Annotated in this window: 101 protein-coding genes, 1 tRNA gene and 1 other RNA gene (2 of these 103 running past the window's edge); 46 read left to right on the plus strand and 57 right to left on the minus strand. The window is 43.8% G+C overall.

The annotated features are described in order from the left end of the window. Both hscA and fdx read left to right on the plus strand, forming a co-directional pair. A protein-coding gene (hscA, locus tag AC3IT7_RS07855; RefSeq protein ID WP_489248056.1) for a Fe-S protein assembly chaperone HscA crosses the window boundary here: on the plus strand, window positions 1-698 show its 3' end. Its footprint begins 1,162 nt before the window's first position; the window shows 698 of its 1,860 coding nt (coding positions 1,163-1,860); the start codon falls outside the window, past its left edge; its stop codon occupies window positions 696-698. A gap of 15 nt (window positions 699-713) precedes the next feature. After that, window positions 714-1,052, plus strand: coding sequence for an ISC system 2Fe-2S type ferredoxin (fdx, locus tag AC3IT7_RS07860; RefSeq protein ID WP_475654931.1), 339 nt, complete (start codon window positions 714-716; stop codon window positions 1,050-1,052). Between the two features lie 66 nt (window positions 1,053-1,118). Here the strand turns inward: fdx and AC3IT7_RS07865 are convergent, their stop codons facing one another. The 5 genes from AC3IT7_RS07865 to AC3IT7_RS07885 all read right to left on the minus strand — a co-directional run bounded on the left by AC3IT7_RS07865 (window position 1,119) and on the right by AC3IT7_RS07885 (window position 8,847). Then, window positions 1,119-2,609, minus strand: a complete 1,491-nt coding sequence (locus AC3IT7_RS07865) for an adenylate/guanylate cyclase domain-containing protein (protein ID WP_489248057.1) — start codon at window positions 2,607-2,609, stop codon at window positions 1,119-1,121. 57 nt (window positions 2,610-2,666) lie between these two features. Continuing rightward, a complete protein-coding gene (locus AC3IT7_RS07870; RefSeq protein ID WP_004646760.1) occupies window positions 2,667-3,101 on the minus strand; it encodes an HIT domain-containing protein in 435 nt (144 codons plus the stop codon). A 227-nt stretch (window positions 3,102-3,328) separates the two neighbouring features. Further along, complete coding sequence (mfd, locus tag AC3IT7_RS07875) at window positions 3,329-6,787, minus strand: transcription-repair coupling factor (protein ID WP_489248058.1); 3,459 nt, start codon at window positions 6,785-6,787, stop codon at window positions 3,329-3,331. Between the two features lie 123 nt (window positions 6,788-6,910). Next, complete coding sequence (locus tag AC3IT7_RS07880; protein ID WP_489248059.1) at window positions 6,911-7,276, minus strand: hypothetical protein; 366 nt, start codon at window positions 7,274-7,276, stop codon at window positions 6,911-6,913. A gap of 128 nt (window positions 7,277-7,404) precedes the next feature. Beyond that, window positions 7,405-8,847 (minus strand): aspartate ammonia-lyase, encoded by a 1,443-nt coding sequence (locus AC3IT7_RS07885; protein WP_489248060.1) that lies wholly within the window; start codon window positions 8,845-8,847, stop codon window positions 7,405-7,407. A gap of 419 nt (window positions 8,848-9,266) precedes the next feature. On the opposite strand from AC3IT7_RS07885, the gene putP reads away from it, so the two are divergent. Beyond that, complete coding sequence (putP, locus tag AC3IT7_RS07890) at window positions 9,267-10,775, plus strand: sodium/proline symporter PutP (protein ID WP_489248061.1); 1,509 nt, start codon at window positions 9,267-9,269, stop codon at window positions 10,773-10,775. 76 nt (window positions 10,776-10,851) lie between these two features. Here putP and AC3IT7_RS07895 read toward each other — a convergent pair whose 3' ends face one another. Next, window positions 10,852-11,346 carry an Lrp/AsnC ligand binding domain-containing protein gene (locus AC3IT7_RS07895; RefSeq protein ID WP_475654936.1) on the minus strand — a complete coding sequence of 165 codons (495 nt, stop codon included), beginning with the start codon at window positions 11,344-11,346 and terminating at the stop codon, window positions 10,852-10,854. A gap of 119 nt (window positions 11,347-11,465) precedes the next feature. Between AC3IT7_RS07895 and putA the strand changes: the two genes are divergently transcribed. The 4 genes from putA to AC3IT7_RS07915 all read left to right on the plus strand — a co-directional run bounded on the left by putA (window position 11,466) and on the right by AC3IT7_RS07915 (window position 17,928). Then, entirely contained in the window at window positions 11,466-15,218 is a 3,753-nt protein-coding gene (gene putA / locus AC3IT7_RS07900; protein ID WP_489248062.1) for a trifunctional transcriptional regulator/proline dehydrogenase/L-glutamate gamma-semialdehyde dehydrogenase, read from the plus strand. 184 nt (window positions 15,219-15,402) lie between these two features. Beyond that, window positions 15,403-16,485 (plus strand): tRNA (uridine(54)-C5)-methyltransferase TrmA, encoded by a 1,083-nt coding sequence (trmA, locus tag AC3IT7_RS07905; protein ID WP_489248063.1) that lies wholly within the window; start codon window positions 15,403-15,405, stop codon window positions 16,483-16,485. A 243-nt stretch (window positions 16,486-16,728) separates the two neighbouring features. Then, window positions 16,729-16,953, plus strand: coding sequence for a hypothetical protein (locus tag AC3IT7_RS07910; protein WP_475654939.1), 225 nt, complete (start codon window positions 16,729-16,731; stop codon window positions 16,951-16,953). Window positions 16,954-17,367: 414 nt separating this feature from the next. After that, window positions 17,368-17,928 (plus strand): lecithin retinol acyltransferase family protein, encoded by a 561-nt coding sequence (locus tag AC3IT7_RS07915; RefSeq protein WP_475654940.1) that lies wholly within the window; start codon window positions 17,368-17,370, stop codon window positions 17,926-17,928. Window positions 17,929-18,010: 82 nt separating this feature from the next. On the opposite strand, the gene AC3IT7_RS07920 is transcribed toward AC3IT7_RS07915, so the two are convergent. Together AC3IT7_RS07920 and AC3IT7_RS07925 are read right to left on the minus strand one after the other, a co-directional pair. Beyond that, window positions 18,011-18,922, minus strand: coding sequence for a bestrophin family protein (locus AC3IT7_RS07920; RefSeq protein ID WP_489248064.1), 912 nt, complete (start codon window positions 18,920-18,922; stop codon window positions 18,011-18,013). Window positions 18,923-18,991: 69 nt separating this feature from the next. Then, entirely contained in the window at window positions 18,992-20,719 is a 1,728-nt protein-coding gene (locus tag AC3IT7_RS07925; RefSeq protein WP_489248065.1) for a glutamine--tRNA ligase/YqeY domain fusion protein, read from the minus strand. A 423-nt stretch (window positions 20,720-21,142) separates the two neighbouring features. Between AC3IT7_RS07925 and AC3IT7_RS07930 the strand changes: the two genes are divergently transcribed. After that, entirely contained in the window at window positions 21,143-21,652 is a 510-nt protein-coding gene (locus AC3IT7_RS07930) for a peptidylprolyl isomerase (protein ID WP_475653760.1), read from the plus strand. 87 nt (window positions 21,653-21,739) lie between these two features. Then, window positions 21,740-22,459 (plus strand): UDP-2,3-diacylglucosamine diphosphatase, encoded by a 720-nt coding sequence (locus AC3IT7_RS07935; RefSeq protein WP_489248066.1) that lies wholly within the window; start codon window positions 21,740-21,742, stop codon window positions 22,457-22,459. 29 nt (window positions 22,460-22,488) lie between these two features. Here the strand turns inward: AC3IT7_RS07935 and AC3IT7_RS07940 are convergent, their stop codons facing one another. Both AC3IT7_RS07940 and hpaI read right to left on the minus strand, forming a co-directional pair. Further along, on the minus strand, window positions 22,489-22,713 hold the full coding sequence (locus tag AC3IT7_RS07940; RefSeq protein WP_180075114.1) for a transposase: 225 nt from the start codon (window positions 22,711-22,713) through the stop codon (window positions 22,489-22,491). A gap of 524 nt (window positions 22,714-23,237) precedes the next feature. Then, window positions 23,238-24,032, minus strand: a complete 795-nt coding sequence (gene hpaI / locus AC3IT7_RS07945; protein ID WP_489248067.1) for a 4-hydroxy-2-oxoheptanedioate aldolase — start codon at window positions 24,030-24,032, stop codon at window positions 23,238-23,240. Between the two features lie 243 nt (window positions 24,033-24,275). Here hpaI and nfsB point away from each other — a divergent pair, with 243 nt between their 5' ends. Next, window positions 24,276-24,929, plus strand: a complete 654-nt coding sequence (gene nfsB, locus AC3IT7_RS07950) for an oxygen-insensitive NAD(P)H nitroreductase (RefSeq protein ID WP_180085303.1) — start codon at window positions 24,276-24,278, stop codon at window positions 24,927-24,929. 105 nt (window positions 24,930-25,034) lie between these two features. After that, window positions 25,035-25,262, plus strand: coding sequence for a hypothetical protein (locus AC3IT7_RS07955; protein ID WP_489248068.1), 228 nt, complete (start codon window positions 25,035-25,037; stop codon window positions 25,260-25,262). On the opposite strand, the gene AC3IT7_RS07960 is transcribed toward AC3IT7_RS07955, so the two are convergent. From AC3IT7_RS07960 to AC3IT7_RS07975, 4 genes are all read right to left on the minus strand, one after another. Continuing rightward, complete coding sequence (locus AC3IT7_RS07960) at window positions 25,225-26,079, minus strand: EamA family transporter (protein ID WP_489248069.1); 855 nt, start codon at window positions 26,077-26,079, stop codon at window positions 25,225-25,227. The two genes, AC3IT7_RS07955 and AC3IT7_RS07960, sit on opposite strands and share 38 nt — an antisense overlap. A gap of 86 nt (window positions 26,080-26,165) precedes the next feature. Further along, window positions 26,166-27,203: a class II fructose-bisphosphate aldolase gene (gene fba, locus AC3IT7_RS07965; RefSeq protein ID WP_225552626.1), complete on the minus strand. Its 1,038-nt coding sequence runs from the start codon at window positions 27,201-27,203 to the stop codon at window positions 26,166-26,168. A gap of 119 nt (window positions 27,204-27,322) precedes the next feature. Further along, window positions 27,323-27,601, minus strand: coding sequence for a hypothetical protein (locus tag AC3IT7_RS07970; RefSeq protein ID WP_475653764.1), 279 nt, complete (start codon window positions 27,599-27,601; stop codon window positions 27,323-27,325). A gap of 154 nt (window positions 27,602-27,755) precedes the next feature. Continuing rightward, window positions 27,756-28,943: a phosphoglycerate kinase gene (locus AC3IT7_RS07975; protein ID WP_489248070.1), complete on the minus strand. Its 1,188-nt coding sequence runs from the start codon at window positions 28,941-28,943 to the stop codon at window positions 27,756-27,758. Between the two features lie 139 nt (window positions 28,944-29,082). Between AC3IT7_RS07975 and AC3IT7_RS07980 the strand changes: the two genes are divergently transcribed. The 3 genes from AC3IT7_RS07980 to AC3IT7_RS07990 are packed head-to-tail and all read left to right on the plus strand — an operon-like array spanning window position 29,083 to window position 31,252. Beyond that, window positions 29,083-29,466 carry a DUF2237 family protein gene (locus AC3IT7_RS07980; RefSeq protein ID WP_180085297.1) on the plus strand — a complete coding sequence of 128 codons (384 nt, stop codon included), beginning with the start codon at window positions 29,083-29,085 and terminating at the stop codon, window positions 29,464-29,466. Then, complete coding sequence (locus AC3IT7_RS07985; RefSeq protein WP_489248071.1) at window positions 29,466-30,059, plus strand: Maf family protein; 594 nt, start codon at window positions 29,466-29,468, stop codon at window positions 30,057-30,059. Before AC3IT7_RS07980 ends, AC3IT7_RS07985 begins: the two co-directional genes overlap by 1 nt. 26 nt (window positions 30,060-30,085) lie before the next feature. After that, entirely contained in the window at window positions 30,086-31,252 is a 1,167-nt protein-coding gene (locus AC3IT7_RS07990) for a ribosomal protein uL16 3-hydroxylase (RefSeq protein ID WP_489248072.1), read from the plus strand. 77 nt (window positions 31,253-31,329) lie between these two features. Here the strand turns inward: AC3IT7_RS07990 and AC3IT7_RS07995 are convergent, their stop codons facing one another. The 5 genes from AC3IT7_RS07995 to AC3IT7_RS08015 all read right to left on the minus strand — a co-directional run bounded on the left by AC3IT7_RS07995 (window position 31,330) and on the right by AC3IT7_RS08015 (window position 36,225). Further along, window positions 31,330-33,252 carry a sensor histidine kinase gene (locus AC3IT7_RS07995; RefSeq protein WP_489249991.1) on the minus strand — a complete coding sequence of 641 codons (1,923 nt, stop codon included), beginning with the start codon at window positions 33,250-33,252 and terminating at the stop codon, window positions 31,330-31,332. Next, a complete protein-coding gene (locus tag AC3IT7_RS08000; RefSeq protein WP_489248073.1) occupies window positions 33,252-33,929 on the minus strand; it encodes a response regulator in 678 nt (225 codons plus the stop codon). Before AC3IT7_RS08000 ends, AC3IT7_RS07995 begins: the two co-directional genes overlap by 1 nt. A gap of 220 nt (window positions 33,930-34,149) precedes the next feature. Continuing rightward, a complete protein-coding gene (locus AC3IT7_RS08005) occupies window positions 34,150-34,932 on the minus strand; it encodes a glutathione S-transferase N-terminal domain-containing protein (protein ID WP_489248074.1) in 783 nt (260 codons plus the stop codon). Window positions 34,933-35,038: 106 nt separating this feature from the next. Next, the gene (rraA, locus tag AC3IT7_RS08010) at window positions 35,039-35,548 is read right to left on the minus strand and encodes a ribonuclease E activity regulator RraA (protein ID WP_489248075.1); all 510 of its coding nucleotides are present in this window, start codon (window positions 35,546-35,548) and stop codon (window positions 35,039-35,041) included. 11 nt (window positions 35,549-35,559) lie between these two features. Then, entirely contained in the window at window positions 35,560-36,225 is a 666-nt protein-coding gene (locus AC3IT7_RS08015) for an NAD(P)H-binding protein (protein ID WP_489248076.1), read from the minus strand. Window positions 36,226-36,439: 214 nt separating this feature from the next. On the opposite strand from AC3IT7_RS08015, the gene rpsT reads away from it, so the two are divergent. Next, window positions 36,440-36,706 carry a 30S ribosomal protein S20 gene (rpsT, locus tag AC3IT7_RS08020; RefSeq protein ID WP_489248077.1) on the plus strand — a complete coding sequence of 89 codons (267 nt, stop codon included), beginning with the start codon at window positions 36,440-36,442 and terminating at the stop codon, window positions 36,704-36,706. 191 nt (window positions 36,707-36,897) lie between these two features. Continuing rightward, a complete protein-coding gene (locus AC3IT7_RS08025; RefSeq protein WP_489248078.1) occupies window positions 36,898-37,491 on the plus strand; it encodes a hypothetical protein in 594 nt (197 codons plus the stop codon). Between the two features lie 150 nt (window positions 37,492-37,641). On the opposite strand, the gene AC3IT7_RS08030 is transcribed toward AC3IT7_RS08025, so the two are convergent. Together AC3IT7_RS08030 and AC3IT7_RS08035 are read right to left on the minus strand one after the other, a co-directional pair. Continuing rightward, the gene (locus AC3IT7_RS08030; RefSeq protein ID WP_489248079.1) at window positions 37,642-38,382 is read right to left on the minus strand and encodes a histidine phosphatase family protein; all 741 of its coding nucleotides are present in this window, start codon (window positions 38,380-38,382) and stop codon (window positions 37,642-37,644) included. A 59-nt stretch (window positions 38,383-38,441) separates the two neighbouring features. Beyond that, on the minus strand, window positions 38,442-39,293 hold the full coding sequence (locus AC3IT7_RS08035) for a 3'(2'),5'-bisphosphate nucleotidase CysQ family protein (RefSeq protein ID WP_489248080.1): 852 nt from the start codon (window positions 39,291-39,293) through the stop codon (window positions 38,442-38,444). A 12-nt stretch (window positions 39,294-39,305) separates the two neighbouring features. On the opposite strand from AC3IT7_RS08035, the gene AC3IT7_RS08040 reads away from it, so the two are divergent. The 4 genes from AC3IT7_RS08040 to AC3IT7_RS08055 all read left to right on the plus strand — a co-directional run bounded on the left by AC3IT7_RS08040 (window position 39,306) and on the right by AC3IT7_RS08055 (window position 42,313). After that, window positions 39,306-39,992, plus strand: a complete 687-nt coding sequence (locus AC3IT7_RS08040) for an HAD-IA family hydrolase (protein WP_489248081.1) — start codon at window positions 39,306-39,308, stop codon at window positions 39,990-39,992. Next, window positions 39,985-40,425, plus strand: coding sequence for an RNA-binding S4 domain-containing protein (locus AC3IT7_RS08045; protein WP_005096718.1), 441 nt, complete (start codon window positions 39,985-39,987; stop codon window positions 40,423-40,425). Before AC3IT7_RS08040 ends, AC3IT7_RS08045 begins: the two co-directional genes overlap by 8 nt. Before the next feature lie 145 nt (window positions 40,426-40,570). Then, the gene (gene recA / locus AC3IT7_RS08050) at window positions 40,571-41,611 is read left to right on the plus strand and encodes a recombinase RecA (protein WP_489248082.1); all 1,041 of its coding nucleotides are present in this window, start codon (window positions 40,571-40,573) and stop codon (window positions 41,609-41,611) included. 90 nt (window positions 41,612-41,701) lie between these two features. Then, entirely contained in the window at window positions 41,702-42,313 is a 612-nt protein-coding gene (locus AC3IT7_RS08055) for a regulatory protein RecX (protein WP_489248083.1), read from the plus strand. Between the two features lie 193 nt (window positions 42,314-42,506). On the opposite strand, the gene ffs is transcribed toward AC3IT7_RS08055, so the two are convergent. Beyond that, window positions 42,507-42,603: signal recognition particle sRNA small type (gene ffs / locus AC3IT7_RS08060), an RNA gene on the minus strand. Between the two features lie 293 nt (window positions 42,604-42,896). Between ffs and AC3IT7_RS08065 the strand changes: the two genes are divergently transcribed. Next, complete coding sequence (locus AC3IT7_RS08065; protein ID WP_489248084.1) at window positions 42,897-43,694, plus strand: tol-pal system YbgF family protein; 798 nt, start codon at window positions 42,897-42,899, stop codon at window positions 43,692-43,694. Between the two features lie 75 nt (window positions 43,695-43,769). On the opposite strand, the gene lpxA is transcribed toward AC3IT7_RS08065, so the two are convergent. The 12 genes from lpxA to rimO all read right to left on the minus strand — a co-directional run bounded on the left by lpxA (window position 43,770) and on the right by rimO (window position 56,143). Then, entirely contained in the window at window positions 43,770-44,558 is a 789-nt protein-coding gene (lpxA, locus tag AC3IT7_RS08070) for an acyl-ACP--UDP-N-acetylglucosamine O-acyltransferase (RefSeq protein ID WP_489248085.1), read from the minus strand. Continuing rightward, window positions 44,555-45,040, minus strand: coding sequence for a 3-hydroxyacyl-ACP dehydratase FabZ (gene fabZ, locus AC3IT7_RS08075; RefSeq protein ID WP_489248086.1), 486 nt, complete (start codon window positions 45,038-45,040; stop codon window positions 44,555-44,557). Before fabZ ends, lpxA begins: the two co-directional genes overlap by 4 nt. 5 nt (window positions 45,041-45,045) lie before the next feature. After that, window positions 45,046-46,116: a UDP-3-O-(3-hydroxymyristoyl)glucosamine N-acyltransferase gene (gene lpxD, locus AC3IT7_RS08080; protein WP_489248087.1), complete on the minus strand. Its 1,071-nt coding sequence runs from the start codon at window positions 46,114-46,116 to the stop codon at window positions 45,046-45,048. A gap of 3 nt (window positions 46,117-46,119) precedes the next feature. Further along, entirely contained in the window at window positions 46,120-46,617 is a 498-nt protein-coding gene (locus tag AC3IT7_RS08085) for an OmpH/Skp family outer membrane protein (RefSeq protein WP_489248088.1), read from the minus strand. A gap of 82 nt (window positions 46,618-46,699) precedes the next feature. Then, entirely contained in the window at window positions 46,700-49,207 is a 2,508-nt protein-coding gene (gene bamA / locus AC3IT7_RS08090) for an outer membrane protein assembly factor BamA (RefSeq protein ID WP_489248089.1), read from the minus strand. A gap of 39 nt (window positions 49,208-49,246) precedes the next feature. Then, the gene (rseP, locus tag AC3IT7_RS08095; protein WP_475653515.1) at window positions 49,247-50,602 is read right to left on the minus strand and encodes an RIP metalloprotease RseP; all 1,356 of its coding nucleotides are present in this window, start codon (window positions 50,600-50,602) and stop codon (window positions 49,247-49,249) included. Window positions 50,603-50,605: 3 nt separating this feature from the next. Beyond that, window positions 50,606-51,802, minus strand: coding sequence for a 1-deoxy-D-xylulose-5-phosphate reductoisomerase (ispC, locus tag AC3IT7_RS08100; RefSeq protein WP_489248090.1), 1,197 nt, complete (start codon window positions 51,800-51,802; stop codon window positions 50,606-50,608). Beyond that, a complete protein-coding gene (locus AC3IT7_RS08105; protein WP_489248091.1) occupies window positions 51,803-52,627 on the minus strand; it encodes a phosphatidate cytidylyltransferase in 825 nt (274 codons plus the stop codon). It lies immediately after the preceding gene. 3 nt (window positions 52,628-52,630) lie between these two features. Continuing rightward, the gene (gene uppS, locus AC3IT7_RS08110; RefSeq protein WP_225552647.1) at window positions 52,631-53,383 is read right to left on the minus strand and encodes a polyprenyl diphosphate synthase; all 753 of its coding nucleotides are present in this window, start codon (window positions 53,381-53,383) and stop codon (window positions 52,631-52,633) included. Window positions 53,384-53,390: 7 nt separating this feature from the next. Further along, a complete protein-coding gene (frr, locus tag AC3IT7_RS08115) occupies window positions 53,391-53,945 on the minus strand; it encodes a ribosome recycling factor (RefSeq protein ID WP_225552649.1) in 555 nt (184 codons plus the stop codon). Between the two features lie 80 nt (window positions 53,946-54,025). Further along, complete coding sequence (gene pyrH, locus AC3IT7_RS08120; RefSeq protein WP_004279886.1) at window positions 54,026-54,754, minus strand: UMP kinase; 729 nt, start codon at window positions 54,752-54,754, stop codon at window positions 54,026-54,028. Window positions 54,755-54,799: 45 nt separating this feature from the next. Further along, complete coding sequence (gene rimO / locus AC3IT7_RS08125) at window positions 54,800-56,143, minus strand: 30S ribosomal protein S12 methylthiotransferase RimO (RefSeq protein WP_475653517.1); 1,344 nt, start codon at window positions 56,141-56,143, stop codon at window positions 54,800-54,802. A 342-nt stretch (window positions 56,144-56,485) separates the two neighbouring features. On the opposite strand from rimO, the gene glnL reads away from it, so the two are divergent. Continuing rightward, a complete protein-coding gene (gene glnL, locus AC3IT7_RS08130; RefSeq protein WP_489248092.1) occupies window positions 56,486-57,595 on the plus strand; it encodes a nitrogen regulation protein NR(II) in 1,110 nt (369 codons plus the stop codon). Then, window positions 57,582-59,057 carry a nitrogen regulation protein NR(I) gene (gene glnG / locus AC3IT7_RS08135; protein ID WP_489248093.1) on the plus strand — a complete coding sequence of 492 codons (1,476 nt, stop codon included), beginning with the start codon at window positions 57,582-57,584 and terminating at the stop codon, window positions 59,055-59,057. Before glnL ends, glnG begins: the two co-directional genes overlap by 14 nt. A gap of 50 nt (window positions 59,058-59,107) precedes the next feature. Here glnG and AC3IT7_RS08140 read toward each other — a convergent pair whose 3' ends face one another. The 3 genes from AC3IT7_RS08140 to mnmG form a co-directional block, all read right to left on the minus strand. Then, window positions 59,108-59,434, minus strand: a complete 327-nt coding sequence (locus AC3IT7_RS08140; RefSeq protein WP_489248094.1) for a hypothetical protein — start codon at window positions 59,432-59,434, stop codon at window positions 59,108-59,110. A 130-nt stretch (window positions 59,435-59,564) separates the two neighbouring features. Then, complete coding sequence (gene mhpT, locus AC3IT7_RS08145; protein WP_489248095.1) at window positions 59,565-60,770, minus strand: 3-(3-hydroxy-phenyl)propionate transporter MhpT; 1,206 nt, start codon at window positions 60,768-60,770, stop codon at window positions 59,565-59,567. A 314-nt stretch (window positions 60,771-61,084) separates the two neighbouring features. Continuing rightward, complete coding sequence (mnmG, locus tag AC3IT7_RS08150) at window positions 61,085-62,965, minus strand: tRNA uridine-5-carboxymethylaminomethyl(34) synthesis enzyme MnmG (RefSeq protein ID WP_489248096.1); 1,881 nt, start codon at window positions 62,963-62,965, stop codon at window positions 61,085-61,087. Between the two features lie 254 nt (window positions 62,966-63,219). On the opposite strand from mnmG, the gene AC3IT7_RS08155 reads away from it, so the two are divergent. From AC3IT7_RS08155 to AC3IT7_RS08240, 18 genes are all read left to right on the plus strand, one after another. Further along, window positions 63,220-63,702 (plus strand): hypothetical protein, encoded by a 483-nt coding sequence (locus tag AC3IT7_RS08155; protein ID WP_180050269.1) that lies wholly within the window; start codon window positions 63,220-63,222, stop codon window positions 63,700-63,702. A 145-nt stretch (window positions 63,703-63,847) separates the two neighbouring features. After that, window positions 63,848-64,735 carry a bile acid:sodium symporter family protein gene (locus tag AC3IT7_RS08160; protein WP_489248097.1) on the plus strand — a complete coding sequence of 296 codons (888 nt, stop codon included), beginning with the start codon at window positions 63,848-63,850 and terminating at the stop codon, window positions 64,733-64,735. 87 nt (window positions 64,736-64,822) lie between these two features. After that, on the plus strand, window positions 64,823-65,710 hold the full coding sequence (locus AC3IT7_RS08165; protein WP_475653530.1) for a bile acid:sodium symporter family protein: 888 nt from the start codon (window positions 64,823-64,825) through the stop codon (window positions 65,708-65,710). 129 nt (window positions 65,711-65,839) lie between these two features. Beyond that, window positions 65,840-66,745, plus strand: a complete 906-nt coding sequence (prmA, locus tag AC3IT7_RS08170) for a 50S ribosomal protein L11 methyltransferase (protein ID WP_489248098.1) — start codon at window positions 65,840-65,842, stop codon at window positions 66,743-66,745. Between the two features lie 15 nt (window positions 66,746-66,760). Further along, complete coding sequence (locus AC3IT7_RS08175) at window positions 66,761-67,615, plus strand: MJ0042-type zinc finger domain-containing protein (RefSeq protein WP_489248099.1); 855 nt, start codon at window positions 66,761-66,763, stop codon at window positions 67,613-67,615. A gap of 399 nt (window positions 67,616-68,014) precedes the next feature. Then, complete coding sequence (gene fis, locus AC3IT7_RS08180) at window positions 68,015-68,284, plus strand: DNA-binding transcriptional regulator Fis (protein WP_001086304.1); 270 nt, start codon at window positions 68,015-68,017, stop codon at window positions 68,282-68,284. Window positions 68,285-68,378: 94 nt separating this feature from the next. After that, window positions 68,379-69,953 carry a bifunctional phosphoribosylaminoimidazolecarboxamide formyltransferase/IMP cyclohydrolase gene (purH, locus tag AC3IT7_RS08185; RefSeq protein WP_489248100.1) on the plus strand — a complete coding sequence of 525 codons (1,575 nt, stop codon included), beginning with the start codon at window positions 68,379-68,381 and terminating at the stop codon, window positions 69,951-69,953. A gap of 151 nt (window positions 69,954-70,104) precedes the next feature. Further along, the gene (gene purD / locus AC3IT7_RS08190; RefSeq protein ID WP_489248101.1) at window positions 70,105-71,388 is read left to right on the plus strand and encodes a phosphoribosylamine--glycine ligase; all 1,284 of its coding nucleotides are present in this window, start codon (window positions 70,105-70,107) and stop codon (window positions 71,386-71,388) included. 111 nt (window positions 71,389-71,499) lie between these two features. Next, window positions 71,500-72,837, plus strand: coding sequence for an anti-phage deoxyguanosine triphosphatase (locus tag AC3IT7_RS08195; protein WP_489248102.1), 1,338 nt, complete (start codon window positions 71,500-71,502; stop codon window positions 72,835-72,837). 98 nt (window positions 72,838-72,935) lie between these two features. After that, a complete protein-coding gene (locus AC3IT7_RS08200) occupies window positions 72,936-73,490 on the plus strand; it encodes a GNAT family N-acetyltransferase (RefSeq protein ID WP_489248103.1) in 555 nt (184 codons plus the stop codon). A 557-nt stretch (window positions 73,491-74,047) separates the two neighbouring features. Further along, on the plus strand, window positions 74,048-74,923 hold the full coding sequence (locus tag AC3IT7_RS08205) for a MetQ/NlpA family ABC transporter substrate-binding protein (RefSeq protein WP_475654773.1): 876 nt from the start codon (window positions 74,048-74,050) through the stop codon (window positions 74,921-74,923). 76 nt (window positions 74,924-74,999) lie between these two features. Continuing rightward, entirely contained in the window at window positions 75,000-76,025 is a 1,026-nt protein-coding gene (locus tag AC3IT7_RS08210; RefSeq protein ID WP_489248104.1) for a methionine ABC transporter ATP-binding protein, read from the plus strand. Further along, window positions 76,022-76,717, plus strand: a complete 696-nt coding sequence (locus AC3IT7_RS08215) for a methionine ABC transporter permease (RefSeq protein WP_489248105.1) — start codon at window positions 76,022-76,024, stop codon at window positions 76,715-76,717. Before AC3IT7_RS08210 ends, AC3IT7_RS08215 begins: the two co-directional genes overlap by 4 nt. Window positions 76,718-77,368: 651 nt before the next feature. Further along, window positions 77,369-80,941, plus strand: a complete 3,573-nt coding sequence (dnaE, locus tag AC3IT7_RS08220; RefSeq protein WP_489248106.1) for a DNA polymerase III subunit alpha — start codon at window positions 77,369-77,371, stop codon at window positions 80,939-80,941. A gap of 36 nt (window positions 80,942-80,977) precedes the next feature. Continuing rightward, a complete protein-coding gene (locus AC3IT7_RS08225) occupies window positions 80,978-81,826 on the plus strand; it encodes an RNA methyltransferase (protein WP_489248107.1) in 849 nt (282 codons plus the stop codon). Then, window positions 81,826-82,635 carry a serine O-acetyltransferase gene (gene cysE, locus AC3IT7_RS08230; RefSeq protein WP_475653336.1) on the plus strand — a complete coding sequence of 270 codons (810 nt, stop codon included), beginning with the start codon at window positions 81,826-81,828 and terminating at the stop codon, window positions 82,633-82,635. Before AC3IT7_RS08225 ends, cysE begins: the two co-directional genes overlap by 1 nt. 120 nt (window positions 82,636-82,755) lie before the next feature. Further along, window positions 82,756-83,688, plus strand: a complete 933-nt coding sequence (locus AC3IT7_RS08235) for an ABUW_2363 family tetratricopeptide repeat lipoprotein (RefSeq protein WP_489248108.1) — start codon at window positions 82,756-82,758, stop codon at window positions 83,686-83,688. Window positions 83,689-83,810: 122 nt separating this feature from the next. Further along, window positions 83,811-85,817 carry an esterase/lipase family protein gene (locus AC3IT7_RS08240; protein ID WP_489248109.1) on the plus strand — a complete coding sequence of 669 codons (2,007 nt, stop codon included), beginning with the start codon at window positions 83,811-83,813 and terminating at the stop codon, window positions 85,815-85,817. A gap of 609 nt (window positions 85,818-86,426) precedes the next feature. On the opposite strand, the gene AC3IT7_RS08245 is transcribed toward AC3IT7_RS08240, so the two are convergent. The 5 genes from AC3IT7_RS08245 to AC3IT7_RS08265 all read right to left on the minus strand — a co-directional run bounded on the left by AC3IT7_RS08245 (window position 86,427) and on the right by AC3IT7_RS08265 (window position 91,524). After that, entirely contained in the window at window positions 86,427-87,782 is a 1,356-nt protein-coding gene (locus tag AC3IT7_RS08245; protein WP_489248110.1) for an MFS transporter, read from the minus strand. Window positions 87,783-87,875: 93 nt separating this feature from the next. Next, a complete protein-coding gene (locus AC3IT7_RS08250) occupies window positions 87,876-88,580 on the minus strand; it encodes a fumarylacetoacetate hydrolase family protein (protein WP_489248111.1) in 705 nt (234 codons plus the stop codon). Window positions 88,581-88,614: 34 nt separating this feature from the next. Next, window positions 88,615-89,253, minus strand: a complete 639-nt coding sequence (gene maiA, locus AC3IT7_RS08255) for a maleylacetoacetate isomerase (protein WP_475653341.1) — start codon at window positions 89,251-89,253, stop codon at window positions 88,615-88,617. Next, window positions 89,250-90,467, minus strand: coding sequence for a 3-hydroxybenzoate 6-monooxygenase (locus tag AC3IT7_RS08260; protein ID WP_489248112.1), 1,218 nt, complete (start codon window positions 90,465-90,467; stop codon window positions 89,250-89,252). The genes maiA and AC3IT7_RS08260 overlap by 4 nt, the downstream gene beginning before the upstream one ends. Before the next feature lie 19 nt (window positions 90,468-90,486). Then, complete coding sequence (locus AC3IT7_RS08265) at window positions 90,487-91,524, minus strand: cupin domain-containing protein (protein WP_489248113.1); 1,038 nt, start codon at window positions 91,522-91,524, stop codon at window positions 90,487-90,489. Between the two features lie 148 nt (window positions 91,525-91,672). On the opposite strand from AC3IT7_RS08265, the gene AC3IT7_RS08270 reads away from it, so the two are divergent. The 5 genes from AC3IT7_RS08270 (at window position 91,673) to AC3IT7_RS08290 (ending at window position 98,107) form a co-directional block, all read left to right on the plus strand. Beyond that, complete coding sequence (locus AC3IT7_RS08270; protein ID WP_489248114.1) at window positions 91,673-92,566, plus strand: LysR family transcriptional regulator; 894 nt, start codon at window positions 91,673-91,675, stop codon at window positions 92,564-92,566. A gap of 735 nt (window positions 92,567-93,301) precedes the next feature. After that, a complete protein-coding gene (gene mutS / locus AC3IT7_RS08275; RefSeq protein ID WP_489248115.1) occupies window positions 93,302-95,935 on the plus strand; it encodes a DNA mismatch repair protein MutS in 2,634 nt (877 codons plus the stop codon). Between the two features lie 197 nt (window positions 95,936-96,132). Beyond that, a complete protein-coding gene (gene fdxA, locus AC3IT7_RS08280; protein ID WP_004279936.1) occupies window positions 96,133-96,456 on the plus strand; it encodes a ferredoxin FdxA in 324 nt (107 codons plus the stop codon). A gap of 136 nt (window positions 96,457-96,592) precedes the next feature. Next, window positions 96,593-97,309 (plus strand): D-Ala-D-Ala carboxypeptidase family metallohydrolase, encoded by a 717-nt coding sequence (locus AC3IT7_RS08285; protein ID WP_475653346.1) that lies wholly within the window; start codon window positions 96,593-96,595, stop codon window positions 97,307-97,309. A gap of 132 nt (window positions 97,310-97,441) precedes the next feature. After that, window positions 97,442-98,107: an O-methyltransferase gene (locus tag AC3IT7_RS08290; RefSeq protein WP_489248116.1), complete on the plus strand. Its 666-nt coding sequence runs from the start codon at window positions 97,442-97,444 to the stop codon at window positions 98,105-98,107. Window positions 98,108-98,277: 170 nt separating this feature from the next. On the opposite strand, the gene AC3IT7_RS08295 is transcribed toward AC3IT7_RS08290, so the two are convergent. The 15 genes from AC3IT7_RS08295 to AC3IT7_RS08365 all read right to left on the minus strand — a co-directional run. Next, on the minus strand, window positions 98,278-99,120 hold the full coding sequence (locus tag AC3IT7_RS08295) for a universal stress protein (protein WP_489248117.1): 843 nt from the start codon (window positions 99,118-99,120) through the stop codon (window positions 98,278-98,280). A gap of 307 nt (window positions 99,121-99,427) precedes the next feature. After that, on the minus strand, window positions 99,428-100,045 hold the full coding sequence (locus AC3IT7_RS08300; RefSeq protein WP_489248118.1) for an acyltransferase: 618 nt from the start codon (window positions 100,043-100,045) through the stop codon (window positions 99,428-99,430). Next, window positions 100,038-100,637 (minus strand): IMPACT family protein, encoded by a 600-nt coding sequence (locus AC3IT7_RS08305; RefSeq protein WP_489248119.1) that lies wholly within the window; start codon window positions 100,635-100,637, stop codon window positions 100,038-100,040. The genes AC3IT7_RS08300 and AC3IT7_RS08305 overlap by 8 nt, the downstream gene beginning before the upstream one ends. Window positions 100,638-100,755: 118 nt before the next feature. Continuing rightward, the gene (locus AC3IT7_RS08310) at window positions 100,756-101,943 is read right to left on the minus strand and encodes a beta-barrel domain-containing protein (RefSeq protein WP_475653351.1); all 1,188 of its coding nucleotides are present in this window, start codon (window positions 101,941-101,943) and stop codon (window positions 100,756-100,758) included. Next, window positions 101,940-104,078: a type I secretion system permease/ATPase gene (locus AC3IT7_RS08315; RefSeq protein ID WP_489248120.1), complete on the minus strand. Its 2,139-nt coding sequence runs from the start codon at window positions 104,076-104,078 to the stop codon at window positions 101,940-101,942. The genes AC3IT7_RS08310 and AC3IT7_RS08315 overlap by 4 nt, the downstream gene beginning before the upstream one ends. Further along, window positions 104,075-105,574, minus strand: a complete 1,500-nt coding sequence (locus AC3IT7_RS08320) for a TolC family outer membrane protein (RefSeq protein WP_489248121.1) — start codon at window positions 105,572-105,574, stop codon at window positions 104,075-104,077. The genes AC3IT7_RS08315 and AC3IT7_RS08320 overlap by 4 nt, the downstream gene beginning before the upstream one ends. A 184-nt stretch (window positions 105,575-105,758) precedes the next feature. Next, entirely contained in the window at window positions 105,759-106,502 is a 744-nt protein-coding gene (gene lptB / locus AC3IT7_RS08325) for an LPS export ABC transporter ATP-binding protein (protein ID WP_475653354.1), read from the minus strand. After that, window positions 106,502-107,068, minus strand: coding sequence for a lipopolysaccharide transport periplasmic protein LptA (gene lptA, locus AC3IT7_RS08330; RefSeq protein WP_475653355.1), 567 nt, complete (start codon window positions 107,066-107,068; stop codon window positions 106,502-106,504). Before lptA ends, lptB begins: the two co-directional genes overlap by 1 nt. Continuing rightward, entirely contained in the window at window positions 107,052-107,600 is a 549-nt protein-coding gene (lptC, locus tag AC3IT7_RS08335) for an LPS export ABC transporter periplasmic protein LptC (protein ID WP_475653356.1), read from the minus strand. Before lptC ends, lptA begins: the two co-directional genes overlap by 17 nt. 33 nt (window positions 107,601-107,633) lie before the next feature. Next, window positions 107,634-108,173, minus strand: coding sequence for a KdsC family phosphatase (locus AC3IT7_RS08340; protein ID WP_100534975.1), 540 nt, complete (start codon window positions 108,171-108,173; stop codon window positions 107,634-107,636). A gap of 3 nt (window positions 108,174-108,176) precedes the next feature. Further along, window positions 108,177-109,151 (minus strand): KpsF/GutQ family sugar-phosphate isomerase, encoded by a 975-nt coding sequence (locus tag AC3IT7_RS08345; protein WP_489249992.1) that lies wholly within the window; start codon window positions 109,149-109,151, stop codon window positions 108,177-108,179. Between the two features lie 260 nt (window positions 109,152-109,411). Further along, window positions 109,412-109,487: transfer RNA gene (locus AC3IT7_RS08350), tRNA-Gly, on the minus strand. A gap of 62 nt (window positions 109,488-109,549) precedes the next feature. Continuing rightward, window positions 109,550-110,971 (minus strand): cysteine--tRNA ligase, encoded by a 1,422-nt coding sequence (cysS, locus tag AC3IT7_RS08355; RefSeq protein WP_489248122.1) that lies wholly within the window; start codon window positions 110,969-110,971, stop codon window positions 109,550-109,552. A 169-nt stretch (window positions 110,972-111,140) separates the two neighbouring features. Next, window positions 111,141-111,554, minus strand: coding sequence for a hypothetical protein (locus tag AC3IT7_RS08360; RefSeq protein WP_489248123.1), 414 nt, complete (start codon window positions 111,552-111,554; stop codon window positions 111,141-111,143). Window positions 111,555-111,622: 68 nt separating this feature from the next. Beyond that, window positions 111,623-115,343: the 3' end of an Ig-like domain-containing protein gene (locus tag AC3IT7_RS08365; protein WP_489249993.1), read on the minus strand. The gene runs 9,176 nt beyond the window's last position; only the last 3,721 of its 12,897 coding nucleotides appear in the window; its start codon lies beyond the right edge, outside the window — the gene reads right to left on this strand; its stop codon occupies window positions 111,623-111,625.

Below are 115,343 nucleotides of genomic sequence, written 5' to 3' on the forward strand. Positions count from 1 at the left end.
TGGATGTCACCCCACTGTCTTTAGGTTTAGAAACCATGGGCGGACTGGTCGAACGTCTGATTTCACGCAACACCGCCATTCCCGTAGCGCGTCGTCAGGAATTTACCACCTATCAAGATGGTCAGACTGCCATGCTGATCCATGTGGTTCAGGGTGAACGTGATCTGGTTGAGCATTGTCGTAGCCTAGGTCGTTTTGTGCTGCACGGTATTCCCCCAATGACTGCCGGTCAGGCACGTATTGAAGTCACTTTCCAGGTCGATGCCGATGGTTTGTTGACCGTTGCTGCCAAAGAAACCACATCTGGTGTGACTGCTCAAATTGATATCAAGCCGTCTTATGGCTTATCGGGTGAAGATACCGAACGTCTGTTGCTTGACGGTTATAAATTTGCTGAAGAAGATAAAAATCTTCGTCATTTAAATGAAACCAAAGTTGAAGCGCAGCGTGAGCTGGAAGCACTGGTTCAGGCACTAAAAGCCGATGCCAATCTTTTGACTGAAGACCAGCTTGCAGCATTGCAAACTGCACAGGCGCATCTTGAAACTGAACTTCAGGGCTCAGACATCAAGGCGATTGAATCTGCGGTGGAACAGCTTAAAATACATAGTGATGCTTTTGCAGCAGCACGTATGAATCAACATATTGATGCCGCTCTGAAAGGCACCAAACTCGACGACTGGTCAAACTCAAACTAATTTAAGGTAAAGACTATGCCACGTATTAAAGTTCTTCCACATGCGCAGATTTGCCCAGAAGGTGCAGAGTTTGAAGTCGAACAAAATGCCAACCTGTGCGAAAGCTTGCTCAAAAATGGCATTAAAATTGAACATGCCTGCGATATGTCGGCGGCATGTACCACCTGTCACGTGATTGTTCGTCAAGGTTTTGACAGTCTGGAAGAAATGGATGATGTAGAAGCCGATTTACTGGATCGCGCTTGGGGTCTGGAACCTGATTCGCGTCTTTCTTGTCAGGTTAAACTGGTCGATGAAGATCTGGAAGTTGAAATTCCAAAATACACCATCAACCACGCTTCAGAAAATCATTAAGATTTTTCTGGAAAGACCATATAAAAAACCACGTTTAGACGTGGTTTTTTATATTTATGAGAATGATTAAATTACTTTGGACTCTTTCAGTGAGTCAAATTCATCTTGTGGCTGAACATGTTCAATCACTTCATCTTCAAGTTTAAGCTTGACGATGCCCTGTGAGTTGGTCAACTTCTGCTGAGTTTCAATACGTTTAATCATTTTTTCCAGCACATGAATCAATTCTGGATATTCAAAGTTTTGTACTTCATCCAGATTCAGCAATAAATGAAAACCTTTATATTCATAATCGAACCAGCGTTGATACTCAACTTTCTGTGATGCGTATTTTTCCATGAGCTGCCAGGTTCTTACCGGTGCCTTGATGCCTTTCAAGAAAATTGGTTTTTTCGGCGCACATAGATAATCATTTTTGATCAGATTATGAGTATCTTCCGAAATCAGGATTTCATCCACTTCAGCTGCACTCTGTAAGCGTGCTGCCAGGTTGGCATCCCGTCCTACAATGGTATAAGCCATCCGGTGCGTCGCACCATAATTCCCGACGTGGCAATAACCGGTCGAAATCCCCATGCGGATATGCAATGGCGGATAGCCCATTTTGATCCAGCGCTCACGCAGCAATTTCATTTGTTGACGCATGGCAATTGCCATTTCCATACAGTTCTTGGCATCCTGTTCAACCCCTTCCGAGGTCGGATCACCAAAGAAAATCAGGATGGCATCACCCATGAATTTATCCACTGTCGCTTCATAATTTTTGGCAATTTCGGTCATATGCCGCAAATAATCATTCAGCAGAAATGCCAGATCATCTGGAATCAGGGTTTCAGATAACTCAGTGAAGCCTTGAATATCCGAGAAAAAAACTGTCAGTTTTTTACGTTTATATTCTATTTTGGCTTCGGATTCCCCTTTCATGATGGACTGCCATAGCTGCACAGGCGCATAGCGGCTCAGCTGATTGGCAAATTCCATATAACGGTTCATCTGGTCAAAATAGTGGTCTTTCTTTTGGGTCATGTATTGCACACGACCACTCTGATAGAAACTTCCAACGCCAAAATAGGTAATCAGGCAGATGAAGCCTAAAACCGTCAGCTCACTACTGGTCGGTTCGAAATAATTACCGAACCCGAAGACCAGAATATTGGCCAGATAAAAAATGGTAATCCCGATCAAGCTGGCCAGAGAGGCCATCATAAATGAGATTTTATTGCTGATTGCGGTATAGAGTATTGCAACCAAACCCAGCAGGGAGAGCACCAGATCCAGTTGTACGGCCGCTAAAACAACTGAAATGACAACCACATCAATCAGAAAAAGTACATTGCGCCGGATGCGGTAATCATGCCGGTAAATCAGCCAGCGTGAAAGTTTTGAGCTAATCAGCAAGATCAGAAACAAAAAGAAAGGCACAAAGAGCTGATACTGGGTATCTGGTTCGGTATAATGAAAGACGACCAGAACCAGAGACAGCATGATATAGCCCATCAAACGATGGAAATATTCAAACTGTTGTGGTTCTTTTTGAATCCAGTCGTCTAATTGCATTCAATCACTCCCTGAAAGCCGCAATTGTTCATAGATCTTGGAATACCTTTGGGCTGATTAGTCCATACGCCAGTCAAATGGCATATCGCCCTGACCACGTAAAGCCAACATCAAGGTTTGGCGCATATGTGCCAGTACTTCGCTGCTATAAGGCACAGCAGGTGTACCCCAAACAGGCTTCGGCCATGCCACATCGTTCTGATAACGAACCACATGATGAAAATGCAATTGCGGAACCATATTGCCCAGCGCTGCCACGTTCATTTTGTCGGCACGGAAAACACGTGCCAGCTGGCTTGATAACCAGCTTGATTCACGTAAAAACTGCTCTTGGTCAGCTTGGCTCAATTCATATAATTCAGAGACACCCGGCACACGTGGAATCAGGATCAGCCAGGGAAATTGCATATCATTCATCAAACGACATGTTGACAAAGGAAAGTCGCCTACAAAAAAAGTATCTTGAGCAAGTTGTGGATGCAAACTAAACATATCTTTATAAATGATGCAAAATTAGAATGATGGCTAATACTACCATATCCAACCGAAGCTGAATATTGAAAGCAATATGTTTAAAGACAAATTCTCATGATTTATTGCGAGACGCCTCACAAGAACTTGCTCTAACATTTTATTCAAAAATCCGGTCGATTGTTTATGAAAATTCCAATGAAAATGAAATATCCCGTGAACTTTCCAACTGATTGAGTCTCATCAAATTAATGAACTTCTTTCAATAGACTGTCCAGCAAATCCTGAATAAACTGAATCCGTTTTTGATGATCTTCCAGCATGACCATCACCTTCAGGCGTTGCCCACCATTCATGCGGAAATAGGTCGGATGTTTCTGCATCATCTGGATAATGGTCATGGCCTGAACCGGCGTATCCGGTGCAAATTCCACATGCCCGCCCTGAGCACTAATATCAATTTTCGTGATACCGAGCTGTTCGGCTTTAAGACGGATCTGATGGACTGCAAATAGCTGTTTGACCGGCTGTGGCGGTATCCCAAAACGGTCTATTAGCTCCATGCAGATATTGTCCAGTTTTTCCTGAGTATCGGTATTACTGATACGTTTATAGAACAACAAACGCTGATGTACATCCCCGAGATAATCATCCGGAATGAGTGCTGGCATATGCAGGGTAATTTCTGCGGTCAGTGACAAGGGCGCATCGAAGTTTGGAGTCTTGCCTTTTTGAATGGCTTTGGTGGCTTTTTCCAGCATTTCCATATACAGGCTATAACCAATCGCCTGCATTGAACCGCTCTGCTGTTCACCAAGCAACTCACCTGCTCCACGAATTTCCAGATCTTCGGTGGCCAGCATAAATCCGGCACCCAAGGTCGATGCACGCTGAATGGCATCCAGACGTTTTTCGGCATCGCCTTTTAAGGCTTTTAAAGACGGCACCATTAAATAGGCATAAGCCTGATGGTGCGAACGCCCGACACGTCCGCGCAGCTGATGCAATTGCGCCAGTCCGAGCTTGTCGGCACGTTCAATCAGAATGGTATTGGCATTTGGAACATCAATCCCGGTTTCAATAATGGTTGAGCAGACCAGAACATTGTATTCCTTGTGATAGAACTGTTGCATCACCTGTTCCAGTTCACGTTCACGCATCTGGCCATGTGCCACAATCACCCGGGCTTCCGGCACCAGACTACGAATATGCTCGGCAGCACGATCAATCGTATCGACTTCATTGTGCAGGAAATAGACCTGACCACCGCGCAGCAGTTCACGCAGAATCGCTTCTTTAATGGTGTCATCGGTATGCTCTTGTACAAAGGTTTTTACCGCAAGACGGCGTGCCGGCGGTGTGGCAATGATAGAAAGATCACGCATGCCACTAAAAGCCATATTCAGCGTCCGCGGAATTGGCGTCGCCGTCAGGGTCAGCATGTCCACATCGGCGCGCATGGCCTTGATCCGTTCCTTGTCACGTACTCCGAAACGATGCTCTTCGTCGACAATCATCAGACCGAGATTTTTAAACTGGACATTTTCCTGCAAGATTTTATGCGTGCCAATCACAATATCGACTTTACCTTCAATCAGGTCGTCAATGGTCTTGCTATGTGCTTTGGAAGAACCGAAACGTGACAGTACTTCAATCCGAACTGGCCAATCGGCGAAGCGGTCTTTGAAGGAATCATAATGCTGCTGTGCCAGCAAGGTAGTTGGCACCAGAATCGCCACCTGCCGGTTGTTCTGCACTGCGACAAATGCAGCACGCATCGCCACTTCCGTTTTACCAAAGCCAACATCACCACAGACCAGACGATCCATCGGTTTGGCCAGTTGCATATCATGCAGCGTCGCTTCAATGGCATTGGCCTGATCCAGGGTTTCTTCATAGGCAAAACCACTGGCAAACTGCATATACAGACTTTGATCGATTTCAAAACTGATCCCGGGCTTGGAAGAACGACGGGCCTGAATATGCAGCAACTCGGCAGCAACATCGTGAATCTGTTCCAGCGCCTTACGTTTGGCTTTGTTCCATGCATCTGTACCCAGTTTATGCAAAGGTGCCAGATCCGGATCACCTCCACTATATCGGCTGATTAAATGCAGATTGGTGACTGGTACATAGACTTTGGCGGCATCGGCATAATCCAGCTGCAGGAATTCATGATCCTGATCATCGATACTTAAGGTGACCAGACCGGCATAACGCCCGACCCCATAATCGATATGCACCACAGGTGCACCCATGGTCAGTTCAGTCAGACTGCGAATCAGAAACTCTTCTGAAACTTCCTGTTGACGTTTGCGACGGCGCTGTACCACCCGGTGTTCATAGAGCTGATTTTCAGAAATCACGCTGATACGATCGCTCAGTACCAGACCGCGCTCTAAAGGCGCATTGGTAATCGCAATCGCATACAGCGATTTAATAAAGCTCTCGAAATTATCAACTGTTGGAATATCACCCAGACTTGGTCGCAAAGCATCTTTGAGGCTTTCCCTGCGGCCGGCACTCTCGGCCACCAGCAATACCGGATGATTGGCCTGATCGATATATTTTTTGACTTCATGAAACGGTTTTTCACGTTTCGGATCGACGGGCAGACGCGGTGGCAGCTGGGTATCAAGATTCAATACGCCGGCTTTTTGCTCAAAAGGCGTTTGTGCCGCAATCACACGTGCAAACTGATTCAGCTGTTCCAGAACCTGATTGGTCTGAAAAAACAGACTTTCTGGCGGCATGATCGGCTGATCGACATTGTGACGGCGATCTTCATAACGGCGCACCACATCTTGCCAAAACTGGCTCAAACTTTCTTCCAAGGCCCGATCTGTAATGACAATGCCATTCTTTGGTAAGTACGAAACCAGTGAACTTTGGTTTTGCATGACCTCGGCACTGAAAAACAACGGTAAATAAAACTCAATACCCGGCGAGTCAATACCATCCATGACATCCTGATAGATCGGATTTTTCTTTGGATTGGCAGTCGGAAAAAACTCGGCATAACGGTCACGGAATGTCGCACGGCCTTCCTTGAGCGGGAATTCTTGTGCCGGTAATACCGTAAACTGTTGCAGACTTTGTGTGGTGCGCTGGGTTTCGGAGTCAAAAAATTTCAGGGTTTCAATTTCATCATCAAACAGGTCGATCCGGATCGGCGCTTCCTGCCCCGAGGCATAAATGTCCATGATACTGCCGCGAACTGCAAATTCACCTGGATCATAAACAGTATCGACCAGATGATAACCGGCTTGAATCAGCTTTTTCTTTTGTTGTTCCAGATCAAATTTCTGTCCGACATGAATATCAAAATGCTCGCCCAAAATCCATGAAGTCGGTGCGACACGCTGTGCCAAAGTTGAAGCTGAAAGTAACAGCACCCCTGTTTTTGGCATATTGGATAAAATCGCAAGACGTTCCGAGACAATATCCTGATGCGGAGACAGACGATCATAAGGCAAAATTTCCCAGTCTGGAAAAATCGTGGGTTTAATCCCGTAAAATTCCAGCTCACTTTCCAATTGACCCAAATGCTGATTGTTGCGTGCAATCACGATAAACAAGCGCGATTGCTGTGCGACGATTTCTTTGAGCAGCAATGCTGTCGAGGAACCTTGCAGATTGCCTAACCAGCGTTTCTCGCCTGCTTTGAGTTGGGGTAAATTGAGTTGGGAAATTTCTTGTTGGAACATGGATATAGCTTTAAAGTCTAAATAACCTGAGGCTTATACTAGCACGATGATCTGCGGATATTTTGTTATTTTTATGCAGTCTTGCCCCATGTATATACCTCGATTGCAAACCACTTTTAACGCTTATTTTTTCTCGCGTAGGAAGTTGCGATAATAATCATTTAACTTCTTGAGAATCATTTTAAATTGCAGCAGGTTCTCTTCAGTATTTCCTAAAGTCGTATTAAAACGCTGATGGGCAATTTCCAGATCAATTTTTTCATTGATCAGCATCGCGGTATCATATAAAGCCTTTAAATCATCAAACTGTTTTAAACGGCGATTGGACAAATATTCCAGTCGAGCACCCAGCGCCTGATTTAAATCAATGCCATCGACCATATAACCTGTCCCTTCTATATACTGGATATTCTGCTCATCTAGATATAGCTGTGCAGCAGTCGGTTTATTACTTTTAAATAAAGCACTAATTTTATCAAACATCGCCATTTATCCAAGCTTATCAATTCAGAGCCTAGTCTAGAGGAAAATGCCTCAATTCCACATCCTGAACTTGAGGCAAATTGTCAAAATCATAGCGATCAGTTGTGCTTGGCTATTTAAAGGCTCACTTTCTCTCAAGAAACCTGTTCCAGTTGACTCACGGCAGTCGGTACCTCAGAAACCAGATTTTCAAATGCAAAGATTTCTTCCAGCTGCTCTGCATTTAACAAACCCAGTTCCATTACCACTTGTGGCACGGTTTTATTTTCCCGCATACACTGTTTGCCAATTTCATCACATGTGGCATGTCCCAGAATCGGCTCCAGCAAAGTCACAATCCCGACACTACGCATCACCGAACTTAAACAGATTTCTTCATTGGCCTGAATCCCTGCGATACATTTCTGGTTCAGGGTTTGCATACCCTGGGTAAGAAGTTGAATCGATTCATTCATGCTGAGCGCAATTACGGGCTCCATGACATTCAGCTGTAACTGTCCTGCTTCCGCAGCCATGGTAATGGTCAAGTCATTGCCGATCACCCGAAATGCAATCTGGTTGACCACTTCCGGAATTACCGGATTAATTTTTGCCGGCATGATGGATGAGCCGGCCTGTAATTCCGGCAAGCGAATTTCAGCCAATCCGGTACGCGGTCCTGAACTGAGTAAACGCAAGTCATTACAAATTTTGGACAGTTTTACCGCCAGTCGTTTTAAACTGCTCGACAAGATAATAAAGACCCCACAATCACTGGTGGCCTCGACATAATCTTCTGCACCTTTTAAATGCAGTCCTGTGAGTTGGGCCAGCGTTTCTACAACGCGCTTGGCATAACCCGGCGGCGTGTTTACCCCAGTCCCGATCGCGGTAGCACCCAAGTTAACTTCCAGCAATAACTGGCGCATCTGCTCAATCAGTTTTAAATCTTCTTTTAATAAAGTCGCAAAAGCTCGAAATTCCTGTTCCATGGTCATAGGTACTGCATCTTGCAACTGGGTACGACCCATCTTGATCACATACTGAAATTCAGCCGCCTTAGTATATAAACAGTCAATCAATGCTTTGAGTACGGCCAATAAGTCATTCAGACTGCTATAAGTTGACAAACGCAAAGCCGTCGGATAAACATCATTGGTCGATTGCGAAGTATTGACGTGATCATTTGGATGCAGGATGTGATACTCACCTTTATGGTGACCTAAAATCTCTAAGGCAATATTGGCAATGACTTCATTGGCATTCATATTGATTGATGTTCCGGCACCCCCCTGATAAGGATCGAGCGGAAATGCAGCTTGCCAGTTTTCAGGATGCTGAATCAATTGATCACAGGCTTTTTGAATGGCCTCACTGGTCTGCTCGGATATTTTTTGAAAATGCAGGTTGGTTTTGGCAGAGGCTTTTTTAACTTGCGCCAATGCACGAATAAAATGTAATTGTTGACCGACGGCCAGTCCTGAAATCTGAAAATTTTCGATGGCACGTAAAGTGTGAATCCCGTAATAACTCTGTAGAGGAATCTTTTTTTCCCCCAATAAATCCCGTTCAATGCGGGTTGGTTCGATTTGCAACATATTGTCCACTAAAAATACTCTTGGCGATGCACCGTATTTGGCGTGATCTCAATATGAACAAACAAATACAGAGCGAATAGGAAGACTTTAACCTAGATTTGCTACGATTTATTACCAATACAGCAAAGCTGTGAGTTTTGTAAGATTGTGTAAATAAAAAGCTAAAACTCACATATTCCAATCCGTTAGCCTGAATTTTAGCTTTTTGGCTCAATCTGGCGCTTTATTATTCTTTGCCAAGTCCTTAATCTTTTGTTTATTTCTTTATAAACAATTCTTAACTTACAATAAACACACATAAAAGCTGTGTAATTGTTACAGAGTGTAATTTTTAAATCATGATTGAATCACTGCCTTGTGATCTCAGTACAAAAATTCATCTGGAATGATGATGTCCATATTTACAGGATGCCCTGCCTATGACTTATTTAAATCCAACCCTGATTACTTTCATGTTTTATATTGTCGCCATGATTGCAATCGGTTTATATGCTTACCGTGCAACCTCCAACTTTGACGAATATATTTTAGGTGGACGCAGTCTGGGCAGTATGGTAACCGCCCTTTCTGCCGGTGCATCGGACATGAGTGGCTGGCTGCTGATGGGCCTGCCCGGCGCGATTTACCTGTCTGGCCTGTCTGAAGCCTGGATTGCAATCGGTCTGATTATCGGCGCATGGTTAAACTGGTTACTGGTCGCGGGACGTTTGCGGGCGCATACCGAATACCAGAACAATGCCCTGACCCTGCCAGATTATTTCACCAGTCGTTTTTCTGACCGCAAACGCATTTTACGGGTTTTGTCTGCCTTGGTGATTCTGGTGTTCTTTGCGATTTATTGTGCTTCCGGCATGGTCGCAGGTGCACGTCTGTTTGAAAGCCTGTTCGGCTGGGATTACACCACAGCGCTTGTGATCGGTGCGATGGCAACAATTTTATATGTGTGTATTGGCGGCTTTTTGGCAATCAGCTGGACGGATACGTTTCAGGCTGGCTTGATGATTTTCGCGTTATTGCTGACCCCGATCATCACTTTCCTGGCCTTGGGCGACAATAGCCAGCACGTCAGTGTCATTCTTGAATCTGCACGTCCGCATGCATCGAGCATGCTTGAAGGCTTAAGCCTAGTAGCCATTATTTCCAGTATGGCCTGGGGCCTGGGTTATTTTGGTCAACCCCATATTCTGGTGCGCTTCATGGCTGCCGATTCCGTCAAAACCATTCCGGCTGCCCGCCGTATTGGCATGACCTGGATGATTCTGTGTCTGGGCGGTGCCGTAGCAGCCGGTTATATCGGGATTGCCTACTTTGCTACCAATCCGGAACTGGCTTCGGTGGTGAACCAGAACCCTGAAACCGTGTTTATGGAACTGACTAAAATCCTGTTTAATCCGTGGATTGCCGGGATCGTACTTGCAGCCATTCTGGCCGCGATTATGAGTACCTTGAGCTGTCAGCTTCTGGTCTGCTCAACCACCCTGACGGAAGATTTATACAAGAGCTTCCTGCGCAAAAACGCTTCTCAAAAAGAGTTGATCTGGGTTGGCCGCGCCATGGTTTTAGTAATTGCCCTGATTGCCATTTCACTGGCAATCAATCCGAACAGTAAAGTATTGGGATTGGTGGCTTATGCCTGGGCTGGTTTTGGTGCTGCCTTTGGTCCACTGATTATCTTGTCGTTGTTCTGGAAGCGCATGACTCTCAACGGCGCGATTGTCGGCATGCTGGTCGGTGCGGTAACCGTGATTATCTGGAAAAACTATATGGGTGATACCGGTCTGTACGAGATTATTCCCGGTTTTATTCTGGCTACCCTGAGTATCGTAATCGTAAGCTTACTGGATAAAGCACCAAGTGATGATGTGGTACACCGTTTCGAAATGGCCAAAGCTGAATATCAAAAAGAAATGGCTGAAATGAAGAAATAATCTGTTGAACCATCATCAAAAAAGGGACTTTAGGGTCCCTTTTTTGTTTTTAGATGAGCATTTGATGTGCTGCAAATTACTTGGCTTTTCCGGGCATTTTCAGATTGATCTGCTGACTTTCCTTAATTACTTCCATCACCGGATAACTGCGCGTCTCCTTGATTCCAGGCAATTGCCACAAGATCTGACCGGAAATTTTGCGAAATTCATCCATATTGGCACAGCGGATCTTTACCACAAAATCGAAACCACCACTGATCATATGGCATTCGATAATTTCCGGAATTTGTCGTACTGCATGGGAAAATTCTTCTAAAACATTCGGCGTGGTTTTATCAAGTAAAATTTCCACAAAAACCACAAAGGCGTTATTGAGCAGGCCTGGATTCAGGCGGGCTTCATAACCCAGAATATAACCTTCCTTAGTCAGTTTTTGTACACGCGCAAGTGCCGCGGTCGGTGACAAATTCACCAGTTCAGCCAGTTTTATATTGGATAATTTGGCATCAGATTGTAATAAACTCAGGATACGGATATCTATACGGTCTAGGCTCAAAGAAGGACGCTGCATTAGAATTATTCTCTAAAAAATATAAAAACTATAGTGAGATATTCGTCAAATATTCTGTGATTATAGATTAAAACTCGTTAGCCCCGCTAGATCTGATTGCAGCAGTACAGGATGTCACTATGCCGACCACACTAAGCCCAACCTATGGTTCAGATGCCATGAAGCAGCCAAATTACATCACTGAATTTGAAGACAAAAATAAATACGAACAACGCATCAATACTGCATGGCGCCGTGCAGAGACCGAATGTGTCGAAGAACTTTTGCAGCATAGTGAAATTTCCTCCGAACTCAGCGACAAGATTCAGGCGCTCGCCTTTGATCTGGCACATTCACTGCGTGAACGTAAAAGCTCAGGCGGCAAGGCCGGCATCGTACAAGGATTATTGCAGGAATTTTCTTTATCCTCCCAGGAAGGCATTGCTCTGATGTGTCTGGCCGAAGCCTTGCTGCGGATTCCGGACAAAGCCACGCGTGACCTGTTGATCCGCGACAAGATCAATCAGGGCAACTGGAAAGAACATCTCGGCCAAAGCCAGCTGATGTTTGTCAATGCCGCAGCTTGGGGCTTGATGCTGACCGGCAAACTGATGGAAACCCCACAGCAAAAAAGCCTGTCCAGTCTGTTAACCGGAATTTTGGCGCGCAGTGGTCGCGGGATTATTCGCAAAGCCGTCGATGTTGCCATGCGCATGATGGGCGAGCAGTTTGTCACAGGTGAAACCATCGATGAAGCACTAAAAAATGCAGAACGTCTGGAAGAAAAAGGCTTTCGCTATTCTTATGACATGCTTGGTGAAGCAGCACTGACCGACCCGGATGCGGAACGCTATTATCAGGATTACCAGAATGCCATTCACGCCATTGGTCAGGCCTCGCAGGATAAGGATGTTTATGATGGTCCCGGTATTTCCATCAAACTCTCGGCCCTGCACCCACGTTATCAGCGCGCGCAGATGGATCGGGTACAGGATGAATTGTACGGGAAAATGCTTAAACTTGCGGTCTTAGCGAAACAGTACAATATCGGTTTAAACATCGATGCCGAAGAAACAGATCGCCTGGAAATTTCCTTGCAACTGCTTGAACGCCTGTGTTTTGAGCCACAACTACAGGACTGGAAAGGCATAGGCTTTGTGATTCAGGCCTATCAAAAGCGCTGTTTCTATGTGGTGGATTATATTGTTGATCTGGCCAAACGCAGCCAAAAACGCCTGATGATTCGTCTGGTCAAAGGTGCTTATTGGGACAGCGAGATCAAGAAAGCGCAAATTGATGGTATGTCAGATTATCCGGTGTTTACCCGCAAAGTACACACCGATCTGTCTTATATTGCCTGTGCGCGTAAATTGCTGGCTGAACCGGACTATATCTATCCGCAATTTGCCACCCATAATGCGCAAACGGTGGCCACGATTTATCAACTGGCACAACCTGAGCAATATTATCCCGGTCAATATGAATTCCAGTGTCTGCATGGCATGGGTGAACCACTGTATGAAAATGTGGTGGGCGACAAGTCAGCGAATAAGCTCGGTGTGCCATGCCGCATTTATGCCCCGGTCGGCAATCATGAAACCTTGCTGGCTTATCTGGTACGCCGTTTACTGGAAAATGGCGCGAATACGTCTTTCGTCAACCGGATTGCCGACAAAACTTTAAAAATTGAAGATCTGATTGAAAATCCGCAGCAAACGATTTTAAAAGCAGCACAACAGGAAGTCGTGATCGGTGCCAAACATCCGCATATTCCTTATCCGCAAGATCTGTATGGCACACGTATTAATTCATCGGGTCTGGATCTGGCCAATGATGCAGAGCTGGGCGCCTTAAATGAAGTCGCTGCCAGTCTGACCCATACACAATTCCAGGCAGCAGCCATGGGAACGGCGTTTACAGTGAGCGATAGCAGCAATGCAGTGCAGATTATTAATCCGGCACAACATCAGGATGTAGTCGGTACAGTCTATGAAGCGACTCAGGAACAGGCTGAAATTGCCTTGACCCAGGCCGTCAATGCACAAGCTTTCTGGGCCAATCTGCCGAAAAATGAGCGCGCAGCCTGCCTGAATAAAGCCGCGGATCTGATGGAACAGCGCTTGCTTAGACTCATGGTGATTCTGTCCCGTGAAGCTGGCAAAACCTATGCCAATGCCATTGCCGAAGTCCGGGAAGCGGTAGACTTCTTGCGCTACTATGCCGGCCAGATGCTGGATTTAGCTAAAAATACACAGATTCAACCTTTGGGCACTGTGCTGTGTATCAGTCCATGGAATTTCCCACTGGCAATTTTTACCGGCCAGATTTCAGCAGCGCTGGTTGCGGGCAATACCGTGATTGCCAAACCGGCAGAACAGACCCCGCTGATTGCTGCACAAGCGGTGCAGATTTTATGGGAAGCGGGCATTCCGCAAGATGTCTTACAGCTTTTGCCGGGTCGAGGTGAAACAATCGGTGCGCAATTAAGTGCGGATTCACGCATTCAAGGCATCATGTTTACCGGCTCGACTGAAGTGGCACATATTCTGCAAAAAACCGTAGCAGAACGGCTAAACCAGTTTGGCGAAAGTGTGACCCTGATTGCTGAAACCGGCGGTCAAAATGCCATGATTGTCGATTCATCTGCCTTAACTGAGCAGGTGGTGCTTGATGTCGTCAATTCTGCCTATGACAGTGCCGGTCAGCGCTGTTCTGCCCTGCGTGTCCTTTGTGTGCAAGAGGATAATCTGGAGGCGGTTCGCAACATGCTCAAAGGTGCCATGCAACAATTGAGAGTCGGCAATCCGGTCTTATTAAAAACCGATATTGGCCCGGTGATTGATGCAGAAGCCCAGCAAAATATTCAGAAGCATATTCATCAGATGCGCAGCAAAGGTCACAAAGTCCATCAACTGATGTTTAACCAAGATCAGACTGAATTAACCCAAGGCACCTTTATTCCGCCGACATTGATTGAACTTCCAAACCTGAATGATCTGGAGCGTGAAGTGTTTGGCCCGGTGCTGCATCTGATCAGCTATAAATATGGCGAACTGGAACAGTTATTAGACCAGATCAACAGCAAGGGCTATGGTCTGACCATGGGCTTACACACTCGTATTGATGAAACCATGCAAACTGTAATTTCACGAGCAGAAGTAGGCAACCTGTATATCAACCGCAATATTGTCGGTGCAGTTGTGGGTGTACAGCCATTTGGTGGTGAAGGTCTGTCCGGCACTGGCCCTAAAGCTGGTGGGCCGCTCTATATTTACCGTCTAATGCATCAGGTTTCCGAAAAGAAACTGGCACAGCCTTATGCTATGCAGTCTGATCAAGCCCCTATTGAAAATAAAGCTGTACAGGAATTTAAGGCCTGGGTTTCTAAAAATTTCCCTACAATCCCCTTAAAAGTGCCTGGCCAGATTGCGACTGGTCAAAGCTTTAGCTTGCAAGGTCCGACCGGTGAAGAAAACCAGTACATGATCTTGCCACGTAAAAGTGTGCTGTCTTTGGCACATACCCCCCAAGATCAGATTCAGCAAATTCTGGCCATTCTATCGGTTGGCAGTCGCCCTGCGGTATTGGCTGAAAATGCCTTTGTGCTGAAATACCTGCAGACGATGCCAAAATCTGTGGCAGCACAATTCAAAGTCATTCAGGATATTGAAAAGGATGAATTTGAGGCGGTACTGCATCATGGCGATGCTGAGGAACTGATTGATGTACAGAAACGTATTGCAGCTCGCAAAGGTCCGATTGTGGGAATTACCCATCTCAGCCCGGGCAATAATGATATTGCGCTAGAGCGATTGGTGATTGAACGCGCCATCAGCATCAATACCGCAGCAGCGGGCGGAAATGCCAGTCTGATGACGATGAGTAATCTCTAGATTAGTCGAATCGTCCTGGCATTTTTCTGTTAATGATTTCCTCTTTACGGCCAAATTTTTCTCCTCAGAGGGTTTGGTCTTTTTTATGCAGTTTTTAAAGCCGCTCAACCACAATAGGCTTAGGCAGATCAGCAATTATTTGCTACCATTTGCGCTTTAAAATATTTGCGACGTCTTACTGCATATGACTTCATCTTATCAGCAACAACTGGATGCCAAAATTGAACGCATCAGCGCTCAGTTTGCCGAATATCAACCACCTGCCCTCGAAGTATTCCAGTCTCCTGAAAAATATTTCCGCATGCGTGCTGAATTTCGGATCTGGCATACTGATGATGACATGTTCTATGCCATGTTTGAACGCAATGAAGATCAGCAGAAAAAAGTCATCCGTATTGATGAATTTCCGATTGCAGATCTGAATATCAATCAGTTGATGCCTAAACTACTACAAGCGCTTAAAGCCGATCCAGTATTATCGACACGCCTGTTTGAAGTACATTTTCTGGCGACCTTGAGTGGTCAGGTGCTGGTTTCACTGATTTATCATCGCAAACTGGATGAAAGCTGGGAACCGGCAGCCAAGGTGCTGGCAGAACAGTTAAATATCAAGTTAATCGGCCGCAGCCGTGGCCAGAAATTCGTCCTGTCTGATGAATATGTGGTAGAAGAACTGTCGGTTTTTGATCGTAGCTACAAATATAAACAGATTGAAAGCAGCTTTACCCAGCCAAATGCTCAAGTCTGCCAAAAAATGCTGGAATGGGCATGTGATGCAGCAGAACAATCAGACAAAGATTTGCTGGAATTGTACTGTGGTAATGGCAACTTCACCCTGCCACTTGCCACCAAGTTCCGCCGTGTCCTGGCAACCGAGTTGGCCAAATCTTCAGTCTATGCGGCTGAGTGGAATATTGAGCAGAATCAGATCGAGAATATTCAGGTCGCGCGCCTGTCTGCAGAAGAGTTCACTCAGGCTTATAATGGTGAGCGTGTGTTCCGTCGTTTGCAGGAAGCCAATATCGATCTTTCTACTTATGACTTTGATACAGTCTTTGTCGATCCGCCTCGTGCCGGTATTGATGATGAGACCTTAAAACTGCTACAGCGCTTCCAACGTATCATCTACATTTCTTGCAATCCGGATACATTGCATGACAATCTGAAACAGTTATCGCAAACCCATAAAATCAGCAAATTCGCCATGTTTGATCAGTTCCCGTATACGCACCATGTAGAAACAGGTGTATTGCTGGAAAAAGTATAAAGAATTTGTTTCAATTTATTTTCTTGTTACAATAAGGGAGTTTTTCGAAGCTCCTTTTTTTATCTTTTAAATTAGCCACTTAATATTAAATTATCATTTGTACAGCTAGAAATATCGTTAGAACTTCCAGCTTCAATCGGAAATTTTAAAGCTTAACTGCTGCTTTTATCACATAGGTCCTATTGCTTTATTTATTTAATTGGCTATATTTCACTCTATGTTAGGTTGTTGTATGAAGGCTCTATGAGTTTTTGGCAAAAGTTGTTTTCTGTTGAACAACACAATGAACACAAGAATCAAATTGCTTGTGTTGAAAATGATTGCTCTTGCAAGACAAATGAACAGCTTCTTGAAGCATTGTCTAAAGCGACTGATGAAGAGATCATTATCGGAATCAAAAAGGTTCTTGTATCACGCGGCTACAGCCGTAAAGAACTGAATGAACTTCAGCACTTGCCGTTGCAGTAATCGGCCAAGGTCTAGCCTGATCAATAAAAAAAGCACTTGCCTCGTCAAGTGCTTTTTTTATGCCGGTACCTTAATGGATTTAAAATTTATGGATTTGAAATTTAAAGCACCTTGCTCATTCAATTTTAGCGCTAGCACTCAACATCCTGATAAGCTCTGGAATTGAAGCTGGTTAAAATCTGCGGTCAATTTTCGGTTATCGAAGTCGCTCAGCACTTCTATATAAGCTTAGGCTATTTATAGCGATAATAAGCAGATTCCATACTGGCTCGCCCTTTCTGGCTGAACCCATCACATTTGACTCAATTGCCTATGGTTTAACAGTTTAAACGCCAGCAAAGCGTCGATTAATTTGCTAAAACGCAGTACACTTCTTATTGAAGTACACTGGTTTTTAAATGGCTCAATCCTGATATGCAACAGACTAAACGGCTTTCCATAGGTGCACACCTCATGGTTAAACATTTCGGTTATACCCATCATGGGATATATGCTGGACGCGGTCGTGTCATTCATTATTCTGGCTTTGCACATTTATTTAAGAAACGCCCCATTGAAATCACTTCAATTGAAAAGTTCAGTCATGGCAAAGCAATTCATGTGCAACAGTATGACTCGGCAAAATACAAAGGCCGTAAAGTCGTACGCCGCATGCGCTCCAGAATGCATGAAAATAACTATCATCTGATTATCAATAATTGCGAGCATCTGTGTACCTGGGCGATTACCGGTGTGGAAAGTAGCCCGCAGGTGATTTACATGATGAATCGTCTGACCACGATTGGTTATATAAGCTCGATGATGAGTTTTATGAACAGTATGTTCCTGACCCTGACCACCACCAGTTTTGCCTTGGCCTTGTACATCAAGAAAAAATTAAGAGATAAAGCCAAGCAGCGCTACCTGCAATATTGTGAATTGCAGGATCAGGCTAAAAGTAAAGTATCAGACCTGAGTAACCTTAAACATCGCTAATTTAAAGCCCGGTATAAGGATAATTTGCTCTTATTCGGACAGCTTGGAGCTGTGTTTAAATTTCAATGCTGTAAACACGAAATCAGGTTAAATAGCCTTTTTTGGCTTGAATGGCCTCAGGCGGCACTTTACCTAAAGAGCTTAAGGTTTCCCGTTCTACCAGTCGTACCATTGAATCAAGTGGCAGATCATTGTCCTGTAGCCCAAAAGGCTCTTCTAGTTCAGCACTGAGCTCATCCAGTCCGAGCAGCATATAAGCAATCAGCCCGACCAGAATCGGTGTCCAGAGCCCCAGATTGGCCTGCAAACTAAACGGCAAGATAAAACAGAAAGAATAAACTGCTCGATGTAACAGTACTGAATAAGAAAATGGCAATGGCGTTGACAAAATCCGGTCACATCCGGCCTGAATATCCCCCAAGGCCACAGTATGCTGGTTCAGATTGTTATAGATAATATCGCTGATGTTGCCCTGCCAATATTGTTGCACCAAATCCTTTTGCATCTGTTCCAGCACCCATTGAGCAGGATTGATGTGCGCAGGCAATTGATCGAATGCCGTCTTTTCAAAATGCGTGCTTGTTTGATAATGCTGAATACTTTGTACCTGCTGTCTGAGCCGGTCACGCAACAGATGGGTAAACAGCATCATGCGATATAACAGGATCTCACGGGTCTGATCATGCAGTACATGGCTGTCCCGGCATAAGTGACGTGTGGTGGCGATCAATGCACCCCAGAGCTTGCGTCCTTCCCACCAGCGCTCATAACATGCCGTATTTCTAAAGCTCAGGAAGATTGAGAGGATGACACCAAATATGGTAAAACCAATTGCAGGCACCGCAGGAAGACTGACTAAATGTGCCTGGCTCAAATAGACCAGCAGACCGGAAATAAACACCACCAGGACCAAAGCCGGCAACACCTTAGGCAATATTGTGCCCTGCCAGGCAAACAACAAACCGATACTATTATTCTTGTTACGCACAATCATGGCATTTTCCCTGCTGTATTGAAAAAGCCCAACCGGAGTTGGGCTTTTAATCTGCTGATTTAAACCTGATTATTTTCCTGGTTTAAAGCTGTCTTTCAGATCTAGAATCCGGTTAAATACTGGCTTCTCGCTGTTATGATCATATTGATCAGCAACGAAATAACCTTCACGTTCAAACTGGAAGCGATGTTCCGGTTGAGCTTGCGCTAAAGCTGGCTCAATCACAGCTTGAACCACTTTTAATGATTCAGGGTTCAGGTTGGCCAGGAAGTCATCACCCACTTCAGGGTCAGATTCAGTGAACAAACGGTCATAAATACGCACTTCAGCAGGCACACCTTTGCTCGCAGATACCCAATGCACCACACCCTTGACCTTACGGCCTTCCGGGTTTTTACCTAGAGTTTCAGGATCAATCGAACATTTCAGTTCAACCACTTCACCATGTTCATCTTTAATGACTTCATCGCACTTAATCACATAAGCATGACGTAAACGTACTTCACCGCCCGGAATCAGACGTTTAAAGCCTTTTGGTGGCTCTTCTTCGAAGTCTTTACGGTCAATATACAGTTCGGTCGTTAAAGGAATCACGCGTTCGCCCATGTCCACATTTGGATGACGTGAATGGGTCAGATCCATATCGGCTGGCAAGTTGGTTAAAGTCACTTTCAGTGGGTTTAATACCGCCATACCGCGCGCTGCAGTATTTTCCAGAGATTGGCGAATGCAATATTCCAGCATGGCCACATCGACAATACTGCCATCAACCTTCGATACACCTACACGCTGACAGAAATCACGCAAGCCTTCAGGCGTAAAACCACGGCGACGCATCCCGACCACGGTTGGCATACGTGGATCATCCCAACCATTGACATATCCACCTTCAACCAGCTTACGCAATTTGCGTTTTGAGGTGATGGTATAATCTACATTCAAACGGCTCGATTCATACTGACGTGGGACAGCTGGTGACTGCACTTTTGCCACCACCCAGTCATAGAACGGACGGTGATCCTGGAATTCCAGGGTACAAAGTGAATGGGTAATGCCTTCAATCGCATCAGACAATGGATGAGCATAATCATACATTGGATAAATTTTCCAGGTATCCCCGGTCTGATGATGTGCTGAATGCAAGATACGGTACAAGATTGGATCACGCATATGCACGTTTGGAGAGGTCATATCAATTTTAGCGCGTAAAACCGCCTGACCTTCAGCATACTCACCGCTGCGCATTTTCTCAAAACGTTCCAGGTTTTCTGCAACCGTTGCATCACGTTGTGGCGAGTTCTTGCCCGGCTCGACAAAGTTACCGCGGTTTAAACGGATTTCTTCAGGGGTTTGCAGATCCACATAAGCATCGCCCTGTTCAATCAGCTGAACCGCCCATGTATAAAGTTGATCGAAATAGCTGGATGCGTAGCGCGGCTCACCATTCCAGTTAAAGCCCAACCATTTCACGTCATTGGCAATACCATCGACATATTCCTGCTCTTCAGCATCCGGATTGGTATCGTCAAAACGAAGATTACATACACCGTTAAATTCTTCAGCGATCCCAAAGTTCAAGCAAATTGCTTTCACATGGCCAATATGTAAATAACCATTTGGCTCAGGCGGAAAACGCGTGACCACCTGTTGGGTGCGACCAGCAGCTAAATCATCCGTAATGACCTGACGTACAAAGTCCAAGCCTGGTTGTTGTTCTTGCTGCTGCACTGAATCGACTGCATTGTTCTTTTGGGTCGGGTTCTCGGGCAGAGATGTAACAACATCATTTGGCTTCATGATCAATCATTCACTTCTAAAGTTAAAAAGGGATTAACAAATATTTAATCGTACAAGTTGTACGTATATTCATTATCAAAGTTCCTTAGTTTAACTATAGGCGAATAATCTCTCAACCGCTAACTATAGTATTTGATTTCAATTCACTCATTTTAAAAAGTCAAAATATGTCGCCCTGCCTGAAAGTGAAATACTGACATTCCCCGGAATCATAAAATCCTTGAATTTGCATCAATCCGGCATATGACGTCTTGCCGGGCAATATCTGAAATGCCTTGATAAATCAACGTATAAATAAGGTACTATTTTTATGCTTTTAACAAAGAAAATAATGTTTTTACTTGCCTAGTCGATTGTAGTTTGCTTATGCTTCACTCATTCAGAAAAAACCATGGCACTCGTCCATGATTAGGAGATTACATAATGAGTTTTCCTCAAGTCGAATTAAACACCAATAAAGGTCGTATTGTTCTTGAACTCAATGCTGAAAAAGCACCTAAAACAGTGGCTAACTTTTTAGAATACGTGCGTGACGGTTTTTATGATGGCGTAATTTTCCACCGTGTGATTGATGGTTTCATGATCCAGGGCGGCGGCATGGATGAAAACTTCAAAGAAAAAGCAACACGTGATGCGATCGAAAACGAAGCAGACAATGGCTTAAGCAATGACGAAGGTACGATTGCAATGGCACGTACCCAAGCACCGCATTCGGCTTCTGCTCAGTTCTTCATTAACGTGAAAAACAATGCTTTCCTAAACCATACTGGCAAAACAGCTCAAGGTTGGGGCTATGCAGTATTTGGTAAAGTTGTTGAAGGCCTAGACGTAGTGAACGAAATCAAAAACGTGCGCACTGGCAACCGTGGCTACCATGCTGACGTTCCACTAGAAAATGTGGTAATTGAATCTGCAAAAATCATTTCTGAATAAGTAATCTCCCTAAATCCCTCTTTATAAAAGAGGGACTTTCCTCCCTTTTGTAAAGGGAGGTTAGGAGGGATTAAAAAGGAAAAATTCGTGACCTATCTGTTTATCTCGGATTTACATTTGTCACCTGATCACCCTCGGCTTGTCCGGGGGTTTTTAGATTTACTTGCCGAATATCAAGATCAAGATACCCAGCTTTATATTTTGGGTGACTGGTTCAATGCCTGGATTGGTGATGACTATACTGCACCCTGGCTGGATGAGATTGTTACCGTCTTAAAGCAGTTTACCCAAGCAGGTAATCAGGTCTATTTTCAGGCGGGTAACCGGGATTTTGTCCTTGGCAGCAAGTTTTTAGCTCGCTTTGACGGTCAGCTTCTACCTGATATAGATCAGCTGCGCATCGCCGGAACACTGTATCGCCTGGAACATGGTGATGCTCTTTGCACCGATGATATTTCTTATCAACGTTTTAAAAAGATTATCCGACATCCATGGCTCTTGGGTTTTTTAAGAAAAACTCCGCTTTCATTTCGAAGCCGGCTTGCCAATCATTTCCGTCAGCAAAGTCATCAGGCGCAGCAGTTTAAAAGCTATGAGGTGATGGATGTCAATCTGCAGGCTGTTGAACTGGCATTAACAGATGTAGATGTTCTGATTCATGGACATACACATCGTGCAGCTATTCACCAGCTAGGACAGAAAAAAAGAATCGTACTCGGGGACTGGAAAGAAGATCGTGCAGAGATTCTAGAAATTCAGGAAAATCAAAGTTTTGACACCCTAAAACTAAAAAAGTGGCGATATTAATCGGCCACTTTTTTAAGACATCTATGTGTTTAACACAGGCGATAAAGCTGGTTTACACCGGTATAGAAACTTTTACCATCAAGATTAAACAGGATTTCTTCACCAGTTTGCAGCTGGATCATTTTTCCAACTTCGACCCAGATAAAACCATCCTGAGTGTTTTGTTTACGCTTTAACGGAACCAGTTTAACATTAATTTCGCCACCATTTACGGCAGTGGCGGTATGCCATTCATTTAAAATATTCAAAATAATTACTCATAAAATGAGCTTTTTGTGACTGTACAAAGAGATTAATAAAACCAAATTTGTATAATAATTCTGTAGTTACTAGATGTTATCCAAGCTCAGAGGCTTGAACCAAAAGTGAATCACAATTAGCTAGAAATAATAAAAGCGAGAACTATACTCGCTCGAAGTGTTATCACTATACACCTTATCTTTCATGAAAGCAAACATACATTGTCATTACAAATAATGCCGGCCTGATTTTTAAAACAATGATTGTGCAGAAATTTTATGGAGGTAATTGTCTTTGATAGATATCACTTTTATAAAATAATTCGCAGCTACTACAAGGCCATTAAAACAGATAGCAGACAGCAAAAGTCCAGTTCTGCTCTTCTCATCATTCAGGAAAGAAGCACATTACGCCTTATGTTAGGCCAAAAACAGATGATCATCTTGTTAGAATTGAATGAATAGATCATCGCAGACAAGTTTTGCTTAAAAAGCATTCAAAATCTTATCTGATCCATTCATTCAGATCTGGTAAATGATTAATATCCCGTATTTGTTTTAATTATATTTACATCGGTTTTATATTTTCCCAACAAATCCCGCAATGAATTCATCAGAACGCTGGTATCAACGCCTACTGCAACAAATTCAGTACCGAGTTCCAGATACTTTTGCGTCACCTCATGCTGAGTTGACAAAATACCAGCGGCTTTACCTGCAGCACGAATCCGCTGAATTGCATCCACAACCGCGGCTTGCACCTCTGGATGATTTGGATCTCCCTGATAGCCCATGGTAGCAGACAGGTCTACGGCGCCAATAAATACCCCGTCAATTCCATCAATCTGAAGAATAGCATCCAGATTTTTCAATCCAGTAACCGACTCAATCTGGATCAGCAAACAGATTTCTTCATGCGCAGTCTGATAATAATTCGGAATGCTGTTCCAGCGCGTGGCACGTGCCAGCGCAGCACCAACGCCACGAATCCCTTCCGGTGGATAACGCACTGCCTTAACCATCAGTTCCGCCTGTTCCACAGTTTCGACCATCGGAATCAATAAAGTCTGCGCACCGATATCGAGCAGCTGCTTGATCAACTGTACACTGCCAACCGGAGGTCTTACCACCGCTTGCGACGGATAAGCGGCAATACTTTGCAGTTGCGACAATGTGATTCTCAAATCGCTGGGAGCATGCTCACCATCAATCAGTAACCAGTCATAGCCGGCATTTGCTGCAATCTCGGTACCATAGGCATCTGCCAGCCCAATCCACAACCCGATTTGCTGCTGGGTTTTAAGTTTGTGTTTAAAATAATTGGTAAATTGCATTTACGGACCTATTTGCATGTTACTGGCGATACTGCTTATTAAACGCTTCTTGTCCAAAAGTGCCAATAGACAAAAACTGGATTGTTATCTAATTTAACGCTAAGTTTTACTTGCATTTATATCAAGATCATTCAACAACAGACTTTGCTGGAGGTATTTTTATTGTAATAATCAGGAGATCTCAAAATCTTATACCTGTAAAACATCTATCCTCCGTTTATTTAAAAAGATTGGAGTCCATTAATGGATTTACTCAAAATCACACAGACCCGCTATGCCACTAAAGCCTATGATCCGAGCAAGAAAATTCCGGCAGACCAGTTTGAACGCCTATTAGAAATTTTGCGTTTTGCCCCGTCTTCAATCAATATTCAGCCATGGCATTTTTTCATTGCCGATCATGAGGCAGCCAAACAGCGCATTGCCAAAGCGTTGGTCGGCACCTATGCTTATAATGCACCCAAAGTTCTGGATTCTTCGCATACCATTTTATTTTGTACCAAAGCCGATATTAATGAGCTGCATCTGGAAAACTTGCTGAATCGCGATGATCTCAGTGGTCGCTTTAAAGATGAGTCGGCTAAAGAAGGCCAGAAAAACACCCGTGCAGGCTATATTCATTATTATCGCAATGAAAAAGGTGACATTCAGCGCTGGGCTGAAAATCAAACCTTTATTGCACTCGGTCAGATGCTGTTGGCTGCCGGAATTGAAGGCGTAGATGCCACACCGATTGGCGGCTTTGATGAAGAAATTATCAGTGAGGAATTACAACTTGCAGAACAGGGACTAATCCCCTCAGTGCTGCTGACTCTGGGTTATCGCAGTGAAAATGACTTTAATGCCAAGCTGCCTAAATCGCGCCTGCCCGCTGAAGATATTTTCACCAAACTGTAAAATTTTTATGTTATAAAAGGGGCCAAGCGCCCCTTTTTGTGTCAATTCGGGCCTATTTTTGCTTTATCTAGTTCACAGTCAATAGAATAACAATAGAGGTCATCTATGTCGCTGCTTAGATCCAAATCCCTGAAATTTGAATGCCATCATTGCGATAAAATTTATCTCCAGCACTACAAAGATCAATCCCACCGTTATCCGCGCTGTCCTGACTGCCAACAGGCGGGTTTACTGCTTGGACTGGCCGAGGCCGGTGACCTGCTACGACATCCTCTTGAATTTGCATCTTCTTATATCAAACAGACATGGCATAAGCTAGGCAAATCACACTAGTTAAACCCAGCAATAATCCCGCAGCACTTGCAGGTTTGAGTCGTTCTTTAAAGAACAGCACACCTGCAATCACACCAAAAACCACCACTAGAATATTCATGCCGGCAAAGACAATTGCCGGTGAATCCTTAAGCAGCATATGGGCTTTCACATAAAAAGCGATATTGGCAAAATTCAGGACACCCAATAACAAACCAGACCCTATCGTCTGGATTGAGCCCAGGCTTTTATACTTAAGCAGCAGATAGCCCATGGAGATGATCAGCGCAAAGACAAACATCAGATTGAGGGCAACGGCGAACTGTAAACCCAGACTGGTGGTGTATTTTAACAAGACATCAATCAGTGCATAACCGACCCAGACCAGTCCCAGGTACAGTATGCCCTGATTACCCTGTCCTGCTCCCTGTCGATGCGAAAACAGGATGCACAGCACTGCGCCAATCCCTAAGACGATCCCGAGTATTTTCAGCTGATTAAACTGTTCCTGAAAAATAAAATAAGCCGCAGCCAGTGACAAAACCACAGACAGTCGCTGGGCAATTTCTGTTTTTAAAATTCCAGCGCTTTCCAGAGCCTTGGCCAGAAACAGGAAGACGCTCGGCAGTAAAATGCCCAATGCCAGAATAAGCAGCCAGGGCGTCTGGGTCATTGAAATATGCTGAATATCAGGCTTGAACCAGAAAAAGCACAACACGCTGGCGGTGGCATAATTCCAGCTAATCATGTGGATCGGACTCAATCCCCTGCTTTTGGCGACTTTTAATAATATTGAGACCACAACGCTACACAGCGCTGCTGCGAAAATCAGTTCCATATGCTGCTCTTATTCTTGATCTTTATTTGTCTACAAAAAAGCCCACATTTGCAGTGGGCTTTTATTTATAAATGATTCACCGGGAATTATTTATAATGTGACACCATTTTCTCTAAAGAAATTGGGCGAATCTTGTCTGCATTACCTGCAGTACCAAATGCTTCATAACGGTCAACACAAATTTGCTTCATGGCATCAACCGTTGCGCTGAAGAATTTACGTGGATCGAATTCGCTTGGTTTTTCAGCCATCATACGACGCATTGCACCGGTAGATGCTAAACGCAAGTCAGTATCGATGTTGATTTTGCGTACACCGTGCTTGATCGCTTCAACCAGTTGCTCAACCGGAACACCATAAGTTTCCTTGATGTCGCCGCCATACTGGTTAATCACAGCCAGCCATTCTTGTGGCACAGAGCTTGAACCGTGCATCACAAGATGCGTATTTGGCAGTGCCGCATGAATTTCTTTAATGCGGTCAATCGCCAGAATATCACCTGTAGGTGGACGTGTGAACTTGTAAGCACCGTGAGATGTACCGACTGCAATCGCCAGCGCATCTACATTGGTATCAGCAACAAAACTGCGTGCTTCTTCAACTGAAGTTAAAAGTTGCGAATGATCCAGTACGCCTTCTGCGCCTACACCATCTTCTTCACCGGCCATACCTGTTTCCAGGCTACCTAAACAACCGATTTCACCTTCTACAGAAACGCCACATGCATGTGCCATTTGAACTGTACGGCGAGTTACATCAACGTTATATTCGTATGAAGTTGGGGTTTTGCCATCTTCACCAAGCGAGCCGTCCATCATGACTGATGAAAAACCAAGCTGAATTGAACGCTGGCAAATGTCAGGGCTGGTTCCGTGATCTTGGTGCATTACCACTGGAATATGTGGCCATTCTTCAATTGCAGCCAGAATAAGGTGACGCAAGAACGGAGCGCCTGCATATTTACGCGCACCCGCAGATGCTTGTACGATTACAGGTGAATTGGTTGCATCTGCTGCAAGCATAATTGCACGCATTTGTTCTAAGTTGTTTACGTTAAATGCTGGTACGCCGTAAGCATGTTCGCCGGCGTGATCCAAGAGCTGGCGCAATGAAATAAGAGCCATAATATCCTCCCAGTGAATGCCACATATTCTACATGTTCAAAGGTTTCAATTCAGCAACAAATAACACTATTTAAAAAAAATCCCTGCTTTTGCAGGGATTTTGTGTCACATGGACTGGATTAAGGTGCTACAGGCTCGGAAGTCGCTGCAACTGACGCATCTGCAGTGGCTGCATCTGCTGGTGCATTGGCAATTTCAGCTGGAATATCGGTATTCTTTTCATCTAAAACTGGCTGGTCAATGGCATCAATTGCCGCTTGCTGTTCTGGCGTTACAGTCTCAGTCGCTACTGCTGCCGAGCCTTCTGCTTCAGCAACCGGTGCACTTTCCTGTTTCGCACATGCCGTCAGTGCCAATGATGCCGCCAATAATGCCGCCAAAGTTAACTGTTTTTTCATCACGTAATCTCATCATTTGGTGATTTAATGTCTGCATCTTATGACAGATTTATTGCATTTTGATGACCAAGCCATGAAGCAGTATTTATCTTTGTCAAAAAATTGACATAAAAAAAGCCGGCATGTGCCAGCTTTTTTGTTCTCAGAAATGCAATCAAGCACGTTCTAGGAGTACTGCCACTGCAGGAAGGGTTTTACCTTCAACAAATTCAAGGAATGCACCACCACCAGTCGAGATATAACCGATTTTGTCCGCCACTTCATATTTATCAATCGCAGCAAGCGTGTCACCTCCACCCGCAATCGAGAAACCTTCCGATTCAGCAATCGCCAAAGATAAAGTTTTGGTACCTTCACCGAATTGATCAACTTCGAATACACCCACCGGGCCATTCCAGAGAATGGTTTTAGAGGTTTTCAGGATTTCCGCAAATGCTTTTGCAGTTTCCGGGCCTACATCCAGAATCATGTCGTTGTCAGCAACATCGGCAACGTTTTTCACTGTTGCTTTTGCAGCAGCCAATGAACCCAGGAAATCTTCAAAATTGATTTCAGAAGCATCCGCAACCACCACGTCAGTTGGAAGTGGCACAGATACTTTGGCAGCAATGGCTTTTGCAGTGTCGATCAGATCTTTTTCACACAGTGATTTCCCCACGTTATAACCTGCCGCAGCAAGGAAGGTATTGGCAATACCACCACCCACGATCAATTGATCGCAGATGTCGGACAGTGAAGTCAACACATCAAGCTTGGTTGATACCTTAGAACCGGCAACAATTGCCACCATTGGTTTTTCAGGGGTTTTGAGCGCACGGCCCAAAGCATCCAGTTCTGCTGCCAATAAAGGACCTGCCGCCGCAACTTTCGCTAAACGCGCCACACCCTCAGTTGATGCTTCTGCACGGTGCGCTGTACCGAATGCATCCATCACGAATACATCACAAAGTGCTGCATATTTTGCGGCAAGTTCAGGATTGTTTTTCTTTTCACCGACATTAAAACGACAGTTTTCAAGTAAAACAACTTGACCTGGTTGAACCTCAACACCATCTAAATAGTCAGTAAACAGTTTAACCTCTTGACCCAGAGCTTCAGTCAAGTAAGCCGCTACAGGAGCCAGCGATTGTTCAGCTTTAGGCTCACCTTCAACCGGACGACCAAGGTGAGAATACACCATTACTGCAGCGCCTTTTTCAACTGCTGCTTGAATGGTTGGCAATGCGGCACGAAGACGCGCATCGCTGGTGATCACACCATTTTTAACAGGAACGTTTAAATCTTCACGGATCAGAACACGTTTACCTGCTAAATCGAGGTCAGTCATACGCTGAAAGTTCATGTAGAGCTCACTTTATAGATATTAAAACCAGCCGATTTTAAATGATTATGCAGAAAAAGGTTAGCATCTTTTGCAGAAAACATTCTGAATGCCAAAGTTTTGTTATGATAGAAAAAAGCTTCTTTTAGATTCAGTGCCTATGTCGATACATCCTGATCCAAATCTTAACCGCTTGAACGTGTTAGGTGAGCCTTTGTCAAGCTGCTGCTTCGATCCGATTACCGGTTATTTCCGCAATGGCTTTTGCCATACTGCGACCACCGATCTGGGTCAGCATACGGTATGTGCGCAGATGACGTCGGAATTTCTCAATTTTTCGCAAAAAGTAGGTAATGACCTGATTACCCCTTTGCCAGAACTGGACTTCCCCGGCCTGCAACCTGGCGATTTCTGGTGTCTGTGCGTGACGCGTTGGGTAGAAGCCTATGAAGCAGGTCAGGCACCGCCCGTCAAGCTGCAAGCCTGTCACAAAGCGGTACTGTCTTATGTGCCTTTAAATATTCTTGAGGAATATGCTGTCTAATGAATGCTGTACCGATTATTTTGGCCTCCTCTAGCCAAACCCGTAAAGAGTTGATGGATCGCCTGCATATTGACTACATCTCTATGGTGCCGAATATTGATGAATCTCCTCGCGGTGAAAATCATGCAGATGACCTAGCCAAGCGTCTGGCTTTTGAGAAAGCCAGCTATATTGCCGGGCAAAACCCGGATGCGATTGTAATTGGTTCGGATCAGGTGGCATGGCGCGAAGGTGCACCGGATATTTTCATTGGCAAGCCGATCACGGCTGATAAAGCCATCCGCCAGTTACAGGCCAACTCGGACAAGATTGTCTATTTTAGTACGGCACTCAGCGTGCAACAGCAGGCTACTGGTTTCGAGCAAACGCTGGTCGAGCACTATAAAGTCAAGTTTCGCAAACTGTCCAAGGCCGAAATCGAACGCTATGTCGAAATTGAACAGCCTTTACATTGTGCTGGCAGTTTCAAATGCGAAAGCTTAGGGATTAGCCTGTTTGAAGAAATGATCGGGCAAGACCAGACCACACTGATGGGTATGCCGATGATCAAGCTGTGCAATATTCTTCGTGAATTGAAAATTTTAGTTCCTTAATCTCCCCTTAATTCAGGCTGTAATCTATGTCTCAATCTTTAGATGTTTTAGGCGGCATCACTGCTGAACAATTCCTTAGTGAATACTGGCAAAAAAAACCGTTACTGGTGCGTAATGCGATGCCTGAAATCGCCAATCTGCTTGAACCTGATGACGTGATGGAACTTGCACTTGAGGAACATGTCACTGCGCGTTTAATCAAGCAAAAAGATCGCGACCCCAATCAATGGAGTGTGAAATCTTCACCGCTTTTAAAAGCTGATTTCCAGAAAATGCCCAAGCTGTGGACGCTTTTAGTACAAGCAGTAGACCACTATTCATTTGATCTGGCAGAAATGTGGAAAAAATTCCCGTTTATTCCGCAGTGGCGTCGTGATGACATCATGGTGTCGTATGCACCACAAGGCGGTTCAGTCGGCAAACATTTCGATTTCTATGATGTGTTTCTGGTACAGGGCTACGGTCATCGTCGCTGGCAGCTCGGGCAAATGTGTGATGCCGAAACTGCGTTTGTTCCAGGTCAACCACTGAAACTGCTGCCTGAGATTGAAGTCAACTTTGATGAAGTGCTGGCGCCTGGCGACTTGCTCTATGTGCCGCCCGGCCTGGCACATTACGGCGTAGCAGAAGATGACTGTCTGACTTATTCATTCGGTTTCCGCATGCCAAATGTGAGTGACATGATGGATCGGGTTGGCGACAAGTTCTCTGAAAATGAAAGTTTACGCAATCCATTGACCGATATTATTCGCGACCAGATCTCTAAAGCGGGTGAAGTCACAGGCAATGAACTTGAGTTTCTAAAAGAAAAAATCATGCAGCAACTGCACAATTCCAATGTGCTTGAAGATGCGATCATGAGCTTGATGTCAGAACCAAAATATCCGGAAAACCTGCCTGAAGCAGAAGAAATCGGCACTGGTGACCTGGAAGAAGCCTTAGATCAGGGTTATAGCCTGATGCTCGAACCTGCTTCACGCCTGCTCTACACTGAAGCAGATGGCGATGTTCTGTTCTGGGCCAATGGTGAAGGCATTGAAATCTCGGATAGCTTTACTGCAAAACTCAAACAGCTTGCAGATGGTGAAGCCATCTTACTCGATGAAGACTTTGCTGACGAAGATATGCTGGAAGATGTCGCGGCATTGTTAAATGAGGCGGTACTGATGCTGGTTCCACCAGCTGAAGAATAATTTTAAATTAAACTCTAAGTAAAAGAGGATCAGATGATCCTCTTTTTTCATTTTAAAGATACTGGAATTCTATCCAATTATGGCTGATAAAGTTCCAGCACCACACGAATCAGTGTATTTCCTTGCTCAGATTCAATCTGGAACACTCCACCCATACGCTCAACCCGCATTTTCATACTACGCATGCCAATACTCAGGCCATTTTTTTGCACCATTTCAGTATCGAAACCAATGCCATTATCCTGAATCGTCAAGGTGAGCTGATGGGGCAAAGAATATTCCAGACTGACTTTGACCTGACTGGCCTGACTGTGCTTAATGATATTGGTCAGACTTTCTTCAACTACCCGAATCAGGGTCAAACATTGTAGTGCTGTCGGCTCACGCTGCCAGACCTTTGGAAAGAACCATTCCACCTCAATATTCATTTCTTCCATCAGCTGGGTAAAGCGATAGCGCACCGGTGCAATCCAGAGTATCGGGGTTTCCGGCACTTTATTGTCAATAGATGAACCACTATCAATGATTTGCCTGAGATCATCTCTGAGCAGCTTCAACATAGAAAGAAACTGCCGGTTGGGAATAGTATCCGTGCTCTGATCGACCAGAATCATCGAGCGCACAATAGAGCCACCCAGTCCATCATGCAGTTCATGGGATAAGTTAATCCGCTCCTGTAAGCGGACATTATCCAGCTCCAGTTTATGCCGATCACTCAGGCTTCTGTTCAGGTCAGCACTGACCTGCTGGACTTTACGCTCTAGCTGGGTATTAAATTTTTCGATTTTTCTGATATTCCGATTTAAGCGTGCCGCCATAATCAGCACAACAAACAGGATAATCATTGGTGAGGTATAGGGTGATAAAGGTGAAAAATCATCAATCGCCGTTTGCATCAAAATAATCAGATCGACAATCCCACACAACAAAATCCCCCAGAGACACAGCATCAGGAAAAGATATTCTCCATTACGGGTGGTGATGGCCTGATAGCTGACATAAACAATGCAGCTTATAAATAACACTACATAGCCAATAAATGCTGTGCTCAGCACCTGACCCAGATAATTTAAGGGACTCATCACAATCAGCATACTGAATAACAGCGTGGTCAGAATAAGACCCCGCTCTACATACTTAAATTTCTGTTTTAAAAAGCGGATCAGATACAGACTGAAGCAATGGATATAGGCAATAAAAAAAAGCATGTTGGCTTTGCTGGCCGCAATGCTGGAGTGAAATGGAAAGCTTTCCGTGGTCAGTACATTGGAAATAAACAGGACCCACAAGAATGAACTGAGTGCCAGCCAGCCAAAGGCGGTTTCTGAACGGCGTAATTGCCAGACAATAAAACAGATGATACCGATCATTACCGAGAAAATCATATTCATCTGAAACAGTGTCCGGCGATCCCAGATTTTGCCTAAATGCTTTTGGCTATTGACCAGAACATTATTAAATTCAACTTGTCCCAGTCCGGCATTCTGGAAACTGTAACCCTGTACATAAATCAGAATTTCATTACTGTCCGTGTTTAAGCCACGCGTTGGCAAAATCCAGTACCGCGGCATATTCCAGCTTTTCGACAACGGTTCTTGCAGATTCTGATCTGACCAGAGTAGATCTCCATTCAGGAATACTGCTCCAGCCGAATTAATATAATCAATTGAAAAGGCTATTGGCTCTGCAAGACGAATATTGTCCTGGCATGACCAGTTCCACATCAGTTTATACCAGGCGCCACCATGATAGTTGTTCCAGTTACGTTGCCAATTATCCGGCAAACTGACACTTTGCCAGCCTGTGGCAGGTATCTGGGTATGACTCTGAGCCTTGACCTTCTGAACATATTCAACCTTTACCTGACACAGATCATTAATCTTAAAATGGGTGTTTGCGTGACTCATACTGCTTAACAGGCATAGCCAACTGCAACAGACCAGAATAACAATCCATTGCCACTTTTGCTGTAGCCTGCGTTCAGGATCCGCAGGATGCATCATAGAATTCCCAAATGCCGTGCGGTACTGACCGCTTTGGTACGCCTGCTGACAGAGAGTTTTCGGTAAATATGCTTGATATGACTTTCAACGGTATAACGTGATACACAGAGCTGCTCGGCAATCTCGCGATTACTTAAGCCTTGTGCAACCAGTGACAGGATTTCCTTTTCCCGCTGAGTCAGTGTTTCCTGTTCAGTATCCGGAGGGCTGCGTTCGACGGGTGGTGATGATATCGAAATCTGCTTGAGTATTTCACGCGCAATAAAAGGGTCAATCGGTGCACCACCGCGTAAAATACTGCGAATTGCCAAGGTCACTTCCACATCATCGCGTTCTTTTAATACATAACCGGTGGCACCTGCCTGAATCGCGGTAAATAAGCTGTTCTGTGTACTCCAGGCCGATACCACCAAGATCAGGGTTTGCGTGTCATTCTCGCGAATTTTCTCAATAATCGAAATTCCACTGCCATCTGGCAGCCCCAAATCGACTAATGCCAGTGAAACTGGTTGTTGCTGTAAAATAAAATAGGCTTCTTTAAGATTATTGGCAAAGAGCAGAACGTCTTCGCTATAGCCCAAATTGGTCAGTATCATTTTTAAACGTCGCTGAATGACATACTCGTCTTCAACGATTAATACAGGTACTGGCAAAACTGCCTCTGGTGCTGTCATAAGCACACCTCTTATATTTATTGTTATATCCCCTTGAAAGATTAAAATATAACCAAAAAAAACCTAAAAATCATGATTTATTTCATTTTTATGCTATTTCTTTTTAGCCTTATAGTAGCTATATAACTACGAACTGCTTGAAACCGGCATAAAAAATGCCATCTGCTGAATGGATGGCATTTTTGGAAAAAAATTTTAGAACTTTAGCCGGATGGATGCTTTAAGCCGGACCATACTGCTGTTTTAAGTATTTTACAATCTCAGCTGATTCAAACATCTTGGTACCTGTATTTGGATCGACCAGATAAGGAACCTGAATATTATTTCCCATCATTTCAAATAAATGTTCACGCTTACCGCCTGCTAAAGGTTCATAATTTCCCGGTTTTAAACGCAATTTAGCTGGTCCATAATCTTGCCAGCGCTCTTTGGCGACATTATGAAAAATAAACGGAACTTCCAGCTCACTCAAAACAGCGCGTACAATTCGGGTATAAGGACTGGCTTCAAAGCCCCATAATTCTAATAACTGTTCAGGCGTTGGCCGATCTTTAATCTTGGGATTCACCATTCCGCCCCGTAAACCGTTAAGCAAAGTACCGGCAATTGCAGCCACGGGAATTTTTGGATAGTGAGAATATTTTTTTGGGGTTTTGCCTGTTTTACCATAGTGCTTGAACAGATGATGAATAATGTCCTGGGACTCATAGAGCCGATCACCGGTATTTTCATCGACTAAAAAAGGAAACTGGAGTTTTCCGCCTAATTGCTGTACTTCAGGACGAAAATGAGTACCACCACGTGGACATGGATAGACCTCATAATCCAGATTCAGCAAGGTCATGACTTCACGCACCCGGCGACAAAATGGCGAACCCTCATATTCATAGAGCTTCAAGGCTTTTTCAGGCTGATTTGGAAACGGCGTACCGACCATACCGCGTCCACCTTCGGCCACTGCCGAGACTAAAGCCTGTGCAACTTTGATTTGATGACCCAACATAATATTTTCCTGTTTTTGTTTTATTCAACTGAAAGACAGAATGTAAGCATCCTGTCTTTCGCGGTATAGATCAGTTTTGTTATTCTTTAATGTGGTGCCCGGCCGATTAAGCAATCAAGGCTGTTTTAGAGACCACAATGCCATTATTGTCTGCATAGACATAATCGCCAGAGTTAAATGTGACCCCACCAAAACATAGGCGAACATCGACTTCACCCACGCCCTTACGATTACTTTTTTGCGGAATGGCAGCCAGAGCATATACACCCAGGTCTAATTCAGCAATCGCATCTACATCACGCACACAACCATAAATAATCACCCCATTCCAGTGATTCTTAACCGCAGATGCTGCAATCAGGTCACCCATCAGCGCACAGCGCATCGATGCACCACCATCAACCACCAGCACCTTCCCCGTTCCATCAGTTGCCAGTAACTCTTTGACCCGCGAGTTATCTTCAAAACATTTTACCGTCACGATCTGACCTGCAAAGCTTTTACGGGCGCCATAGCTTTTAAAAAATTTCCCGTCCAGGCAAGGTGTCACCACTTGAAGCTCTAATTCCGGATGATCATCCAATAAGTCACAGGTGACAAATGCTGCTGTAGACACGGTGTTTCCCCTCATTTCATTTTTTGTATGCGTAAATTATCATAAATTTCAAATTTTACCGTCTGCGCCAGCGCGGCCTCGACCATAGTATGAGCCACCTGCTCGGCTGTCACTGGCTTATAAGCAAAACGATCCGGAATAAAACGCGAGATCTTATGATAGACCTGTTGTGCGGCATCCTCCAAGAAACGCTGTTCGGGACGTTCGCCAATTAATAACGAAGGCCGAATCAGGCTGATTTTATCCAGCATCAAGGTCTGTATGTATTCTTCTAACTGACCTTTAACCTGATTATAATAAAAATGCGACTGGGAATTGGCGCCCATCGCACTTAACAGCAAGTAATGCGCTGAAGTCTGTTGCAGCAATTCAGCAAAATGGGCGTTAATCGTGTAATCAATATTATAAAAGGCCTGCTTGGATCCGGCTTGTTTCATGGTACTGCCCAAACAGCTAAAACCGTGACTGTGCTCGCTGACATCCTGATCATTGAGCATCAGGAAATCTTCAAGTACCAATTGCTGAACTTTATCCAGAGCCTCCAGGTCATTTTGATATTTTCTGACCACTGCGGTAATCTGCTCGCAGGTTGGCTCGTCTTGCAGACGTTTTAAGAGTTGTTTTCCCACCAAACCGGTAGCACCTATCACGATGGGATGAGTCAGTGATTTAGTCATTTTTTATACGATCTCCTAGCTAGAATACTAATCTAACGTTTTCTTTGGAATTTTTCTGCATCTAAAATGTTGTCAAAGCATGTCAAGACTTGACTTCGGTGCTCAGTTTAATCAAAATATGGCACTTGTTTACGGGCTGGTGATAATTCCTCTGATGATGGTTTTCAGTTGAGTTTCAGCCCGCCCAGACCAATCTATTTCAAGGAGTGCACGAGTGGCAAACTCTGCTCAAGCTAAAAAACGTGCTCGTCAAAACGTTAAAGCACGCAAACACAACGCAAGCTTGCGTTCTATGGTTCGTACCTATCTTAAACGTACATTAGCTGCTATCAGCACTAATGACTATGCTGTTGCTACTGAAGCGTACAAAACGCTTGTTCCAGTAATCGATCGCATGGCTGACAAAGGCATCATCCATAAAAACAAAGCAGCTCGTCACAAGAGCCGCTTGAACGCACAAGTTAAAGCACTAGCTAACTAATTTGTTGCAATGAAAGAAGCCCTTTTTAGGGCTTTTTTTGTGCCTGAAGTTTAAATTATTTGTTAAAGAATTAACATTGTCGTTGTCTTTACTATTTTTCAGAATATTAAAGTAAAATTTAAGAAAATTAATATAAGTATTTTAAATATCAAAAGACCAATATCTTGTTGATTCATGCTTAGGGGGAAAATTTGAAGAATATTAAGCCAATTGCTTTTAGCTTTATTGTTAGCCTATCTATTTCATTTATTTTTCTAATGGCTACCTTTGGGATATTGGCATATAGTGGTCCGAACTCATTGAGCAGCGCTCTAAGTACTACGGGTAGTTATTTTGGAGGAGTGGCAACATTGGGCGCAGCTATTATAGCGGCTCATCTATTTAATGATTGGACAAAAAATGCGGCATATAACAGGAATGAGAAAATAATAAATGACTTTTGGGATAACTACATAGATGCAAAGACTGATCTAGTAGCCTTGAAAGACCTTTTAGCTCGACCTAACTCACCCATTAACGATATTCTCGATGCAATGTGTGCCACAATGGCAAAGCTGTATTTTTACCAGCAGAAATTAGAGGTAATGTTAGTTATTTCTCCTGATGATAAAATATTTAGTGAATTGGAAGATATTGTTAAAAAGTATATGCAGATATTAGATATTCATACTTTTAATCAAAACTATTTTTTTAAACGTGATCAAGAGCTCATTGAGAATTTAAATGCTTTACAACCAAAACTATTAAAATATTTAAAGGATCTAAATGAGTATTCACTCAAATAGTATTTTCAACTTATTTTTGATAAAGAATAGATATTAAACAAGGTGAATCCTCAGCGCTTAAAAGCCAAAATTTAGAAAAACATATCTATATGTAAAAAAGCCCAATGGCATCTGCGATTGGGCTTTCCGTAGGATGAAGGATGTATTGAATTAGAATTGCTGGGAGCGCTTAAAATCAGCAATATCCAGTTCATGCAGCTGACCACGCCAGATCCATTTCAGTTTTGATTCCAGAAAAACATCGCCCTCGAACCAGACAAACAGGCCTTCCATCATTTTAGGCCAGTCTTCCCGGCTGATATCCTGACGCCCGGACATTACGGCAATCATTGCCGCCAGAATCGTGTCATGACTGACTGCCAGACTCAGTCCATATTTATTTTGTGGATGAGTGTTGTAAATCAGTTCCAGCACATCGACTACGCCATGAATCGGCTGTTTCATCCCCGGTAAAGCATTATTGACAAAACTATTCACAAAACCGAGAGCCCCCTGCTTGGCAAAATAAGGCCCGGCTTTTTGGATATCCAGTACAAAGCTGCCCGGCTCGACCAGCAAGCCCTGTTCGATAATTTCAATGCGATGGGTATTTTGTTCAGGAGTGACCGCATCTGCACCCTCAATCATCAGAGCGGCAGTATCAATACAGCGCTGGATCGGACTCGAAATACAGTGATGAATCACACGATCTGTCTGATCAGCCAGATAAGCGCCCCACTCCTGTGCCAGATCCCGCCCTTGACCGGTCAGTTGCAGGTCATAACCTGCCAGACCTTGACCCGGGACATCTTCACGAATCGAATGTCGTGTGAACAAGGTGACAGGCGTTTTTACATCAGGCAATAAATCAATTGCACTTAACATACTCGGTGGAAGCAGTTTCAGGGACACGTTACAGCCAACTGGATTGGTAATAGGTTAACCCCACTATACCATGCTCAGAATTTTGCTCAATGCTCGGCCTGCATGTCAGCCACCGCCTGTAATGCGATATTTTTCATATTATTATCTTTATAGGCAATAAATCCGCCATTGAGCAAGGTATCACGATGATTATAGATAAATGGACGGCCTTGCAGATCGACCAGACCACCCCCTATGCGTTCGAGCATACATTGGCCAGCACTGGTATCCCATTCAGAAGTAGGATGAAAACGCGGATAGATATCCACCTGATCTTCCAGCATCATACAAAACTTGTAGGCGCTGCCAGCTTTGAATTCTGTATATTCGGTAAATTTGGCCAGGCTGTGTAAATACTCGACATATTTGGGTTTCTGCTGGCTACTTTGACTCAGTCCAATAGCAATTTTTTTATCTATTGGCGCTGCTTTATAAGCAAACCACTCATTTTTTTCAATGTTGTATTTATAAGGCAGGCCTTGCTCTGCACAGAAATAGATCAGTTGCTGCTCCGGAACTGCCAGTATGGCAAAAGTCGTCAAACTTCCGCGCACCAAACTCAAATTAATGGTGAATTCAGGCCGTTGATGCAAGAACTCCTTTGTGCCATCGAGCGGATCTAATAACCAGAATTCTGGCCATGAGCGGCGCTCATGTTCTTGGCCCTCTTCTGACAATAAAGGCAGGTCGGAAATCTCTGCCAAGGCCTGAGTCAAAAAAGTATTGACCTTCAAGTCTGCTTGAGTCACTGGAGAATTATCATTTTTTTTGATGACATCAAAAGCGGCACCCGAGCAATAACGCTGATATTCTTCTCGCAAAATTTCGCAGGCTTGTGTCAAAATGGGCACAAACTGCAAAATCATCGGATCTTGTGGTGTTATTGTCGCTTTAAACATAGAAAACCTTATATGTCGAATTGCCCAGAAAAACCGACCATCATTTTCGATATGGACGGTACTTTACTTGATCTTGCCTACGATGATTTCATCTGGAATGAGTTATTGCCTGTGCGCTATGCCCAGACACATGGCTGTAGCCTGGAACACAGTCAGTCAACGCTATCTGCATTCTATCAGGAACATAATCATACCTTAAACTGGTATTCCTCACGCTTCTGGACGGCTAAAGTCGAAGTCGATGTTCTGGCGATGCAAATCGAACATAAAGATAAAGTCGCCTTACGCCCTCATTGTCTCGAATTACTGGATTATCTTAAAACGAATGGCTACCCGATCTGGCTGGCCACCAATGCCGATTGTGCCGGCCTGGCTTTTAAACTGGAACACTTAAATTTAAAAAATTATTTTGATGTAATTGTCAGCTCGGAAAGCATTGGGCATGCCAAAGAATGTGTTGAATTCTGGCAAGGTCTGAACGCCACGCATCCCTTTGACCCGCAACATGCTTATTTTATTGATGATACCGAAAAAGTCCTGAATGGTGCCAAAGCTTACGGTATTCAGAACCTGTTCAGTATTCAGCAGCCCTCTTCAGCCAAAGTCGCACGTCAGACTTGCAATTACCCGATGCTGCACCAATTAACAGATTTAATCACTCATTTAAATCAGGCTGAGGTAGAAAAAAAATATGCGTAAATCGTCTTTACCCGAAGATGCGGTAGGCATGCGTATAGACAAATGGCTCTGGGCCGCACGGTTTTTCAAGACCCGTTCCATTGCCAAACATGCAATTGAAGGTGGTAAAGTCCACCACAATGGTGAACGTGTCAAAGTATCACGCGAAGTCCGTGTCGGTATGGAACTGACGATTCAGCAAGGCATCGACAAGAAAACCGTACTGGTCAAGGAACTTTCCGATGTTCGCGGACCTGCACCCGTGGCACAAAAACTGTATGAAGAAACCGAAGTCAGTATTGCACGTCGGGAATTGATTACGTCACAAAGAAAGTTGCATAATCTAGCTCGTCCCGATCATCGTCCAAGCAAGAAAGATCGTCGGGATATCAGTAAATTTAAAAATGAAAATAGTCAGAGTTTTGATCAGTCATGGTCGTATAATGACGATTAAATTCAAGCGTCAGAATGTGTCGTACATGCGCTGACATTTATAGAACACTAGGGAAAATTCTGTCACTATACACCTGTGGAACGAAGCTCTAATTTAAGACATCCACTTGAGTATGAATTCAGTGACATCGTATTGAGGTTGTAAGATGGATGAGAATAAAAACAAGGCGCTCAATGCTGCCTTAAGCCAGATTGAAAAACAGTTTGGTAAAAACACAGTAATGCGTCTTGGTGACAATACCGTTCAGGCAGTTGAAGCAGTATCTACAGGTTCTTTAACCCTGGATATCGCACTCGGTATTGGTGGTCTGCCTAAGGGTCGTATCGTCGAGATCTATGGCCCTGAATCGTCAGGTAAAACTACGATGACCCTGCAAGCGATTGCAGAATGTCAAAAAGCCGGTGGTACGTGTGCATTTATCGATGCCGAGCACGCACTTGATCCGCAATATGCACGTAAACTTGGTGTAGATATCGATAACCTGCTGGTATCGCAGCCCGACCACGGTGAACAGGCGCTTGAAATTGCCGACATGCTGGTGCGTTCTGGTGCAATCGATATGATCGTTGTCGATTCCGTGGCTGCCTTGACACCACGTGCCGAAATTGAAGGTGAAATGGGCGACTCGCATATGGGTCTGCAAGCCCGTTTGATGAGCCAGGCACTGCGTAAAATTACCGGTAATGCCAAGCGTTCAAACTGTATGGTAATCTTCATTAACCAGATTCGTATGAAGATTGGTGTAATGTTCGGTAGCCCGGAAACCACGACTGGTGGTAACGCACTGAAGTTCTACGCGTCTGTACGTCTAGACATCCGTCGTATCGGTCAGGTGAAGGAAGGTGACGAGATTGTTGGTTCCGAAACCAAGGTCAAAGTCGTAAAAAACAAGATGGCACCTCCATTCAGAGAAGCACTATTCCAGATTCTGTATGGTAAAGGCGTGAATCATCTTGGTGAATTGATCGACCTTGCTGTACAGCAAGAAATCGTGCAAAAAGCAGGTGCATGGTACTCTTATCAAGGTGATAAAATTGGCCAAGGTAAGAACAACACCATCCGTTATCTAGAAGAGCATAAAGAAATGGCGCAAACCATTGAAAAGCTGATTCGCGAGCAACTGCTGACCAAAGCCGTCATCACTGAAGAAGATGATAAAGAAGAAGTAGATCTTTTAGATGCCTAATCTATTGTCTGCCTAGTCTTTAAACATCGATACACAGCGCCCTACGGGGCGTTTTGTTATTATAGGTAGATCATACAATGCGAGAGAAAGATGTCAGAGGCAAAATTCAGCAAACTGCTCGATTATGAAACCTTAAAACAGCAATTTGGCGATGCTGATAATCCATCGACCCAGCAAAATACCCCGAAACCACAAACAGCTTTCGATCCAGAAGAGCGCCTGTTTGACACCTCCGCAGAGGAAAAGAAAAAACCCGGCCTAACTGGCTCGCGTTTACGTTCTTATGCCTTTGCCGTGCTGACCCGTAAGGAATATGCCAAAGCTGAACTGATCGAGAAACTGTGCCTGTATGCAGAGGATCGTGATGAAGTGCTGGAACTGGTCGATGAACTATCACGTGAGAACTATCAAAGTGATCAGCGTGTGGCTGAAACCATGCTGTCGAGTCAAAAGCGTAAAGGCAAAGGCCCGAATCAAATTAAAATGAAGCTGAAAAACAAGAAAATTGATACGGCTTTAATCGCAGAAGAACTGAAAGAAACCGACTGGGTGCAGCAAGCCTATGAGCTTAAAGTCAAAAAGTATGGTACGGAAGTGAGTAAAGATCCAAAGCTCAAGGCCAAACAGATTCGCTTTCTGATGTATCGTGGTTTTGAAATGGATGCGATTATCAAGGCGATTAGCCGTAAAGCAGACGACTGATTCTCATGTTCAGATTTATTACATGTATAAATCATAAATAGCGCGGACAGACTGATCTTAAAACAAGCATGAATCATGACTTAATGAACAGGATGAGCAACTAGAGAATAGAATATCAAGAATGAGTTAAGCTAGAATTCAAATTAAAGGATAGGGATAAAACATTTTTTATTATTTAAAAATATGGTGGCAACCCTACCAGCAAAGCTCCGGCACATCATAGTTCTATTACCGTTGCTACCTTCCGGTCCTGGCGGGGTTCATAGAGTACAATTGCGAAGTAACCGGCAGGGCTACCATTACAAAAACAGAGTATAGAGATTTTTAATCAAGTTGCAAGCTTTGTTCCTTAAAATAATCCGCCAAGCTATCCGTTTGATTATTTTAAAAACAATATTGATATTTCTGCTGATTTTTAAGTGATCTTCATAATCAATCCATCAATACCCAGATTCGCATGATCTTTGTAAAACCTTGTTGCAATTTCTAAAAATGCCGTTTTTAATGTGTGCAATGTAGATGAATGATCTTCTTTAAAAGATGAGCAGCGGATACGTATCTCACAAAGAATTATGGAAATTTTATGATGTTTAAAAAGACCGTATTGTGTGCAGTGACAGCACTCTTTACCACCCCGCTATTTGCCAATATCCCTATTGAATCGCGTGGCTTGAGCCAAGCAGCCAATCAAGCTTCAGTGAATACCCAACCGGCGATTTCTGCCGGTACATCCGCACCTGTGCAAACCAATACCAGCTGGCAGATTATGCAAAAGAACCAGCAACTGGAAAATGATCTACGGATTTTGCGCGGAAAAATGGAAGAACAGGAAAATGAGATTGAACGGCTAAAGAGTGAATTGACCAATCGTTATGCCGATCTTGATCAACGTCTGGAACTGTTGCAGCAAAAAATTGAACCGACTGAAGACAGTCCAACGGAGGACAACCCGCAGGATACTTCTCCCAGCTTAACTTCAAATGAGATCAATACAGCGAACAATGGCCAACAACCGACCGAGCTGGAAAAAGCTGCCTATACTGTGGCCTTAGATGCCTATAAAAATGGTGGTGCCGCCAAAGCAATTGCCCCAATGCAAAACTTTATTAAGAACAATCCGAATAGTGTGTATATCAGCAATGCCTACTTCTGGTTAGCAGAATTCAATCTGGCAATCGATCCGCCGAATTTTGAAGAAGCAAAACGTAATTACACCATAGTGGCAGACCGCTATCCGAACTCGACCCGTGCTGCGCGTGCACTATACCAACTGCATAACATCAGCAAAGACGTCGAGCAAAAACCGGCAATTGCCACACAGTATAAAAACAAATTACTGAGCAATTATCCACAATCGGAAGAGGCCAAATTTTTTAAGTAATGATCCTCTAGATCACAATCAATTCAGCAATAAAAAAGACACCGCGAAGGTGTCTTTTTTTTGCTTAAAATATTTTTAGCGCACAATGCCACGCTTGGATTGTTCAAGAGAATCAATCAAACGCTGTGCTTCGGCAACTTCCGGCAGAATATCCTGACGGATCTGCTCGATCGCTTCCTGAGTGGTTAAGCCTGATTTATAAATCAGCTTAAAGGCATTACGTAAACCGTCAATTACGACCTTAGACCAGCCCTTACGACGCATCCCTTCGACATTCATGGCAAATGCATGTGCCGGATTGCCAGACACCATGACATAAGCTGGAACATCTTTAAGAATCAGCGATGCACCACCGACCATACTAAAGGAATCGATTTTACAGAACTGGTGAATCCCGGAGTTTCCACCAATAACCACATAATCCCCGACATGAACATGTCCAGCCACACCGACATTATTGGCAAAGATATTATGATCACCGACCATGCAATCATGTGCAATATGCGTATTCACCATCAGCAGGTTATGACTGCCAATCTTGGTTAAACCATGGTCCTGAACGGTACCACGATGCAAACTACAATGCTCACGGATCTTGTTGTGATCACCAATCTCAAGCCAGGTTTCTTCACCCGCGTATTTAAGATCCTGACAAACCTCGCCTACACTGGCGAACTGGAAAATTTCATTATATTCACCTATACGCGTATAGCCACCCACCACTACATGTGAATGAAGTTTGCTACCCGCACCAATAGTGACATTTGGCCCAATAATACAATATGGGCCAATTTCTACATCAGCAGCAAGGACTGCTGATGCGTCAATAATGGCAGTTGGATGAATAAGGGGATTATTGCTCATGCCTGCTCGACTTTTTGATGCGAAACCATAATTTCCGCGGTTGTTGCGACGACGCCATCTACTGTGGCAATACAATTATATTTGTAAATGCCGCGCTTTTGCATCACTAATTCAGCTTTTAACACCAATTGATCGCCCGCAACCACCTGTTTTTTAAATCTAACCTTCTCTGCACCGGCAAACAGGAACAATGAACCCGCACTTGGCGTTTCATTATTCATCACAAAACCCAGAATTCCCGAGATTTGTGCCAGCGCTTCGACAATCAGCACACCCGGCATAATTGGATAATTCGGAAAATGGCCTTGTAAAAACTCTTCATTAATTGAGACGTTTTTATAACCAACAATACCATTTTCGGTAATCTCGACCACGCGATCAACCAATAAAAATGGATAACGATGGGGCAAATATTCACGAATCTTTTGAATATTCATTGGCAATTCAGGTTTCGTGGATGTAGGCAAATTCGACTCTGTCATCATAATTATTTACGCAACTTAAATGTTGATTCAATGGACTCAATTTGAGATTGCATATGATCTAGTCGTTTGATCACTTGGGTCAATGGCACATCTGCTAATTGTCTGAGGCGAACCACAGTACGTTTCCATTTCTGATTTTCAAACAAACCGATACCCGATGAATATTTTCCAGCTTCAGAAATATTATTTGTGACCATTGACATTCCGGTCAAAGTCACATTATCGGCAATATTTAAGTGTCCAGAAATTGCGGTACCACCACCAATGATACAGTTTTTGCCAATTGAAACACTTCCTGCAACCGCAGTTTTTGCAGCAATCGCGGTATGAGCACCAATTTTAACGTTATGCGCGATTTGCACAAGGTTATCAATAATCACACCTTGTTCCAAAATTGTATCGTCCAGTGCACCGCGGTCTACACTACAGTTGGATCCGATACGGACATCATCGGCAATACGTACAGAGCCTAGCTGGGCGATACGGTGCCATTTCCCTTGATAAGGCGCAAAACCAAACCCTTCACTGCCAATGACGGTATTGGCATGAATACGAACCCGATTGCCAATTTTTGTTGCACCGGTGAGAGTCACATGCGCATCGATAAAGCAATCCTGACCGATTTCGACATCATCATCGATCTGTACATGTGCTTGAACAATCGTATTGGCACCCACAACACAATGCTCGCCAATCACCACATAATGACCAATATAGGCATCATCGGCGATTATTGCTGAAGGATGGATTTGAGCGGTACTTTCGATGCCACGCTGACTCTGCTTTTTCTCAAACACATGCGTCAGGATCGCAAAAGCCAGATAAGGATTTGCAACCACAATAAAGTTCTGATGCGAATTCAATTGCTGTTTCAGTTCAGCCGTGACGATTAAAGCACCTGCCTGACTTTGCCGGGCCTGTGCTACATATTTGTCTGCGTTGACAAATGCCAAATCTCGCGATGTTGCATGCTCAAGACTGGCCAAAGCGCTCAAACGTAAATCTGTCTGACCCACACACTCGCCTTGAACCAGGCGAGCGAGGTCAGCTAACTGCAGCTGTTGATGATTCATTGATTATTTAATTACATTAACCTTTTGAATCATTTTATCAGTTAAATCATATTTAGCGTCATAAGCAAGTGCTGAATTTTTATTTAAAACCACATCCAGGTTATTTTCTTTACGCAATTGTTCCGCCATTTGCTTTACACGCGCATCAAATACAGTACGAATCTGCTGAATCGAAGTTTGAACATTGCTCTGCACAGATTGCTGCAACTGATTCAATTCCTGAAACTTGGCTTGATATTGTGCAGACATTTTCTGCTTGTCAGCATCGCTTAGCTTAGTATTAGATTGAGCGCGTTGCTGCAAAGCTTCCAGCTCTTTGCTGAGTTGTTCAATCTTGGTGGTCTGTGGCTGAATCTTTTGCTGAAATGCGGTGTTTTGCTGTTTCAGATAAGTACTGCCTTCGACTACACGTTCCAAGTCGATTACCCCAATACCGGCTGCTTGAGTCAAAGGTGCAACACTTGCCAAAGCCAGGCTCATGGCCATGATTATTTTTTTCATATTCTTACTCATTCAAAAAAATTTGCCCATAAAGCTTTTAGGCTTCATGAGCAAAATCTATATTCAAGATCAGATCATAATCTTAGAAAGTACGTCCGATTTCGAACTGGATATTTTTGGTCTCATCACCGTCTTTCTTATTCAACGGATAAGCATAGCTCAGAGATAATGGTCCAATCATGGTAATCCAGGTGAAACCGGCACCAACGCTATAACGCATATTGCCTGCATCGAAACCGAAGTTATCTTTACAGTATTGTTTTGCATCTACATCAGTATTTTGTGGATCAAGATATAAATTTCCACGCGGCACATCACAGTTGGTATCAAAAACTTGCGCACCTTCTGCAAAGATGACCGGACGAACCTGACGTGCCCAATCACCTTTAAATGGTACAGGCAGTACTAGCTCAGTACCAAACTGAACCAATGCATTACCACCCACTTCTTCTGGATCATTATCCCGGACACGTGATTCGCTATACGTTACCCCTGGGTATCTTGGCCCAAGTGTACTGTTTTCATAACCACGCACCGAACCAAAACCACCGGCATAAAAATTCTTATAGAATGGCAGGTCATTACCATAGCCCAACTTACCATAACCACGCAGAACAAAGTCTTTGCCTAACGGGAAAAATGCTTGAGCATCATAGGTGAGTTTTTGATATTCAACATCACTACCTGGCAACGCAATTTCAGCATTGACACGATGTGACATCCCCGTAGTCGGGAACATTGGACGGTTTAGGGTGTTATACGACCAGCCCAAGTTCAAGTTATAAGTTAAAAACTCTCCTTGGAACTCATCCGGAAAAGAGACCCAACTTTCATTATTTGGACCACAAGTTCCTTCTTGAGCATTCAATAATCCATCTGGACAGTATCTACCTGGACTTCCTGTTTCCTTACCACCATTCGCCAATAAATAATCACGAACATAAGTAGAAACATAAGGCCCAGTCGTTACTTCTGTCTGGTCAATATTCAGGCCTAGGCTAACACTCTGGTTTTCATCAATTGGATAACCAAAGTTAATCCCACCACCAAAACTGTCCGTCACGTAGTTGTTGACGTTATAGTCATCGTCTAGCTTGGTCTTGCGGTAATACATGTTATAACCGCGACGTACACCATCAATGGTGAAGTACGGGTCCATCACACTCAGGTTATAGTAATCTTGGGTTTCAGAACGTGACAGGTCGATCGATACGCTATTACCGGTTCCCAGGAAGTTGGTTTGACTTAAACCTGCCTGGAAGGTCACACCACCACTTTGCGAAAAACCGACAGCCAGAGTACTGGTACCCGAATGCTGCTCTTCAACGGCAACATTTAGATCCACCTGATCGGGTGCACCCGGAATACGTGCAGGTTTGATATCAACTGTTTTAAAGAAACCGGTACGTTCCAGACGGACTTTGGACAGATCAATCTTTTCATTACTGGCAAGCGCACCTTCCATCTGGCGCATTTCACGACGTAATACTTCATCGCCAGTTTTGGTATTACCGGTAAAATTAATACGTCGTACTGTAACTTGCTGACCTGGATTAATATAATAATTTAAATCCACCAGCTTGGTTTCATTATTAATTTGAGGAACAACATTCACTTCTGCATAGTAGTAACCGGCATTACCATACTTACGCTGCAATAGTTGCTTAACCGCGTTTACTTTTTCCTGAGAATAAGTTTCGCCCTGTTTAAATAACTGTAAGGCCTGCAACTCTTCAGTTTGATAAAGTGCATCACCTAAATATTTGGTTTGACCAAATTTAAACTGCTCGCCTTCATCTACAGAAACTTCAATAAAGACATTCTTTTTATCTTCACTCAGGTTCAGACTGGAATTGGTAATATTAAAGTTGATATAACCTTTGTTCAGATACATGGCACGTAAAGCTTCAAGACTTGCTGCCATTTTTTCACGTGCATAACGGTCATTACGTGAAATCACTGAATTCCAGCTACTTTCTTTAACAGCAAATGCCTGCTTGATATCTGATTCTTTAAAAACAGTATTACCAATAATATTGATATCAAAAACTTTAGCAGCTTTACCTTCAATAAAATCAATCAGCAGCTCAACCCGGTTATTCGGTCGTGCTGTCGTCGTCACCGTCACATCTGCATCATAGCGACCTTGCTGCATGTATTGCTGTTCCAGCTCGGTTTCAACTGTCTGCAAAGCAGATTTTTTCAGCACTTCACCTTCAGCCAGACCCATTTTCTTCAGACCGTCTTCAAGTGCTTCCTTTGGAATCAGCTTGTTGCCTTTCAGTTCGATTTTCGAAATGACCGGACGTTCCACCACCTGAAAAACCAGCGTATTGCCTTGCTGAACAGCTTTGATGTCATCAAATAATCCTGATGCATACAAGCTGCGAATGGCATTAGCAATGACCGGATCATTGACCCGATCACCACTGTTAATTGGCACGAGGCCATACACATTCTCAGGAGTTAAACGTACTAATCCATCAAATTTTATATCTTGTACAATGAATTCATCTGCCGCATATACTTGTTGTGCTACTGCCATTGCACTAACGAGTGCCAGAGGCATAAATAAATGTGTGTGCTGCATGCCAGTCTTTTCCGCTGTTAATTTATTCCATTTACGTTGTTATAAACGCATAAAATCATTAAATAATGCCAGAAGCATCATACTGCCGAGCAGTACCATACCAATTTTTAGTCCAACCAATTGTATTTGTTCGGAAACAGGTTTACCACGAATTAATTCAACAAAATAGTAAACCAGATGTCCACCATCAAGCATCGGAATCGGCAGTAGATTTAATATTCCTAAACTTACACTCATTAGCGCCATAAAGGAAATAAAAGTTTCCCAGCCCATTTCTGCGCTTTGTCCGGCCACTTTGGCAATGGTGATCGGGCCAGATAAATTATCCAGTCCAATCATGCCACGCACCATTTTAACGATTGAATTCAAAATCATCGAAGATAAGTGTGCAGTTTTATCAAAGGCCATCACCAGTGCTTCGGCTGGATTGTAGTGAATGGTCTGCTTATATTCTGCCGGAATGGTGATTTTACCCGGATCACTTTGCACCCCCAGCATACCCGTGACATTACCCATATTGTCACGCTTACCCTGCGGCATCACTTCAAGCTGAACCCGCTGATTGTCACGCAATACATCCATCTTCAATAATTTTTCTGGTGAGGCCTGTACGACTTGTACCACATCAAACCAGTCTTTCATCTGCACGCCATCGATGGCCAGAATCTTGTCACCCGCTTTCAAACCCTGACGGATGGCTGCCCCATCTTCACTCAGCTTGCTTACCACGGCTGGAATTTCTGGCCGATAAGGCAAGAAGCCCAAACTCTCGAGTGGCGACTGACTCTGATCTTTTAAATAGTCCTGTATTGGCAACTGGAACAGCTTGTTTTCCCCGGCACGTTCGGCCTGGATCGACACTATGCCAGTCTCACCCACACGATCCACCAAGGCATAACTGAGTTTTTCCCAGGTCTCTACCTGAGTGCCATCCACAGCAACAATTTTGTCGCCCGGCTGCATCTGTACTGTTGCAGCAGGTGTATTTGGCAAAACTTTACCCACACGGGTATTCAGCTGTTCCTGGGCAGGTAAAAAAAGCACCCAGAACAAGAGCACTGCAAGGATGAGGTTGATGAGTGGACCCGCTGCCACAATGGCAATCCGTTTCCAGGGATGCTGACGGTTAAATGCTTTGGGCAAGTCTTCTTCAGCAACATTGCCTTCACGCTCATCCAGCATTTTGACATAACCACCTAAGGGTAAGGCAGATAGCTGATATTGAATACCAGATTTTTTTGAAGTCCACTTTAACAGCGTTGGTCCAAAACCAATGGAATAGACCAGTACTTTTACGCCCAGTTTCCGCGCCACAATATAGTGACCAAACTCGTGAATCGCAATTAAGGGACCGAGTAACAGGATTGCGGCTGCAATAATAAACAAGGCGTTCATGTCTTAACTTCCTTTATTCACAACATACTGCTGTGATAAACCTCGTGCTGTTCGATCTGCATGCAAAATAGTCTCCAGATCATTTGCCGGCTGATTGTCCATCTGATTCAGGACCTGCTCAACCACCTGAGGGATTTGGGTAAATCTGATCTGCTGATTTAAAAATGCCGCTACTGCAATTTCATTGGCCGCATTTAAAATCGTCGGTGCAATTCCGCCATTCTGCATTGCCTGACGCGCCAACTTTAATGCAGGAAAACGGATCATATCCGGTTCCTGAAAATTCAGTTGTGAATGCATAAACAGATCTAAGGGCGGTACATGCGTACTGATTCGCTCAGGCCATGCCAATGCATGTGCAATAGGCGTGCCCATATCCGGATTACCCATTTGTGCCAAAGTCGAACCATCTACATATTGCACCATGGAGTGAATAATACTCTGTGGATGCACAACGACTGTAACAAATTGTTCTTGAACTGCAAATAAATGACAGGCTTCAATCAGTTCCAGGCCTTTATTCATTAAGGTTGCAGAATCGACTGAAATTTTCTGGCCCATTGACCAGTTGGGATGCTTGCAGGCCTGTGCCGGCGTCACATCTGCAAGTTGCTGCATGCTGTGATTGAGAAATGGGCCGCCTGAAGCCGTCAATAAAATCTGCGACACCCCCAGTTTCGGCTGGCCATGACGTTCTGCTTCAAAATAATGCTGCGGCAAACACTGAAAAATCGCATTGTGTTCAGAATCAACAGGAAGCAACAAGGCACCATGATCGCGCGCTGCCTGCATCATGATATCGCCTGACATCACCAGCGCCTCTTTATTGGCCAGCAAAACCCGCTTACCTGCTTTCACTGCTGCCAGCGTTGGCAACAAGCCTGCTGCACCCACAATAGCGGCCATGACAATATCGACATCTGCATGTTCAGCCACGGCAATTAAACCCGCTTCATCCTGCAGAATTTCAATGTCGGCTAAATCATGCTGCTGCAGTAGTTTCGAAAGCTCGTCTACTTTTGCAGCAGGTACGACTGCCACTTTGGGATGATATTGCTGGCAGATTTCGACCAGCTCAGCAAGACGACTTTGCGCGGTTACAGCAAAAACCGAGTACGCTTCAGGATGTCGCTGCAGGATTTTTAAAGTACTTTGACCAATAGAACCTGTAGCACCCAGTATACAAACCGCTTGTGACATTTATAAATCTACACCAATAAGTTTTAGAACAGCCATACCTGCAGCAAAAACAGGAGCTGCAGCCAGTAAAGAATCGATCCGATCCAGCACCCCACCATGTCCCGGCAAAATGCGACCCGAGTCCTTGATCCCGGCACGACGTTTGATCATCGATTCAAACAGATCGCCCAGTACTGAACTGAATACTGTCATCACCGATAAAAACAGGAACAGCACCAGCTCAGGCCAGGTCATATCCAGATACAGCGAGGTGACGGCAACCACAATTAACATTGAGGTAACGATACCGCCATACAGCCCTTCTACAGATTTATTCGGACTGACGTTGGGTGCCAGCTTTTTCTTGCCGAATTTACGGCCGACAAAATAGGCACCACTGTCTGCACCCCATACCAGTAAAAACAGGTACATCAACCACCAGGGTGAACTTAACCACACCGAGAAAATTGCGGTAACCGCAGCAGACACCAGTACCACACCAATGCCGTGCAGGCTTGCATTGTACCAGCCATCATACTCAGGATAGGACTTGACCCAGTAAATACTGAGTAACCAGGTAATAATAGAGGCCACCCATAACAGTAAAGCGACCTCGTCATAATACAATGCCAGTGCAGATAGCGCTGCTGTGAGCAGCCCGTATCCCCATGCAACAGGCTTGATCACGTTTTTACATTTTCTTGGCATGAGTTTAAACCACTCATAACCCGCAACCCCAGCAGCAAGAACCATCAATACAAACATTGGATAATGTGATTCGGTCGCAAACATACAACTCAGTACGACTGCAACCAGCACCAATGCGGTTATAATCCGCTCAAACATGTATTAATTCTCAAGTTTTTCCTGATGAATCTGTTCCGATGTTTTACCAAAACGACGCTCACGCCCGCCAAATACGGCAAATGCATCATCGAGTTCTTCAATGGTAAATTCTGGCCACAAGGTCTCGGTAAAATATAGTTCTGCATAAGCAGCCTGCCACAACAGAAAATTCGACAGGCGGAAATCTCCACCAGTACGAATCAGCAGGTCAACTGCAGGTAAATCACCAAGACTGACATATTGGCCAAACACATCAGTGTTAATTGCATCAAGATCTAATTTATTTGTTAAAACATCGCTGGCAATCTGCTTTGCAGCTTGTGCCATATCCCACATACCACCATAACTGATTGCAATGGTCAGTGTCATACTAGTGAAATTAGCAGTCCTTTGTTCAGCTTGCAACATCAGTGCCTGCAATTCGGTGGACAAACGGCTACGATCACCAATAAAACGCAAGGCAATATTGAATTTTTCCATGCGGGGAAGTTGCTCATGAATGGTGTCAACCAGGAGTTTCATAAGCAATTCAACTTCAAACTGCGGACGATTCCAGTTTTCACTAGAAAAGGCAAATACAGTTAAAGCCTGGATATTTCTTTTTTTACAGTGTTCCACGATCGGATCCAGAACCGTTTTTCCTTCACGGTGTCCATCACCTTTCTGCATCTGATTTTTTTTGGCAAAACGATTGTTGCCATCCATAATGATGGCAACATGTTTCGGAAGACAGGGAGTTTCTTCAGCAGCGGTCATCGATGAATTAGACCTTCATCAATTCAGCTTCTTTCGCAGCCAAGCGTTTGTCAACTTCAGCAACAAATTTATCGGTGATTTTCTGAATATCATCAGAAGCACGACGCTCTTCATCTTCAGAAATTTCTTTTTCTTTCAGCAAGGCCTTGATATCACCCAAGACATCACGGCGAATGTTACGGATCGCCACTTTGGCATTCTCTGCTTCATTACGCGCAACTTTTTGCATGTCACGACGTGTTTCTTCAGTCAAAGCAGCCATTGGTACGCGAATCGCATCTGCTGTAATTGGATTCAGACCCAAGTCAGACTCACGAATCGCTTTATCAATTGCAGAAACCATTGAACGTTCAAAAGGCTGAATCAATAAGGTGCGTGAATCTTCTACACCCACGTTCGCCACCTGGTTCAATGGAACGTCTGAACCATAGTAAGAAACCATCACGTTATTTAAGATTGATGGATGCGCACGACCGGTACGAACCTTGGCAAAACCATGCTCTAGAGACTCTAGAGTTTTGTTCATACGGTCTTCGCTGTCTTTTTTAAGATCGTTAATCATATGATCTTCCTTACTTAATTCTTGAAAAGAGGTTATTACTAAATTAGCGTGTAGTATAAAGTGCTTTGGTGCTCACGTCATTAATTGGTAACGTGAGTCCCTTCTTTTTCACCCATCACAACGGAAAGCAATGCGCCAGATTTATTCATGTCGAATACTTGTAGCGGCACATTGTGGTCACGGCATAAACAGATTGCTGTTAAGTCCATCACACCCAGCTTTTCATCAAGCACCTGATCAAAAGTCAAGGTGTCATATTTAACCGCATCGTCATATTTGCTTGGATCTTTGTTATATACGCCATCAACTTTGGTCGCTTTCAAGATCAGGTCCGATTCGATTTCGATACCACGTAAACAGGCAGCAGTATCTGTGGTAAAGAACGGATTACCCGTACCGGCAACGAATACGCAGACTTCACCCTGAGTCAGGTGACGGATCGCATCACGGCTTGAATAAGACTCAACCACAGCACCAATTGGCAAGGCAGACATTAAACGGGTTTTGATATTACGGCGTACCAATGCATCGCGTAATGCCAGACCGTTCATAACTGTAGCCAGCATACCCATCTGGTCGCCAGTTACACGGCCAACCAGACCATCTTTTTGTAGCTGGCTACCGCGGTACAGGTTACCACCACCGACAACAATACCTACTTGTACGCCTAAACCTACCAGGTGCGCAATAGAAAGTGACATCTGGTCGAGCACTTGTGCATCGATCCCCATATCCTTATTGCCTGCCAGTGCTTCACCAGAAAGCTTTAACAGGATGCGGCCAAAGCGTGGCTTTTTAGAATCCAACATCATCAAACTCCAAAGTATTCAATTTAAATTCTTTAATTCAAAATCTTAAGCAGATTTGATTGAAACGAGTTTTGCATACAGATCGTATTCGTCTGCATCGGTAATCTCGACTTCAAGCAAATCCCCTGCCTTAATGACGCTTTTATCAATATCTTCAACAAAAACATTGCCATCAATTTCAGGTGCATCTGCATAAGAACGCGCAACCGCCACCGGGAATTCTTCTTCCAGGTCATCAACCAGTACCGTCATGGTCTGACCGATACGTTTTTGGAGTTTGGCTGCCGAGATTTCTTGCTGAACCTGCATGAAACGCTCATAACGCTCTTGTTTAATTTCTTCAGGAACGTGATCTGGCAAGTCATTTGCTGTCGCACCTTCAACCGGTGAATAGGTAAAGCAACCGACGCGATCCAATTGAGCCTGTTTCAGCCAATCGAGTAGCATCTGAAAGTCTTCTTCGGTTTCACCCGGGAAGCCCACCACAAATGTTGAACGTAGCACCAGATCAGGACATTTCTCACGCCAGATTTTCAAACGCTCCAGTGTATTTTCACTGTGCGCAGGACGTTTCATCAGCTTGAGGATTCTTGGACTCGCGTGCTGGAATGGAATATCCAGATAAGGCAGGATTTTGCCTTGAGCCATCAGGTCGATGACTGCATCGACATGCGGATATGGATAAACATAATGCAAACGCACCCAGATTCCCAATTGACCAAGTGCTTCACACATGTCATAGAATTTGGTTTTTACCGGCTGGCCGTTCCAGAAATCCAGCTTGTATTTGGTGTCCAGGCCATAAGCAGAAGTATCCTGGGAGATCACGAGTACTTCTTTGACACCGGCACGTTTCAGCGCTGCAGCTTCTTCAAGCACAGAACCGACTGGACGTGAAACCAGATCACCACGCATGCTTGGGATAATACAGAAGGTACAACGGTGGTTGCAGCCTTCCGATATTTTCAGATAAGCATAGTGTTTTGGTGTCAGGCGGATACCCTGCTCTGGAACCAGATCAATAAATGGATTGTGTTTTGGCGGTTCAGGCACGTATTGATGAACCGCATCCATAACGTCTTTATATGCCGCTGCACCTGTCACTTTCAGGACATTCGGATGCATCTGGCGGATCTTGTCTTCGTCTTTACCTAGACAGCCTGTTACGATGACGCGACCATTCGCACTCATCGCCTCACCAATCGCGTCTAGCGATTCTTGCACTGCAGATTCAATGAATCCACAGGTATTTACTACTACTAAATCAGCACCGTCATAATCCGAAGCGACGTCATAACCCTCAGTCTTTAACTGGGTTAAAATACGTTCAGAATCTACCAATGCCTTAGGACAACCTAAAGATACAAAACCGACTTTGGGGGACTTCATGAATTTTCGCTCTACTAGAATGCGCGTATTGTATGTCTTTTCGCTTCATAAAAATAGTTGAAAACCTGACTCTTTGCATTGCGCACCAAAATAATGCCATAAAATATTCAACATATTTGTACACGCACCAAAATAGAACATTTTTGGTTTACAGCTGCTATTTAATCCGCTATACCTGAAATGAATTGTGTCACTCTGCCACATCTTGCGCATTTCATTGCAATAAATAAAGTGCAGTAATCAAAGTTGGCGTGCATCTTGCATCAAAGCAGAACTTAAAATTGATTAAATTGCTTTATGAAGATGCCATTGCGCCATTTTAATACAGGAAAAAACCCGCGAATGGATCAGTCAATTCCGATCGACTATCGTGTTTTAGTGGACAATATGACCACGTGTATCTTATTGGTAGACCGCGATCTTAATATTTATTATCTGAATTCTGCCTGCGAAGCCTTATTTGATGTGAGCTTATTTCGCGCCAGTGGCAGTCCGGCACTCGGCCTTCTGCAACATCCGAGCGATGAGTTTAATACTGAAGAAGCGCTGAACAATACCTTAACGACAGGCCAGCCCTATACCCGCCGTGAAGCCACGCTGATTGTCAATTTTAAGGATATTCATGTCGATTACACGGTTTCCCAACTGAATTTAGGCAAACCTTATCACCCACTATTGCTGATCGAACTCAATCCTCGCGACCGCATGCTCAAAATCTCGCGTGAAGAGAACCTGATCCAGCAGCATCAAGTGGCTCGCCAGCTGATTCGTGGCGTCGCTCATGAAATCAAAAATCCGCTCGGTGGAATTCGCGGAGCCACCCAGTTACTGGCCCGCAGCCTGAACGATCCGCAGTATAAGGAATTTACCGACATTATTATCAGTGAAGTCGATCGACTTCGAAATCTGGCCGACACCATGCTCGGTTCACGGCAACTGCCAAGCTATGAGCTGGTCAATGTACATGAACCACTAGAACGGGTGCGCTCACTCATTGTCAATCAAACCAAAAAGAAAATTAAAATTATCCGTGATTATGACCTGTCCTTGCCGGAAGTGCGGGCAGATCGTGACCAGCTGATTCAAGTCATCCTGAATGTGTGTGCCAATGCCGTACAGGCCATGACCGAAAATAAAGAGTTCTTTGTCGAACAGCAGCCGGAGCTGATTTTAAGAACCCGGATTCAGCGCCTCTTTACCATTAATGGTGTCATTCACCGCTCTGTGGTGCGTATTGATATTGAAGATAATGGCCCGGGAGTCCCGGAAGACATTATCGAATCTGTGTTTTATCCACTGGTTACCAGTCGCGCCAAAGGAACCGGGCTGGGACTGAGTATTGCTCAAAATATTATTCATCAGCACAACGGCATGATCGAATGCCAGTCTGTTGCTGGAAAAACCATCTTTAGCTTATATTTACCTTGGGAGTCGAATCATGTCGCGAAATAAGATATGGGTCATTGATGACGATCGTGCCATGCGTTGGGTACTAGAAAAAACCTTTAAAGAAGAAGGTCTCGACGTTACCAGTTTTGAAGAAGCACAATCTGCACTGGATCAACTCAATATAGATGCCCCCGATGTGATCCTGACCGATATCCGCATGCCGGGTATTGATGGTCTCACCTTCCTGGGCAAGGTTAAACACAGTTATCCCGACCTGCCTGTGATTATTATGACAGCGCATTCAGACCTGGAATCTGCCGTGTCCAGCTATCAGACTGGTGCGTTTGAATATCTGCCCAAGCCATTTGATATTGATGAAGCGCTGGCTTTGGTGAATCGTGCCATTTTGCATATTACCAAGCTCCAACAACAGGAATCTGCCAAAGCTGCACCCGCGATTCAATCAACCGAAATTATTGGTGAATCACCGGCGATGCAGGAAGTCTTTCGTGCCATTGGCCGTTTGGCTCAATCGCACATTACGGTATTGATTAATGGTGAATCTGGTACGGGCAAGGAATTGGTTGCGCATGCCCTACACCGTCATTCACCCCGCAGCAGCAAGCCTTTTATTGCGCTAAATATGGCAGCCATTCCCAAAGACCTGATCGAGACTGAACTCTTTGGTCATGAAAAAGGCGCTTTTACCGGTGCCAATACCCAGCGTCAGGGCCGTTTCGAACAGGCCAATGGCGGCACCCTGTTTCTGGATGAAATTGGTGATATGCCCTTTGAAACCCAGACCCGTTTACTGCGGGTTCTGGCCGATGGCGAGTTTTATCGTGTCGGCGGCCATATTCCGGTCAAAGTCGATGTGCGTATTGTGGCCGCAACCCATCAAGATCTGGAAAAACTGGTACATGATGGGCGCTTCCGTGAAGACTTGTATCACCGCCTGAATGTAATCCGGATTCATATTCCTAAACTGGCACATCGCAGTGAAGACATCCCGATGCTGGCCCAGCACTTCCTGGCACGTGCCGGCAAAGAATTGGGGGTAAATCCAAAAATCCTGCGTCCTGAAACCCAGGAATACATGCAAAAACTGCCTTGGCAAGGTAATGTGCGCCAGCTTGAAAATACCTGCCGCTGGCTGACCGTAATGATCACTGGGCGTGAAGTCTATCCTGAAGACTTGCCACCGGAGTTAAAACAGATTCCGATTGAGCAACAAGATCCGGGCGCGCCCACTCCAAACCTGAACCAGATTGCACCACATCACTGGGATGAATTACTCGGACAATGGGCGATGCAAAAGCTCAAAAATGGCGAAATGAAACTTCTGGATGCTGCCACTCCGATGTTCGAACGCACTCTGATCAATGCTGCATTACAACAGACCCGTGGCCGTAAACGTCATGCCGCAGAACTGCTGGGTTGGGGCCGCAACACCCTTACCCGTAAACTGAAAGAGCTCGGCATGGACACCACTGACGATGAAGTCGAAGAAGAAATTGAAAGCTGATGTTTGAACAATAAAAAAGCGCCTGAGGGCGCTTTTTTATTAACTCTGGTTTATTCAGTAAAACCCACATAACGAAAATATCCTTGCGCTCCCAGATCCGACTTATAGATTAGATAATTTGAATAAGTCGCTTGGGTGATTTCATCCAGCATATTCACCTGATCATCATTGGCATGCAGATCATCTACCGAACGCGGCATGCTGTGCTCGAATTCATCAGTCATATATTCAAAGCCAATATCCATGGCAATAAACAAAGTATGCTCACATGGCTGTACATATTGCTCTTCATTCCAGTCTATAACGTTTTGCTGGCAATGCGGGCAGGCAATATTATCGGTGGCCTGAATATCGAGTTGGATCAGTTGGTAAGGCATATCAAGATCAATCTGTTTGCTATACCCATATTTTAACAAATTTCTGCTATGGGCTTCGCTAAATAAAACATCAAGCAATAAAAAAGGAATCCTGAGATTCCTTTTTTTCATCTGATGATGGAGGATTGGCTTATTTATGCGCTGCTTTATAGCGAGACAATGCTGTTACTGCGACTGCCGACACCACGACAGCTGGCAAACTTGCCATAAGGATACCTGTGGTTCCCAGGCCTAATGCCAGAATTTTCCCAGTTAAGAGCGGACCAGTCATGGCACCTAAACGCCCCAAAGAAATCGCGCTGCCCACGCCTGTGACTTTTCCTGCACCTGAATAAAAAATCGGTGAAATGCCATAAAGAATAGACTGACCACCTGTAGAGAAGATCCCGCCCATTACTCCGGCCAAAATTAATAGCGGAATTGAGGTGGTAGTGAACAACAATACCAGCGCAACAAATAAACCACTATAAATAATGACAGCCATTTGCCATAGTTTTAAACGATCTAACAAATACCCCAAACCTAAGGTTCCAATCACCGCACCCACCTGGAACACCAGCATCACCAGAAAAGCCTGCTGTCTTTCCAGGCCTTGTTCCATCAGCAAATTAGGCAACCAGCTAATCAAAATATAGTTGATCATCAGGGTGAAGAAGAAACCTACCCAAAGCGGCACTGTATTTTTATACTGCTGTTGCTTGAATAACACTTCAACCATACCCGGCACAGCTTCGGCAGACACTTGCACATCGGCCGCCACTTTAGGCTTATCTTTAAGCACAAAAGCCATCAAAGGAATCAATGCCAAAGGCGTTAGTCCCCCAATCAGGAACAGGGTTTGCCATTGAATATCTGGAAACGACATGGCCAGTCCGGCAACAAAAATAGCACCTACAGGCAGACCACAATACATCAAGCTATTTAACTTGCCCCGGTTGGCTTCTGTCGCTTCATCACCCACCACTGAAATCATGGTCGGCATTGCAGCCCCCAACCCCAATCCCGTAAAGAAACGTGCTGCGTATAAAACTTCAACGCTTGGCGCAATTGCAGTCAACGACATAAACAGACCAAAAACAGTCACGGAGAGTATCAGGACTTTCTTTTGCCCCAGATAATCCGCAATACGTCCGCCAAAGAATGCGCCAAACAGCATTCCAAAGACCCCAAGACTAAACACATAGCCCATTTGAACTTGATCTAAACCAAAGCTTGCTGCAATTCCTTTTGCTGCAATCCCAGGTGCCTGAAGGTCAAAACCTTCAAAAAATGCGACCCAAAAACATAAAAATATTGTTAATATTTTTTGAACTTTTCCGCTGTGTGGCTGCGCCATGATTGATCTCCATCAAAAATTTACAAATCGCTCGATGAACTGACGATTTGTTGCGCTATTCTCATCTTAATTCTGCTCCAGAAATACCACTACAATAGTCGGGTTTAAGCTCTCCATTTAAACTCATTAACAGCCAAATTAGACTTAAAAGCTTGTACAGACAGAGTTTTTAAATATTAATTATTTTTATTGTTTAAATTTATCAATAACTTATTTTAATAGTAGTTATTTACAATCGAACCATAGTCAAAACTTATCCAGAAAATTTTCCTGTAAAAAAGCCCACATAATGTGGGCTTTTTAAGCTTCAAATCTTAAGCAGATTTTTTTGCCTGGGCATTCTTACGAATTGTAATCATCACCAATTGCACTGCAGCAGGAGTTACACCCGGAATACGGCTGGCTTGAGCCAGTGTTTCAGGACGTACATCTTTTAGCTTTAAGGTAATTTCACGTGACAGACCCGACACGATGTCATAATCAAAATCTGCTGGAATACGTGTTTCTTCCAGACGCTTCATTTGTGCGACATCTTCATGCTGACGGTTAATATAACCTGCATATTTCACAGCAATTTCAATTTGCTCACCGACAAATGGTGAAACTTCAGAACCGGTCAATTCAGCAATTTGCGCAAATGAAATATTAGGACGTTTCAACAAATCAATCGCAGAACATTCTTTAGAAAGATCTGCACCGGTCATCTCAACGAATTTTTTACCCATCGGATTATTTGGTGCTGCCCAAAGATGTTGCAAACGACCTGTTTCACGTTCAACTGCTTCCATTTTCTCGCAATAAACTGCCCAGCGCGCATCATCGACCAGACCCAGTTCACGACCGATTGCAGTTAAACGCTGATCTGCATTGTCTTCACGCAGCATCAAGCGATATTCGGCACGCGAGGTAAACATACGGTACGGTTCTTTGGTACCCAAGGTAATCAGGTCATCTACCAGCACACCCATATATGCTTCGTCACGTTTCGGCGTCCATTGTTCCTGATCCCAGGCACGACGCGCTGCGTTCAAGCCTGCAAGCAAGCCTTGCGCACCGGCTTCTTCATAACCTGTTGTACCGTTGATTTGACCGGCAAAATACAGGTTATTGATCGCTTTGGTTTCAAGGGTAAATTTCAACGCTTGCGGGTTGAAATAATCATATTCGATGGCATAACCCGGACGAAGAATGTGTGCATTCTCCATGCCGCGGATTGAGCGTACCAATTCAAACTGCACATCAAATGGTAAAGAGGTTGAAATACCATTTGGATAAAGCTCATGTGTATCCAGACCTTCAGGTTCCAGGAATACCTGATGCGAATCTTTGTCGGCAAAACGGTGAATCTTGTCTTCAATCGATGGGCAATAACGTGGCCCTACACCTTCAATCACACCGGTATACATGGGTGAACGGTCTAAACCGCCACGAATAATCTCATGGGTGCGTTCATCGGTATGTGTAATATAGCAGTTGACTTGCTCAGGATGCATCGAAGCATCACCCATAAATGACATGGTCGGAGACGGGAAATCACCCGGCTGCGGGGTCATTACCGAGAAATCGACTGAACGTGCATCAATACGCGGTGGTGTACCTGTTTTCAAGCGACCAACTGGAAGTTGAAGCTCACGTAAACGGTGTGCCAGGGAAATTGAAGGCGGATCACCGGCACGACCACCACTGGATTTTTCCAGACCGACGTGGATCACACCACCCAGGAATGTACCCGCTGTCAGCACCACTGTTTTGGCATCAAAACGGATACCCATCTGGGTAACCACGCCTTTGACAGTGTCGCCTTCAAGAATTAAGTCATCAGCGGCTTGCTGGAAAATATCCAGGTTCGCCTGATTTTCCAAAGTTTCGCGAATCGCAGCTTTATAACGCACACGGTCAGCCTGCGCACGTGTTGCACGTACTGCAGCGCCTTTACGCGAGTTCAGGATCCGGAACTGAATACCGCCCTTGTCGGCAGCCAGTGCCATTGCACCGCCCAAGGCATCAATTTCACGCACCAAGTGCGATTTACCAATACCACCGATAGCCGGGTTACAGCTCATCTGCCCTAAAGTCTCAATGTTATGAGTTAAGAGTAAAGTCTGTCGACCCATACGCGCTGCAGCCAGAGCCGCTTCTGTACCGGCGTGACCGCCACCGATAACAATGACATCGTATACTTTAGGATAATGCATAGTGGTAATTGAGAGATAAAAAAGGATAGCTGAGTATTATAGCAAATTTCACTCTAAAGTAGACAGATTCAGTCGAATTTATCCTGAGATAAAAACTACTCCTATCCTGCAACAATCAAGCACTGTAATTTAACTTTGCAGAGGGACTATATAAATTAAACATATAAGTCCAGAAATTTACTCGATTTGCATTGTTTAATCTTGAGCATTTTTTAATCTATACAGTGGTTACATTACAAACAAAGGTATAAAAGATGAATAAGAATATTTTCCTCTCGACTGTTCTCTGTGGTTTATGCTTTGCACCATTTGCAGCATCAGCAAATGACAAGGTAGACACCACTTACAATGCACAAAAGTACCAACAGGTTTGTAAAGGCAAAACCCAAGGTGCACAAGTCAGCTTTGCTCATCGGGGCATTATCTGGAATGGAACCTGTGAACCGCAGTTTTTCGCCTCATCCAAGAATGCGTCAATTAAAGGTGATGAAGCAGAGCTGATGAGTACCTGTAGTGGCAACAGTAGCGCGACCACTGCAACTATTAATGGCACGGAGGTCAAAGGTAAATGTGCATTAGGCTTTGTACCACCACGTCCTCAGGGACAGTCCCAAATGCAGAACCAGCCAATGCAACCACAGATGAGCCAGCCGCAAATGCAAAACCAACCTATGCAAACACCGATGAATGATCAGAATCCGTCTGCTTCACCAATGCAAACTCAGCCAGGCATGTAAGCTGTCATAGCGCCAAACAGTCTACATTTCAACTAAAAGCTTTGACGGGTAAAGTGCATGCATTTTACCCGTTTTATATTGCTTATTTATTCATCTACGCTACACTCGAAATCTATCTAAAAATGAATAATAAAAAGGATTTTTCATGGATTCGGGGTTTTTTAACTTTTTTTTGCCTATTACCTTGGCAATCATGATGATGGGACTGGGGCTAGAACTAACGATCAAAGATTTTCTGCGCTTAAGCCGATATCCTAAAGTCATTTTTATTACCTTATTTACGCAATTAGTGCTATTGACCAGCATTGCTTTCTTCATTTGCCTGATTCTGGACTTAGCACCTTTGCTCGCAGTAGGTCTGATGCTGCTGGCAGCCTCGCCAGGCGGCCCGACTGCCAACCTGTTTAGCTACTTGTATAAGGGCGATGTCGCGCTGAATATCACCCTGACCGCGCTCAATACCATTATTTCTATCTTTACCCTGCCTTTTATTATCAATCTGTCTTTGCACTACTTTATGAGTAATGACTCGAATGTAACTTTTCCAGCCGAAAAAATTGTGCAGGTGTTTTTAATTACCCTCCTTCCCGTGATCGCTGGAATGCTGCTTCGAGCCAAATTCCCGCACTTGTCCATTACGGTCAGCAAACCCATGCGTTTACTCTCCATTGGTTTTTTGGCCATATTACTGGTATTCGCGATTGTGAGAGAACGCTTTAACTTAATTGAATACTTTGCCAGCATTGGTTTAGCTACCGCTATTTTATGTTTTTCCAGCCTGTTTATTGGTTATTGCATTCCCTTACTCATGGGTATTCCAGACAAAATGGCACGTGCCTGCACCTTTGAAATCGGGATTCACAATACTGCGATTGCGATCACCATTGCAATTTCGGTTCTGGGCAATGTCAGCATGGCGATTCCGGCAGGCATTTACACTATTGTGATGTACAGTTTTGCAACCATTTTTGGTGTGATCATTAGCCGCCAACATCTGGTCTACAGTAATAAAAGCCGTTTATCAGATTTGTAATTTATGCAGCTGATTCCCCGATAAAGCTGTATGCTTTTCCCAAGAAAAGCAAAAGTATTAAAATAATTTTCAAAAAGGAGCATGCAGATGGATTCTGGCATCATTACTATTTTATTACCGCTTGCGCTCGCGATTATTATGGTGGGTTTAGGGCTCGAACTGACCCTCAAGGATTTCGCCCGGGTTACCCAACATCCTAAAGCCGTTTTAGTTGCATTATTTTGCCAGCTGGTCTTGCTGGTGGGTATTGCCTTTATCCTGTGTAAAATTTTGGCGCTACCGCCACTTCTCGCCGTGGGTCTGATGCTGCTGGCTGCCTCACCGGGCGGCAGTACTGCCAACCTGTTCAGTTATCTGTTTAAAGGCGATCTGGCACTCAACATTACCCTGACTGCGATAAACTCAGTTATTGCCGCTTTAACCTTGCCTTTAATTGTGAATTTTTCGATTATGCATTTTATGCAGGATAGCCAGCAGATCACGCTGCAGTTTGGCAAAATCCTTCAGGTTTTCGGCATTATTATTATTCCGGTCGGAATTGGCATGCTGATTCGGCATTATGCTCCCCGCCTGACTGAAAAGCTGAACAGGCCACTGCGCATTTTTGCAGTCATATTCTTGATTCTGATTATTGCCGGGGCCATCTATAGTGAGCGCACCAATATTGCCGAATATCTCGCCCAGGTCGGTGTCGCCACGGCATTGTTCTGTATTTTCAGCCTGACCATTGGCTATTTCGTACCGCGCTTAATGAATATTAACAGCGCACAAGCCAGAGCCAGCGCCTTTGAAATTGGCATTCATAACAGTACCCTGGCCATGACCATTGCCCTGACAGTCATGTCCAGCACTGCTGTAGCCATGCCTGCTGCGGTTTATTCTATCTTCATGTATATTTTTGCTGCCATTTTTGGTCTGCTGCTTAACCGCTTTGCCCCATTAGACAAAACACCTCTTCTCTCCAAGGTTTCATAAGTCTTGAGCAGAATTGAAATCGGATGCTTCGGCATCCTTTTTATTTTGAGTATGTATCAAGAAGATAGCAGCGTTGCGTCTGAACTTCCGTTACAATAGCTTTTTGAAAAATGTATAAAGGTTATTTCTGTGAAGTGGTTACAAATTCATATTACGGTTGAACAGGCTCAGGTGGATTATACTGAGACATTACTCAGCTCACTAGGTGCAGTGAGTGTGACTCTGGATGATGCTGAAAACCAGGATTTGCTGGAACCACTTCCAGGCGAAACCCCGCTTTGGAACAAAGTGATTGTGACCGGGATTTATGCACAGGAAGAAGGCGAAGAAATTGACGTTGCTGCGCTAGAAACCTTTATTCGTGCGCAAATGCCAGAGGCGCCAATCAAGTACGAATTTATTGAAGATCAGGCATGGGAACGTACCTGGATGGATGCGTATGAGCCAATCCAGATTGCTGAAAAATACTGGATCGTACCGGAATGGATGCAGGCACCTGAAGCAGATGCGGTAAACATCAAGCTTGATCCGGGCCTGGCCTTTGGTACCGGTAACCATGCTTCTACATTCTTATGCTTGCAATGGCTCGGCAAAATTGATGTGAAAGACAAAATCGTCATCGATTATGGCTGTGGTTCAGGCATTCTCGCGGTAGCGGCCCTGCTTTTAGGTGCCAAAAAAGCATATGCCACAGATATCGACCCTCAAGCCGTACTGGCCACCCAGCAAAATGCCGAACTGAATGGCGTACTGGATAGACTTTATGTTGGCTTACCAGAAGAGTTTAGAGATGAACTCGGCAATACCAAAGCTGACGTATTTGTTGCCAACATTCTGGCTGCTCCACTGATGATGCTGGCGCCTGAGTTCGCAACTTTAATCAAATCTGAGGGGCAGTTCGCACTTGCCGGAGTGATTGAAGAGCAAGTTGCTGATGTTACTAGCGTTTACTCAAATTATTTTGATATATTAGAGGTCGAAAAACGAGACGAGCACTGGTGCCGCATCTCGGGTAAACGCCATAAGAATGAATGAGTCTACAAATAATTTATGAGTGACAAACGAACCCACTGCCCCACCTGTTCTACCACCTATAAGGTCACAGTTGCTCAACTCACCATTGCGCAGGGTATGGTTTGCTGTCCCAAATGTACGACCTCATTTAATGCCTTATCGCATTTGGTGACCGAAGCTCGTAACTCGGTCACCGCCTCCACCGCTCAAGATCAAACGCGTCCTCGCTCGACCACAGCGGCCTATTCTCACGACCAGCCGCAAGACAAGCATCGTCTTTTACATATTTTCGACCAGAAAGTTGAAAATTCAAATATCGACCTAAAAACCTATTTAAACAACCTGAATTATTTCAGTACCGAACCTATCTCGGCCCTTCCAAGCATGAACTGGGAAGACCAGGCAGAACCACAGCTTAAACGCGGGCCAATGTACTATGTTGGCTGGAGTGTCCTGAACCTGATGCTGTTTGGCATCTTACTGTTCCAGTTTTTCTGGTTTAACCCGCAGTATATTAAAAACAGCCATGTCATGAGCCTTGCATTTAACAGCGTCTGTGAAGTATTTAACTGTGATAATCTGGAAAAATACTACACGCTAATTCAGGTCAATAAAGTCAAGATCAAAGCCGTCAATAAAAATGAAACAGAGTTTAGTGGCGAACTGATCAATTTTCATGACCGCAGCCTGGCTTTACCAATTTTAAGTATCAACTTGGAAGAACGCGGTGAAGTGATTGCCACTTATAATTTATCCTCAGAAGAGTACCTGATTGAAAGTCTGGTCAATATCCAGCGCATCCCGAAAAATAGCCCATTCAAATTCAAATTTAACCTTCCTGTCGATCGCAAAAGCTTTGATCGTTATCGTTTGGAAATAATTCGACCTTAATCTGAATAGAAAGCATTAAAAAATTAAAAAAAATTAAAAAAAATGCAGTTTTCTTGCTCACTTTTGCCTAGACAATGGTATGATACGCGCCACGAAAGCTATGTGCTGCAACTCCTCGCTACTTTTTCACAACAAATACAGTCTTGCCTAATGCGCTATAAAATTTATTGCGTATCGTGCAGATTTTTTTGTTTTGATTTTGGTCAGTAACAAAACTTTAACCATTGTTACGCTTATTTTTCGACCAAATCGAAGAGATGTGTCAAGCTACAGGCTCAATGTAATGACTAAGTTTTAGAACTTCCGTTTTAGGATCTAAAATGGAAGTTCATTTCAATTTCTAGACCACTTTTATATATCACTTTACCCGAGTGATATTTGTTTTTCGGATTAATTCGCATGAATAGCAAATCTCCTATTTTTACTGCACAATCTGATGTTGCTTTACGTATCCACGTAGATCGCGCAGTTCGCCATTATTTTGCACAACTGCAGGGCGAGCAACCATCTCAGGTATACGACATGGTGCTAGCAGAAATGGAGAAACCTCTTCTATCTGTAGTATTAGAATATACACGTGGTAATCAGACCCGTGCTGCTGAAATTCTCGGCTTAAACCGCGGAACTTTACGTAAAAAGTTAAAAGCTCACGGTTTAATGAGTGAATAAATGATAAAATGCTTGCGTTGATCGCAGGCATTTTTTTTGTCTGTAAATTAGCTATTTAGATTTAATCTGTTCCCTGAAAACTGTGACGAAGATCATGACTATTAAACGCGCTTTAATCTCTGTTTCCGACAAGACTGGTATTGTTGAATTTGCACAAGACCTTGCTGCTCTGGGGGTAGAACTTTTATCTACGGGTGGTACTTACAAATTATTGAAAGACAATAATGTTGCCGTAGTGGAAGTTTCAGAGCATACAGGTTTTCCAGAAATGATGGACGGCCGTGTGAAAACACTACATCCAAAAATTCATGGGGGTATCCTGGCTCGTCGTGGTCTAGACGAAGCTGTGATGGCTGAACACAACATTGATGCTATTGATTTAGTGGTTGTGAACCTTTATCCATTTGCTGCAACCGTAGCAAAACCAAACTGCTCACTGGCTGATGCCATTGAAAACATCGACATCGGTGGTCCGACCATGGTTCGCGCTGCGGCAAAAAACCATGCATCTGTAGGCATCGTGGTCAATGCTTCTGACTATGCCACTGTCGTAGCCGAGCTTAAAGCTGAGGGTGCTTTATCTCACGCGACTCGTTTTGACCTGGCAGTTAAAGCATTTGAACATACTGCACAATACGACGGTATGATCGCATCTTATCTTGGCGCTCGCGTAGCTAAGGAAGAAGGTCAGGTCGACAAATTTGCACGTACCTTCAATACGCAATTAAATAAAGTTCAAGATCTCCGTTACGGCGAAAACCCGCATCAGTCTGCTGCTTTCTATGTAGAAGACACAGCAACTGAAGCCTCTGTTTCAACTGCGAAACAGTTACAAGGTAAAGAACTTTCTTATAACAACATCGCAGACACTGATGCAGCACTTGAATGTGTGAAATCATTTGCGAAACCTGCTTGTGTGATCGTGAAACATGCAAACCCATGTGGCGTTGCTGTATCTCTAGACGGTATTCAGGCAGCTTATGACCTTGCCTATGCAACTGATCCAGAATCTGCATTCGGTGGCATCATTGCATTCAACCGTGAATTGGACGTTGCAACTGCACAAGCGATTGTAGACCGTCAATTCGTTGAAGTGATCATTGCACCAAGCATCGCCGAAGGCGTACTTGAAGTGACTGGCGCGAAGAAAAACGTGCGTGTACTGGTATGTGGCGAACTTCCTGCAATCGATGCGCGTCAATCGCAACTTGACTACAAACGCGTAAATGGCGGTCTGTTAGTACAAGATCAAGACCTGGGCATGATCACTAAAGATGATCTTAAAGTTGTAACCAAGCGTGCGCCGACTGAACAAGAAATTGACGACATGATCTTTGCCTGGAAAGTAGCGAAATACGTGAAATCTAACGCGATTGTATATGCGAAAAACCGTCAAACCATCGGTGTGGGCGCTGGTCAAATGAGCCGTGTAAACTCTGCTCGTATTGCTGCGATCAAAGCTGAACATGCTGGCCTAGTGGTTGAAGGTGCAGTTATGGCATCTGATGCATTCTTCCCATTCCGTGATGGTATTGATAACGCTGCTAAAGCGGGTATCAAATGTATCATTCAGCCGGGTGGTTCTATGCGTGATGAAGAAACTATTGCGGCAGCTGATGAAGCTGGTATTGCCATGGTCTTCACGGGTATGCGTCATTTCCGTCACTAATTGATTAAAAGTTGTATTTATTAATCCCCCTAAATCCCCCTTTGTAAAAAAGGGGGACTTTTCACGTAAGAAACCTTGATTTTCAAGCGTGATCCCCTCCCTTTTTTAAAGGGAGGTCGGGAGGGATTTTATTCTTTTGAGGGATTTTTAGATGAATATTTTAGTTCTGGGTAATGGCGGTCGTGAACATGCATTGGCATGGAAAATCGCCCAAGATGATAAAGTTGCTAAAGTCTTTGTTGCTCCGGGCAATGCGGGTACAGCCACTGAAAATAAATGTGAAAACGTGAATTTAAGCATTTTAGACAATGCTGCGATTATCGATTTTGCTAAAAATAATGCCATTGAACTTGTAATTGTTGGCCCTGAAGCGCCGCTGGTAAATGGTGTCGTTGATGCCTGCCGTGAAGCGGGTGTAAAAGTTTGGGGACCGACCCAATTTGCTGCACAGCTTGAAGGCTCTAAAGCGTTTGCGAAACATTTCTTAAAACGCCACAACATTCCAACTGCTTTCTATGATGTATTCACAGAAGTTGAAGCAGCAAAAGCATTTGTAGAAAAAAATGGCGCGCCAATCGTGATCAAAGCAGATGGTCTTGCTGCGGGTAAAGGCGTGATCGTTGCCATGACCAATCAAGAAGCTTTCGACGCGATTGATGACATGCTGGCTGGCAACAAATTTGGTGATGCCGGTTCACGTGTGGTGATTGAGGAATTCCTTGCTGGTGAAGAAGCTTCTTTCATTTGTATGATTGATGGCGACAACATTCTGCCAATGGCAACTTCACAAGATCACAAGCGTATTTTTGAAGGCGACCAAGGTCCAAACACTGGCGGTATGGGTGCTTACTCTCCTGCGCCTGTTGTCACATCAGAAGTCTTTGATCGCGTGATGAAAGAAGTAATGCGTCCTACTGTAGATGGCATGAAAGCAGACGGGCATATTTATACAGGTTTCTTGTACGCTGGTTTGATGATTGATGAACAAGGCCAGCCTAAAGTGATCGAGTTTAACTGTCGTTTTGGTGACCCTGAAACTCAGCCAATCATGATGCGCTTAAAATCTTCTCTTGTTGATTTGGTTCAAGCAGGCTTGGATGGCAATTTACCTGCTGAAGCTGAATGGGATGAGCGTAAGACTGTCGGTATCGTACTTGCATCGAAAGGTTATCCTGAAACTTCAAGCAATGGTGATGTGATTTCTGGTTTAAATACCGAAATGACTGATGCCAAAGTATTCCATGCAGGTACTAAAGCCAATGAAAATGGCGACATTGTGACTGCTGGTGGTCGTGTACTTTGCGTAACTGCACTGGGTAATACCATTGGTGAAGCGCAAGCCAAGGCATTAGAGCTTTGTGAAAAAGTGACTTTTGACGGCGTTCAATACCGTAAAGATATTGGCTACCGTGCAATTGCTCGTGAAAATGCTTAATTTAGTTTAAGCATTTAAAAAAACCCCGCTGAGTGCGGGGTTTTTTGTGTAATATAAAATATAAAATATAAAATATAAAATATAAAATATAAAAATTAAAAGGTTATAGATATGAAACAAAAACATTGGGAACAAAGAATTATTGACCGAGTGAAGAAAGACAATGACAATCGTACAGAATATGAGCGTGATTTTTCTCGTTTAATTCATTCATCAGCATTTCGAAGACTTCAAGCTAAAACGCAAGTTTTAGGACTTGGCGAGAGTGATTTTTACCGTACACGTTTAACCCATTCAATGGAAGTTGCACAAATAGGTGCAGGTATTAAGCGTCATTTAAAAAAGGGAGAGTATGCTGAAAAACCTGATGTAGAAACTTTGGAAAAAATACTTCCAAGCTCTGCTCTAATCAATGCCATCTGCTTAGCACATGATTTAGGACATCCTCCTTTTGGTCATGGTGGTGAAGTGGCATTGAATATATGTATGCGCGAATTTGGTGGATTTGAAGGAAATGGGCAAACTCTTAGAATTCTTACGAAATTAGAAAAATATACTGAAAAAAATGGTATGAACCCTACTCGTAGATTACTTTTAGGGGTTCTAAAATATCCAACTTCCTATAGTGCAGCATGTAATAGTAGCTTCTACAGAACGCTACCAGAAAAAATTTGGTTGGCAAAAGCAGATAATCAGAAACCACCCAAATGCTATTTAGATTCTGAAAAAGATATAGTTGAAAATTTTATTTTAGATAAATTAAGTAAAAAAGATAAAGAACATTTTATTGAACTCGAATTCAGTAATACAAAACATCATAAGCCTAAATTTCACAGTTTAGATGCAAGTATTATGGAACTCGCTGATGATATTTCATATAGCTTGCATGATTTTGAAGATGCTATATCGCTTAGACTGATTACACTAGAAGACTGGAAAATTCATAATGACAATAAAGAGCATTTCTTTGCAAATTGTGATCTTAGCTCAGATACTATCGGTCAGGAGCTCTTTGCAAAAGATAGCTATAGACGGAAAGAACAAATTGGTATTCTTGTCCATCGATTTATTACCAGCATTTATCTTCAAGAAGATGAAATCTTTGAAGAACTATTACTACGCTGGAATGCTTTCATGGATAAATCTTGGGATGCACTGAGAGAACATATTTTCGAATTGGTATTTAAAAAAGTAATCAAAAGTACCAATGTACAACTATTGGAATTCAAAGGGCAAAAAATCATAATCGAATTGTTTGAAGTATTAAGTTCTGATCCTAAAAGACTACTTCCTAAATCAACATATGACAAATATGATCAAGGAATAGATGACAAAGAAAAAATGCGTGTAATTTGTGATTACGTAGCTGGTATGACAGATGAATATGCAACACGACTATATGAAAAAATTTATGCTCCACATAAAGGTTCTATATTCGATCATCTATAATTCACTTTAACAAGTTTGTAACTAAGTTAGAGTTCTAAAAATTATGAGTAATCGGATAATATATTTCTGTTATTCGATTACATCTCCAAAACCTAATAATGTTACCTATAGTCACCCCTCGCCTTATCCTCCGCCAATGGCAAGACTCCGACACTGCCCCATTTATCCAAATGTGTGCAGACGACAATGTCATGCGTTATTTTCTTAAGAAACTTGATGCAGAGGAAGCGACTGCATTTATGCAACGCTTAAAAGATGCAATTGAAATACGTGGTTGGGGTTTATATGCGGTAGAACTTAAAAGCACAGGTGAATTTATTGGCTTTATCGGTTTGCATGTGCATCCACCCGAATTTGAAATCGCCGATGCACCCGAAATTGGCTGGCGCTTACTGCCACAATATTGGCATCAAGGTTATGCCACCGAAGGTGCAAAAGCAGTACTGAAACATGCCTTTAGAAACCTGAGACTAGAAAAAGTCATTTCATTTACAGCGTGCTTGAATACACCTTCTGAACGTGTCATGCAGAAAATTGGTATGAATAAAGTGCGAGAGTTTGATCATCCACTTGTACCCTCTGATCATTCTCTAAACAAACATGTTCTCTATGAAATTCAGCGTAATGACTATCTGCATATTCCGTTTTGTTGAATCTAATGCGAATTGCGCTACCCATATATTCAGATATAAATATATGGGTAGCTTTAATAGATAAGGCTTGTTGTATTTTACGAAGCAGACAAAACATATTCTTTTTTATGATTTAGATTGGATAAAATCTTATAAAGCCTGTTATTTCACCACTTACTTCTGTTCAATCATATTTACTAAAAATAATATATTGTTTTGATTAAAAATTTTAGAAAAATAACTTTATTTATATTCAAATAAAGAGATAAGAAGTGTCCCCCTATCCAGTATATTGAATATAGATTTATTGCTATCATATTGCCAACTTCAGAACACCTAAAACTTTTATGTGCTTATAAAATATCTGTTTTTCTCTATCAAACAGCTTAGCCATATCAGATGTGTGGTGTCTCTGACTTGATCGGGTTCATTAGAGCCAAAGTTGCAGGCTTTTATTCTTCGACTTAAAGCCAGCGCCCATAACGATCAGGACACAGACTTAGATCGTAATAAAACTCTTATTTAACACGATTTAAAAATGCTTATACTCTAGGCAAGAATAGAATTAGGACAATTTCATGAAAAAGTTACTTGGCGTTATCTTGAGTGCCTCTGTATTGACTTTAACTGGGTGTGGCAAACAGGAAGCGCCTGCCAACGATGCAGCGCAAGCTAAAGATGCCAATGGTCTACAGACTGTGACAATGGCATCGACTGGCTCAGATGCAGATGTATGGCGTTATATCGCGACACTACCTGAAACCAAAGCAGCCGGCATCAAACTTGATGTCAAAAATTTTACTGACTATGTGTCAATGAACACTGCTGTGGCCAATAAAGAAATTGATGTAAATGCATTCCAGTCATATGCCTATATGGTTGCCTATAACGATGCCAACACAGCAAAAATTGCACCGTTATCTACCACTTATTTAGAGCCAATGGGGATTTACTCAAGCAAAGTAAAATCTCTGGACGAGTTTAAAACAGGTGCAACGATTGCCATTCCAAATGATGGTGCCAACGAATCACGTGCATTACTGCTTTTACAATCAGCAGGTCTGGTTAAATTAAAAGCGGGTTTCGACAATGTTAAAGGCACAACTTCGGATGTGACTGAAAATGCCAAACAGATCGTGATCAAGCCGATTCAGATGGCGACTGCGGTACGTGTAAAAGACGAAGTGGATGCAATTGTATTGGGTAATACCCTGGCAATGGAAGGCGGTTTAAACGTTCTTAAAGATGCAATTTTCTATGAGCCAGTCGATCAAAGCACTAAAATGAATGTCAACGTTTTAGCAGTTGCAGCAGATCGTCAAAATGATCCTGTGCTGCAAAAAGTCGGCGCTTTATATCATACGCCAGCAGTTCAAACCTATGTAGATGAGAACTTTGGTGGAACTAAAGTTGCAGTAAACAAGCCGGTGACGTATTTAACTGAAACAAAATAGTACTATAATAGACTTTTAGAACAGGCAAGGACGATTTCTTGCCTGTTTTTTTATCCGTGATGCAGTTTTTGACACTATGATTGAATTTAAAGATATTTCAAAACAGTATGAGCTTAAGGGTCAAACCTTGCATGCCTTGAATCAGATTAATCTTCAGATTCCAACTGGCAGTATTTTTGGCATCATCGGTTATAGTGGTGCCGGTAAAAGTACCCTCATCCGTCTGATCAACTTACTTGAGCGTCCAAGCTCAGGTCAGATCATCATTAACGGAACAGATTTTACTGCACTCAATGCCAAAACCTTGCGTCAGGAACGTGCCAGCATCGGCATGATTTTTCAGCATTTCAATTTGATGCAAACCAAAACCGTGGCGGCCAATATCGAAATGCCAATGAAGCTTCTGGGCTGGAGCAAAGCAGAACGGGAAAAACGCCTCGAAGAATTATTAGACTTTATTGACCTGAAACATAAACGGCATGCTTTTCCTGATGAATTGTCTGGTGGTCAAAAGCAACGTGTGGGGATTGCCCGCGCCCTTGCCAATCATCCCAAGATTTTACTCTGTGATGAGGCAACTTCTGCACTCGATCCGCAAACGACTAAATCAGTTCTGCAATTACTAAAAAAAATCAATAAAGAGCAAGGTATTACCATTGTCATGGTTACCCATGAAATGGATGTCATCGAGACCGTTTGTGATTATGTTGCGGTGATGGAAAAAGGTGATGTCATTGAAACCGGCAGCACCCTACAGATTTTTAGTCAGCCACAACACCCGACCACCAAGAATTTTATCCAGACCGTGCTTCAGCAACATTTACCGGTCAATATCCTGAATAATCTGGAGAACCGGAATCATCACAGTATTTATTGCCTGAAATTCCTCGGCAGCTCGGCTCAGGAAACCGTAATTCAGGCTGTTATTAAACAGTTTGATATCAGTTTAAATATTCTGTTTGCCAATATGACCGAGATTAATGGTGCAGTGATTGGCCAGATGTTTATTCAGCTCCTGGGCGACTCCAAAGAGATTAGCGCTGCAGTGCAATATCTGAAAGACCATGGCGTACAGGTTGATCAAGCAGGAGTACAGGCATGAGAGATTTAATTGTACAGTGGCTGACAACATTGACTGCGCCGTTCTGGAAAAGCTCGCTGTCGATGGACCAGTTCGTGACAGCGCTGCAAGAAACCTTTCATATGGTGTTTTTCGCCATGCTGTTTGGCTGTATTTGGGGCTTTATCCAGGCAATTACTTTGGTACTAACGCGTCCTAACGGTATCTTGCAGAATCGCGTGATTTATCACGGTCTCAATCCGATTGTGAATGCGCTGCGCTCGCTGCCGTTCATCATTCTGTTGATTGCAGTAATTCCATTGACCAAGTTTCTGGTCGGTACTTCAATTGGTACCTGGGCTGCAATTGTGCCACTGACCATTTATGTTGGTCCTTATATCGGGCGTTTAGTTGAAACCTCGCTACTTGAAGTAAATGAAGGCATTATTGAATCTGCACAAGCCATGGGTGCAACCCCGATGCAGATTATCTTCAAGTTTGTCTTACCTGAAGCGCGTAGCTCACTTATTTTAAACTTGACCACTGCAACCATCAGCTTGATTGGAGCAACGGCAATGGCCGGTGCAGTCGGTGCCGGTGGTATTGGTGACTTGGCGATTTCCTATGGTTATCAGCGTTTTGATAGCTCTGTCGTCATCATGACGGTGATTGTATTGCTGATTCTGGTGCAGATTGTACAAAGCCTCGGTGACTGGTTATCCCGACTTCGTTAAGCTAGTTTTTATATATGAATAAAGCCCTCTTTTTGAGGGTTTTATTTTTTCATATAAACTCCATGAATATAGTAACTTGTGTGAGAAGTTACTTTTCAAATATCTAACACTTTATTAGCTATCGGGATAGGGTGACATGGATGTCGCCTGTTAGCTTGTGATATATGGACATATCATCAAGCCAACAAAAGATTTTTTGTTACCTTGCGCAGCAGTGCTGCTCATCTTTCAAAAGTAAAAATACTAAATTTTAATTATTAACTTTTATCAGCTCTAAATCGTTTACTTTCTAAAACTTTAACTTTTCTAATCAAGTTATTTATTCTAACCCTCATTAAAGCTTTTTGTTTAAATATTAGAAAGAGCAAACTTCGACTATTTATAGTTTTCTCTTACTTTTGACTGGGCAAAAGTAACAAAACCCCTTTGTTGATCTGATGGCACTTCCTTGTGCCACAGATCAACTGGCGACATCCATGTCGCTAGTCAGAAATTCAATTTCGGTTAACAATCCCATCTCGATATACATATGAACAAAGTCCCAAATCAACATTTAATTAAAATCTAAAAGTTCAGCATTTCCCCGCATTTTCAAACTGCAACAATAAATCCCATGTTAAACTATTCAATGGTTTTAGCAGGGACTCATCTATGCACTTTGTTCATCTTGGTATTCATACAGAATTTTCGATTACTGAATCCATCGTACGGATACCAGACCTGGTCAAAGCTGCCGAAAAAGAACAGATGCCTGCCCTTGCGCTAACGGATCTTTCTAACCTGCATGCTGCAGTCAAATTCTATGGCAAATGCTTAGGTAAAGGCATAAAGCCAATTCTGGGTTCTGAAATTCGCCTGAATGATGCCGAACATCGCATGACCCTATTGGCCATGTCCAATACTGGCTGGCGCAACCTGACCGAACTGGTGTCTGAAGGCTTTATCAGTGGTCAGCAACTGGATATTCCCTGTGTACAGAAACAATGGATTCTGAATCAGTCTGAGGACATGATTGCCCTGCTCGGCATGCACTCCGATGTCGGCAAGATGCTGATGAGTTCCAACCCGCAAAAAGCCGAACCGCTGCTGGAAGAATGGGTGGAAAAATTTGGCAATCGGGTTTATATCGCACTGACCCGTACCAATCGTCCAGATGAAGACGATTTCATTCTGGAAGCGGTCAAGCTGGCAAAAAAATATAATATCGGTGTGGTCGCACATAATGATGTGCACTTCATGAACCGTGAAGATTATGAGGCGCATGAAGCCCGGGTCTGCATTGCCGATGGTTATGTGCTTGGTGATAATCGCCGTCCTAAAACTTATTCACCTGAACAGTATTTTAAATCTGCAGAAGAAATGACGGCGCTGTTCTCGGATATTCCATCTGCGATTGAGAACACCTATCACATTGCCAAGCGTTGTAATGTAACCCTGCAACTGGGCAAATACTTCCTGCCAGATTATCCAATCCCTGAAGGTCATACCATTGATACCTTCTTTGCGCATTTGTCCAAACAGGGTCTGGAAGAACGCCTGAATTTCCTGTATCCACCTGAACAGCGTGACGAAGACTGGCCAGAGATTCGCAAGCCTTATGATGAGCGAATTGAATACGAGATTAATATCATTAACTCGATGGGATTTCCGGGCTACTTCCTGATCGTGATGGACTTCATTCAGTGGTCGAAAAGTAACGGCGTCCCTGTAGGCCCAGGTCGTGGTTCGGGTGCAGGCTCGCTGGTGGCTTATAGCTTAAAAATTACCGACCTTGATCCGCTGCGTTATGAACTGCTGTTTGAACGTTTCTTGAACCCGGAACGTGTCTCGATGCCCGACTTCGATGTCGATTTCTGTATTGCCGGTCGTGACCGGGTGATTGACTATGTTGCACGTACTTATGGCCGTGATGCAGTTTCGCAGATTGCAACCTTCGGTACCATGGCGGCCAAAGGGGCGATTCGTGATGTGGCGCGGGTTCTAGGGAAATCCTATGGCCTGGCAGACCGGATCTCGAAAATGATTCCGACCAAGCCTTTGGGTTTGAGCCTGCTGGAATCTTTAGAAGCTGAACCACAGCTGAAAGATATTGTAACCAACCCTTCCAATCCAGATAACGACGATGCAGCCGAAATCTGGGAAATGGCACTCAAACTGGAAGGCATTACCCGAAATACCGGTAAACATGCGGGTGGTGTGGTGATCTCGCCGACCAAAATTACCGATTTCTCTGCGGTCATGTGTGATGCGGATGGCGGCTCACGTGTGGCACAGTTCGATAAAGACGATGTCGAATCTGCCGGACTGGTGAAATTTGACTTCTTGGGTTTACGTAACCTGACCGTGATTGAAGATGCGGTTAAAAATATCAATAAACGCATCAAATCTGACAAGCCTCTAGATATTGCCTATATTCCACTGGAAGATAAAGACGCGTATCTGGTCTTTGCCAATGCCAATACCACTGCGGTATTCCAGTTTGAATCCGTGGGCATGAAGAAGATGCTGAAAGAGGCACGCCCGAGCAAATTCGAAGAAATTATTGCCTTCGTGTCGCTATACCGTCCAGGCCCGATGGATCTGATTCCTGACTTTATTCACCGGATGCATGGCGGTGATTTTGAATATCTGCACCCCTTGCTTGAAGGCGTACTAGAACCGACCTACGGGATTATGGTCTATCAGGAACAGGTGATGCAGGCTGCACAGTACTGTGCCGGCTATACTCTTGGTGGTGCGGACCTGCTACGCCGTGCCATGGGTAAAAAGAAACCGGAAGAAATGGTCAAACAGCGCCAGATCTTTATTGAAGGTGCTGCGAAAAAAGACATTGATGAAGCGACTGCCAACCATATCTTCGACTATATGGAAAAATTCGCCGGTTATGGTTTTAACAAATCGCATGCGGCCGCCTATGCTCTGGTTGCCTATCAGACCGCATGGCTGAAAGCGCATTATCCGGCTGAGTTCCTGTCAGCAGTATTGACTTCGGAGATGCAGAATACCGACAACGTGGTATTCCTGATTGATGATTGCCGCAAGAATAATCTGGAAGTTTTACCACCCTCAGTGAATATGTCACTGTACCAGTTCCATGCCACTGATGAGCAAACCATTGTCTATGGTCTGGGCGCGATCAAAGGTGTCGGTGAAGCTGCGATGCAGTCCGTGATTGACTCTCGTATGCAGCAAGGCCCTTTCCGTGACTTATTCGACTTCTGTCACCGGATTGACCTGAAAAAAATCAACAAGCGTACCCTGGAAGCACTGATTCGTTCAGGTGCTTTAGATTGCCTGGGTATTGATCGTGCTGACCTGATGGCACAATTACCGGAAGCGGTGCAAGCTGCAGAACAGGCGCGTTCAAATCGTGAAACCGGGATCATGGACCTGTTTGGTGAAGTTGAAGAAGTTCAGCGCAAGCCGTCCAAACCAGTCAAGCCGTGGGCAGATGAAGTTCGCCTGAAAGGTGAAAAAGATACCCTTGGCCTGTACCTGACCGGGCACCCGATTGATGTCTATCGCAATGAACTGAAATCCTTTGTGCCATGCCAGATCAATGAACTGACACCGACCCGTCGTGGCGTGACGACAGTATTTGCCGGACTGGTGGTGGATATTGCCAACTTCCCGAACCGGATGATGATGACCCTGGATGATGGCACGGCACGGATTGAAATTTCGGCTAATCACGAACGCTTTAACCGCTTTAAAGAAATTATCCAGCTGGATAAAGTGGTGGTGATCGAAGGTGAAATCTATGAACGTGAAGGCTTTGACCGCCCGATGGGCCGTCTGACTAAAGCCTTTAGCCTGAATGAGATTCGCCAGAAACGTGCCAATAGCATCAAGATTAGCTTAAGCGCTGAACATTTCAGCAAGAGTTTAAGCCGCGACTTGCAACAGATTTTGACGCCATATACCAATATCGACATGTCCGCACACATTCCGGTGATTCTGTATCTGGATTATCCTTATGCCATGACTGAACTGCATCTGGGTCTCAACTGGAAAGTTGCGCCACTGGATGAACTGCTGGCCAAATTACGTGATTATTTTGGCAAAGAAGCCTTGCATATCGAATATCAGGTCAAGTCCAAGGCCGCCAAAGCCGTGTCCTATGAACAGGCCAGACCGATTGATGTTCCCCCGCCGCCTGCCGATATGAGCATGGATGATGCGCTGGAACTGTATCAGGCTGAATCCCAGCCACAATATTCATAAATCCTGATTTTTAAAAACGTTTGAATTGGAATCCTCATGAGTCAAATTGACAATGCTGCTGTTTCAGCACATCTCTCCCATGTGCGTATTGTCATGGTCAATACCACTTTACCTGCCAACATCGGCAGTGCCTTACGTGCCATGAAAACCATGGGGCTGTCTAAGCTGGTTCTGGTGGCACCAAAAACCTATCCGCATCCGGATATTGATGCACTGGCTGCAGGTGCAACCGACCTGATCGAACAGATCGAGATTGTTGAAACGCTTGAAGATGCCATTCAAGATTGCCAGATTGTCTTTGGCACTAGCGCGCGCAGCCGTACCATTCCCTGGCCACTTCTAGATGTACGCCCTGCTGCGACCAAAGCCATGACTGCTGTGGTGCAAGAGCAGCAAGAAGTCGCGATTCTGTTTGGCCGTGAAGACCGCGGTCTGACCAATGAAGAACTGGCAATGGCCAACTATCACTTAACCATTCCAGTAAATACCGACTACGGCGTACTCAATGTGGCACAGGCGATTCAGGTAATTTGTTATGAAATGCGCATGGCAACGATGAGTCAAATTGAACAGCCACAAGACCCTAAAGCGACCATGCAAGTCATTGATGGCATTGAAATGGAATGGGATGAACCTTTGGTCAATCATGCCCAGATGGAACAGTTCTATCCGCATTTGGAAAAAATGCTGGCCGAAATTGAATTTATGGATCCAAAAAATCCAAGATTATTGCCTTTACGCTTGCGTCGTCTCTTTGGACGTATACAATTAGATCGTATGGAATATCATTTACTTCGTGGTATTTTCAGCCGTGTTCAGGCATTGAATAACGGTACCTGGAAAAAATCTTCACACACATCATCAAAGGACGAGGATCAAATCTAATGCTAAAACAGCTCAAAGAAGATATTCAAGCTGTCTTTGCGCGCGATCCTGCAGCACGCAATACCTTAGAAGTCTTAACCACTTATCCTGGCATCCATGCGCTCATCATGCATCGTATGGCACATGAGCTATGGAATAAAGACTGTAAAGGAACTGCACGTGCATTGTCTTCGTTTAGCCGTTTTGCCACAGGCATTGAAATTCATCCGGGCGCCAAGATCGGCCGCCGCTTCTTTATCGACCACGGCATGGGTGTGGTTATTGGCGAAACTGCCGAAATTGGCGATGACGTGACGCTCTATCATGGTGTAACTCTGGGCGGAACGACCTGGAATAAAGGCAAACGTCATCCGACCTTAGAAGATGGTGTGGTCGTCGGCGCCGGTGCCAAGATTCTCGGGCCATTTACCGTGGGTAAAAATGCCAAGGTTGGTTCGAATGCAGTCGTCACCAAGGCAGTTCCTGAGAACGCAACCGCTGTCGGCAACCCGGCACGCTTTATCACCAAAGACAAACCTAAAGATGAGGCAGAAACCCGTCGTCGTGATTATGCAGAAAGTATCGGCTTCCAGCCCTATGCTGCAACCGAAGATCAGTCTGACCCGATTCTCGAAGGCATGCGCATTCTATTAGACCGTATTCAGCAAAATGAAAAACGCATGAATAACTTGTGCAACCGTCTTTCCTTGCTCGATCCAACTTTTAATAAACAGCAACAAGATGGCCAGCCTTTAAGCAAAAAAGAATTACAGATTCTGGAAGAAGCGCGTCGTGAATGTGAAGCGCAAACCAGTCAATCTAAAGCCTGAATATAGCGCTTAATTTTGTAACACGCATTTACTTGCATGATCGTTAGAGTTTTCATAGACTGACGGTCATGTGATTTTTGTACTAGCTGTTTTAAAAAATAACACGAATGGATGAACATTATGACCTTTAAGCCCTTGGCGCTTGCTTGCTTAGCATTCTCAATTACAGCATGTTCGACCATCTCTCAGAAACCTGCAGAGAAACCTGTGGATCAAGTGGTTTTTGTAGAGCCTGAACTGAGCCCGCCATTTTATGCATTAAATCCATTCAATTATAATGAACCACCACCGTTTGAAGTGCATTTGCAAAAAGCGGCAGCTCAGCCGGTGACCAAAATGGTTGTCACTGATCCGAATGATCCATCGAAAAAATTAAGCCTGGACGTGAATAAGCTGATTATTCCTGTGGTGGATAGCAATACACGAACCATGCGTTATGCGGCTCTGGCAAATGCAAATGAAATCGACATTACTGAGATTGATGATTTCCTGCAAATGGTCGAAGGTAAAGCACGTCATTATCCACCACGTTTTAGTGATCGTCAGGAACGTCGTGGCTTTGAAGCTAAACTGCGTGAAGTTACACAGCAGCTCGACACTTTAGCTGCACGTGAAAATGCATCTTTCGATGTTTTGATTCGTGCCTTTAAAGCTAGTGTGATGGCACGTAACCTGGACTTGGGTTCAGTCTATACCACCAAGTCGCTCACCTATGCGCAGCGTATTCTCAAAATTAACCAGGATGATCCTGAAGTCAACTTCTGGTTTGGTTTTGGCCTGTCTGAAGGTGGTGGTCAACGTGAAGCCATTCCTTATCTGGACAAAGCCATGAAAGCTGGCGTTCAGGAAGCCTATCTGGCTGCAGCCAATAATTATATTGCGCTGGAACAGAAGAAAAATGCCATTCAAACCTTGGCAAACTATAAAATCAAATATCCGCAAGAAGCTGAAGTGGCAGACCGTCTGATTCAGGAAATTGAGAAACAAGGCCGCTGGAATGTCTGGCAAATTCTGCAGACAGCAACACCGGCTCCCGCTTCATCAGCACAATAAACAGATTTTTTAAATTCATCTGATTACAAATAGACTGCTACGGCGGTCTATTTTTATGAGAAAAAATTAGTAAAATACAACCTATTATCCAAATTTGTAACTTGAATCCAGTGAAAAGTTTTATGCACGAAAAAATAAATAAAAGACGAATGCTGTGCACTTTACTCATCACCAGTGTATTGAGCGGCTGTCAGGTGGTCAGTGTTAAGGAACAGGCGATTAATGTCACGCTGAGCAATGAGCGTGACAGTATATTGACACGCGACAAGCTCAGCGAAGCCAGTTTAAATGTCTTGTCCATGACGGGTCGCGAAGCCCAGGTCTGTATTGATCAACCAAAAGAATGTGTCAAGGATCTTAAAAATATTCCCCAGATTTTAGATGAACAATTACTTTCTACCGCAAGTGAATTATATCTGGCCAATTCTTTACAGAGTGCCAAGTCCGCTGCATGCAATACCAGTGTTCTGACGAAGACCCAGTCACAGGAAAAGCAACAGCTGCAAAAACAGAATATCCAGAAATGTCTGGATCAGCAACTCAGCATGCTGGATCAAAGCATTCGTTATAGCTATGCCTATCTGTTTAAAACCGAGCGTGCCCCGCAAGACCGTATTTTTGATAACCGTCAGGTTCAGATCCGTGATTTTTACAACCTGGCGATTGCCCATCTGATTCAACGCTATGCTGAACGTCATGAAAGCAAACAGTCCGGTCAAAAAATTCAGGTTGGTGACAGCGTATATAGCCTAGATCTGGAAAATTTTCCACAACTGAAAAACCAGCCGATTGAACAGTTGCTATCCACCTATAACATGAACTTCTCCGGCCTGCGTTCGATTACCCGCCGCGATGGTTTCGGTTCAGAATTTGTAGTGGTACTGCCAGAAAAAAAACTTGCCGAGCAGGATAAAAAATATATTACAGACCCGCTTAGGCATAAATATCCAAATGGCATCAACCCCAATATTCATTCCGCCCGCTATCTAGCCACCACGATCACGGCGGTTCCCAAAGCCGCAAACAGTACTGAACAGATTTTATCTGCATCTGAGTTTCATCTGAAACTGTATGATCCGTATAAATATGAAAAAATTAAGATCGCGTCTAAGGAATATGCACTGGCAGCCAATTTTTCTGCACCATATGGCTTATGGCTGGCCGAAAACAATCTGGGACGACTGGCCTACCTGACCCTGATTAATCGTGACGATAGTCTGAGCATGCCACATCTGTATATGCTGGAACCTTATAATCCCAACAAAAAGGTACTGGTCTTGGTTCATGGGCTGGCCAGCAGTCCCGAAGCCTGGATTCGTCTGACCAATGATATTATGGGCGATCCGGTGTTAAGAGAAAATTTTCAGGTCTGGCAAGTGTTCTATTCAACCAACATGCCGATACTGGAGAGCCGTTTCCAGATTAATGCCCTGGTTCAGCAAGGTTTTGCCCGGGTTGCGAACAATGCGGCGGCCAAAAAAGATGCTGTACTGGTCGGACACAGTATGGGTGGCGTGATTGCACGCTTGATGGTCAGTCAGGCTGATATTACTCAAGATGCCTTTAAACTGGTAAAAAATAGCCGCATTGAACAATTTAAAGATAATCCGCTGTTTCAGGCACGCCTGCAAATGCAGCCCATTCCGAATTTTAGCCGGGCCATTTTCCTGGCAACACCACATCGCGGAACAGAGTATGCCGATCGCTGGCATACTAAACTGGCCCGTAAAGTTATCCGCATACCCGGTGCATTTTTAGGAGCTTTTGCTGATACCTTACAAGGCGAAATCGGGTTAAAAGACTTTGTCAAAGAACTGGGACATGACCTGATTCAGAATGGCCCAAGTGACTTGAGTGAAAATTCGAAATTTAATGCCCTGACTGAGAATATACAGCCTGCGAAAGGGATTAAATTTCATTCTATTATCGGGAATAACGTAGATACTCAAGATCCCAAGCTCATGAGTGATGGTATCGTTTCATACGAAAGTGCTTATCTGGCAGGCGCGGTATCCAGTAAAGTCATCAAGGGTGGGCACTCGATTCAGGAAACCCCGGAAGCGGTACTGGAATTACGCCGCATTCTCAGATTACATCTGTCTGAGCTTGGTCTTTATGATCCAAAATAAAGAATCAATTTAATTTAGATCAACCACCGCATGTTGCATGCGGTGGTTTTTTATTGGAAATCAGTCTGATCGACATATGCTTTAAATTATCAAATATCGTCTACTTATAAGTATTTGTATCTATCTCTTATGGACAGGATTTATTTTTAATAACCAGTTCAGAAATTATGGTTGATCTTTCTACTACAACACAGCGGGTACACCAGATTAAGCACAGCTACACTGTGATCCAAGACTTTTCGCGTTCATGAGCCACTGTATCGGGTTAATAGCATAATATTCGCTCATCTCTATCAAATCACAGTAAATCTTACGCTCACTATAAATTGCATCAGATTCCAGCCAGAATTTTTTAATCAGTGCTGAAAGCTGTTCGCTTTTTCTCACCGCTTTATTCCTAAGTTGCTTAACCATGTCTAATAGCCACTATGCTAAACCTCTAACTTTGAGTGTAAACAAGAGACTGAGTTGCGAAGTAAAGAAAAGGTATTTACAAAATCGCTGGCGATCCAATACTTTCAACCACTGAAATAAAGAATGATACATACCTCGAAAAAATAGACAGCCCATATCTTTATGGGCTGTCTAAGCTCTTAAATCTGTATTTAGTTAAAACTTCACAGGCTTCATTTCTATAGACTCTTCATGACTCTTTTTCAGATGTTTAATCATATATAGAGCACACGCCGCTAATAATGCTGGAATTGCTAAAATGGACATGATTTCAAAACTGGAAAGTTGCAATGACATTAACCATCCTCCAATGACCGAGCCAATGACGGAACCGGAACGTCCTACTGCATTTGCCCAGCTTACACCTGTTGCACGACAATGCGTTGGATAGAAACCTGAAGTAAAGGCATTGACACCGACTTGTGAACCACTAATCCCCACCCCAACACCAAACATAGCCAGCATGAGCACCAGTAGATTGCCCTGTTCAATACCTAGACCTAAGCAGACTAAAAATGCTGCACCTAATATATAAACAAAACTCAATACTTTGGCAGGCTCCACTTTATCCATACACATACCAATTGCAATCGCTCCAACTGTTCCCCCAATCTGGAAAATTGAGGTTAACCATGAAGCATTTACCAGATTAAAACCTTCATTCGTCAGTAAAGTCGGCATCCAGCTTGAAATCATATAGATGATCAATAAGCTCATGAAAAAGGTACACCAAATCAGAAAAGTGCCTAAAGCATATTGACGACTAAAAAGCTCTTTGATTCCTGCATTTTTGGTTTCATTACTGACAGGTAATAAGCGCGGCAGTGTAGCCAAATGTGGGGCTATACGTTGCATCACGCGATTGATCTTTATTTGCGCATGGTTCTTGAGCACCATAAAACGTAATGACTCGGGCAATAACCAGATCAGCAGTGGCACCATAAGTAGAGGTAAAATGCCGCCAATCATTAAAATACCATGCCAGCCAATATGTGGTAATAATTGCGCAGATGCTATTCCTCCTAGTGCAGAACCAATAGTAAATCCACAAAACATTAAAGTAACCAGACTAGATCGACGCTTACTTGGGCTATATTCAGAAGTTAAGGTAATGGCATTCGGCATTGCACCACCAAGGCCTAAACCGGTGATAAATCGCCAAATAATTAAGCTCTGCAAGTCTGGACTGAAAGCGCTGACGAGACTTGCAAGACCAAATAATATAACGGAACCGATTAAAATCGGTTTGCGGCCAAACTTATCAGCAAGCGGGCCAAAGATTAAAGCACCTGCCATGAGACCAAATAGGCCTGCACCAAACAATGGTGCTAAATCTGCAGCTTGTAATGCCCACTCAACTTTTAAGGCTGGCGCAATAAAGCCGACTGCCGCTGTATCGAAACCGTCAATCGCGACAATAATAAAACACAGCCACATAATGAGTTTTTGTGAGCGTGAAAGAGGATTTTGATCAATAAAACTTTGTACATCAATCTTTTGATTTTCTGACATGACACATATCCTTGTGGTTCTAGGGCGACTTTATGCATTCCTTGCAAAAAATGCCGCTCAAGTCAGACTTGAGGGCATATCAATTGAAATGCTTTAGACAACATTGACTGTAATACCTGTGAGGCCTGCAATCTCTGCCCGCATGACATCGCCTCGTACCACGGCACCAACGCCTTCCGGTGTCCCTGTAAAAATCAGATCACCCTGTTTGAGCTCAAACAAAGTTGACAGGTTGGCAATGGTTTCGGCAATATTCCAGATCAAATGGCTAACATCACTACGTTGTTCTGTTTTTCCATTCACAGTAAGATGTATATCTGCATTGGTGATTTCGCCAGTGCTTTTGATCGGATGAATCATCCCTACAGGTGCCGAAAAGTCAAAAGCTTTACCGACTTCCCAAGGACGACCTTTTTCACGCATTGCCATTTGCAAATCACGACGCGTCATGTCTAAACCTACGGCATAGCCATAGATATAATCTGCTGCATCTTCTACAGCGATATCCTTTCCATCTTTACCAATCGCGACCACCAGTTCAATTTCATAGTGATAATTGTTTGTTAATGCTGGATAAGGAATATCAACCGCTTTGTCTGCGGGAACCGAAACAATCGATTGCGCATCATTCGGCTTACAAAAGAAGAATGGCGGTTCACGATCTGGATCAAAGCCCATTTCACGTGCATGTGCAGCATAGTTACGTCCCACACAGTAAACACGGCGTACCGGAAATAAATCTTCAGAATCCTGGATAGCTAAGCCTACAACTGACATTGGATTAAATACAAAACTCATATGTCTTTCCTTGTTCATAAGTGAATTTGCTGTCTTAAGCAGCATCAGGTTGATTCATCGGTGCTGCAGCTTGAAATGCTGGCAAACTCATACATTCATCGTAAATTTTTTGAATATTGGGATATTTACGCATATCCACCTGAAAGCGTTTCGCGGAGTCTACTTGGGGAATTAAATAGGCATCTGCCAGTGTAGGCGACTCACCATAACAAAAATTACCCCGAGTCATGTCTGCAGCCAGCAATTGCTCAAGTGCCCCAAATCCTTCCTCAATCCAGTGCTGGCACCAGCTTTGGATCTGGGCATCATCCAGCCTTAGTGTGTTACTCAGATATTCCAAAATACGCTTGTTATTAATCGGATGAATATCACAACCAATAAGTGCAGCTAATGCCCGTACTCGTGCACGTGCTATCGAGCTCTCTGGTAATAATCTATATTCGGGATAAGTTTCTTCCAGCCACTCGAGAATTGCTGGACTCTGAATCAATTGCTGATCATTAATCGAAAGTACAGGTACAAAGCCTTGAGGATTAATCACTCTGAACTCAGCTTTCTTATGCTCATTGTTTCTTAAAGATATAGGCAATAGCTCATATTCGATTTTCTTTAAGTTCAAGACGATACGGGTACGATGTGAGGAGCCGCTGCGAAAAAATCCATATAATTTCATGCTGCACCTATATAGTGATCTGCCGCATCAAGGCAATTCTCAACGTTCCAGTTATATAACCAGGCCATCGCATCATAGAAGTCTTCACTTGAACGACCACGCCAAAGATCATTGCGCACCATACGCTGAACACCTTTGGCATGATACAACTTGCCCATCTCACGGGATGACAAGACAATTCGTGCCGTACGTGCTACCCGTGCACGTTGATATATCTCAAAGGCTGCATCAATATTGTTGTTGGTTACACGCAGTGCTTCACCTAAAGTGACAGCATCTTCCATCGCCATGCAGGCACCCTGTGCCATATATTGCGTCGTGGGATGTGCAGCATCACCGAGTAAGGTAATACGGCCATAGGTCCACTGGTCGATTGGATCACGGTCTGCGGTTGCCCAACGGCGCCATGATTTGGGTAGCTCAATGAGCTGACGTGCTTTAGGACAAATTTCCTGGAAGTAAGACAATACTTCTTCTTTGGAACCATCCTTGACTCCCCACTCCTCTTGCTCACGGCTATGGAAAGTGACCACAACGTTATATTCTTCACCGCCACGCAACGGGTAATGGACTAAATGACAGTTTGGACCCACCCAAATACTGGCGGCATTCCACTGTAAATCTTCCGGAAACTCTGCCTTTGGCACCACTGCGCGATAGACCACATGACCAGTTACCAGGGCCGGATCGCCCACATATTTTTCACGTACTATCGACTTCACACCATCTGCGCCAATCAAGGCTTGACCGGTATAATGCTTACCCTTGTGATCTGTCACGGTAACGCTATTTTCATCTTGATCAACACTGACGATACAACAATCCGTGATGATTTCGATCTCACCATGTTCTTGTGCGCCTTCGACCAGTGAAGCATGAATATCGGCACGATGGATCACTGCATAAGGATTACCGAAGCGCTGGATAAATTTTTCATCAGTCTCAATTCGGCCCACTTGATATTCATTCAAGCCATCATGCATGACCATATAATCAGTATAGACCGCCCGTGCCCGTGCACGATCACCAATCCCCAGGGCATCAAAAGCGTTGAATGCATTAGGCCCCAACTGGATACCTGCTCCAATTTCACCAATGTGCGGTGCTTGCTCTAAAACCTGAATTTTAAAACCGCGTTTGGACAGGGCAAGTGCTGCTGCAAAACCGCCAATACCGCCACCTGCAATTAAAATAGGCATATTTTGATTTGACATGTTTTTCATCCTTTAAAAACTATTCACCACGTGGTCGAGTTGAGTACAGGCCAAGTTTCTTCTGAATTGGCGCTTCATCGGCAATAAATAAGAAACAGGCATTATTCGAGTTATTGATTAGATCAATATGAGCAAAACATGGGGCACATGCCGTATCGGCTGGGCCTAAATGTGATGCCTTGCCATCAATGGTGATTGTGGTTTCACCTTCGATCACGTGAAATACCATGGCAGCAGAGCGTGGTTGCAATTCAACTTTCTCGCCAGGACGTACCATTAATGCCGAGTAACCAATGATTTTTTGACAATCATCTCCAGTTTCAGGGTTTATATATGCCACCTGAACAGGTGTATCACCTTGTTCAGCTGCTAAATCTAGCAGTAATTGTTTGGCGTCTTGCCATGGGTATCGCAACATTGGATAGCTTTGTTCGCCACGAATATGATGTGAAGTGGGTACCAGACCAGCGGCATAACGAGATTTACTTTCCACTCGTTGTACAGGTTGGCAATCACCACCTTCTACAAAAGAAGCTTCCATGTAATACACCAGAGGTAAATCCAGTACATCTAACCAGATCACCGGTTCATCTCCATCATGCCCATGTTCATGCCATAACCCTGAAGGCGTTAAAATCAGATCGCCAGGTTGCATAGGACACTTCTTGCCTTCAACCGTGGTATAGGCTTTTTCACCTTCCACAATCAAACGTACTGCATTGGGTGTATGACGATGTGCCGGAGCCCATTCATCCGGTAAAAGTAATTGCATCCCTAAATAAATGACTGAAGTCGCTCGCATGTTTTCCAGGCCATGACCAGGATTAGCCAACACCAGTACACGACGCTCGGCTTTCTCGATCGGGGTTAACTCACCTGCTTCAATCAATAACGGTTTTATATCCTGGTATTTCCATACAATACTTTGGGTACGCGGTATAGGTTTCAGAGGAGGTAGAACATTACGTAAACTTGGCCATAATGGCACCAGATTGCTTCGCTCTAGATCGGTTAAATACTTTTTTGGCAAGTCGGCTAATGTGGCGAGCTGTTCCATTGCATATCTCCTATATCGTTATGACCAATACTGTCCAGCATTGTTTTTTATATCCTGGATGCAATCTAGCAACCCAATCGGGTTGAATCTATGAGCAAAACTCAATACGCTGTATTGATTAAATCAATACAGGGGCTTGAGAAGAGATATGGATATCGATACACGTTTATTAATTATTTTTAGCGCCATTTATAAACATCAAAGTGTTTCGAAAGCCTCTTTAGAGCTTGGAATCGGGCAGCCTACAGTGAGTATCGGATTGAATAAATTACGTGAACACTTTAAAGACAGTCTCTTCGTTCGTATCGGTAATAATATGCAGCCTACTGATTTGTCTAACAATATATATCCACATGTACAAGAGGTACTTCACCGGCTGCAAAGCATTAATGACTTTAATCTAGAGTTTGATCCGAAGATTTCTCACCATCAATTTAATATTAGTATGACGGATATTAGTCATTTGGTTTTATTGCCGAAACTAATAAACTATTTACGTGAAAATGCCCCTTACATTCGGCTCAATATCATTCCTATTGATACAGATACACAACATTTGATGGCTGCTGGAGAAGTTGATTTAGCGATCGGTTTTATTCCTCAATTAGAGGCAGGCTTTTATCAACAAACGCTTTTCAAGCAGCATTATGTAGTAATTGCCAATCACGACCATCCGCGTTTAACCCATGACAAAATTAGCTCGCAACAATATGCTGAGGAGCTGCATATTGATATCCTCGCCACAGGAGGACACTATGTGGTAGAACATGAATTACAAAAATTAGGTGTCCATCGAAATATTCTGGCCAAATTACCCAGCTATTTGGGAGTAGGCTTGGTGGTTCAAGAAACCGATGCAATTGCTACTATTCCTAACTATCTAAGTCGCCTGCTTTTAGCACGTGGACAACTTAAAATTTTAGACCTGCCTTATAAATTCCCGGAATACAGTGTGAAACAACATTGGCATGCACGCTTTCATACCAGCCCCAGTAATCAATGGTTACGTCGACTATGTTTTGAATTATTTTCTGAAAACTAAAACTTGTCTCTCAGGATCGGGATAAAAATATTCTCATCCTGTTTTTTTTAAGCATGATCAAACTTCAATTTCCTGGAATTAAATTACTGATGTGGGTTTTCATTTGGCTTTACATCAAATAAACGACCAGTCGAAATTTGACTGTAGTGCAACTTGACTGTCTTGGACTTCACTCCAGTGATTTCAAAATCAGGCAGATATGCATTCGCATCGGTGGCCAAATGGGTTTTCGTGGTACTTCGCTTCTTGAGCTTTCAATTGCCCTATCATCACCCTGCCTCGCTTCATTTGCATGCTGATGAGCACAAATGTAGCTTCAGCAATAAATACTTATTTTGTATCCAATGTGCCTGCTCAGCCAAAAAAAATTTATTCCCTACACCAGTTTTATCCTTATCTAGCTTCAAGTCTTCATTCTCATCAATATCATTGTGCATTTTTTCTATCGCACGAGAACACAGAGCGCATTTTTTTCATGGTTTCAGTGTCTTTTTTGCTCAGCTAAAAATCCTCTTAAAAACCTCAGCACAGTTTTTGTTAGAATCTCGACTAGAAATCCAAAATCGATACATTTTATTCTTCGTATTTAAAGCTCATACCAAAAAAAAGATACACTAAGAGGCCTAACAGAGTCTCTGGGTTATTCGGGTTTGAGTAAGATTCAACAGGATGCGTCAGGAATTTTTTATATGCAAATTATTGTAAATATTATTAATTTTAAAGGTTTTAAGTGATATGAATACAGCAAATATAGGACCTGACCTATCCACACTTACCCCTATGATGCAGCAATACATGTCGGTGAAAATGCAGCATCCGCATTCATTGATGTTTTATCGCATGGGTGATTTTTATGAACTGTTCTTTGAAGATGCCCATAAAGCCGCCAAAATTTTAGGTATTACCCTGACTCACCGTGGCAAGGCCAATGGTCAGCCGATTCCTATGGCAGGTGTACCGTACCATGCAGCTGAAGGCTATCTGGCACGTCTGGTGAAAAAAGGCGAAACGGTAGTGATCTGCGAGCAGATCGGCGAAGTCACAGGTAAAGGTCCGGTTGAACGTGGTGTGGTTCGGATTATTACCCCAGGTACCTTGACCGATGATGCCATGCTCGGTGCACATCAAAGCTCCAATCTGGTGGCTTTATGCATTCAGCAGAATCAGATCGGGATTGCGCTGCTAGATCTGAGTGCCGGCTTATTTAAAGTGCAGCAGCAGGATTATGATCTGAACCAGCTCATGATTGAGTTGGCGCGTTTGATGCCAAGCGAAATTTTGCTAGATGAAAATACGGCTGATCCAGCGCTGATCGAGCAACTGAAGCAACAGCTTGATATCTCTGTGACAAAGCGTCCCAATGTTGACTTTAACCTGAACAATGCACAAAAAACCTTATGCGACCAGTTTGCAGTAAGTACGCTTTCCGGTTTCGGGATTGATCATTTGCCATTGGCCAAAGCGGCAGCAGCGGCACTGATTCACTATGCCAAGGAAACCCAGAAAACCGCTTTACCGCATATTCGCTCAATTCAGCTAGAACAGAGTTCAGATTTTATTGCGCTAGACCCGGTGACACGCCGTAACCTGGAACTGATTGAGCCTTTGTTTGAACATGGCACGTCACTCTTCCAGTTAATCAATGACTGCCAGACTGCCATGGGTGGCCGTTTGCTCAGTCGTACCCTGATGCAACCTTTGCGTGATACTGCCCTGCTGGATGAACGTCTGGATGCCATTCAGGCACTGCTACAAGGTTTCCATGAAGCGCCTGTTCGTCTGGTGCTGAAAGAGATTAGCGATATTGAACGTGTACTGAGCCGTATTGCACTTGGCAGTGCCCGTCCGCGTGATCTGGTGCAACTGCGTCAAGCCTGTGCACAAATTCCATTTTTACGCCACGCCCTGCAACCGATTGTAAGCCAGCAACAGTCGGAGCGCTTAGTCCAGCTCAATGCAGAACTCGGCGATTTTCATGGTCTGCATCAACGCCTGATTTCGGCCATTGTGGAAAATCCACCTGTGCTCTTACGCGATGGCAATGTGATTGCTGAAGGTTTTGATACTGAACTGGATGAATTACGTCAGATTCGTGATCATGCCAGCCAGTTCCTGATCGATCTGGAAATTAAAGAGCGTGAGGCCAGCGGCATTGCCGGACTGAAAATCGGCTATAACCGTGTCAGTGGTTATTATATTGAACTGACCCGAGCACAGGCCGAACAGGCACCTGAGCACTATATCCGCCGGCAAACCCTGAAAAATGCCGAACGTTACATCACACCTGAACTAAAAGCTTTTGAAGATAAGGTTTTATCGAGTGAATCCCGTGCCTTGGCGCGTGAAAAAATGCTGTTTGAAATGCTGCTGGATGAGCTGCGTCAGGATATCGGCAATTTACAGATGATGAGCAGTGCCATTGCCCAGATTGATCTGATTGCCAATTTTGCGCATCAGGCACGTTTACGTAACTGGTCGCGTCCTAAATTCAGCCCTGAAGTCGGCGTGAGCATCACTGCCGGTCGTCATCCGGTCGTCGAGGCTTTAAGCAAAACCGCTTTTACGCCGAATGATACCCGACTGGATTATTCCCATCGCATGGCGATTATTACCGGCCCGAATATGGGCGGTAAATCGACCTTCATGCGCCAGACTGCATTGATTGTCTTGCTGGCGTATTGCGGTGCCTATGTTCCTGCACAAGCGGCCACCTTGGGGCCTATCGACCGGGTCTTTACCCGTATTGGTTCTGCCGATGATTTATCCACTGGCAAATCGACCTTTATGGTGGAAATGACCGAGACTTCGCAAATTCTGCATCATGCCACCAGTCAGTCTTTGGTTCTGATGGATGAAGTCGGTCGTGGCACCAGTACCTATGATGGCCTGTCGCTGGCCTGGGCCTGTGTGCTGGATCTGACGAAACGTATTCAATGTTTGTGTCTGTTTGCGACCCATTATTTCGAGCTGACCGAACTGGATAAGGAAAGCGGCATTGATAATTATCATGTGACAGCCAAAGAGCTGAATGGCAACCTGATTTTGCTGCATAAAGTGCAACATGGTCCAGCCAGCCAGAGTCATGGCTTGCAGGTGGCCAAACTGGCCGGCATTCCGGCGCCAGTCATTAAAGAAGCGCAAAACCGCTTGAAGATTCTGGAAAAGCAGCACCTGGCCAAACCACTGAGTCCGCAGCATGATCTGTTTGCAATGCCTGAAATTATGGAGCCGGTAGAGCGTATTATCGAAATTGAGAAAGAATCCCCAGCCTTAGACTTGCTCGAAGACATCGATGTAGACAACCTGAGTCCACGCGAAGCCTTGGCACAATTATATGCATTAAAGGATTTACTCAAACAGCCAAGTTAATTCCATGAACGATAGACCTCATCCCATATGGGGTCTATCGGCCGATTTATACTTGAATTTTGCCCTATTCCGGCTTTTTTCAAATTTAACAGCCCTATATATAACAAATATCAATAAAAGGAATTGTTAGTTCCCCCTGTTTTTGCCTAAAATACAGTATTCGTAAATAGAACCATATTTTTTAGGTAGCTGTCGCCATGACCTTCGTTGTCACTGAAAATTGTATTAAATGTAAATATCAAGACTGTGTTGAAGTTTGCCCTGTAGACTGTTTCTATGAAGGTCCTAACTTTCTGGTAATTAACCCGGACGAATGTATCGACTGTGCGTTATGCGAACCTGAATGTCCGGCGAATGCAATTTTCTCTGAAGATGAATTACCAGAAGGTCAAGAAGTGTTTATTGAATTAAATGCTGACCTGTCGCAAAAATGGCCGAATATCACGCAAATCGGTGATCAGCCTGCAGATCGTGAAGAATGGAACGGCAAAGCTGATAAATTACAATATCTTGAAAAGTAATTAGTTTTAGCTCTAAAAGATCAGCAAATGCTGATCTTTTTTATACTCAATTCACACATTTTATTGCAATATTCTCCAAATTTCTCCGTATATTTAGTCTAAAATGGCGCTATTTATAAATATCTGATTTCTATAAATGAAGAATTTTTCAAAGGGATTATTGAGTCTCTGTATAATCCCTCTCGTTTTTGTGGGCTGTACCACTACCACAAAACCACCGGGACAGACCCTACCCGATGGAAAACGGATTTATATTCCACAAGAACGTGTTCAATACGACCGTAAAGCCCAGCCAAAAACTGTTCCTTATGTATATACCCACTGGGTATCTGCACTGGATAACCTGTCACGTGTGCGTGAATATGAAGTATTTCTGGAACGCAATGGCGTAGGCAATATTATCCCCAGTTTTGAATTGATGCGTACGGCGCGAGATTGGGCCAAGTGTGGACGTTCACAATACATGATTCCAAGCCGTGAATTATGGGCCAACCAGGTTCCGACCCTGCGCGTCTTTAAATATCTGGTTGCCGCCAATGTACTGACAGATTTTGAAGTTACTTCTGTTTATCGTGACCTGCCTTTAAACCAATGTGCCGGTGGCGCCAATTCTTCACGTCACCTGTATAATTCTGCCATCGATTTTCGTATTGGCCCGGAATATCCGCAAGCACAAGATTACAGCTATATTGAAAATACCAAGTTCAAATTATGTCAGTTCTGGATCCAGCATGGTCAAAGCCTGAATATGGGACTTGGCATGTATGCTTCTGGACAGATCCATATCGATACTCAAGGTTACCGCACCTGGGGGCCAAGTTTAGGACGTAATTCTTCAATGTGTAATTACTAAGTCATGACATCATCTATACAAAGTCCGTTGTGGGCTTTGTATCGCCTAAAAAAGCAGCACCTATAGAACAATAAATTGCGCTATGCCGCGAAAAGTTTAAAATGCAGGCATCGTAATCGAGGTGCTAAGACTATGCAACAAATGTGGACAGACATTGACAGCTACATTGATTCACATTTAATTCCTGAAGATCCTATTCTGAATCAGACGCTGGAAAATACTGCTGCGCACGGTTTTCCGGATCATCTGGCTGTGGCACCCAATCAAGGCATGTTGTTACAGATGTTGATCCAGATGAACCAATGTAAACGGGTACTGGAACTCGGAACATTTGCAGCATATAGCACCATGTGGTTGGCACGCGCCTTGCCCGATGATGGGTATATTCTGACCATTGAAGGACGTGATACGCATGCGGCCATGGGTCAGGAAAATATTGATCGTGCCCAGCTCAAGCAAACTGTTGAACTGAAATGTGGCCGGGCAGCAGATGTTTTAAAAGCCCTGCCTGAACATACTGAAGCCTTTGATTTTATCTTTATTGATGCAGACAAACAGAGCTATCCGGAATATCTGGAACTCAGCTTAAAGCTATCGCACTCAGGTACGCTTATTTTTCTGGACAATGTGATTCGTGCTGGTGAAATTATTAATCCGGACAATAACAAGCCAAGTATTGAAGGTATTCGCGATATGTTTAAAGCGCTGCAAAATCATCCACGTATCTTGTCTTGTACCGCCTTACAGACGGTAGGCAGCAAAGGACATGATGGTTTTGCGCTCGCGATTGTCAAATAAATCCAGAAGAACAAAAATCACCCAACAGCATATTTAATATAAATAACATATACTTATAAATATTAACCACAGAGTTATCCACAATATATGAGGATAACTCTGGTTATTTTTACAGCAAGCTGTAACAATTTAAGTTGCAATTTTCAAATTGTTTGCTTTTTATGCAGCTCTCACTTTGCGACCAGTAAAGGCACCTTGGAATTACGGAAAATCGTGGTGGCAATACTGCCCAGAAAGAACTGATGGATTTTACTGTGACTAAACGCACCTAGAACAATCAGCTGGATGCCCATTTCCTGCTGATAAGTCAGAATATTCTCGGCAACATCACCATAACGATATTGCGGCACCACATCTAAGCCTGCTTGAGTCAGATATTGCAGTGGTTCAGTTAAAATCTCGGCATGATCGCCCACATATAACAGATGACATTGTAATAAACGCAGCAAATCACTTTCCGCAATCCGTCTCATCATCTTGATACAGGTCGGGGAATATTCGTAGGCAAAAATAAATCGTGTTGGTGGTTTAAACTGTTCTCCGACAGTCATGACGGTACAATTGGCACCACGAATAAAGTTCTCGACATTGGTGCCGATCGGCTTATTCTTTTCAGCTGAGCGCTCACCGAGCAATCCAATTAATGCGATATCATCCGGATTGAGAATCTGGAAACTTTGCTCCAGAAAATCGCCCTTTTCCTGAATATGTGTGGTTTGAATACCGTGTTCTGATAAAATTCGCTCGGAAATGTGTTGCAGCAGGTTATTGCTATAATCCAGGGCTATTTCACTTTGTTTTTGTTCAAGTTCAGCCAGTTCCTTGAGTAACATGGCATTGCTTTCGAAGCCGATGACCCCACTGATTTCCCCCAGATGATAACTGGCCGGATAATAATCCAGAACCTGTAACAGGACCAGTTCACGTCCGGTCTGCTTGGCAATCCATGCAGCCGCGTCTGCCAGCGCGTTTATACAAGGTGATGAGTCGATGCAGGCGATGACACGTTTCATGTTTAGCCTCTCTATTTATGATAAAAATTTCTTAGTTATTTTTAACTTAGCATAAGCTTTCTAAAATGTGCAGCAAAATCTGTAAGCCTTGCATTGAAATATGTTAACTTTTATGTGATAGACCGACGATTAGAAGAATAATTCAGCAATCAGATGAAATACTTAAATCCAGACCATTACAGGGCTTTAAAAATCATTTTCTAATCAATACGAACAAAATCCGATCTTCTTATGAATGCTGAGCAGCGCTATGGCACAAGGAAGAACTGATTATAAAATTTCCTTTATCTCCTTGCCAGGCAAGGTTTTATTCGCGGTAACGGATAAACCTTGCCGGATTACCTGCCACGATGGCGCGGGCTTCCACGTCCTTGGTCACCATACTATCCATCCCGACGATGGCCTGATCTGCGATTTTAACGCCGTCTTTAATACCCACATGTGCACCGAGCCAGACATCCCGGCCAATTTCGATTCCTTGCGAACGTACCGCCTGCTGGTAAACTGGCTGCTCCAGCTGCATACCATGATCAAAGGCATACAGATGACAATAGGCTGCAATACGCACCTGATCATGCAGCTTGATCCCCACCCGGCCGCCATCCAGAATACAGTGATGATTGATCGCCACTTCATTCCCAATCTCTAATGGGCCATGCAAAGTGCAATCTGCGGCAATAAAGCTATTATCACCAATACTGATTTTACGTCCCGGTTCTGCAAAAATATGTGCCAGTGGGGAAATAAAACAGTTTTCACCAATCTCGACGGTTTCCATCTGCATCAGATAAGCCTGATATTCCTGTTGCCATGCCTCTGCCCAGCCACGATTTTTAGGCTTTAAGGACCAGTACAGCCAAGGCATATAATTCAGGCGATGTTTATGCTGCTCGCGATATTTCAGTAATGGATCTGCTTCAGTCATCTGTCGCTTCTTCTATGATTTTGAGCTGTTCCCGGCCGCGGGTCACATCCTGAATTTTTAAGGCAAAAGGCTGAATCTGATGCTTCTGGAACTGCGCCTGAACCTGAACGCCTTCGGCCGTATACTCTTCATGATAATCAATCTGCTGCTGATTCAGCTCATATTGAAAAATGGCCCATTCATTAAACTGACAGAAAAATTGCACCTTTTTCTTTTCAATCAGTTCAATTTTTTCTGCCAGCAGCAAGCATTGACCGGCGCAGCCGCCATAGGCACGAACCAATCCTCCAGTACCGAGCTTGATCCCGCCATACCAGCGATTGACCAGTACCAGTACATTGCTCAGCTCATTGCCTTCAATGGTGGCCAGAATCGGGCGTCCCGCGGTACCTGAAGGCTCACCATCATCATTAAAACGTACCTGATGGCCAATCTTCCAGGCCCAGCATTGATGCGTGGTAGTTGGATCGTGATAAGCCGCCAGAAAATCCTTAACCTCCTGCTCATTTTCTACAGGTGTGGCAAATGCCTGAAAGCGGCTTTTTTTGATGTCTTCCTCAAAACTGACCAGGCTGGCAAGAGTAAATGGCATAACTTCAGGCTTTAAAATCGAACTGTTGCAGTATAACCGTTTTGTCCCGACAAATAAAAAGCCTCTCCGCAGAGAGGCCTGATTTTACTCGATTGTTTTACACAATAGCGTGCAAGGATTAGCGTTCACGCAAGGCTTCTTTGGCCTTGTTGAATGGCTTGATCAGATAATCCATCACCGTTTTTGAACCGGTTCGAATATCTACTGTCGCGACCATCCCCGGAGTGATATTGAACTCCTGACCCGCATTATTACTCAGCTTGTCACTGTCGGTACGGATATAAACCCGGTAATAGAACTGATCCTGCTTGACTTCATCACGTAAAGTATCCGGTGAAATCATCGCCACTTTACCATTCAAGCCGCCATAAATTGAATAATCATAGGCAGTGATTTTAACCAGTGCTTCCTGATCCGGACGAATAAAGGCAATATCACGTGGCGAAATTCGCGCTTCAACCAGTAGTTTTTCATCCAGTGGCACGATGGTCATCAGCTTGCCATTTTGTGGAATTACACCACCCAAGGTCATCACATCAATCTCTTTCACGATGCCACGTACCGGTGATTTAAAGATTGTGCGACTCAAGGTATCGGATTTGCCGCGTACCACCTGCTGCTGGGTCTGTACATCTGTATTGGCCTTGGACAGCTCTTCACGCGCACTGACATAATACTGATTACGAATATCATTCATCTGGTTACGCAGGTCGTTGGCTTCTCGTTTTAAACGCAGCACTTCAACTTCACTGGCTGCCCCTTTGGCCACCAGTGGTGCTGTCATTTCCAGTTCTTGCTGTACCAATACCAGTGCCTGTTGCAGGCCGGCAACCGATTCTTCCAGGTTGGCGCGGCGTGACTGATACAATGCAGTTTCTTCTTTCACCAGTTTTGGATATTTCAAGACTTCTGCCGGAAATACCAAGGGTGTACCACTGACTTCAGCACGTAAGCGCGCTGAAGTTGCACGTGATGAGACCAGCAAGGATTCTGATTCACCGACATTGGATTCAAGACGGGTCGGATCAAGCTGAGCCAATATTTGGCCACGCTCGACAATTTCACCTTCTTTGACATTCAGTTTAGTCAGAATACCGCCTTCCAGAGACTGGATCACCTGCTCTTTGGAAGATGGAATCACCTTTCCGGTACCGGTAGAGACTTCTTCCAGCTTAAATAACCAGGCCCAGGTCAGCAATACCAACAAGCCGATCCCGACAATCCAGATAATCACGCTAGATTTGGGTAAAGGTGGTTCCTGAAAGCTGACTTTGCTTGAACGTTTTAGTTCTTGTTGTTCACTCATGCACTTGCTCCAACAACCTGCTTATTACTACCCTGTGACTGATTCAGGATCTGATCGCGCGGGCCATCCATCACAATTTTACCGTCGTTCACCACAATGATACGATCCACCAGTTCCAATACCGCACGGCGGTGTGTCGCGACCACCATGGTACGATGGCTTAAATAACCTTTCAGATGCTCAATTAACTGTTTCTCTGACACATCATCAATCGCCGCAGTAGGTTCATCTAATAGCAGAATTTTCGGTTGACGGATCAACAGTCGTGCTAACAACAGCGCCTGACGCTGGCCACCAGAAAAACCGACGCCACCTTCCAGAATAATATGATCCAGACCTTCTTTTTTCTCCTGCACAAACCCTAATGCACCGGTGATTTGCAATGCTTCCAGAATTTGCTGATCAGTGGCCAAGGGCGCACCCAGGCTGAGATTTTCACGAATCGAGCCATAAAACAGCTGCGAGTTCTGATTCAGCAGACCCATATCACGCCGCACATCAGAAGGATCAATCAGGGTTAAATCAATACCATCCAGCTTGACCTTGCCCTGTAATGGTGTCTGCATCCCGGACAATAGCTGTAACAAGGTCGATTTACCGGCACCATTACGTCCCAGAATCGCAATTTTTTCACCGGGTTTGATTTCCAGTTTTGGAATCATCAAGCTTGGTTTTGGATCATCTTCGCCATATTTAAACACCACACCACTGAGCTCATAATGACCATCCAGAGCTGGACGATGAATCAGATGAGAATAATCCGGCTGATCGACCGTTTTTTTCATCAATTCATCCAGACCGGCTTTGGCCACTTTGGCCTGTTGCAGACGGCCCAGCACGCCAGTAATTTGTGAAATCGGTGCCAGCATCCGTGAAGACAGAATCGAACAGGCCACCAGAGCACCTGTGGTCATCTCACCATCCATGACTGCAAAAGCACCGACCAGTACCACGATGGCAAAGGTCAAGCCCTGGATTTTTTGCGTCCAGGCTGTCATCAAGCCCACAATCTTACGTTGCTGCATGCTGACGTCGGCTGAAACTTCATTCATATGGTTCCACTGGTTCTGGAAACGCGTTTCAGCCCTGAGCAGCTTGATATCTTCAATGCCTTGTACGGCTTCTACCAGCAAAGCATTGCGAATGGCCGATTCACGCATGCCCAACTGCGCCAGTTCTGCCAGTTTTTTCTGCGCCAGAATACCAGGAAGAATCATGAGTGGTACTACCAGCAGCATTACCCAGAACAGGTTGCCACCAATGACCCAGAAAATCCCTAAGAACAGGAAGAAAAATGGCAAGTCGGCAATCGCAGTCACTGTGGTCGAGGTAACCAGTTCACGTACCCCTTCCAGTTCCCGAATCTGCGAGATAAAGGTGCCGGTCGATTTGGAACGTTCACTATTTTTGATGCGTAAGGAATGGCCAAATACCCGATCAGAGATTTTCAGATCAGCACGTTTACCAATAATGTCTGACAGATAAATTCGGGAGACACGTAAGATAAACTCGAAAATTGCTGCAATTAATACACCACCAGCCAACACCCATAAGGTGGGAATCGATTGTGATGGAATCACACGGTCATACACGTTCATCGAGAAAACAATCGTGGCCAGTGCCAGAATGTTGGCAATCAAGGAGGCGAACATGACATCGATATAACGTTTCCAGTCATTCAGCACAATTGACCAGAACCAGTTTTTCTCAAACGGTTTGATATACTCATCAACCCGGGCATCCGGCACAGAAGATTCGGGGCGTAAGACATACAGATGCTTTACGCCGCTTTCTAACTGCTCCACCGTGAAACTTTGAGACAGGCCTTCATCACCACTGAGCTGTATGCTGACATTGCCTTGCGTGTCGATGCGTTCAATCACACCGACATCACCGCTGTCAAACTCGACCAGCAACGGCAAACGCCACGGATTCAGCAAGCTGCTGTCAAATTTATTCTTACGGACATTTAAACCAATCTGGCGACTGACAATTTTGAGCATCTCATCGATGTCATGATGCTGGTTCCAGTCCAGTTGCAGACGAATCCGCTCCTCAGAAGGTTCGATCCGGTAATGCTTGGCAATATTCAAAACCGCTTTAAGCCACGGTTGATAATTTATTGTAGTACTCATGGCTGAACTTCAAACCCCTGAATAGAAATACGGTTAAGCGCGTAAATATCCCGTGTACGGCCGGTGACCTGAATGTATTGCACAATCGCCGAATAGATGTCATAACGCGCAGATTCAATTTCCTGTGCCGCACTATGAATGGCCTGTTCTGCGTTGAGTAAATCCACTACGGTTCTGGTTCCCAACTTATATTGTTCTTGATACAGCTCTTTGGTGCGCACCGTGGTTGCACGGCGTTGCGATAACACTCCCATTTGTTTTTGCTTATTTTCAATCTGCTCACGAATCAGGCGAACCTGATCCAGCACTTCCAGATAAACCGTATTGACCTGTGCACGTGCAGCTTCTTCGGCATAACTGGCAGAGCGCGCCTGGGAGCGTGCTGCGCCCCCCTGATAAAAATTACTGCTGGCTTCAATCATGATTGAATTATAAAAGCCGTCATCTTCATCGTTATTCGGATTCCGCCCATTGATAGCCTGACTTAGGCTGCCTTTAAGGTTAATGCTCGGATAACGGCTTAAACGTGCCTGATCCTTCTGGAAACGTGCCACCTCTACACCGGATTGCGCCAGAATCATATTGGGAATCCGGGTAAATTCCGGATCTTGATAGAGATTGGCTTGCGCCACAATATACTCTGGAATTTCCCATTCAACCCGGGACACATCAAAACCGAGCAAAGTGCGTAAACGTTGCTGATATTGTCTGAGCTGGGTCTGCTGTACCAGCAGGTTCGATTGTGCCGCTTCCAGATTGGACTGAGCCTGAATTGGATCGGCCTGACTGCTAATCCCGGCACGGGCACGTAGATTGGCGATTTCTGCAATTCGACCAATCCCCTGAATCTGCTGCTCGGCAATTTTGGTAATTTCCTGATAACGCTTGATATTAACAATCGCATCTGCCACGTCAAGTGCCACCTGGTCCAGGCTGACCAGCACTCTTGCCTGTTCTTCTGCCAAGCGGGCTTCCTCTATACTGACATTGGTTTTGACCTTGCCAAAATCATACAGCATCTGTGTTGCATTTAAGGACACCACTTGCCGCCCACGCTCACCCGAGGTCAGATCACCTGTCCCCACTCCACCTGATAGCTGTGGATAATAAGCAGCCCTTGCCACATCAATATTGGCCGCCTGTGCAGACAGGCTGGAAATACTCTGGCTGATTTCAGGGCGTCGCTGAACTGCAATATGGATCGCTTCCACCACGTTCATCTTTTGTGGAATACGAGCCACGCTGGAACTGGCAGCAGACTGTCCCGGTTGTGGTCGGGTAACCTGTGGCAGTTCAGCAACTTGAGAAGTGTCTAATGAATATTGACTGAGTGACGTAATATCAACTGATTGCGCTGACCGTATTGGCTCTGGTGCAATCAGTTTACCTAAACCGTTTTTAAAATTTGCAAAATAGTTTTGCGAAGTTTCTGCATGTACTAGGGAAATAGATAAAGGTAAAAGAAGAGTTATGAAAATTCCTCTTTTTTTATCCATTTTCACCTGAACATTTTTTATGTGCTGTACCCTAAATCGCATAATAATTAATGTTTCATGTTTTAGCCTAACAATATATCAAATCGTTTCAAAAGATATCTTTTTTAGCTTTGATTTGACGAAAAAAAACCCTCATCCGACATTGGATGTCGTGATGAGGGTATTTTACAGAGATTAAATTTATTTATACGGTAAAATCATCACCTAAATACACTTTTCTCACTGTTTCGTTGGCCAGAATCTCGTCTGGTGTACCTTCTGCAAGCAATGCGCCTTCACTGACAATATAAGCATGCTCGCAAATCGCCAAGGTTTCACGCACATTATGATCAGTAATCAATACACCAATCCCGCGATCTTTCAGGGTAGTAATAATATCTTTAATATCTCCAACCGAAATCGGATCGACACCTGCAAAAGGTTCATCGAGTAACATAAACTTAGGATCGGCCGCCAAGGCACGTGCAATCTCGGCACGGCGTCGTTCACCACCCGAGACACTCATGCCCAGAGAATCTTTAATATGGGTAATTTTAAAATCTGCCAAAAGCTCGGCCAGACGCTGCTGGCGTTGTGCCTTGGTCATGTCTTTACGGGTTTCCAGAATTGCCATAATATTTTCTGAAATGGTCAGTTTCCGGAAAATTGACGCTTCCTGGGGCAAATAGCCGATTCCCTTGCGTGCCCGTTCATGCATGGCCAGATCGGAAAGATCCAGATCATCCAGATAAATTTCACCTTTATCCATCCGCACCAGGCCGACCACCATATAGAAACTGGTGGTTTTACCGGCACCATTGGGTCCTAGCAATCCGACAATCTGGCCACTTTCCATACTAAAAGACACATCCTTTACCACCCAGCGCTTATTATAGTTTTTTGCCAGATGCTTGATGGTTAAGGTTTGAACTTGCTGCGATTGCTGCATTAATCACGCGCTCCCGGAGAGGATGTTGAAGATGATGGCGGAATCACGATCTGTACACGACCCGCAGATGAACCGGTCTTGTTTGGCGTGCCGGTCGCTTCAATATCACCTTTGTTCATGCTGTACTTCAAGGTTGTGCCACGAATACTGGCCCCATCCTGTTGCAAGAAAGCATTGCCTGACATGGTAATAATCCCGGTCTCGGCATTGTAGACAATTTTCTGCGCCTGGCCTTTGGCTAAGCCTTTGGATGCATCTACTTTTTGCTGAAACTGTGCCGGACTGCCTGTTGCCGTAATCAGGCTGATCTGGCGTTTATTATTCAGATTGGCCACAATTGAGTTGGCTTGAAGCTTCATGGTGCCCTGTTCAATGATGACATTGCCAGAATAGGTAGTCACACCGGTACGCTCATTAAAAGTTGCGCGGTCAGCAAGCAAGGTGATCGGCTGGTTACGGTCAGATGGCAAGGCAAAAGCAGCAATTGAACCGAGTCCAATCACAGTCGCCAGCGCAGTGCGCTTCAGGAAAGTGTGCATCATTTTGGCTTTAGGAGTTTGGTTCATACTTTCCTCGAATATTAAAGAATTCGTATTGACCATCATTAAGATTGGCTTTAAGACCCTGGCTGACAAATTCAGCCTGTGGCGAAGTCACAATAACTGTCTTGTCGGTTTCAATTTCACGTGTTTTTGGAAAAGCAGTCAGTTCCTGGGTACGGAATTCTAATTGTCCATTTTGCATGATTTTGGTGGCGAGCACTTCTTGAGAGAGTACAACTTTTGTATTGTCATCATAACCATGCGCCATTTTGGCAGAGAATGTCGCGTCGACTTTAGCATTGTCATAGGTCGACGCTTTCAGGTTTTCCAGCTTTGAGGTTTGTTGCTGCAAGTTCTGCTCAAGTCGGTCTACCTGAGCACGAACCGACAACATGCCTTTTTCATCCGTCTGGGTTAAGTTAATATTTTTGGCGGAATAGGTCATGCTGCGTGCAGAATCAATCTGCAGCTTATTGCCCTTGCCGCTGTAATAATAATAACCACCACTTATTGCGGCAATAACCACAGCCGTAATATATAAAACTTTAGTATCCATAAGCGGTGTACTTAATCCAAAAGATATGACTTATTAATAAGGCGCACGAGTATATTTTTCAAGTAACTCTTGGTATACACCCTTGGACATCAGCAGCATATCGCAGATTTCACGTACTGCTCCACGCCCACCCAAAGCCTGAGTCACCAGATCTGCACGACGCCGCACCTCCAGATGACCATTCGGCACAGTCACCTTCATGCCCGCAATGGCAAAAGCCGAAAGATCAGGCCAGTCATCGCCCATATACAGGCAATCGTCTGGATCAATATTCAGTTGTGCACATGCTTCACGAAGTGCGGTGCCTTTATCTTCACGACCCTGATAAACCAGATCCACACCCAGGTCAGACATGCGCTTTTCGACAATATTGCTTTTACGGCCAGTAATAATGATGACCTTGATGCCCGCCTGCTGAACCAGTTTCATGCCCAGCCCATCACGGATATCGAATGATTTAATTTCATCACCCGTGTTGGTCAGCGTGACAAAGCCGTCACTTAAAATACCATCGACATCAAGCACTAATGCTGAAATATGACGTGCCTGCTCTAACAATACATAAGATGCCATTTCTTAATTTACCCCAGCCTGAATCAGGTCATGCATACTAATCACACCAATCACTTTATTGGCATCATCAACCACTACAAACTGGTTGATTTTACGTTCATTCATACGTTCCAGTGCCACGACTGCACGTGCATCCTGAGAAATCGTTAACGGATTTTTAGTCATCACGTCCTGAATCGCCAGATTAACGTCAAAGCCCTGCTGTTTATCAATTAAACGACGCAAGTCACCATCGGTAAAAATTCCCAGCAGTATGTCATTTTCATCAACTACTGTGGTCAATCCCAGACGTTTGTTAGAAATTTCATAAAGCACTTTATTCATGGCGGTATCTGGCGAGACTTTTGGCAAATCCGAACCTGTGCGCATCAAATGTTTTACATGTAAAAGCAGTCGCTTGCCCAAAGCTCCGGCAGGATGCGAACGTGCAAAATCATCCGAAGTAAAGCCGCGAGCATCCAGCAAGGCCACAGCCAAAGCATCGCCTAGGGCCAAAGTGGCAGTGGTTGAAGAAGTCGGTGCCAATCCCAGCGGACAGGCTTCCTGAATATTGCCGAGGGTTAAAGCCACATCGGCATTTTGTGGCATTGGCCCGCGATCATCACCACTAATGGTAATCAGAGGAATCTGCAGATGTTTGATTAATGGCATCAGCATCATGATTTCATCACTCTTGCCCGAGTTTGAAATCGCAATCAGTACATCACCGGCCACCAGCATACCAAGGTCGCCATGACCGGCTTCGCCCGGGTGCATAAAGAAAGACGGTGTCCCGGTCGAGGCAAAGGTCGCCGCCATTTTACGGCCAATATGACCTGACTTGCCCATTCCGGTAATCACCAGGCGGCCTGTGCACTGGAGAATGATTTCACAAGCCCGGCTAAAACGGTCATCGATTTGTGTGGCTAAAACCTGTAATGCATTTTCTTCAATGCGCAGTGTTTCCAGCGCGACTTTCTGAAAATCTAGTTGATTCACTTTTTTTTGTGGATTCAAAGCCTGTTTACCTACGCTAAGGACAGAGAAAAACTCTCATTTGATGGGCATAATTTTCGCAATTTTAGCATAGCTATGCAATTGCAAGCTTTCTAAATGTATAGGTTTTTATAAAACTCAAACACAAAGCTGTGAATTATCTGCAGATGGTATTGAAATCGTAAGGATATCAGTTGAGTCGATATTTATTTTTTTAGAGACAATAAAAAACCCTTATCTTTCGATAAGGGTTTTTTGTATTCTGGAGCGGGAAAGGAGACTCGAACTCCCGACCCCAACCTTGGCAAGGTTATGCTCTACCAACTGAGCTATTCCCGCAATGAAGTGAATTATAGAGAATTCCACAGCAGTGTCAACTCTCTATAATATCAACTGTCTAATTAATCGGCACGACGCCATACAGTTCCTTGACGGGTATCTTCAAGCACTACACCCTGATCAAGCAGAGATTGACGGATTTCATCCGCACGTGCAAATTCTTTGGCTTTTTTGGCATCCTGGCGCTGCTGGATCAAATCTTCAATTTGCTCCGGTGTTAAAGCTAAAGCATCTTGACCAATATCTGACTTCAGGAACTCATCGACATTGTATTGCACCAACCCCAGAATATCGGTCAAATGACGTAAAGTTGCATAATAAACTGCTGCTTGCTCAGCCTGCTCTTCTTTAACAGCAGTATTTAACGCTTTGTTAATTTCAAACAGTACTGCAATGGCTTCAGAAGTATTAAAGTCATCGCGCATAGCCGCATTAAAGCGCTCGACCAAGGTTTCATCCAGAGTTTCTACCAGCTTGTCGCCATACACTGCCTGATAGGTTTTAAAAGAATGATAAAAACGGGAAAGCGTGTTTTTCGCTTCTTTTAAAGCAGCATCAGAGAAGTTTACCGGGCTACGGTAGTGCGAAGATACAATGAAATAACGGATCACTTCAGGATGGAATTTCTCCATCACATCGCGAATGGTAAAAAAGTTACCCAGCGACTTCGACATTTTTTCGCCATCAACATTGATGAAACCGACGTGCATCCAGTAATTTACATACTGCTCACCCGTTGATGCTTCTGATTGGGCGATTTCGTTTTCATGATGTGGGAAGGTCAAGTCCGAACCACCGCCATGAATATCGAAATGGTTGCCTAGGCAGCAGGTCGACATCGCTGAACATTCAATATGCCAGCCTGGACGACCATTACCCCAAGGAGATGCCCAAGAAGGTTCATTTTCTTTGGCATGTTTCCACAGCACGAAGTCAAATGGATGTTTCTTTTCCACTTCTACATCAACGCGCTCGGAAGCACCAGCCTGCATATCTTCCAGTTTGCGCCCAGACAGACGGCCATATTTGGCAAATTTTTCTACCTGAAAATAGACATCACCATTGCTTGATGGATATGCCGTGCCATTGTCAACTAAGGTGCCAATCATGTTTTGCATTTGATCGATATAATCGGTGGCACGTGGTGCTTCGTCTGGTGCCAGACAACCTAAATTTGCAGCATCTTCATTCATGGCCTGAATGAAACGATCGGTCAACGCCGTAATACTTTCACCATTTTCATTGGCGCGCTTGATGATCTTGTCATCAATATCGGTAATGTTGCGAACGTATTTAACGCTCCAGCCCTGACTACGCAGGAAACGGATGATGTAGTCGAATGCAACCATGACCCGCGCATGCCCAATATGACAGTAGTCGTAAACGGTCATGCCGCAGACATACATGTCGATCTGGCCTTCTTTACGCGGTACGAATTCTACTTTCTTGCGTTGCTCTGAGTTATATAGAACAAATGGTTGCATAGCTATTCAAAAAACTTCAAATATAAGGATGGCTCATCTTAACCTAAGCATTATTTTTCATAAAGTTTTAAGATATATTTTTATAAAATTCCCCCCCTCCCTTTAACAATCCAAGAATAAAAAGACCAGCATATTGCCGGTCTCATTCCACGCGTAATTGTAGCGAATTTTAAGACTGAGATTCGTTTCTACATTGCATTAACAATTGGCTGGTTTTTGGACCAAAAAAATTTGTAATGCTGGTATTTTTCACACGTGCCCAGTTTTGATCATCCTTTTGATAAAAATCAACAGTGAAGCCTTGATACTTAGCTGTACTTAAATATTTATAATCTTCAAAAGGTTTTGCTGGTTTTTGCTCAATAGACTTCAATAATCCATGCTTTTGTCTGGCAGAAATTAAACGCAAAATGCTTTTATCCCCCATCACATAAGATAAATCATGTGCTTTTTGCGTTGAGCAGTCAATTGCGTAGCGACCTTTCAACTCGCCTGAATTTAAAGATATCTTTGTTCCTGTATTAGCATTTGTTAGAGTGAATGATGCTGTAAGCAACAATACAGACAATAATAATTTATTCATGGATAACTCAATATTTTGACAGTAGTTGACTAATGGGATGAAAGCTTAAGCTTTCATCCCTCAGCGGATTAGTAGATAATTTGACTGTTTTTCAACAAGTCAGTAAGGGTAGTCTCAACATTTTGCAATATGAGTAATTCACTCATTCCATATTGATTACCCGAAATTGCCTTTCCGCTGCCATCCACAATAGTTTTGCCATCTCGGTCAATACTAATGACAGTGTTACCATCTTTAACTTCAACAGATACAAAGTTCGATAGGTCAATACTATCTTGAGTTTTCTGATCAGCTAGCAATGCAGAAATATCAATCACATCAGCATTAGATGATGTTTTGACATCACCTATAGCAAAGCCTTTCCATACATCTTGATCATGACCACCTGTAGCATCCATTGTATTTAATACGTCATAAATAGCAGTATCGCGTCCAGCCCCTAATGTAGAGATAAAGGTATCATTACCAGCACCACCATTGAAGATATTGTTGCCAGCACCACCATACAAGTAGTCATTTCCTTCACCACCTACAAGGACATCATTGCCTGAATCACCACGCAATGTATCATTGCCTGCTCCACCAACTAGATAGTCATTACCTGCACCACCACTCAGTGTATCGTTGTCCGTACCACCATAGATAAAGTCATTTCCAGAACCACCGATGATTGTATCTTCACCACCATAGCCGTAAATCAGTAAATCTTTTGTTTCTAATGAACGATTAATTGTCTCAATCGTTTCATCATTACCTTCAACAAGCTTAACAGCGCTATTTAAACTATTATTTGTCACTAAGGATAAGTCTATCAATTTACCTAATGATTGGGATGTTGATACATTCTGTGTATCGGTTGCAGTAATTGTCATTGCATTTAATACATCAAGAGACAATAAATTACCGTCTAGAATTCCTAAACCGCCGTCTTCTGAACCAAACTGTAAAGTTGCTAACAACTGATTAATCACATCATTCGAAATCTTACGATCTGTATTGCTTGCGCTTTTAATCGTAATCGTTGTTGTTTTACCAACAAGATTTAGTAAGCCCTCTGTTGTTGTTTGCACAACATCAAGACCTAATTCTTGTTTTAAACGTTCAGACCATTTAAATGCAGGATTGGTAATATTTAGAGATAAACCTTGTGTAAAGCTAATTGATACTTCACTTAAATTATTATCAAGATCATAAACAGCCAGATCTTGATTACCTAAATCTAAGATTCCTAATACACCTAGTCCTACCAATCCAAGCAATGAAGTATCTTGACCAAATACCAATGGTGCTTGGTTTAATGGATCAAAGATCACAGATTGCAAGTCTTCACGGTCAAACGTAACTTTAGTTGACGCAGTATCACCATCGTTATCTGATATTGTGAAATCTACAACGGTTTGAGCACCAGTACCTGTATTAGCTTGAATTGGTAAGGCATCTGCAAGCAATTTACCTTGACCAATTAAGCTCGAGATCAATTGATAATCGGAGGCAAAGCCTTCAGTTAAATTCACACCAAGCAAGTCGATAATTTGTTGAACTTTTGCAGTATGTACAGCTGCATTGAAGCCACCTATAAATTCGCCTTTTGTATTGATATACAAAACAGTTTTGTCAGCTACTGCATCATATTCAAAGTGCAAATAATTGGTTAGATTACCAGCACCAATACCTTGACGACCCTCTCCTTGCAGCAGATCGCTTAAGTCAAGGACATCACCGCCGAATGCTTGTGGACGCATGTCAAAATCTTTGATGCTGTCACGCGCAATCTCATTAGCATTGGTGACATAGTTATCTTTTTCCCAACGGAAAATATCAGCGCCTGTACCACCAATCAACGTATCGTTACCTTGACCACCGACCAAGATATCATTACCAGCATTACCTACTAACGTGTCATTACCTGTACCCCCATACATGATATCTGATGCACTTCCACCATATAATGTATCAGTACCATCAAGACCATATAAAGTATTAGACAACTCTGGTTCTCTAGCTGTAAGCGTGTTGCTTACACCAACAACATCACTTTGTTTTGTTGGTGCTGTATTGGCTGCTAGCAAGTTATTTAGCAAGCCAACATCTAATAGGTTTAAGTTTGGATCACTTGCTACAATCACAGTACCGTCTGCAGCTTTTGCTTGAAGTTTGATAGTAGGTAATACACTTAAAGTAATGATATCACCCAAAGGTGTTTTTACACTTACCGTGCTCAGCAATTGGTTAACTTTAAACGCATCTAGTTCACCACCATTTTTATCTACAACATTAATACTTGTAGCTATTAAACCTGGTGTTGTTGACACGACTAATCCAAGTTCCTCAGCTAATGTACTGTTATAGGTAAACTCTTTACGTTCATTCGTTAAGATACCGCCAACAAGGCTACCGAGATCTAAACCAGAGATCTCTGCATTCACGCTATAAATGCCATCACCTTGAATACTGAGTAGCTGTTTGTTTTCCATTGTCACTAAACCAGCAACATTCAGATCAACTAACCCAAGTAAAGTTCCATCCCCACCAATACGTGCAGCAGGTGGCGTATTTGGTGTATAGCTGTTGCTATCAAATACCTGAACATCATACTCATATTGACCAGTGACTAAATTCACAACAAGGATTTCACCTATCGCGGTAGTGACCATCAATTGACCATCTTCTAACCCTTTATTGTTATAAGCATAACTAAGAATGTTAGATGATGTACCCAATTGAGTTACGGTATTTGCTTGTGGATCAAACACAAACTCTACACCATTTAATGCAACCGATTTAACAAAGCCACCATCAGCACCATAATCGACTACTAAACCATCATTAATTTGATAAGTACTTTGACCTAAATCATGTAGTTTATTTACTGTAGCTTCAGGCTGATCATCGGTTAATACAACACTGATATATTGAGATTCAACAGTAGTGCCTCGCGCATCGGCGAAATTCATACGGATATCAAAACCAAGTTTGTCATCTGTATTAGAACCTTGAGTACCATGGTCTAAAGCTTGTTTTAATGTAACGTCATAAGTACCATCATTTTTGATATTTACAACAATGACTTCTTGACCATTTGCACGACCAATGAGTTGTTGATTCACACTTTCCCAAACAATTTTTTGACCATTTGATGTCAATTCTTGGTTTGGTTCTTGTAGATAAATGCCTGTATATGTTGCTTGTGGTTTTGCAAATACACCTGAAACTGTAACTTCATCTGCATTTGCTAAATCTGCTTCATTAATATCGACAGTTTTGCCTTGGCTATCTGCGTCCACATTTTTAAAGTAAACAGTTTCTGTTTCAGTTGATATATTACCTGCTTTATCTGCAACTTCTGCTTTAACCGAAAAATTGGTATTTGGTGATAAGCCTAATCCACTTAACTCTGTATCAGAGACTTGAACCGACCATTGACCATCCGTTACAACGGCATCCTTAACGAGCGTACCTGCAATGGTGACTTCAACAATCTGACCATCTTCGGCACCAATGGCTTGACCACTAACAATTAAGCCATTTTCTAATTCCACATCAGTTAAAACACCATCATCCGAAATAGTTTCAATGCTTAATTCTGGTGCTACAGTATCTATAACAAGCGTGTCTGTCGTTGTAGCTGTATTTCCTGCTTTATCAGTGATGCTCACTTCAATCAGATATTCACCATCTGACAATACTTTATTTGCAGGAATAGACCAATTACCATTTGAATCAACGATTGTTGAACCAATCACCGTTCCATTTGCAGTAACTTCAATGGTTGAACCTGGTTCTGCAGGT

The sequence above is a fragment of the Acinetobacter sp. KH_038 genome (assembly GCF_057839405.1).

Excerpts from the sequence above, each read along its gene's own strand:
- fdx (WP_475654931.1), top strand. The coding sequence starts at position 714 with ATGCCACGTATTAAAGTTCTTCCACATGCGCAGATTTGCCCAGAAGGT.
- AC3IT7_RS07865 (WP_489248057.1), bottom strand. The coding sequence starts at position 2,609 with ATGCAATTAGACGACTGGATTCAAAAAGAACCACAACAGTTTGAATAT.
- AC3IT7_RS07870 (WP_004646760.1), bottom strand. The coding sequence starts at position 3,101 with ATGTTTAGTTTGCATCCACAACTTGCTCAAGATACTTTTTTTGTAGGC.
- mfd (WP_489248058.1), bottom strand. The coding sequence starts at position 6,787 with ATGTTCCAACAAGAAATTTCCCAACTCAATTTACCCCAACTCAAAGCA.
- AC3IT7_RS07880 (WP_489248059.1), bottom strand. The coding sequence starts at position 7,276 with ATGGCGATGTTTGATAAAATTAGTGCTTTATTTAAAAGTAATAAACCG.
- AC3IT7_RS07885 (WP_489248060.1), bottom strand. The coding sequence starts at position 8,847 with ATGTTGCAAATCGAACCAACCCGCATTGAACGGGATTTATTGGGGGAA.
- putP (WP_489248061.1), top strand. The coding sequence starts at position 9,267 with ATGACTTATTTAAATCCAACCCTGATTACTTTCATGTTTTATATTGTC.
- AC3IT7_RS07895 (WP_475654936.1), bottom strand. The coding sequence starts at position 11,346 with ATGCAGCGTCCTTCTTTGAGCCTAGACCGTATAGATATCCGTATCCTG.
- putA (WP_489248062.1), top strand. The coding sequence starts at position 11,466 with ATGCCGACCACACTAAGCCCAACCTATGGTTCAGATGCCATGAAGCAG.
- trmA (WP_489248063.1), top strand. The coding sequence starts at position 15,403 with ATGACTTCATCTTATCAGCAACAACTGGATGCCAAAATTGAACGCATC.
- AC3IT7_RS07910 (WP_475654939.1), top strand. The coding sequence starts at position 16,729 with ATGAGTTTTTGGCAAAAGTTGTTTTCTGTTGAACAACACAATGAACAC.
- AC3IT7_RS07915 (WP_475654940.1), top strand. The coding sequence starts at position 17,368 with ATGCAACAGACTAAACGGCTTTCCATAGGTGCACACCTCATGGTTAAA.
- AC3IT7_RS07920 (WP_489248064.1), bottom strand. The coding sequence starts at position 18,922 with ATGATTGTGCGTAACAAGAATAATAGTATCGGTTTGTTGTTTGCCTGG.
- AC3IT7_RS07925 (WP_489248065.1), bottom strand. The coding sequence starts at position 20,719 with ATGAAGCCAAATGATGTTGTTACATCTCTGCCCGAGAACCCGACCCAA.
- AC3IT7_RS07930 (WP_475653760.1), top strand. The coding sequence starts at position 21,143 with ATGAGTTTTCCTCAAGTCGAATTAAACACCAATAAAGGTCGTATTGTT.
- hpaI (WP_489248067.1), bottom strand. The coding sequence starts at position 24,032 with ATGCAATTTACCAATTATTTTAAACACAAACTTAAAACCCAGCAGCAA.
- nfsB (WP_180085303.1), top strand. The coding sequence starts at position 24,276 with ATGGATTTACTCAAAATCACACAGACCCGCTATGCCACTAAAGCCTAT.
- AC3IT7_RS07955 (WP_489248068.1), top strand. The coding sequence starts at position 25,035 with ATGTCGCTGCTTAGATCCAAATCCCTGAAATTTGAATGCCATCATTGC.
- AC3IT7_RS07960 (WP_489248069.1), bottom strand. The coding sequence starts at position 26,079 with ATGGAACTGATTTTCGCAGCAGCGCTGTGTAGCGTTGTGGTCTCAATA.
- fba (WP_225552626.1), bottom strand. The coding sequence starts at position 27,203 with ATGGCTCTTATTTCATTGCGCCAGCTCTTGGATCACGCCGGCGAACAT.
- AC3IT7_RS07970 (WP_475653764.1), bottom strand. The coding sequence starts at position 27,601 with ATGAAAAAACAGTTAACTTTGGCGGCATTATTGGCGGCATCATTGGCA.
- AC3IT7_RS07975 (WP_489248070.1), bottom strand. The coding sequence starts at position 28,943 with ATGAACTTTCAGCGTATGACTGACCTCGATTTAGCAGGTAAACGTGTT.
- AC3IT7_RS07980 (WP_180085297.1), top strand. The coding sequence starts at position 29,083 with ATGTCGATACATCCTGATCCAAATCTTAACCGCTTGAACGTGTTAGGT.
- AC3IT7_RS07985 (WP_489248071.1), top strand. The coding sequence starts at position 29,466 with ATGAATGCTGTACCGATTATTTTGGCCTCCTCTAGCCAAACCCGTAAA.
- AC3IT7_RS07990 (WP_489248072.1), top strand. The coding sequence starts at position 30,086 with ATGTCTCAATCTTTAGATGTTTTAGGCGGCATCACTGCTGAACAATTC.
- AC3IT7_RS07995 (WP_489249991.1), bottom strand. The coding sequence starts at position 33,252 with ATGCATCCTGCGGATCCTGAACGCAGGCTACAGCAAAAGTGGCAATGG.
- AC3IT7_RS08000 (WP_489248073.1), bottom strand. The coding sequence starts at position 33,929 with ATGACAGCACCAGAGGCAGTTTTGCCAGTACCTGTATTAATCGTTGAA.
- AC3IT7_RS08005 (WP_489248074.1), bottom strand. The coding sequence starts at position 34,932 with ATGTTGGGTCATCAAATCAAAGTTGCACAGGCTTTAGTCTCGGCAGTG.
- AC3IT7_RS08015 (WP_489248076.1), bottom strand. The coding sequence starts at position 36,225 with ATGACTAAATCACTGACTCATCCCATCGTGATAGGTGCTACCGGTTTG.
- AC3IT7_RS08035 (WP_489248080.1), bottom strand. The coding sequence starts at position 39,293 with ATGTTTAAAGCGACAATAACACCACAAGATCCGATGATTTTGCAGTTT.
- AC3IT7_RS08040 (WP_489248081.1), top strand. The coding sequence starts at position 39,306 with ATGTCGAATTGCCCAGAAAAACCGACCATCATTTTCGATATGGACGGT.
- AC3IT7_RS08045 (WP_005096718.1), top strand. The coding sequence starts at position 39,985 with ATGCGTAAATCGTCTTTACCCGAAGATGCGGTAGGCATGCGTATAGAC.
- recA (WP_489248082.1), top strand. The coding sequence starts at position 40,571 with ATGGATGAGAATAAAAACAAGGCGCTCAATGCTGCCTTAAGCCAGATT.
- AC3IT7_RS08055 (WP_489248083.1), top strand. The coding sequence starts at position 41,702 with ATGTCAGAGGCAAAATTCAGCAAACTGCTCGATTATGAAACCTTAAAA.
- AC3IT7_RS08065 (WP_489248084.1), top strand. The coding sequence starts at position 42,897 with ATGATGTTTAAAAAGACCGTATTGTGTGCAGTGACAGCACTCTTTACC.
- lpxA (WP_489248085.1), bottom strand. The coding sequence starts at position 44,558 with ATGAGCAATAATCCCCTTATTCATCCAACTGCCATTATTGACGCATCA.
- fabZ (WP_489248086.1), bottom strand. The coding sequence starts at position 45,040 with ATGACAGAGTCGAATTTGCCTACATCCACGAAACCTGAATTGCCAATG.
- lpxD (WP_489248087.1), bottom strand. The coding sequence starts at position 46,116 with ATGAATCATCAACAGCTGCAGTTAGCTGACCTCGCTCGCCTGGTTCAA.
- AC3IT7_RS08085 (WP_489248088.1), bottom strand. The coding sequence starts at position 46,617 with ATGAAAAAAATAATCATGGCCATGAGCCTGGCTTTGGCAAGTGTTGCA.
- bamA (WP_489248089.1), bottom strand. The coding sequence starts at position 49,207 with ATGCAGCACACACATTTATTTATGCCTCTGGCACTCGTTAGTGCAATG.
- rseP (WP_475653515.1), bottom strand. The coding sequence starts at position 50,602 with ATGAACGCCTTGTTTATTATTGCAGCCGCAATCCTGTTACTCGGTCCC.
- ispC (WP_489248090.1), bottom strand. The coding sequence starts at position 51,802 with ATGTCACAAGCGGTTTGTATACTGGGTGCTACAGGTTCTATTGGTCAA.
- AC3IT7_RS08105 (WP_489248091.1), bottom strand. The coding sequence starts at position 52,627 with ATGTTTGAGCGGATTATAACCGCATTGGTGCTGGTTGCAGTCGTACTG.
- uppS (WP_225552647.1), bottom strand. The coding sequence starts at position 53,383 with ATGACCGCTGCTGAAGAAACTCCCTGTCTTCCGAAACATGTTGCCATC.
- frr (WP_225552649.1), bottom strand. The coding sequence starts at position 53,945 with ATGATTAACGATCTTAAAAAAGACAGCGAAGACCGTATGAACAAAACT.
- pyrH (WP_004279886.1), bottom strand. The coding sequence starts at position 54,754 with ATGTTGGATTCTAAAAAGCCACGCTTTGGCCGCATCCTGTTAAAGCTT.
- rimO (WP_475653517.1), bottom strand. The coding sequence starts at position 56,143 with ATGAAGTCCCCCAAAGTCGGTTTTGTATCTTTAGGTTGTCCTAAGGCA.
- glnL (WP_489248092.1), top strand. The coding sequence starts at position 56,486 with ATGGATCAGTCAATTCCGATCGACTATCGTGTTTTAGTGGACAATATG.
- glnG (WP_489248093.1), top strand. The coding sequence starts at position 57,582 with ATGTCGCGAAATAAGATATGGGTCATTGATGACGATCGTGCCATGCGT.
- AC3IT7_RS08140 (WP_489248094.1), bottom strand. The coding sequence starts at position 59,434 with ATGCCTTACCAACTGATCCAACTCGATATTCAGGCCACCGATAATATT.
- mhpT (WP_489248095.1), bottom strand. The coding sequence starts at position 60,770 with ATGGCGCAGCCACACAGCGGAAAAGTTCAAAAAATATTAACAATATTT.
- mnmG (WP_489248096.1), bottom strand. The coding sequence starts at position 62,965 with ATGCATTATCCTAAAGTATACGATGTCATTGTTATCGGTGGCGGTCAC.
- AC3IT7_RS08155 (WP_180050269.1), top strand. The coding sequence starts at position 63,220 with ATGAATAAGAATATTTTCCTCTCGACTGTTCTCTGTGGTTTATGCTTT.
- AC3IT7_RS08160 (WP_489248097.1), top strand. The coding sequence starts at position 63,848 with ATGGATTCGGGGTTTTTTAACTTTTTTTTGCCTATTACCTTGGCAATC.
- AC3IT7_RS08165 (WP_475653530.1), top strand. The coding sequence starts at position 64,823 with ATGGATTCTGGCATCATTACTATTTTATTACCGCTTGCGCTCGCGATT.
- AC3IT7_RS08175 (WP_489248099.1), top strand. The coding sequence starts at position 66,761 with ATGAGTGACAAACGAACCCACTGCCCCACCTGTTCTACCACCTATAAG.
- fis (WP_001086304.1), top strand. The coding sequence starts at position 68,015 with ATGAATAGCAAATCTCCTATTTTTACTGCACAATCTGATGTTGCTTTA.
- purH (WP_489248100.1), top strand. The coding sequence starts at position 68,379 with ATGACTATTAAACGCGCTTTAATCTCTGTTTCCGACAAGACTGGTATT.
- purD (WP_489248101.1), top strand. The coding sequence starts at position 70,105 with ATGAATATTTTAGTTCTGGGTAATGGCGGTCGTGAACATGCATTGGCA.
- AC3IT7_RS08195 (WP_489248102.1), top strand. The coding sequence starts at position 71,500 with ATGAAACAAAAACATTGGGAACAAAGAATTATTGACCGAGTGAAGAAA.
- AC3IT7_RS08200 (WP_489248103.1), top strand. The coding sequence starts at position 72,936 with ATGTTACCTATAGTCACCCCTCGCCTTATCCTCCGCCAATGGCAAGAC.
- AC3IT7_RS08205 (WP_475654773.1), top strand. The coding sequence starts at position 74,048 with ATGAAAAAGTTACTTGGCGTTATCTTGAGTGCCTCTGTATTGACTTTA.
- AC3IT7_RS08210 (WP_489248104.1), top strand. The coding sequence starts at position 75,000 with ATGATTGAATTTAAAGATATTTCAAAACAGTATGAGCTTAAGGGTCAA.
- AC3IT7_RS08215 (WP_489248105.1), top strand. The coding sequence starts at position 76,022 with ATGAGAGATTTAATTGTACAGTGGCTGACAACATTGACTGCGCCGTTC.
- dnaE (WP_489248106.1), top strand. The coding sequence starts at position 77,369 with ATGCACTTTGTTCATCTTGGTATTCATACAGAATTTTCGATTACTGAA.
- AC3IT7_RS08225 (WP_489248107.1), top strand. The coding sequence starts at position 80,978 with ATGAGTCAAATTGACAATGCTGCTGTTTCAGCACATCTCTCCCATGTG.
- cysE (WP_475653336.1), top strand. The coding sequence starts at position 81,826 with ATGCTAAAACAGCTCAAAGAAGATATTCAAGCTGTCTTTGCGCGCGAT.
- AC3IT7_RS08235 (WP_489248108.1), top strand. The coding sequence starts at position 82,756 with ATGACCTTTAAGCCCTTGGCGCTTGCTTGCTTAGCATTCTCAATTACA.
- AC3IT7_RS08240 (WP_489248109.1), top strand. The coding sequence starts at position 83,811 with ATGCACGAAAAAATAAATAAAAGACGAATGCTGTGCACTTTACTCATC.
- AC3IT7_RS08245 (WP_489248110.1), bottom strand. The coding sequence starts at position 87,782 with ATGTCAGAAAATCAAAAGATTGATGTACAAAGTTTTATTGATCAAAAT.
- AC3IT7_RS08250 (WP_489248111.1), bottom strand. The coding sequence starts at position 88,580 with ATGAGTTTTGTATTTAATCCAATGTCAGTTGTAGGCTTAGCTATCCAG.
- maiA (WP_475653341.1), bottom strand. The coding sequence starts at position 89,253 with ATGAAATTATATGGATTTTTTCGCAGCGGCTCCTCACATCGTACCCGT.
- AC3IT7_RS08260 (WP_489248112.1), bottom strand. The coding sequence starts at position 90,467 with ATGTCAAATCAAAATATGCCTATTTTAATTGCAGGTGGCGGTATTGGC.
- AC3IT7_RS08265 (WP_489248113.1), bottom strand. The coding sequence starts at position 91,524 with ATGGAACAGCTCGCCACATTAGCCGACTTGCCAAAAAAGTATTTAACC.
- AC3IT7_RS08270 (WP_489248114.1), top strand. The coding sequence starts at position 91,673 with ATGGATATCGATACACGTTTATTAATTATTTTTAGCGCCATTTATAAA.
- mutS (WP_489248115.1), top strand. The coding sequence starts at position 93,302 with ATGAATACAGCAAATATAGGACCTGACCTATCCACACTTACCCCTATG.
- fdxA (WP_004279936.1), top strand. The coding sequence starts at position 96,133 with ATGACCTTCGTTGTCACTGAAAATTGTATTAAATGTAAATATCAAGAC.
- AC3IT7_RS08285 (WP_475653346.1), top strand. The coding sequence starts at position 96,593 with ATGAAGAATTTTTCAAAGGGATTATTGAGTCTCTGTATAATCCCTCTC.
- AC3IT7_RS08290 (WP_489248116.1), top strand. The coding sequence starts at position 97,442 with ATGCAACAAATGTGGACAGACATTGACAGCTACATTGATTCACATTTA.
- AC3IT7_RS08295 (WP_489248117.1), bottom strand. The coding sequence starts at position 99,120 with ATGAAACGTGTCATCGCCTGCATCGACTCATCACCTTGTATAAACGCG.
- AC3IT7_RS08300 (WP_489248118.1), bottom strand. The coding sequence starts at position 100,045 with ATGACTGAAGCAGATCCATTACTGAAATATCGCGAGCAGCATAAACAT.
- AC3IT7_RS08305 (WP_489248119.1), bottom strand. The coding sequence starts at position 100,637 with ATGCCATTTACTCTTGCCAGCCTGGTCAGTTTTGAGGAAGACATCAAA.
- AC3IT7_RS08310 (WP_475653351.1), bottom strand. The coding sequence starts at position 101,943 with ATGAGTGAACAACAAGAACTAAAACGTTCAAGCAAAGTCAGCTTTCAG.
- AC3IT7_RS08315 (WP_489248120.1), bottom strand. The coding sequence starts at position 104,078 with ATGAGTACTACAATAAATTATCAACCGTGGCTTAAAGCGGTTTTGAAT.
- AC3IT7_RS08320 (WP_489248121.1), bottom strand. The coding sequence starts at position 105,574 with ATGGATAAAAAAAGAGGAATTTTCATAACTCTTCTTTTACCTTTATCT.
- lptB (WP_475653354.1), bottom strand. The coding sequence starts at position 106,502 with ATGCAGCAATCGCAGCAAGTTCAAACCTTAACCATCAAGCATCTGGCA.
- lptA (WP_475653355.1), bottom strand. The coding sequence starts at position 107,068 with ATGAACCAAACTCCTAAAGCCAAAATGATGCACACTTTCCTGAAGCGC.
- lptC (WP_475653356.1), bottom strand. The coding sequence starts at position 107,600 with ATGGATACTAAAGTTTTATATATTACGGCTGTGGTTATTGCCGCAATA.
- AC3IT7_RS08340 (WP_100534975.1), bottom strand. The coding sequence starts at position 108,173 with ATGGCATCTTATGTATTGTTAGAGCAGGCACGTCATATTTCAGCATTA.
- cysS (WP_489248122.1), bottom strand. The coding sequence starts at position 110,971 with ATGCAACCATTTGTTCTATATAACTCAGAGCAACGCAAGAAAGTAGAA.
- AC3IT7_RS08360 (WP_489248123.1), bottom strand. The coding sequence starts at position 111,554 with ATGAATAAATTATTATTGTCTGTATTGTTGCTTACAGCATCATTCACT.